This window comes from Actinoplanes sp. M2I2, assembly GCF_023544445.1.
GTDB lineage: Bacteria > Actinomycetota > Actinomycetes > Mycobacteriales > Micromonosporaceae > Actinoplanes.
Genome location: NZ_JALPVJ010000023.1, coordinates 1 through 111,046, shown reverse-complemented (window position 1 = coordinate 111,046; position 111,046 = coordinate 1). Strand labels below are relative to the sequence as shown.

At 69.8% G+C, this 111,046-nt stretch carries 114 protein-coding genes and 4 pseudogenes (1 of these 118 cut by a window edge); 56 read left to right on the top strand and 62 right to left on the bottom strand.

Annotation, left to right across the window (positions count from 1 at the left end):
* A protein-coding gene (locus HJC40_RS36035; RefSeq protein WP_250007943.1) for a hypothetical protein crosses the window boundary here: on the top strand, window positions 1-431 show its final stretch. 625 nt of this gene lie to the left of the window's left edge; only the last 431 of its 1,056 coding nucleotides appear in the window; its start codon lies off the left edge, out of view; the stop codon is at window positions 429-431.
* Here HJC40_RS36035 and HJC40_RS36030 read toward each other — a convergent pair.
* From HJC40_RS36030 to HJC40_RS36015, 4 genes are read right to left on the bottom strand one after another with little or no spacing between them, the layout of a single operon-like run.
* Window positions 355-2,154 (bottom strand): histidine kinase, encoded by a 1,800-nt coding sequence (locus HJC40_RS36030; protein WP_250007942.1) that lies wholly within the window; start codon window positions 2,152-2,154, stop codon window positions 355-357. The two genes, HJC40_RS36035 and HJC40_RS36030, sit on opposite strands and share 77 nt — an antisense overlap.
* Entirely contained in the window at window positions 2,151-3,362 is a 1,212-nt protein-coding gene (locus HJC40_RS36025) for a hypothetical protein (RefSeq protein ID WP_250007941.1), read from the bottom strand. Before HJC40_RS36025 ends, HJC40_RS36030 begins: the two co-directional genes overlap by 4 nt.
* A complete protein-coding gene (locus HJC40_RS36020) occupies window positions 3,352-4,017 on the bottom strand; it encodes a response regulator transcription factor (protein WP_250007940.1) in 666 nt (221 codons plus the stop codon). Before HJC40_RS36020 ends, HJC40_RS36025 begins: the two co-directional genes overlap by 11 nt.
* The gene (locus HJC40_RS36015) at window positions 4,008-4,556 is read right to left on the bottom strand and encodes a hypothetical protein (RefSeq protein WP_250007938.1); all 549 of its coding nucleotides are present in this window, start codon (window positions 4,554-4,556) and stop codon (window positions 4,008-4,010) included. The genes HJC40_RS36020 and HJC40_RS36015 overlap by 10 nt, the downstream gene beginning before the upstream one ends.
* A gap of 97 nt (window positions 4,557-4,653) precedes the next feature.
* On the opposite strand from HJC40_RS36015, the gene HJC40_RS36010 reads away from it, so the two are divergent.
* Complete coding sequence (locus HJC40_RS36010; protein WP_250007937.1) at window positions 4,654-6,903, top strand: Hsp70 family protein; 2,250 nt, start codon at window positions 4,654-4,656, stop codon at window positions 6,901-6,903.
* 49 nt (window positions 6,904-6,952) lie between these two features.
* Here HJC40_RS36010 and HJC40_RS36005 read toward each other — a convergent pair whose 3' ends face one another.
* Window positions 6,953-7,555: an SDR family oxidoreductase gene (locus HJC40_RS36005; RefSeq protein ID WP_250007936.1), complete on the bottom strand. Its 603-nt coding sequence runs from the start codon at window positions 7,553-7,555 to the stop codon at window positions 6,953-6,955.
* Between HJC40_RS36005 and HJC40_RS36000 the strand changes: the two genes are divergently transcribed.
* From HJC40_RS36000 to HJC40_RS35980, 5 genes are all read left to right on the top strand, one after another.
* Window positions 7,436-7,681 (top strand): hypothetical protein, encoded by a 246-nt coding sequence (locus HJC40_RS36000; protein WP_250007987.1) that lies wholly within the window; start codon window positions 7,436-7,438, stop codon window positions 7,679-7,681. The two genes, HJC40_RS36005 and HJC40_RS36000, sit on opposite strands and share 120 nt — an antisense overlap.
* 288 nt (window positions 7,682-7,969) lie before the next feature.
* Window positions 7,970-8,233: a hypothetical protein gene (locus HJC40_RS35995; protein ID WP_250007935.1), complete on the top strand. Its 264-nt coding sequence runs from the start codon at window positions 7,970-7,972 to the stop codon at window positions 8,231-8,233.
* 471 nt (window positions 8,234-8,704) lie between these two features.
* Window positions 8,705-9,295: a GNAT family N-acetyltransferase gene (locus HJC40_RS35990; protein WP_250007934.1), complete on the top strand. Its 591-nt coding sequence runs from the start codon at window positions 8,705-8,707 to the stop codon at window positions 9,293-9,295.
* Window positions 9,296-9,523: 228 nt separating this feature from the next.
* Complete coding sequence (locus tag HJC40_RS35985) at window positions 9,524-10,018, top strand: hypothetical protein (RefSeq protein WP_250007933.1); 495 nt, start codon at window positions 9,524-9,526, stop codon at window positions 10,016-10,018.
* Between the two features lie 364 nt (window positions 10,019-10,382).
* Window positions 10,383-10,793: a hypothetical protein gene (locus tag HJC40_RS35980; protein WP_250007932.1), complete on the top strand. Its 411-nt coding sequence runs from the start codon at window positions 10,383-10,385 to the stop codon at window positions 10,791-10,793.
* A gap of 298 nt (window positions 10,794-11,091) precedes the next feature.
* Here HJC40_RS35980 and HJC40_RS35975 read toward each other — a convergent pair whose 3' ends face one another.
* The 8 genes from HJC40_RS35975 to HJC40_RS35940 form a co-directional block, all read right to left on the bottom strand.
* The gene (locus HJC40_RS35975; protein ID WP_250007930.1) at window positions 11,092-11,703 is read right to left on the bottom strand and encodes a hypothetical protein; all 612 of its coding nucleotides are present in this window, start codon (window positions 11,701-11,703) and stop codon (window positions 11,092-11,094) included.
* A gap of 221 nt (window positions 11,704-11,924) precedes the next feature.
* On the bottom strand, window positions 11,925-12,491 hold the full coding sequence (locus tag HJC40_RS35970; protein ID WP_250007929.1) for an NADPH-dependent FMN reductase: 567 nt from the start codon (window positions 12,489-12,491) through the stop codon (window positions 11,925-11,927).
* Between the two features lie 50 nt (window positions 12,492-12,541).
* On the bottom strand, window positions 12,542-13,699 hold the full coding sequence (locus HJC40_RS35965) for an NAD(P)/FAD-dependent oxidoreductase (RefSeq protein WP_250007928.1): 1,158 nt from the start codon (window positions 13,697-13,699) through the stop codon (window positions 12,542-12,544).
* Window positions 13,700-13,810: 111 nt separating this feature from the next.
* Window positions 13,811-14,524: a TetR/AcrR family transcriptional regulator gene (locus HJC40_RS35960; RefSeq protein WP_250007927.1), complete on the bottom strand. Its 714-nt coding sequence runs from the start codon at window positions 14,522-14,524 to the stop codon at window positions 13,811-13,813.
* Window positions 14,525-14,826: 302 nt separating this feature from the next.
* Window positions 14,827-16,272 carry an ATP-binding protein gene (locus tag HJC40_RS35955; protein ID WP_250007926.1) on the bottom strand — a complete coding sequence of 482 codons (1,446 nt, stop codon included), beginning with the start codon at window positions 16,270-16,272 and terminating at the stop codon, window positions 14,827-14,829.
* Window positions 16,273-16,410: 138 nt separating this feature from the next.
* On the bottom strand, window positions 16,411-16,881 hold the full coding sequence (locus tag HJC40_RS35950; protein WP_250007924.1) for an ester cyclase: 471 nt from the start codon (window positions 16,879-16,881) through the stop codon (window positions 16,411-16,413).
* A 71-nt stretch (window positions 16,882-16,952) separates the two neighbouring features.
* Complete coding sequence (locus tag HJC40_RS35945; protein ID WP_250007923.1) at window positions 16,953-17,642, bottom strand: DUF998 domain-containing protein; 690 nt, start codon at window positions 17,640-17,642, stop codon at window positions 16,953-16,955.
* Window positions 17,643-17,668: 26 nt separating this feature from the next.
* Window positions 17,669-18,127 carry an alpha/beta fold hydrolase gene (locus tag HJC40_RS35940; protein ID WP_250007922.1) on the bottom strand — a complete coding sequence of 153 codons (459 nt, stop codon included), beginning with the start codon at window positions 18,125-18,127 and terminating at the stop codon, window positions 17,669-17,671.
* Between the two features lie 170 nt (window positions 18,128-18,297).
* On the opposite strand from HJC40_RS35940, the gene HJC40_RS35935 reads away from it, so the two are divergent.
* The 3 genes from HJC40_RS35935 to HJC40_RS35925 are packed head-to-tail and all read left to right on the top strand — an operon-like array spanning window position 18,298 to window position 21,694.
* A complete protein-coding gene (locus HJC40_RS35935; RefSeq protein ID WP_250007921.1) occupies window positions 18,298-19,806 on the top strand; it encodes an alpha/beta fold hydrolase in 1,509 nt (502 codons plus the stop codon).
* Between the two features lie 26 nt (window positions 19,807-19,832).
* Window positions 19,833-21,044: a sensor histidine kinase gene (locus HJC40_RS35930; protein ID WP_250007920.1), complete on the top strand. Its 1,212-nt coding sequence runs from the start codon at window positions 19,833-19,835 to the stop codon at window positions 21,042-21,044.
* Window positions 21,041-21,694: a response regulator transcription factor gene (locus HJC40_RS35925; protein ID WP_250007918.1), complete on the top strand. Its 654-nt coding sequence runs from the start codon at window positions 21,041-21,043 to the stop codon at window positions 21,692-21,694. Before HJC40_RS35930 ends, HJC40_RS35925 begins: the two co-directional genes overlap by 4 nt.
* A gap of 111 nt (window positions 21,695-21,805) precedes the next feature.
* On the opposite strand, the gene recD is transcribed toward HJC40_RS35925, so the two are convergent.
* The 3 genes from recD to recC are packed head-to-tail and all read right to left on the bottom strand — an operon-like array spanning window position 21,806 to window position 30,032.
* Window positions 21,806-23,563, bottom strand: coding sequence for an exodeoxyribonuclease V subunit alpha (recD, locus tag HJC40_RS35920; RefSeq protein ID WP_250007917.1), 1,758 nt, complete (start codon window positions 23,561-23,563; stop codon window positions 21,806-21,808).
* Entirely contained in the window at window positions 23,560-26,784 is a 3,225-nt protein-coding gene (locus HJC40_RS35915) for a UvrD-helicase domain-containing protein (protein ID WP_250007916.1), read from the bottom strand. The genes recD and HJC40_RS35915 overlap by 4 nt, the downstream gene beginning before the upstream one ends.
* Entirely contained in the window at window positions 26,784-30,032 is a 3,249-nt protein-coding gene (recC, locus tag HJC40_RS35910; protein ID WP_250007915.1) for an exodeoxyribonuclease V subunit gamma, read from the bottom strand. Before recC ends, HJC40_RS35915 begins: the two co-directional genes overlap by 1 nt.
* A 144-nt stretch (window positions 30,033-30,176) precedes the next feature.
* On the opposite strand from recC, the gene HJC40_RS35905 reads away from it, so the two are divergent.
* Together HJC40_RS35905 and HJC40_RS35900 are read left to right on the top strand one after the other, a co-directional pair.
* Entirely contained in the window at window positions 30,177-30,434 is a 258-nt protein-coding gene (locus HJC40_RS35905; RefSeq protein ID WP_374273534.1) for a helix-turn-helix domain-containing protein, read from the top strand.
* The gene (locus HJC40_RS35900; RefSeq protein WP_250007914.1) at window positions 30,431-30,973 is read left to right on the top strand and encodes a zinc-binding dehydrogenase; all 543 of its coding nucleotides are present in this window, start codon (window positions 30,431-30,433) and stop codon (window positions 30,971-30,973) included. The genes HJC40_RS35905 and HJC40_RS35900 overlap by 4 nt, the downstream gene beginning before the upstream one ends.
* Before the next feature lie 114 nt (window positions 30,974-31,087).
* On the opposite strand, the gene HJC40_RS35895 is transcribed toward HJC40_RS35900, so the two are convergent.
* Window positions 31,088-31,516, bottom strand: a complete 429-nt coding sequence (locus HJC40_RS35895) for a nuclear transport factor 2 family protein (RefSeq protein WP_250007912.1) — start codon at window positions 31,514-31,516, stop codon at window positions 31,088-31,090.
* A 183-nt stretch (window positions 31,517-31,699) separates the two neighbouring features.
* Here HJC40_RS35895 and HJC40_RS35890 point away from each other — a divergent pair, with 183 nt between their 5' ends.
* Together HJC40_RS35890 and HJC40_RS35885 are read left to right on the top strand one after the other, a co-directional pair.
* Complete coding sequence (locus HJC40_RS35890) at window positions 31,700-32,218, top strand: SRPBCC family protein (RefSeq protein WP_250007911.1); 519 nt, start codon at window positions 31,700-31,702, stop codon at window positions 32,216-32,218.
* Window positions 32,219-32,638: 420 nt separating this feature from the next.
* Window positions 32,639-33,463, top strand: a complete 825-nt coding sequence (locus tag HJC40_RS35885) for a helix-turn-helix transcriptional regulator (RefSeq protein WP_250007910.1) — start codon at window positions 32,639-32,641, stop codon at window positions 33,461-33,463.
* Between the two features lie 15 nt (window positions 33,464-33,478).
* Here HJC40_RS35885 and HJC40_RS35880 read toward each other — a convergent pair whose 3' ends face one another.
* Both HJC40_RS35880 and HJC40_RS35875 read right to left on the bottom strand, forming a co-directional pair.
* The gene (locus tag HJC40_RS35880) at window positions 33,479-34,099 is read right to left on the bottom strand and encodes a DUF6199 family natural product biosynthesis protein (protein ID WP_250007909.1); all 621 of its coding nucleotides are present in this window, start codon (window positions 34,097-34,099) and stop codon (window positions 33,479-33,481) included.
* Between the two features lie 98 nt (window positions 34,100-34,197).
* Complete coding sequence (locus tag HJC40_RS35875) at window positions 34,198-35,211, bottom strand: LacI family DNA-binding transcriptional regulator (protein WP_250007908.1); 1,014 nt, start codon at window positions 35,209-35,211, stop codon at window positions 34,198-34,200.
* A 275-nt stretch (window positions 35,212-35,486) separates the two neighbouring features.
* Here HJC40_RS35875 and HJC40_RS35870 point away from each other — a divergent pair, with 275 nt between their 5' ends.
* The 4 genes from HJC40_RS35870 to HJC40_RS35855 are packed head-to-tail and all read left to right on the top strand — an operon-like array spanning window position 35,487 to window position 40,017.
* Window positions 35,487-36,758: an ABC transporter substrate-binding protein gene (locus HJC40_RS35870; RefSeq protein ID WP_250007907.1), complete on the top strand. Its 1,272-nt coding sequence runs from the start codon at window positions 35,487-35,489 to the stop codon at window positions 36,756-36,758.
* Between the two features lie 60 nt (window positions 36,759-36,818).
* Complete coding sequence (locus HJC40_RS35865; protein ID WP_250007906.1) at window positions 36,819-37,757, top strand: carbohydrate ABC transporter permease; 939 nt, start codon at window positions 36,819-36,821, stop codon at window positions 37,755-37,757.
* Window positions 37,754-38,650 (top strand): carbohydrate ABC transporter permease, encoded by an 897-nt coding sequence (locus HJC40_RS35860; protein WP_374273530.1) that lies wholly within the window; start codon window positions 37,754-37,756, stop codon window positions 38,648-38,650. The genes HJC40_RS35865 and HJC40_RS35860 overlap by 4 nt, the downstream gene beginning before the upstream one ends.
* Window positions 38,647-40,017, top strand: a complete 1,371-nt coding sequence (locus tag HJC40_RS35855) for a GH1 family beta-glucosidase (protein WP_250007905.1) — start codon at window positions 38,647-38,649, stop codon at window positions 40,015-40,017. The genes HJC40_RS35860 and HJC40_RS35855 overlap by 4 nt, the downstream gene beginning before the upstream one ends.
* Before the next feature lie 45 nt (window positions 40,018-40,062).
* On the opposite strand, the gene HJC40_RS35850 is transcribed toward HJC40_RS35855, so the two are convergent.
* The 3 genes from HJC40_RS35850 to HJC40_RS35840 form a co-directional block, all read right to left on the bottom strand.
* Window positions 40,063-40,836, bottom strand: coding sequence for an SDR family NAD(P)-dependent oxidoreductase (locus HJC40_RS35850; RefSeq protein ID WP_250007904.1), 774 nt, complete (start codon window positions 40,834-40,836; stop codon window positions 40,063-40,065).
* Window positions 40,837-41,091: 255 nt separating this feature from the next.
* Window positions 41,092-41,523 carry a hypothetical protein gene (locus HJC40_RS35845; protein WP_250007903.1) on the bottom strand — a complete coding sequence of 144 codons (432 nt, stop codon included), beginning with the start codon at window positions 41,521-41,523 and terminating at the stop codon, window positions 41,092-41,094.
* 518 nt (window positions 41,524-42,041) lie between these two features.
* Complete coding sequence (locus HJC40_RS35840) at window positions 42,042-42,410, bottom strand: CAP domain-containing protein (RefSeq protein WP_250007902.1); 369 nt, start codon at window positions 42,408-42,410, stop codon at window positions 42,042-42,044.
* A gap of 4 nt (window positions 42,411-42,414) precedes the next feature.
* On the opposite strand from HJC40_RS35840, the gene HJC40_RS35835 reads away from it, so the two are divergent.
* A complete protein-coding gene (locus HJC40_RS35835; protein WP_250007901.1) occupies window positions 42,415-42,762 on the top strand; it encodes a hypothetical protein in 348 nt (115 codons plus the stop codon).
* A gap of 349 nt (window positions 42,763-43,111) precedes the next feature.
* Window positions 43,112-43,456, top strand: a pseudogene (locus HJC40_RS35830) (CrcB family protein); the annotation flags it as partial.
* Here HJC40_RS35830 and HJC40_RS46750 read toward each other — a convergent pair.
* From HJC40_RS46750 to HJC40_RS45770, 3 genes are all read right to left on the bottom strand, one after another.
* Window positions 43,439-43,960, bottom strand: a complete 522-nt coding sequence (locus HJC40_RS46750; protein ID WP_374273526.1) for a copper resistance protein CopC — start codon at window positions 43,958-43,960, stop codon at window positions 43,439-43,441. The pseudogene HJC40_RS35830 and the gene HJC40_RS46750 overlap by 18 nt on opposite strands.
* Before the next feature lie 139 nt (window positions 43,961-44,099).
* On the bottom strand, window positions 44,100-45,068 hold the full coding sequence (locus HJC40_RS35815) for an ABC transporter substrate-binding protein (protein WP_250007900.1): 969 nt from the start codon (window positions 45,066-45,068) through the stop codon (window positions 44,100-44,102).
* Entirely contained in the window at window positions 45,065-45,190 is a 126-nt protein-coding gene (locus HJC40_RS45770) for a hypothetical protein (protein WP_284044197.1), read from the bottom strand. Before HJC40_RS45770 ends, HJC40_RS35815 begins: the two co-directional genes overlap by 4 nt.
* A gap of 372 nt (window positions 45,191-45,562) precedes the next feature.
* On the opposite strand from HJC40_RS45770, the gene HJC40_RS35810 reads away from it, so the two are divergent.
* Window positions 45,563-48,376: a BTAD domain-containing putative transcriptional regulator gene (locus HJC40_RS35810; protein WP_250007899.1), complete on the top strand. Its 2,814-nt coding sequence runs from the start codon at window positions 45,563-45,565 to the stop codon at window positions 48,374-48,376.
* 46 nt (window positions 48,377-48,422) lie between these two features.
* On the opposite strand, the gene HJC40_RS35805 is transcribed toward HJC40_RS35810, so the two are convergent.
* Window positions 48,423-50,558, bottom strand: coding sequence for a hypothetical protein (locus tag HJC40_RS35805; RefSeq protein ID WP_250007898.1), 2,136 nt, complete (start codon window positions 50,556-50,558; stop codon window positions 48,423-48,425).
* 184 nt (window positions 50,559-50,742) lie between these two features.
* On the opposite strand from HJC40_RS35805, the gene HJC40_RS35800 reads away from it, so the two are divergent.
* From HJC40_RS35800 to HJC40_RS35790, 3 genes are read left to right on the top strand one after another with little or no spacing between them, the layout of a single operon-like run.
* The gene (locus HJC40_RS35800) at window positions 50,743-50,991 is read left to right on the top strand and encodes a hypothetical protein (protein WP_250007897.1); all 249 of its coding nucleotides are present in this window, start codon (window positions 50,743-50,745) and stop codon (window positions 50,989-50,991) included.
* Window positions 50,979-51,641, top strand: coding sequence for a hypothetical protein (locus HJC40_RS35795; protein WP_250007895.1), 663 nt, complete (start codon window positions 50,979-50,981; stop codon window positions 51,639-51,641). The genes HJC40_RS35800 and HJC40_RS35795 overlap by 13 nt, the downstream gene beginning before the upstream one ends.
* 60 nt (window positions 51,642-51,701) lie before the next feature.
* Window positions 51,702-52,295, top strand: coding sequence for a DUF6461 domain-containing protein (locus tag HJC40_RS35790; RefSeq protein WP_250007894.1), 594 nt, complete (start codon window positions 51,702-51,704; stop codon window positions 52,293-52,295).
* A gap of 7 nt (window positions 52,296-52,302) precedes the next feature.
* Here the strand turns inward: HJC40_RS35790 and HJC40_RS35785 are convergent, their stop codons facing one another.
* The 4 genes from HJC40_RS35785 to HJC40_RS35770 form a co-directional block, all read right to left on the bottom strand.
* Window positions 52,303-54,003: a hypothetical protein gene (locus tag HJC40_RS35785; protein WP_250007893.1), complete on the bottom strand. Its 1,701-nt coding sequence runs from the start codon at window positions 54,001-54,003 to the stop codon at window positions 52,303-52,305.
* Window positions 54,000-55,205 carry an acyltransferase gene (locus HJC40_RS35780; RefSeq protein WP_250007892.1) on the bottom strand — a complete coding sequence of 402 codons (1,206 nt, stop codon included), beginning with the start codon at window positions 55,203-55,205 and terminating at the stop codon, window positions 54,000-54,002. The genes HJC40_RS35785 and HJC40_RS35780 overlap by 4 nt, the downstream gene beginning before the upstream one ends.
* A 72-nt stretch (window positions 55,206-55,277) precedes the next feature.
* Window positions 55,278-57,029 carry a cell wall metabolism sensor histidine kinase WalK gene (locus tag HJC40_RS35775; RefSeq protein WP_250007891.1) on the bottom strand — a complete coding sequence of 584 codons (1,752 nt, stop codon included), beginning with the start codon at window positions 57,027-57,029 and terminating at the stop codon, window positions 55,278-55,280.
* A complete protein-coding gene (locus tag HJC40_RS35770) occupies window positions 57,026-57,709 on the bottom strand; it encodes a response regulator transcription factor (RefSeq protein WP_250007890.1) in 684 nt (227 codons plus the stop codon). The genes HJC40_RS35775 and HJC40_RS35770 overlap by 4 nt, the downstream gene beginning before the upstream one ends.
* A gap of 422 nt (window positions 57,710-58,131) precedes the next feature.
* Here HJC40_RS35770 and HJC40_RS35765 point away from each other — a divergent pair, with 422 nt between their 5' ends.
* From HJC40_RS35765 to HJC40_RS46740, 4 genes are all read left to right on the top strand, one after another.
* A complete protein-coding gene (locus tag HJC40_RS35765) occupies window positions 58,132-58,443 on the top strand; it encodes a hypothetical protein (RefSeq protein ID WP_250007889.1) in 312 nt (103 codons plus the stop codon).
* A gap of 577 nt (window positions 58,444-59,020) precedes the next feature.
* Window positions 59,021-59,440 carry an ester cyclase gene (locus HJC40_RS35760; RefSeq protein WP_250007887.1) on the top strand — a complete coding sequence of 140 codons (420 nt, stop codon included), beginning with the start codon at window positions 59,021-59,023 and terminating at the stop codon, window positions 59,438-59,440.
* Between the two features lie 111 nt (window positions 59,441-59,551).
* Window positions 59,552-60,031 carry a transposase gene (locus HJC40_RS46745; RefSeq protein ID WP_374273519.1) on the top strand — a complete coding sequence of 160 codons (480 nt, stop codon included), beginning with the start codon at window positions 59,552-59,554 and terminating at the stop codon, window positions 60,029-60,031.
* Window positions 60,032-60,074: 43 nt separating this feature from the next.
* Window positions 60,075-60,809 (top strand): hypothetical protein, encoded by a 735-nt coding sequence (locus HJC40_RS46740; RefSeq protein ID WP_374273558.1) that lies wholly within the window; start codon window positions 60,075-60,077, stop codon window positions 60,807-60,809.
* 3 nt (window positions 60,810-60,812) lie between these two features.
* On the opposite strand, the pseudogene HJC40_RS46735 reads toward HJC40_RS46740, so the two are convergent.
* Window positions 60,813-61,109, bottom strand: a pseudogene (locus HJC40_RS46735) (ATP-binding protein); the annotation flags it as partial.
* Here HJC40_RS46735 and HJC40_RS45765 point away from each other — a divergent pair.
* Window positions 61,050-61,431: pseudogene (locus tag HJC40_RS45765) on the top strand (ABC transporter ATP-binding protein); the annotation flags it as partial. The pseudogenes HJC40_RS46735 and HJC40_RS45765 sit on opposite strands and share 60 nt — an antisense overlap.
* A gap of 20 nt (window positions 61,432-61,451) precedes the next feature.
* On the opposite strand, the gene HJC40_RS35740 reads toward HJC40_RS45765, so the two are convergent.
* Window positions 61,452-61,994, bottom strand: a complete 543-nt coding sequence (locus tag HJC40_RS35740; RefSeq protein WP_250007885.1) for a hypothetical protein — start codon at window positions 61,992-61,994, stop codon at window positions 61,452-61,454.
* 107 nt (window positions 61,995-62,101) lie between these two features.
* On the opposite strand from HJC40_RS35740, the gene HJC40_RS35735 reads away from it, so the two are divergent.
* On the top strand, window positions 62,102-63,028 hold the full coding sequence (locus tag HJC40_RS35735) for an NADP-dependent oxidoreductase (protein ID WP_250007884.1): 927 nt from the start codon (window positions 62,102-62,104) through the stop codon (window positions 63,026-63,028).
* A gap of 37 nt (window positions 63,029-63,065) precedes the next feature.
* On the opposite strand, the gene HJC40_RS35730 is transcribed toward HJC40_RS35735, so the two are convergent.
* Entirely contained in the window at window positions 63,066-64,022 is a 957-nt protein-coding gene (locus HJC40_RS35730; RefSeq protein ID WP_250007883.1) for a GGDEF domain-containing protein, read from the bottom strand.
* Window positions 64,023-64,338: 316 nt separating this feature from the next.
* Between HJC40_RS35730 and HJC40_RS35725 the strand changes: the two genes are divergently transcribed.
* Window positions 64,339-64,545 carry a DUF397 domain-containing protein gene (locus HJC40_RS35725; RefSeq protein WP_250007881.1) on the top strand — a complete coding sequence of 69 codons (207 nt, stop codon included), beginning with the start codon at window positions 64,339-64,341 and terminating at the stop codon, window positions 64,543-64,545.
* A 32-nt stretch (window positions 64,546-64,577) separates the two neighbouring features.
* Here the strand turns inward: HJC40_RS35725 and HJC40_RS35720 are convergent, their stop codons facing one another.
* The 6 genes from HJC40_RS35720 to HJC40_RS35695 form a co-directional block, all read right to left on the bottom strand.
* Entirely contained in the window at window positions 64,578-65,396 is an 819-nt protein-coding gene (locus HJC40_RS35720; RefSeq protein WP_308200986.1) for a helix-turn-helix transcriptional regulator, read from the bottom strand.
* Between the two features lie 272 nt (window positions 65,397-65,668).
* Entirely contained in the window at window positions 65,669-66,064 is a 396-nt protein-coding gene (locus tag HJC40_RS35715; protein WP_250007879.1) for a hypothetical protein, read from the bottom strand.
* A gap of 378 nt (window positions 66,065-66,442) precedes the next feature.
* Complete coding sequence (locus HJC40_RS35710) at window positions 66,443-66,715, bottom strand: DUF4235 domain-containing protein (protein WP_250007878.1); 273 nt, start codon at window positions 66,713-66,715, stop codon at window positions 66,443-66,445.
* Window positions 66,712-67,071: a DUF3618 domain-containing protein gene (locus tag HJC40_RS35705; RefSeq protein ID WP_250007877.1), complete on the bottom strand. Its 360-nt coding sequence runs from the start codon at window positions 67,069-67,071 to the stop codon at window positions 66,712-66,714. The genes HJC40_RS35710 and HJC40_RS35705 overlap by 4 nt, the downstream gene beginning before the upstream one ends.
* Window positions 67,068-67,496, bottom strand: a complete 429-nt coding sequence (locus tag HJC40_RS35700) for a phage holin family protein (RefSeq protein WP_250007876.1) — start codon at window positions 67,494-67,496, stop codon at window positions 67,068-67,070. The genes HJC40_RS35705 and HJC40_RS35700 overlap by 4 nt, the downstream gene beginning before the upstream one ends.
* Window positions 67,497-67,613: 117 nt before the next feature.
* On the bottom strand, window positions 67,614-68,678 hold the full coding sequence (locus HJC40_RS35695; RefSeq protein ID WP_250007874.1) for a YihY/virulence factor BrkB family protein: 1,065 nt from the start codon (window positions 68,676-68,678) through the stop codon (window positions 67,614-67,616).
* 449 nt (window positions 68,679-69,127) lie between these two features.
* On the opposite strand from HJC40_RS35695, the gene HJC40_RS35690 reads away from it, so the two are divergent.
* Entirely contained in the window at window positions 69,128-70,027 is a 900-nt protein-coding gene (locus HJC40_RS35690) for an SDR family oxidoreductase (protein WP_250007872.1), read from the top strand.
* A 168-nt stretch (window positions 70,028-70,195) separates the two neighbouring features.
* Here HJC40_RS35690 and HJC40_RS35685 read toward each other — a convergent pair whose 3' ends face one another.
* A complete protein-coding gene (locus tag HJC40_RS35685) occupies window positions 70,196-70,960 on the bottom strand; it encodes a TetR/AcrR family transcriptional regulator C-terminal domain-containing protein (RefSeq protein WP_250007871.1) in 765 nt (254 codons plus the stop codon).
* A gap of 80 nt (window positions 70,961-71,040) precedes the next feature.
* Here HJC40_RS35685 and HJC40_RS35680 point away from each other — a divergent pair, with 80 nt between their 5' ends.
* On the top strand, window positions 71,041-71,385 hold the full coding sequence (locus HJC40_RS35680) for a hypothetical protein (protein WP_250007870.1): 345 nt from the start codon (window positions 71,041-71,043) through the stop codon (window positions 71,383-71,385).
* 499 nt (window positions 71,386-71,884) lie between these two features.
* Here the strand turns inward: HJC40_RS35680 and HJC40_RS35675 are convergent, their stop codons facing one another.
* Complete coding sequence (locus HJC40_RS35675) at window positions 71,885-72,469, bottom strand: RNA polymerase sigma factor (RefSeq protein WP_250007869.1); 585 nt, start codon at window positions 72,467-72,469, stop codon at window positions 71,885-71,887.
* 776 nt (window positions 72,470-73,245) lie between these two features.
* Here HJC40_RS35675 and HJC40_RS35665 point away from each other — a divergent pair.
* Together HJC40_RS35665 and HJC40_RS35660 are read left to right on the top strand one after the other, a co-directional pair.
* Window positions 73,246-74,229 carry an RNA polymerase sigma factor gene (locus HJC40_RS35665; RefSeq protein WP_250007868.1) on the top strand — a complete coding sequence of 328 codons (984 nt, stop codon included), beginning with the start codon at window positions 73,246-73,248 and terminating at the stop codon, window positions 74,227-74,229.
* Between the two features lie 5 nt (window positions 74,230-74,234).
* Window positions 74,235-75,119, top strand: a complete 885-nt coding sequence (locus HJC40_RS35660; RefSeq protein ID WP_250007867.1) for a hypothetical protein — start codon at window positions 74,235-74,237, stop codon at window positions 75,117-75,119.
* Window positions 75,120-75,170: 51 nt separating this feature from the next.
* Here the strand turns inward: HJC40_RS35660 and HJC40_RS35655 are convergent, their stop codons facing one another.
* Entirely contained in the window at window positions 75,171-75,752 is a 582-nt protein-coding gene (locus HJC40_RS35655; protein WP_250007866.1) for a TetR family transcriptional regulator, read from the bottom strand.
* Window positions 75,753-75,990: 238 nt separating this feature from the next.
* Here HJC40_RS35655 and HJC40_RS35650 point away from each other — a divergent pair, with 238 nt between their 5' ends.
* The 3 genes from HJC40_RS35650 (at window position 75,991) to HJC40_RS35640 (ending at window position 79,475) form a co-directional block, all read left to right on the top strand.
* On the top strand, window positions 75,991-77,022 hold the full coding sequence (locus HJC40_RS35650; protein ID WP_250007865.1) for an NAD(P)-dependent alcohol dehydrogenase: 1,032 nt from the start codon (window positions 75,991-75,993) through the stop codon (window positions 77,020-77,022).
* A 129-nt stretch (window positions 77,023-77,151) separates the two neighbouring features.
* The gene (locus HJC40_RS35645) at window positions 77,152-78,546 is read left to right on the top strand and encodes an MFS transporter (RefSeq protein ID WP_250007864.1); all 1,395 of its coding nucleotides are present in this window, start codon (window positions 77,152-77,154) and stop codon (window positions 78,544-78,546) included.
* Window positions 78,547-78,590: 44 nt separating this feature from the next.
* Window positions 78,591-79,475 (top strand): GNAT family N-acetyltransferase, encoded by an 885-nt coding sequence (locus HJC40_RS35640; protein WP_250007863.1) that lies wholly within the window; start codon window positions 78,591-78,593, stop codon window positions 79,473-79,475.
* Here the strand turns inward: HJC40_RS35640 and HJC40_RS35635 are convergent.
* Window positions 79,462-80,010, bottom strand: coding sequence for a thioesterase family protein (locus HJC40_RS35635; RefSeq protein WP_250007861.1), 549 nt, complete (start codon window positions 80,008-80,010; stop codon window positions 79,462-79,464). The two genes, HJC40_RS35640 and HJC40_RS35635, sit on opposite strands and share 14 nt — an antisense overlap.
* A 128-nt stretch (window positions 80,011-80,138) precedes the next feature.
* Between HJC40_RS35635 and HJC40_RS35630 the strand changes: the two genes are divergently transcribed.
* From HJC40_RS35630 to HJC40_RS35620, 3 genes are all read left to right on the top strand, one after another.
* A complete protein-coding gene (locus HJC40_RS35630; protein ID WP_250007860.1) occupies window positions 80,139-80,852 on the top strand; it encodes a TetR/AcrR family transcriptional regulator in 714 nt (237 codons plus the stop codon).
* A gap of 104 nt (window positions 80,853-80,956) precedes the next feature.
* Window positions 80,957-81,631, top strand: coding sequence for a helix-turn-helix domain-containing protein (locus tag HJC40_RS35625; RefSeq protein WP_250007859.1), 675 nt, complete (start codon window positions 80,957-80,959; stop codon window positions 81,629-81,631).
* Between the two features lie 30 nt (window positions 81,632-81,661).
* On the top strand, window positions 81,662-82,378 hold the full coding sequence (locus tag HJC40_RS35620) for an SDR family NAD(P)-dependent oxidoreductase (protein ID WP_250007858.1): 717 nt from the start codon (window positions 81,662-81,664) through the stop codon (window positions 82,376-82,378).
* Between the two features lie 78 nt (window positions 82,379-82,456).
* Here the strand turns inward: HJC40_RS35620 and HJC40_RS35615 are convergent, their stop codons facing one another.
* Together HJC40_RS35615 and HJC40_RS35610 are read right to left on the bottom strand one after the other, a co-directional pair.
* Window positions 82,457-84,028: an alpha/beta fold hydrolase gene (locus HJC40_RS35615; protein WP_250007857.1), complete on the bottom strand. Its 1,572-nt coding sequence runs from the start codon at window positions 84,026-84,028 to the stop codon at window positions 82,457-82,459.
* 50 nt (window positions 84,029-84,078) lie between these two features.
* A complete protein-coding gene (locus tag HJC40_RS35610) occupies window positions 84,079-84,471 on the bottom strand; it encodes a hypothetical protein (protein ID WP_250007856.1) in 393 nt (130 codons plus the stop codon).
* A 33-nt stretch (window positions 84,472-84,504) separates the two neighbouring features.
* On the opposite strand from HJC40_RS35610, the gene HJC40_RS35605 reads away from it, so the two are divergent.
* From HJC40_RS35605 to HJC40_RS35575, 7 genes are all read left to right on the top strand, one after another.
* Window positions 84,505-85,509: a hypothetical protein gene (locus tag HJC40_RS35605; protein ID WP_250007855.1), complete on the top strand. Its 1,005-nt coding sequence runs from the start codon at window positions 84,505-84,507 to the stop codon at window positions 85,507-85,509.
* Window positions 85,510-85,622: 113 nt separating this feature from the next.
* Entirely contained in the window at window positions 85,623-86,291 is a 669-nt protein-coding gene (locus tag HJC40_RS35600; RefSeq protein ID WP_250007854.1) for a hypothetical protein, read from the top strand.
* Window positions 86,292-86,489: 198 nt separating this feature from the next.
* Window positions 86,490-87,488, top strand: a complete 999-nt coding sequence (locus HJC40_RS35595; RefSeq protein WP_250007853.1) for a metal ABC transporter substrate-binding protein — start codon at window positions 86,490-86,492, stop codon at window positions 87,486-87,488.
* A 1-nt stretch (window position 87,489) separates the two neighbouring features.
* Window positions 87,490-88,260 (top strand): metal ABC transporter ATP-binding protein, encoded by a 771-nt coding sequence (locus HJC40_RS35590; RefSeq protein ID WP_250007852.1) that lies wholly within the window; start codon window positions 87,490-87,492, stop codon window positions 88,258-88,260.
* On the top strand, window positions 88,257-89,141 hold the full coding sequence (locus HJC40_RS35585; protein WP_250007851.1) for a metal ABC transporter permease: 885 nt from the start codon (window positions 88,257-88,259) through the stop codon (window positions 89,139-89,141). The genes HJC40_RS35590 and HJC40_RS35585 overlap by 4 nt, the downstream gene beginning before the upstream one ends.
* Window positions 89,125-89,976: a metal ABC transporter permease gene (locus HJC40_RS35580; RefSeq protein ID WP_250007850.1), complete on the top strand. Its 852-nt coding sequence runs from the start codon at window positions 89,125-89,127 to the stop codon at window positions 89,974-89,976. Before HJC40_RS35585 ends, HJC40_RS35580 begins: the two co-directional genes overlap by 17 nt.
* Complete coding sequence (locus tag HJC40_RS35575) at window positions 89,973-90,311, top strand: metalloregulator ArsR/SmtB family transcription factor (protein ID WP_250007849.1); 339 nt, start codon at window positions 89,973-89,975, stop codon at window positions 90,309-90,311. Before HJC40_RS35580 ends, HJC40_RS35575 begins: the two co-directional genes overlap by 4 nt.
* On the opposite strand, the gene HJC40_RS35570 is transcribed toward HJC40_RS35575, so the two are convergent.
* Complete coding sequence (locus tag HJC40_RS35570) at window positions 90,312-90,569, bottom strand: type B 50S ribosomal protein L31 (protein WP_250007848.1); 258 nt, start codon at window positions 90,567-90,569, stop codon at window positions 90,312-90,314. It lies immediately after the preceding gene.
* 40 nt (window positions 90,570-90,609) lie between these two features.
* Here HJC40_RS35570 and HJC40_RS35565 point away from each other — a divergent pair.
* Window positions 90,610-90,747, top strand: a pseudogene (locus tag HJC40_RS35565) (transcriptional repressor); the annotation flags it as partial.
* 9 nt (window positions 90,748-90,756) lie between these two features.
* Here the strand turns inward: HJC40_RS35565 and HJC40_RS35560 are convergent.
* A complete protein-coding gene (locus tag HJC40_RS35560; protein WP_250007847.1) occupies window positions 90,757-92,010 on the bottom strand; it encodes a GTP-binding protein in 1,254 nt (417 codons plus the stop codon).
* Window positions 92,011-92,053: 43 nt separating this feature from the next.
* Between HJC40_RS35560 and rpmB the strand changes: the two genes are divergently transcribed.
* The 3 genes from rpmB (at window position 92,054) to HJC40_RS35545 (ending at window position 92,906) form a co-directional block, all read left to right on the top strand.
* Window positions 92,054-92,290, top strand: a complete 237-nt coding sequence (gene rpmB / locus HJC40_RS35555) for a 50S ribosomal protein L28 (protein ID WP_250007846.1) — start codon at window positions 92,054-92,056, stop codon at window positions 92,288-92,290.
* Window positions 92,290-92,457, top strand: a complete 168-nt coding sequence (rpmG, locus tag HJC40_RS35550; protein WP_250007845.1) for a 50S ribosomal protein L33 — start codon at window positions 92,290-92,292, stop codon at window positions 92,455-92,457. Before rpmB ends, rpmG begins: the two co-directional genes overlap by 1 nt.
* 101 nt (window positions 92,458-92,558) lie before the next feature.
* Window positions 92,559-92,906, top strand: coding sequence for a helix-turn-helix transcriptional regulator (locus tag HJC40_RS35545; RefSeq protein WP_250007843.1), 348 nt, complete (start codon window positions 92,559-92,561; stop codon window positions 92,904-92,906).
* Between the two features lie 240 nt (window positions 92,907-93,146).
* On the opposite strand, the gene HJC40_RS35540 is transcribed toward HJC40_RS35545, so the two are convergent.
* Window positions 93,147-93,695 carry a TetR family transcriptional regulator gene (locus HJC40_RS35540; protein WP_250007842.1) on the bottom strand — a complete coding sequence of 183 codons (549 nt, stop codon included), beginning with the start codon at window positions 93,693-93,695 and terminating at the stop codon, window positions 93,147-93,149.
* Between the two features lie 153 nt (window positions 93,696-93,848).
* On the opposite strand from HJC40_RS35540, the gene HJC40_RS35535 reads away from it, so the two are divergent.
* Window positions 93,849-94,697 carry an SDR family NAD(P)-dependent oxidoreductase gene (locus HJC40_RS35535; RefSeq protein ID WP_250007841.1) on the top strand — a complete coding sequence of 283 codons (849 nt, stop codon included), beginning with the start codon at window positions 93,849-93,851 and terminating at the stop codon, window positions 94,695-94,697.
* Between the two features lie 74 nt (window positions 94,698-94,771).
* On the opposite strand, the gene HJC40_RS35530 is transcribed toward HJC40_RS35535, so the two are convergent.
* Both HJC40_RS35530 and HJC40_RS35525 read right to left on the bottom strand, forming a co-directional pair.
* Window positions 94,772-95,155, bottom strand: coding sequence for a response regulator (locus HJC40_RS35530; protein ID WP_250007839.1), 384 nt, complete (start codon window positions 95,153-95,155; stop codon window positions 94,772-94,774).
* A gap of 192 nt (window positions 95,156-95,347) precedes the next feature.
* The gene (locus tag HJC40_RS35525) at window positions 95,348-96,832 is read right to left on the bottom strand and encodes an alpha/beta hydrolase (RefSeq protein ID WP_250007838.1); all 1,485 of its coding nucleotides are present in this window, start codon (window positions 96,830-96,832) and stop codon (window positions 95,348-95,350) included.
* Window positions 96,833-97,059: 227 nt separating this feature from the next.
* Between HJC40_RS35525 and HJC40_RS35520 the strand changes: the two genes are divergently transcribed.
* Window positions 97,060-97,953 carry a DUF5996 family protein gene (locus HJC40_RS35520; RefSeq protein WP_250007837.1) on the top strand — a complete coding sequence of 298 codons (894 nt, stop codon included), beginning with the start codon at window positions 97,060-97,062 and terminating at the stop codon, window positions 97,951-97,953.
* A 100-nt stretch (window positions 97,954-98,053) separates the two neighbouring features.
* Here the strand turns inward: HJC40_RS35520 and HJC40_RS35515 are convergent, their stop codons facing one another.
* The 5 genes from HJC40_RS35515 to HJC40_RS35495 all read right to left on the bottom strand — a co-directional run bounded on the left by HJC40_RS35515 (window position 98,054) and on the right by HJC40_RS35495 (window position 101,859).
* Window positions 98,054-98,380 carry a GNAT family N-acetyltransferase gene (locus tag HJC40_RS35515; RefSeq protein WP_250007836.1) on the bottom strand — a complete coding sequence of 109 codons (327 nt, stop codon included), beginning with the start codon at window positions 98,378-98,380 and terminating at the stop codon, window positions 98,054-98,056.
* Between the two features lie 79 nt (window positions 98,381-98,459).
* On the bottom strand, window positions 98,460-99,140 hold the full coding sequence (locus HJC40_RS35510; protein ID WP_250007835.1) for a GPP34 family phosphoprotein: 681 nt from the start codon (window positions 99,138-99,140) through the stop codon (window positions 98,460-98,462).
* Complete coding sequence (locus HJC40_RS35505) at window positions 99,137-99,913, bottom strand: MerR family transcriptional regulator (protein WP_250007833.1); 777 nt, start codon at window positions 99,911-99,913, stop codon at window positions 99,137-99,139. Before HJC40_RS35505 ends, HJC40_RS35510 begins: the two co-directional genes overlap by 4 nt.
* 101 nt (window positions 99,914-100,014) lie before the next feature.
* Window positions 100,015-100,755, bottom strand: a complete 741-nt coding sequence (locus HJC40_RS35500; RefSeq protein ID WP_250007832.1) for a MerR family transcriptional regulator — start codon at window positions 100,753-100,755, stop codon at window positions 100,015-100,017.
* Window positions 100,756-100,929: 174 nt separating this feature from the next.
* Complete coding sequence (locus tag HJC40_RS35495) at window positions 100,930-101,859, bottom strand: LysR family transcriptional regulator (protein ID WP_250007831.1); 930 nt, start codon at window positions 101,857-101,859, stop codon at window positions 100,930-100,932.
* Between the two features lie 193 nt (window positions 101,860-102,052).
* On the opposite strand from HJC40_RS35495, the gene HJC40_RS35490 reads away from it, so the two are divergent.
* Complete coding sequence (locus HJC40_RS35490) at window positions 102,053-102,694, top strand: hydrolase (protein ID WP_250007830.1); 642 nt, start codon at window positions 102,053-102,055, stop codon at window positions 102,692-102,694.
* Between the two features lie 44 nt (window positions 102,695-102,738).
* On the opposite strand, the gene HJC40_RS35485 is transcribed toward HJC40_RS35490, so the two are convergent.
* On the bottom strand, window positions 102,739-103,419 hold the full coding sequence (locus HJC40_RS35485) for a hypothetical protein (RefSeq protein ID WP_250007829.1): 681 nt from the start codon (window positions 103,417-103,419) through the stop codon (window positions 102,739-102,741).
* A 52-nt stretch (window positions 103,420-103,471) separates the two neighbouring features.
* Here HJC40_RS35485 and HJC40_RS35480 point away from each other — a divergent pair, with 52 nt between their 5' ends.
* A complete protein-coding gene (locus tag HJC40_RS35480) occupies window positions 103,472-104,098 on the top strand; it encodes a helix-turn-helix domain-containing protein (RefSeq protein WP_308200985.1) in 627 nt (208 codons plus the stop codon).
* Between the two features lie 83 nt (window positions 104,099-104,181).
* On the opposite strand, the gene HJC40_RS35475 is transcribed toward HJC40_RS35480, so the two are convergent.
* From HJC40_RS35475 to HJC40_RS35450, 6 genes are all read right to left on the bottom strand, one after another.
* Window positions 104,182-104,355: a hypothetical protein gene (locus tag HJC40_RS35475; protein WP_250007827.1), complete on the bottom strand. Its 174-nt coding sequence runs from the start codon at window positions 104,353-104,355 to the stop codon at window positions 104,182-104,184.
* A gap of 10 nt (window positions 104,356-104,365) precedes the next feature.
* Window positions 104,366-105,673 (bottom strand): PQQ-binding-like beta-propeller repeat protein, encoded by a 1,308-nt coding sequence (locus tag HJC40_RS35470; protein WP_250007825.1) that lies wholly within the window; start codon window positions 105,671-105,673, stop codon window positions 104,366-104,368.
* Between the two features lie 152 nt (window positions 105,674-105,825).
* Window positions 105,826-107,373, bottom strand: a complete 1,548-nt coding sequence (gene gcvPB / locus HJC40_RS35465; protein ID WP_250007824.1) for an aminomethyl-transferring glycine dehydrogenase subunit GcvPB — start codon at window positions 107,371-107,373, stop codon at window positions 105,826-105,828.
* Window positions 107,373-108,773, bottom strand: coding sequence for an aminomethyl-transferring glycine dehydrogenase subunit GcvPA (gene gcvPA, locus HJC40_RS35460; protein ID WP_250007823.1), 1,401 nt, complete (start codon window positions 108,771-108,773; stop codon window positions 107,373-107,375). Before gcvPA ends, gcvPB begins: the two co-directional genes overlap by 1 nt.
* 37 nt (window positions 108,774-108,810) lie before the next feature.
* Window positions 108,811-109,941 (bottom strand): ATP-NAD kinase family protein, encoded by a 1,131-nt coding sequence (locus tag HJC40_RS35455; RefSeq protein ID WP_250007822.1) that lies wholly within the window; start codon window positions 109,939-109,941, stop codon window positions 108,811-108,813.
* Window positions 109,942-110,620: 679 nt separating this feature from the next.
* The coding region (locus HJC40_RS35450) for a phosphate ABC transporter ATP-binding protein (RefSeq protein WP_250007821.1) at window positions 110,621-111,046 on the bottom strand (426 nt) is incomplete at its 5' end.

The following is a 111,046-nucleotide window of genomic DNA, read 5'->3' as shown; positions in this document are numbered from 1 at the left end:
TGCCCGCCTACAGCGGAATCGCGATGTCCTCCGTGCTGCTCAGGGATCACGTGCCGGTCTGGCTGCTGGCCGCGGCCGCGATCATCGGGGCGATCGCCCTGGGCGGCGCCGCGCTCGCCGGGGACCGCTGGCGGCAGGCCGACCGGGAACGGGCGGAAGCGCTCACCCGGTTGCGCTCGACCGCCGACGCGTTGCGGCCGGCACTGGCCAAACAGGCCCGTGACGGTGTGCGCGCCATCGAGCAGCGGGTCCACGCCGCGGTGGACGCGGCGGTCACCGAGCACACCGGGCAGCTCGCGGCGGCCGCCGGCGCGTCCCAGCGGGCGGCGCAGGCGCAGGCGACCGGCCAGGCCCTCAGGGACATCGACGCGGATCTGGCGTCGATCCGTGATCTGCTGGTGCGGGCTTCGCGGCTGGCGGCGACACAGTGAGCAGCAGGTGCTCACACGAGCGGACCACCGTCGCGGCGACCCGCCGGACGCTGGGGGCGGTGCCCGGATGCGAGGCCCGGGCCCGCCACTGGGTCAGCGCGCGTTGCCCGGCCTGCGTGATCTGCGCCGGGCCGGCGTCCGGCTCGAGCCCGAGCCGGTGGCAGGTGTCCGCCGCGCCGTCGCCCAGCAGCCGCGCGGCCGCCTCGACGTCGTCCGGGCTCAGGTCGCCGGGCTCCGAGCGCAACTCGTCGATCGCGGTCACCTCGGCGACCTCGCGGCTGTCGGCCCGGATGCGGTCCAGCCGGTGCCGCAGGTGTGATGCTCCGGTGCCGGGCGGATCGTCGCGGACCAGCTCGTCGAGTGCCTCCAACGCCGACCACGCCGCCAGGACGGTGTCGCGCCGGGTTCCCGGCTGATCGAGACCGGCCCGGATCCGGCGGATGTGGTCGACCGCCTCGGCGTCGCCGTAGACGGTGGCGGCCTGCTGGATCGCGGCCCGGACGGCGCCGGCCAGCGATACGTCATCGGCCGGCGCCTCACCCAGCGCGACCCAGCCGTCGACGTGGGTGCCCTCGCCGGGCGCGGACCGGACCGTCACCAGCCCGCCGGCGGCGGTCACCCGGGCCATCACGTTGCGCATGCCACGGCCGGGTGACCCGGTCTCCGCGGTGGTGTCGAAGCCCGGGCCGTCGTCGTGGATCCCGAAGCTCAGCCGGTCTGCGGCAGAGGTCAGGCTGACGCGGATCGGCGCGCCGGGTGCGTGCTTGCGGGCATTGTTGACCGCCTCCAGGCAACAGAACCAGACAGCTGACTCCAGGTCGGCGGCGAATCTGCGGCCGTCGTCCATTCCGGTGACGACCACGGGCACATCCGGCCCCAGCTCCGCGCGCAGCGCGGCGGCCAAACCGTGCTGGGCCAGCAGCGGGGAGGTCATGCCGGTGACCGTACGGGCCAGGATGGTCTCGGCGTCGTCGATGCGCCCGCAGATCCGGTCGAGCGCGGTGGCGGCCTCGGTCAGGCGCCCGGCGCCGGCCTGGTGCTCGGCCAGGCCGAGGGCGAGCCGGAGCGAGACCAGGTGATGCTGCGCCCCGTCGTGCAGGTCGCGTTCGATGCGGCGGCGTTCGGCGTCCATCTCGGCCACCAGCCGTCGCCGGGATCGGGCGATGTCGGTGGCGTGGGCCCGTACCGCCCGCAGCTGCCTTTCCAGTTCGATGCCCAGCCGGTTCGCGGCGAGCACGGCGCCCAGCCCGTCGGCGATGTCCTGGACGAGCCGGCGCCGGTGGCCGTCCGGGCCTTCGGCCGCGCCGGCGCGGTCCACGGTGATCCACCCGAGCCGCTCGTCGCCCCGCACGATCGGCAAGGTGATCACCGCGTCGGCCGGCTCGGGGCCGGGCCAGGAGAAGGTGCGGTCGGGCAGCCCGGTGCGGTGCACGGTCAACCGGCACAGCCGCGCGCCCAGGGAACGCCCGACCATCTCGGGGACCTGGGACAGGTCGGTGCCGGACAGGGCGCCCAGACTTGCCAGCACGGTGTACGGGGTGGGCCGGCGCCCGTGCAGGATGCGCTCGGCGTAACGCTCCGCCCGTACCAGAGCAGGGTTCAGAAGCAGCGCCACGGCCGCTGCCGCGAGCGGCGCCGCGACCATCGTGTGCAGCAGGAGGAACAGTCCGCCGCCGAGCAGCGCGACCGGGATGACGCTGAGCAGGCGGAAAACGGGTGTCACAGGGACGGCTCGGCGTCGAGTCGGTCGGGCAACCAGGCGAGCAGGCGCAGTCCCGGCCGCCCGTCGTCCTCTTCGAGCTCGCCGCGCTCGAGCTCGCCGCATTCCAGGCCGCCGCCGAGCGCGGCCAGCCGTTCGGCGTCGTGGGCCAGTACGGCCCTGATCTCGTCCGCGGTGACCGGCGGTGCCGGATCCTCGATCACGGCCCGGATCCGGTTGTCCAGAGTGGTCAGGCCGACCTCGATGGTGGCGCCGGGTTCGGCCGCCAGGATGTCCAACGCGGCCGCCACGACCTGATAGATCGCCGATTCGATCTCCCAACCGGCTCGGACGCTGAGGTCGCTGGTGAGGTGCACGTCGCGGCGCAGGTCGGCGGCCAGCTCCTCGACAGCCGCCTCCGGCCCCTGACCGCGCAGGACCGCCGGGTAGACGCCGCGGGCGAACACCCGGAACCGGTCGAGCAGGTCGTCGACCTCGGCGCGGGCCCACGCCAACTGCGGTCCTCGCGGGTCGGCCCGGGCCGCCGTCACGTGTTCGCGCAGCGCGGCCAGGCGCCCGGAGGTGGCCCGGGCCAGCTCCGTCAGCAGCCGGCGCCGTTCCACCTCGCGTGCCTGCACCAGCCGCTGGCGGGAGGCGACCAGTTCCTGCGCGAGGTGTTCGGCGCGGCGGATCCGGTCGGCCAGTTCGGCGTTGAGGGCCACCGTGCGCAGCAGCAGCGCGGCCCCGCCGGCGATGTCGCGCATCAGCTCCCGATCGCCGGGGGTGACCGGCAGGTCCGGCTTCTCGATGGTGAGCACGGCCCGCAGTTCAGCGCCGTCGAGCACCGGCACGACGTGGCCGATGTCAGGCCGGGCGAGCAGCACCGCAAGGTTGTCCACGGTCTCGGCGCCGGTCTGCAGCCGGGCGCCGGCGGCCAGCCAGATCGCGGCGCGGCGGGCGCCGGTGCCGTCGGCCAGGACGCGTTCGAGCTCGGGCAGCGTTTCCTGGATCGACTCCGATCGCAGGTGCCGGGTCGCGTCGGCCAGCGCGGTGTACGGGGTGACGGCGCGCCGCCCGGTGAACCGTTCCAGTAAGCCGTCGGTGCCGCCGCGCAGCCAGGGCAGCAGCGCGGCGAGCACCGCGCAGACCACGAACGGCAGCGCCAGGGCGCGTCCGGCAAACGTCAGGGGCAGGAACGCGGCGCCGGCCAGCAGGATCGCTCTAGGCGACATCCGGCTGTGACCTCAGATAGGTCAGCACGGCCAGCACCCGGCGGTGGTGTTCGGCCGCGTCGGCCGGCAGCCCCAGTTTGGCGAAGATGTTCGCGATGTGTTTCTCGACGGCTTTGGGCATCACCACCAGCTGCGCGGCGATGCCGGTGTTGGACCGGCCCTCGGCCATCAGCCGCAGCACCTGTCGTTCGCGTGCCGACAGCCCGGCCACCACGTCGCGGCGCCGGCTGCTGGGTCGTTCGACCAGACGCTCGGCGAGCACAGGCTCGATCACGATCTCGCCGTCGCGGATCCTGGTCAGCGTGTCACTGAGGACCTCGACGCTGCCGACCTTCTCCTTGAGCCGGTACCCGATCGCCTCGGTGCCGATCCGCAGCACCCGCATCAGATAGTGCGTCTCGGCGTAGTGAGACAGAAACAGCAGGCCAAGCTTCGGGTGGGCGGTCCGCAACGTTTCGGCGGTCTGCAGGCCGCCGTCGGGTTCGGGCGGCATCCGGATGTCGAGGATGGCGACGTCGGCCGGCTCGCTCGCCAGCAGGCGCACCAGCGAGTCGCCGTCGGCGGTGCAGCCGACGACCTCATGCCCGGCCGCCTCCAGCAGCATCACCAGGCCGTCGCGGAACAACGCCCCGTCCTCGGCCAGCGCTACCCGCACGGAATCCGGACCCTGATCGTGGCCAACGCGGCACCTCCGACGATCTCAACTGCCCCGCCCAGCCACTGGATGCGGTCACGCACGGCTAGGACCTGGTCAGTATCGACACCGGCCAGGTGCAGGACCAGTCCCTGGTCATCCCGGCGGACGGTGATGTCCACCGTTCGAGTGGCGTCGCCTGCACCCTCGAGAACCTCACACACGGTGTAGTAGGCGACGCCCTCGACCGCGGCCTCGAACCGGCCACCGCCGACATCGACCCGCACCGGCGTGGGCAGGCCGGCAGTGAGCTCCCGCAGGGCCGGGCCGAGCCCCTGTCTACGCAGCAACGGCGGATAGATCTGGTCGGCGATCACGCGCAGTTCCTGCAGGGTGAGGTGCAGTTCATGCTGCAGGCCCGCGATGTCGGGCTGCAGACCCGCAACCTTCTCCCCGAGCAGGCCCAGCCGTAGGGTCAGGGCCGCGAGCCGCAGGGCCGGGCCGTCGTGCAGCCGTCGTTCCAGATCGAGGCGCCGGTTCCAGTACTCGTCCGGCGTCATGGTCCCATTCTGCGGTTTCCGCCGGTGCGAAGCATTCACCCCACCCGTACGGGTTGTCCTTCTTGGAAATGCCTACAAAAGTTGTAAAAATGGACGGGTGGGCTACAACCTCGGCGTCGATCTGGGCACCACATTCGTGGCCGCCGCCATCGCGCGCGACGGCCGCCCCGAGATGTGCACCTTGGGCAGCCAGACCGTGGTCAGCCCGGCCGTGGTCCATTTCACCGAGGAGTCGCGGCTGGCGTTCGGTGACGCCGCCGAGCGCCGGGCGCTGAGCCAGCCTGACCGGGTGGAGCGGGCGTTCAAACGGCGCCTCGGCGATCCGACCCCGGTCGTGCTCGGTGGCGTGCCGCACGCGGTCACCGCCATCATGGCAGCCCAACTGCGTGACGTGCTCGACACCGTGTCCCGGGTCGAGGGTGAGCCGCCGGAGCGGGTCGCGCTGACCTATCCGGCGACCTGGGGTCCGTACCGCCGGGAACTGTTCGAAGAGGTTCCCCGGCTGGCCGGCCTGAACGATCACGTGACGCTGACCGAACCGGAAGCGGCCGCCGCGTTCTACGGCGCCTCCCGGCTGCTCAACGAAGGCGACACCCTGGCCGTCTACGACCTCGGCGGCGGGACCTTCGACGCCACATTGCTGCGCAAGCGCGGCGGCGCAGTCGAGGTCGTGGGCAATCCGGACGGGATGGAGAGACTCGGCGGCATCGATTTCGACGAGGCGATCCTGCAGTGGATCGACTACCGGAACGGCGGCGCGCTCAGCGACCTCGACCTGTCGCATCCGGGGGCCGCCGCGGCCATGGCCCGGCTGCGTCAGGAGTGTGTGCACGCGAAGGAGGCGCTGTCGGCCGACATCGAGACGAGCATCCCGGTGCTGCTGCCGCATCGCCAGTTTCTCGCCCGACTCACCCGGGCCGAGTTCGAGGGACTGATCCGGGCCTCGGTCGAGTCCACCATCGGCACCCTGATCAGGGCGGTGCACACCGCCCGGCTGGAGGTCGGGCAACTGTCCGGGGTGCTGCTGGTCGGCGGGTCGTCCCGGATCCCGCTGATCGAGCGAATGGTCGCGACGGAGACCGGCCGGCCGACGGTCACCGACGCGCACCCGAAATACGCGGTCGCGCTGGGCGCGGCGGTCGTTGCCGGCTTGCGGCCCGCCTCGGCCATGGCGCCACCACCGGTCGTGGCCGCATCGGAACCCGAGCCCGAGCCCGAGCCCACGACGGTCCATCCGCCGATCGTGCTTCCTCCGCGCCGGCGCCGGCGGATCGCGGCCGTCCTGGCGATCGTCGCCACCGTGCTGTTGCTCGCCGGCACGGCCGTCCACCTGGCCGTACGCCACAACGGCGGGCCGACGAACGCCGGTGCGCCCCTCCCGGGGCCATCCACCACCGCCGTCGCCGCCACCGCCAGTGCCAATGCCGCTGTCACCTCCGCGGTCGCGGTGCCCTCGATCGGCCGGCCGATCACGCTGACGCACACGCCCGACTACGTCGGCGCCGCACCGGACGGGCGCCGGCTCTACATCGCCTCCGGCGAGCAGACCGTCTCCGTACTCGACGTGGCCACCGGCACGGTGACAAGCCAGATCCCCACGCCCGGGCCCGCCCGCTTCGTGTCCTTCTCTCCCGACGGCCGATACGCCTATGTGAGCCTGTGGGACCAGCGCGGCGGTCAGGTGCACGCGGTCAGTGTCGTCGACACCGACGACAACACCATCAAGAAGACCATTCCCGTACGGACGCGGCCCTACCTGGCCGCGGTCACGCCCGACGGAAACTGGCTGTACGTGCCCAACCATGACGGTCACACGGTCACCGTCATCGACAACAGGCGGCTGGTCCCGGTCGCCGAGATCACCGTCCCGCCCGAGCCGCACTACGTGTCGTTCTCCGTCGACGGCACCCGGGCCTACGTCGCCGACCACGAGTCGAACACCATCAGCGTCGTCGACACCGCGACCCGGCGGGTGCTCACCAACATCGGCGTCGGCAACTCGCCGCACGCCGTCGAGCAGAACCCGCGCCGCCCGCTGCTGATGAACGTCAACTGGGACGACGACACGGTCTGCGTGATCGACACGACCGACCACACGGTGCGCCGGACCATCAAGGTCGGCGCCCAGCCACTGGGCCTTCGCTGGTCAGCGGACGGACGCTACGCGTACGTGGTCAACAGCCGCAGCGACAACGTGTCGGTGATCCGGGCCGACACCTTGCAGGTCACCGCAACCCTGCCGACCGGTGCCGCCCCTACGTCGATCGCCGTCCTGCCCGACGGTTCCCGCGGCTACGTCAGCAACAGCAAGGCCAAGACCCTGACAGTGCTGAACCTGACCCGATGACCACGGCGGCCCCGCGCCGGGACCGGCCCGGCGTGCGGGCGGGGGAACGTCAGACTGCCTTCACCGAGCCGGCGTCCACCGCCCAGATCTGGCCGATCGCGCTCGGCATGGCCGGGGAGGCCAGCAGGAGCACCGCGCGAGCGATCTCGGCCGGGTCGATCAGGGTGCCGGTCAGCATGCCTCCGTTCGCCGGCGTGCCGAACGGGGTGCGGGCGCTGTTGGAGCTGATGTTCACGATGCTGCCCCGCGAGCGGGTCAGTGCCGGGAGGGCGTGGCGGGTGGTCCGGACGGTCGCGAAGAGGTTCAGGGCGTAGACCTCGTCCCAGAGGCCGTCGTCGCCGTCGAGCGGGTCGCCCATCGCCTCGGCGGTCGTGGTGCCGCCACCAACGTTGTTGATCAGGATGTCGAGGCGAGGGCCGGCGGCGAGCACGGTCTCGACCATCCGCCGCGGGCCGACCGGGTCGGCGAGGTCAGCCGGTACGAACGTGGCCGTGGTGCGTCGAGCTCCGGGGTGCCGCGGCGGGACACGGCGGTGACGACGGCGCCCTCGTCGAGGAAGGCGCGGACGCTCTTCGCGCGCCTGTACGAATCCGGCGTGATCACCGCCGCGCAGCCGACCTGGTGCCGGAAGGTCTACCTCGCCCTGCTGCACGAGGTGTATCTGCTGCCCGCGGACGCCGCGGAACTGGCCGACGGCGGAGACGAGGTGGGATCCCGGTCGGCGCTGCTGATCCGCAGCGTGCTCGGCGCCCTCGGCGGCAAATCATCATCTCGTTGATGGGCTGGCCGTCGGTGGACTCTGATACCGCGCCGGTCGGCCGGCAACCATCCGCCGGCGGTGCTGATCGCCGCCGGCGACACCGTCGAGCCCGCCCCGGCTCGACGGTGAAGCTGAGCGCGCGGACGATCGGATGCCCGACCAGTCGAGCAGGCGGGACCGGGGGTTGACCCCCCGAAGACGACGGAAGCGATCCGGGGGTCTGCACGATTCTGCTGGAAGTCTCTGACCAGCAGGATTAGTCCTGTCAGCAAGACAACGGGAAACCGAACAGACAGGACAGAGACCATGTGGCAGAGCAACTACTCGTACGACGACAGCCAGACCTTCGCCTACGGCTACCAGAGCACCGGTTCCTCCGGCTTCGAGGGCCAGTGCGAGAACGGCGCTCCTCGGCAGGACGACGTTCCGCAGCAGGAAGTGCAGCCGGGTGGCTTCCCGTCCGATGACTTCCAGCCGGAGGGCTCGAACTACGGGGAGCACTACCAGACCCAGGAGTTCCATTACTACCACTCCGAGCACCACGTCGACTCGTCCGTGTTCCAAGCCTGAGCTGAGGGCCCGATGCCGGGAAATCGCGCAGTGGCGCAGGCCGGGCCGGCAAGGCCTTGTCAGATTCCACCGCGGTCAACGTGACCTTGTCGCGGCGCGACCGGAGGAGTGCGCGAACGTCAGCCCGCTTGTTCGTGATTCCAGCGTAAGCACTCTGCAGGCCACCCGAGAGTCCCTGCCGGGACTCCTCAACGCAGGGCCTCCCGGCCGAACTCCTGCTCGTTGGTGCCCTCGAGTGCGAACCGTCGGACGCGACGAGTACCGACTCCAGCCCTGATCCGAGACTCGCGATCCCCCGTCGTGCAACAGATCGGATCAATGGTCATGAGCGGCCGGACCTCGAGCCCGAGCTGAGGCGTATGCAGGTCCCGTCTCTCGGCTCAGGCAGGAGAAGTCCACGATGATGGCAACGGCGAGGGCAGGCCTGTCAGCGGGTCCCATCGGCCCGCGAGGTCGAATACCGTGAGCGGCATGGCTACCGAGTCGTCGTACACCATCGCTGCTCTCAGCCCCGAGACCTGGCCGGCCTTCGATGCGCTGGTGCAGCGGCACAACGGGATCTTCGGGGGATGCTGGTGCATCTGGTTTCACCCCGACGGGCCCGAGCGCGGCCAAGGCGCGGAGGCCAACCGGGCGCTCAAGAAGGCCTACGTCGAGCAGGGCCGGGCGCACGCCGCGCTGGTGATGGACGGCGACGACGCCATTGCGTGGGCCGAGTACGGCACCCCGGTCGAGTTGCCCAGCCTCCACCATCGCAAGGAATACGACGCCACCAAAACTGCGGACCCCGACTACCGAATCACCTGCGTCTTCGTCGACAAACGCCACCGGCGACAGGGCGTGACGGAGTTGGCGATCACCGGCGCGCTCGGCCTGATGGCGCAGGCCGGCGGGGGACGGGTCGAGAGCTATCCCCACGACCTGACCAACCAGACGAAAAAGATGTCGGCGTCGTTCCTCTACAACGGAACCCGACGACTCTACGAGCGGCTCGGCTTCACCTACGACCGGCCCAAAGGTCTGAAGAACTGCGTCATGGTGAAGACGGTCGATCCTGTCTGAGCCTGGTGAAGAGCAGCCGCGGTCATCGCCTGGAAGCAGTCGACGCTGCGTTCGCGGCGATCCGCTCTTCGCTCATCCGTTCGGGTGGCGCCTCAGCGAAGCCGAGCCGGGCTGGGGCCGACTTCTTGATCGCGGTGGGCTCCCTGATCCAGCCGGCTGCGAGCGTCGGGTCCTCTCCGGCATCGAAGGCTCGGCGTCGGTTTACGCCGGGCCCTACCCTCGGGCCCCATGGAGACTGTCCTCGTTCCAGTTGATTCTCACCAGTTCTGGCTGCTTGAGCCAGACCGGCGACGCGGCTTTCCCCCGCGCGACACCAACGGCCTGATCGCGGTGACCGGTCCGGGAGCCGCGATCATCTTCACCGGCATCAGCTCCGGTCGGGTGTCGGTCCGCGCCGCCGCTCTCACCGCGGCGCCGACGGCGGTCGACCTCGACTCGTGGGACGAGATCGCCGACATGAGCCTGCCCGGCCCGGTCGGCGACCTCGCCGTGGCGGCCCTCCTGGACCACGTGCCGCCCGGGCTGCCGGCCCTGTGCGCCGCCGGGCCCGGCGACTACCGGGTCCGAGTCCACGCACGCGGCCGTGACATCTCCCCGGACGAGTCCATCACGCAGCCGGCCGAGATCTATGTGATCCTGTGCTGGCCGGCATCCCCGGCCCCAGCCGTGGACCACAAACTCACCGACCACGTCGGAGCCGGTCTACGGCCTGCTTCGCGCTGACCGATCAGCATCCCCCGGAACTGGCACCCGGCGCGGGGCTCAGTGCCGCGCACGCGCCGGAGGGGAAGGCGCCGAGCGTCAACGGTTTCGTCTCTGGTGGCTCGCAGCGTTGCCCGACGACGAGTGGAGTTGAGGCGTGTGCGCATTTTCGCCTCGGCGGCGGCATCCTGCTCGCGCAGATCCGTTCGCCCGTATAGGGCAGCGTCGACCTGAGCCCGTAGGTTCAGCGGCGCTTCGGCGCGGTCGGATTGCGGTAAGTGTGGGCCTGCGCGATCGGGGGCCTACAGAATGCGGGGCCTCATCCGCCCTCGACCGGGTGACTTCGGCACGTCAGGGGCTCCGCCCGCCGGGCGGTGGGTATGGCGTGGCGATGGGCATGATGACTGACTACCGGTGGCGTCGCGGTGCCGCTGCTTTCGCGCTGACCCTGCCGATCTGGGCGGCTACCGGCTGTGAACAGCGGTCGTCGCTTGTGGCCGAGTCCTCCCCTGCCGCCGCGACCGGGTCGGATGCAAGCGGACGTGAGGCCTGCGCTGAGTTTCAGTCGGGATGGCGGCGGGCCGCCGATACACCGGCGCGGTTACAGCTGGCCGACTCGGTCGACCGGCGGGCGCGGCGCAGCGACAGCGCGGCGATAGCGGAGAGTGTCGCGGCGTTGGGGCGCAGTGCTGATGACGGCGACCGCGCGTGGCGAGCGGCAGCGAGCGATCTGCTGCGCGCCTGTCGCCAGGCGGGATCGAGCACCACGGCGCCGACGCTGCCGGTCACTGGTTGAGAACGCCCGATGCCCAAGGACATCCCCTCGGAGTCGTCGGCATAGCCCCCGGTAGGTCGCCCGCATGGTCGCAGACCCGCAGGGCGGTGGAGTCGGTGCCGCCGGCGTACCGGCCCGGCAGCCACGACGGCCGGGTCGAGCCGGGGCCGAGCAGGTAGAAAACCCGGACGCCGCGGTCGGCGGCGAACCATTCGAGTTCCTCACGGAACGCGGTCTCGGCCTCGGCGCGGGCCCGGTAGATCAGGGCGGCTTCGCCCGGGACATACGGAAGTTCGCCGCACTGCTCAACACCGCAGGCTCAGTCCGTGGCGCTGTTGGGAGCCGGCCGATAACCGCCGCGGCGTTCTTCACCGTGGCGTTCGGTGACGGTCGTCAGGTCGGCGCTCACCTCGTACATGACCCTGTTGCCGGCCTTGGTGCCGAGAACGTGATAGCTGCCGTCGCTGTCCTTGCGAACGACAGAAACGGTGACGGCGGGTTCTTTCACCTTGACTGCGGCAGTGACCTTGGCCAGCTCGTCACCCGTTACCGCAGTCCCGGCTGCTTCGCCCCGGCCGCCGCCGCGGTGTCCGCCTTGCCGTTCGGTGATGGTCTTCAGGTCGGCGCTGACCTTGTACATCACCGGGGCGCCGGCTTTGGTGGCGAACACGCGGTAGGAGCCCTCGCTGTTCTTGCGAACGTTGGTAACGGTGACGGCGGAGTCCTTGGCCTTGACCGCGGCGGTGACCTTGGCCAGTTCGTCCCCGGTGACCGGCGTGTCGTTCGAGGCGCCGGGGTGGCCGTAGCCGTTCGGCGTGCTGCTGGTTGCGGAGGTCTTCGTGGCGGCGTCCGCCAGGGTGGCGCCTCCGAGGATCACCAATCCCGCCGCAGCGGTGCCCGCCACGGCGAGGCCTACCTTTTTCACCGACACATTCGCTCCTGTTCGCTCGAGGGAAGGACGACGCGAGATCGGCCCGGGTCGACGTCGGAAGCGTTCCAACAACACCTGTGGGGACACTGTCAGGACCATTGTTCCGCCCTGGGAATCAGCCGCCGGGACGAGATCAACGGTGTTCGACCGCCGTAGCCTCATGCTCGAGCAGCGGTGTCACTACGCCGGATTCGTTCGGCTGACAGCCCCTTGATGCGCCGCTACGCGGCGCTGGTGCGCAGCGGGGCGAGTGCGGTGCTCCACGCTACGACCTGGTCGAGCAGCTTGGTGAGGGCGGTGTTCTGGTAGTCGGCGGGGGCGAACTCGGTGCGATCGCGGAAGTCGGTGGCCAGGTCGAGGGCGACCTGCGCGGTGACGTCGGCGACCTGCATCGAGCCCATGACCAGCCGCAGCTGTTCGGCGGCGCGAACACCGCCGTTCCAGCCGTAGGAGACGAAGCCCGCGGCCTTGTTGTTCCACTCGGGATAGACGCGGTCGAGGGCGTTCTTGAGCGGTCCGGGCATGCTGTGGTTGTACTCGGGGGTGACGATGACGTAGCCGTCGTACCGGGCCACGGTGGTGGCCCAGGCCTTGGTGTGCTCGTGGGTGTAGTGGCCGCGTGCGGGCGGGACCGGTTCGTCGATGTCGGGCAGGTGATGCTGGGCGAGGTCGACCAGTTCGAACCGGGCGTCGGTGCGCTCGCGGGCCTGGTCGAGGACCCAGTGCGCGACATTTTCGCCTTGGCGGCCGGGGCGGGTGCTGCCGAGGACGATCGCAATCGTGGTCATCGGGGCGTCAGTCACTTCCGGCCGCAGGGTGATCAGGTGGTCGGGCATTTTCACTGGGCTTCCGCGTAGGCGGCGAACTGGTCGAGCAGGCTGTGCGGGGCGCGCTCGTCGAAGCAGAGCTCCAGGTTGCGGGCGGCTTCCCCGGCGGCTTCGGCGCTGCGTGGGAACAGGTCCTTCTCGTACGCGGTGAGAGCGGCCTCGATGTGGCCGGGGTGGGCGGCGATGGCCTGGCCGAGTTCGGCGCCGTCGAGCATGGCCAGGTTGGCGCCCTCGCCGGCGAACGGCGACATGAGGTGGGCGGCGTCGCCGAGCAGGGTGACGCCGGGAATCCGGTCCCAGCGGTGCCGGATGGGCAGGGCGTTGATCGTACGGGGGACCAGGGCGCTGTCGGCCTCGGCGATCAGGGCGTGGAACTCCGGCGCCCAGTCGGCGAACTCGCCGAGCAGGACGGCTTTGCCCTTGTCGGTGTCGGTCCAGTCGACAGTGCCGACCCAGTCCGCGGGTTTGGTCAAGGCGATGTAGATGTGCAGGCTGCCATCGGTCTCGGCGTGGGCGAGGAAGCCCTGACCGGCGCCGAGCGCGAACAGCATGCCGGCGCCCACCGTCGTCGCCGGGCCGGGGTGGCGCTGCACGGCGTCGCGGTGGTCGAGCTCGATGAACGACATGCCGGCGTAGGCGGGCTGGGCGTCCGACAAGAGCGGCCGTACTCGCGACCAGGCGCCGTCGGCGCCGACGAGCAGGCCGGTGGTGACGGTCGACCCGTCGGCGAAGGTCAGCTCGTGCTCACCGCCGCCCAGGCCTTTCACCCCGGTCACCTTGCTGCCCCACCGGATGGTGCCTTCGGGAAGCGAGTCGAGCAGCATCGTGCGTAGATCACCGCGGTCGACCTCGGGGCGGGCGCCGGCATCGTGGCCGACGTCGTGGCCGGGATCGTCGTTCTCATCGGTGTACACGGTGCCGTGCTTGTCGAGGATCCGGGTCGCCTCGCCACCCTGGTGGATGATCTTCTTGAACTCGTCGAACAGCCCGGCGGCCTTGACCGCGACCTGGCCGTTGTAGTCGTGGATGTCGAGCATCCCGCCTTGGGTGCGGGCTTCGGGTGAAGCGTCCGACTCGTAGATGGTCGACGCAATCCCGTGGACGTGCAGCACCCGGGCGAGTGTCAGGCCGCCCAGACCGGCTCCGATGATGGTGACAGGTGTGGTCATGTCTTCCTCCAAGTGGTCGAAGTGATGCGAGAGATGACGAACGCGTTCGTGGCGAACGTGTTTTTCATGGGCAAGGTTGACCCTCCAGCTCACAAGAGCTGGAGGAAGTCTTCAGCTGCGCTCGCTGCCGGCGGCCGGCGCGGGTAGGGCAACGGTGGAGATGCCGGTGATCAGGACGTCGAACATCCAGGCCAGCCGCTGTGCCCCGGTGCCCGAGAAAAGCTCGTTGCGAGCGCGAGCGATGTTCGGGCAGTCGCCGTCAGCGGCATCGTTCAGCGCCTCGACGAAGGCGTCCTGCTCGGCTTGGGCATCGACAGCCTCGTCGCGGACGCCGTGTTCGGCGGCAGTGGCAGTGCCGTGTTGCAGGAGCAGGTCGACGCCCCACGCCGCCTGGGCCACCGGTACGCCACCGACGTGCATCAGTCCGAGCAGCGTGTCGACAAGGCGTACGTAGTTCGCGCCGGAGGGGCGCAGCGCCAGCACGGATCGGGCCAGGCTCGGCTGGCCGAGGAGCAGCTGCGTGTATCCGGTGAGCAGCCCGACGAGCTCACCGCGCCATCGCTCACCCACGTCGGCCGGGTCGACCACGGGAAGGGCGGTGAGCAGCTCGTCAAGGATCGCGCCGTGCAGCTCCGCCATGTTGTGCACGTACACGTAGAGCGAGGCGGGGCCGGTGTCGAGCTCGGCCGCCAGCCGCCGCATCGTCACCCGCTCCAGCCCCTCCTCCTGCATGATCCGCAGTGCCGCAGCTACGGCGCCGGCCCGGCTCAGCGGCGGCTTGGCCGGCCGGTCGCGGCGGCTGACGGGAACTCGGCGGGAACTCATAACACGATCGTAGCGAACATGTTCGTGATTGCCAAGCGCGGGCCATGCCCATGTGCGTGCCGTCAGTGGCCACGTCTGTCGCAGCGTGGACAGCGTCTCGGCCAGCAGGGAGGTCGTATCGCCCTCGGACACGTCGCCAGCTCGGGGGGGGGGGGGGGTGTCGGCGGGCCGGGTACCCGGTGACCGTGCCGGCGCGGTACGCGGCTCTGCCGGACGCCTGTTGTGACTCCGCCTCGCCGCGCAGACAAGGCAGGAACGTTCCGGCCGGGCAATGCCGCCGAGCTGGGATTTGACATCGGCGGTCAGCGTGAGGACGGCTCGGTGATGGGCAGACTGACCAGGAACCGGGTGTCGCCGGGCTGTGACTCCAGCACGATGTCCCCGCCGTGGCCGTTGACCACGATCCGGTACGAGATGTCCAGGCCCAGGCCGGTGCCCTCACCCACGGCCTTCGTGGTGAAGAACGGCTCGAAGACCCGCTTGCGCAGCGCCTCGGGCACGCCGGGACCGGTGTCACCGATCGAGACGATTACGTGGTCGTCACTGCGGTACGTCCGGATGGTCAGCGTGCCGGCACCGTTCATGGCCTGCAGTGCGTTGTCGATGATGTTGGCCCACACCTGGTTGAGCTCGGCCGGGTGGGCCGGGATCTGCGGCAGGTCGCGGGCGAAATCCTTGACGACCCTGATCCCGTTGCCGATCTTGTGGCCCAGCAGGACCAACGTGCTGTCCAGCCCGGTGTGCATGTCGATCCATTGGTGCGCGGCCCGGTCCAGCTGCGAGTACTGCTTCGCTGAGGTGACCAGCGACGACACGCGTCCGGTGGCGTCCTCGATGTCGCTCATCAACTGTTCGGTCTCCAGGGCGTACCCGATCCAGTGGATGGCTTGGCCGAGCAGGCCCGACTCGACCAGCTTGATCTTGATCTCCTCGAGGCAGTCGACGTCGAGGCCGCCCTGGGCGTAGACCGGCGCGAGGTCCCAGCCGCCGGTCACGTTGTGCTCCTCCATCCAGTCGCCCAGTTCGTCCTCGCGGTCAGAGGCCTGCATGGCGGTCAGTGCGGGGGCCTTGGCGGCCCGCTCGATGACGTCCTCCTGCAACTCGACCAGCGCGTCGAGGAGTTCCGGGGCGACCTTGCCGGCAGCCAGCAGGCCGAGCTTGTGCCGCATGCCGGCGAGCCGCAGGCGCAGCGCCCCGGTGGCCCGCGCCGCCGCGGCGGCCGGATTGTTGATCTCGTGCATCAGGCCTGCGGACAGGGCGCCGAGCGCCACCAGCCCCTGCCGTTGACTGATCGCATCCTGGGGGCCGAGCACCCCGAGGAGGAGGCCCTCGATGAGGTGCTGGGCCATCGGGTACCACTCGCGCATCAACCGGCTGAAGTCGGCCGCGGACATCACGAAGAAGTCGGCGTCGTCCAGCGCACGCATCGACAACATGTACTTGTGCTCGACACCTTCGTCCCGGATGTATGCCTGGGTCGCGCCCATGTAGACGCCGCGCTGCTCCGTACGGGTGGTCTGAACGTCGTCCGGGCCGACCCGGCGGGTGAGCGCGATCGTGCCGCTGAGCAGCACGAAGAACTTGTCGGCGAGCTCACCCTCGTGAATGGCGAACTGGCCGGCCTCGACGTGCTGGGTGTAGCCGAGCTCGGCGATCCAGGTGAGCTGCTCGCCGGTCAGCTTCTCGAAGAGGAACAGGGTCTTGAGCTCGGCAGGGGTGATTGTTCCCAGCGCGCCGGTGTCGGTCATTGCTGCGCCTCCAGATAGCGATGAACCAGTGTGACGCCATCGCGCCTTCGCCGACCGTCGAGGCCACCCGTTCCGCACCCATAGACATGGAATGGCTTGACCGCTGCATCCAACGATCAAGCCATTCCGTCGTCGTTGTCAGCCGGCGCTGACCCGTAGCTGGGTCATGAGGTCCAAGGTGTCGGCGTTGAGCCAGTATTCGACGACCTGGTTGTTCGCCACTCGCAGGATGTCTGTGCCGTGGAAGGTGACGGCAGTGCCGACCGGGGCGCCGGCGCCGGGAACGCCGCCGCCGTAGTGCCCGGTGGCCACCCAGCGCACCACGACGTGGTCACCGTCGACGAGGGGGCCGACGTCGATGGTGAAGACGAGGTCGGACATGAGGGACCTCATCATCGTGACGAAGCCCTTCATGCCGGAGACACCGCCGACAGCGCTGCCATCGCCCCCGTCGAACATGGCGGCATGTACGCGGTTGTCCTCGGAGATGATCTTTTCGGCGATTTCGTAGTCGCCGTTCCACAGGGCGACCCAGTCCGTGGCGAGCGCGGTAGCGGCAGTCCGGTCGATGTTGTAGGTGCTATTGGCGTTTTCCACGATTTCCTCCATGGGGTTGCATCGGTTCCCGGAAGCGATCCCTCGCATCGGGCAACCGGGGGCGATGAGCTGGAGCGGGCGGGTCAGGTGCCTGTGGATGCGCCGGCCGGGGCGCCGTGGGGTGCGGGAGAGCCGGCCCGGCGCAGAAGTGCGGCGGCGACCGCGAGTTGCCAGATGACGATGGTGTAGACCGAGCCGCGTTCGATGGCGCCGGAGGGCAGGCCGGCGTTGAAGGTGAGGAAGAGGGCCGTTACGGAGGCCAGGCCGAATGTTCCGAGGACGATGCTGACGAGGCCGATCAGTCGTGTCGGGGAGGTTTTTCGCCAGTGGAGGCCCAGGACGAGGGCGAGCACGTTGCCGCCGAGGATGGCCAGCGTTGCTCCGGTGAAGTGCAGGGGGAGCGTGCCGTTCTGTTGTGCTTGCAGGGAGCCGTGGAAGGTGCCGACCAGAATGTAGCCGATCATGGTCACGGTCCCCGTTACGGCGGTGAAGGTTCGGGGCCGCCCGTTGAGCGTCCGTGACAGCAGCACGGTGGCGATCCCGAAGAGGATGCCCTGAACGATGAATCCGGTGTTCATGATCGCGTGCAGGGGTGAGTCGAGCTGTCGGCCTTGGAAGACGCCGGCGGTTGCGGATCCGAGGTCGCTGATCCAGTTGTCGGCGTAGCTGTAGCTAGGCGATTTCCACGCCGCGGCGGCGATCGCTTCGGCGGCGAGGTAGATCACCGGGCCCAGGAGGAAGGCGGCAGCCGCGAGGGGGCGGAGCTTGTTCACGATGTGTTCCATTTCCGTCGATTCAGTCAAGTTCGAAGGGTCGCGTTCTCGGCAAGCCCTTGGTTGTCGGTCTTGGACTGGAACTTCTCGTAGATCCAGGTGGCCTGGCCGGCGGGGGAGTCTGCCAGAGCGAATCCGACAGTCTGCGGCTTCGTGGCTTGAAGGTGGTTCGAGCCACCGAGATCGCCGGTGTAGAGGGCAAGGGTCTGCACGGCGTGGCGCTGTTCGGGCGACAAGGTGTCGGGTATCTGTGCGGAAAAGGCGAACTGGGTGTTCAGATGAATTCCGATCAGGCCCTCAGGTTGCATGGCCCCGAGGGCGGTGGTGACAACGGCACCCCAGTCCCCGCCTTGCGCGGCCCATCTCGGGTAGCCGAGACGTTTCATCAACTCCACCCATGCGCCGGCGATGCGCGGTACAGCCCACCCGCTCGAGTCGGGGATCGAGACGGTGAACGGGCGGTCCAGGATTCCTTGGGGGTTCACCACCTCAGCTTGTCGACGTCTTGGCTGCGAATCCTCACGCCGATGGGGGTCTGGGTCTCACCCGAGAGAGGGAGAAGGCAGTCCCGCCGGTGAAGGACGACGTGGCCGCCGCGCGCGCCGAGGATGAATCTCGTCAGCCCGGCAAGCCACATCGGACGTAGAGGAACCTCATGAAGAAGAAACGATTCGCCGCAGCCCTGGCCGCGGTGACCGCGGCGGCCGCGGTCGTCACCGCGGGTGCCGCCGCGCCGATGGCCACGGCCGGTGTCCAGTCCACGCTGACGGCCTCCACCGAAACCGTGCGGGCCCTGGCCGAGTGCCCGGAGTTGCCCAGCGTGCCGACCGCGCGCTGCGGACAGATCACCGTGCCCCGCGACCGCACCAACCCGGGCAAAGGCACGATCGACATCGGTTTCGCGCTGGTGCCGCACACCGACACTTCGCAGCCGGGACTGGGCACGGTGGTGCCGAATCCGGGCGGTCCCGGCTCGTCGACGATCGACCTGGCCGGCCAGTCGTTCGCCGAGGCGCTCGCGCCGCTACTCAACCGTCGTGACCTGCTGCTGATCGACACCCGCGGGGTCGGCCGCTCGACTCCGCTGAGCTGCGCGGCGCTCGACGGCCCGGCCCGGGTGTTCGCTTCCCTGCCCAAGCAGCGTCAGATGATCGGTGAGTGCGGGCACCAGCTCGGCGACACCGTGTCCGACTACAGCAGCATCGCCGTCGCCGACGACGTCGACGCCGTACGGAAGACACTGGGCCTGAGCCGCCTCGACCTGCTCGGTGTCTCCTACGGTACTTATCTGATGGCTACCTACGCTCAGCGGTACCCGCAGCACGTGCGTACGGTCAGCATGGCCGGTGCGTACGCGGTCAATGTCGACACCACGGGCGAAGTCAACGCGGTCGCCTTCCGGCGGGCGGTGCGCCTGGTCTGCGAGCGGACCGGCGAATGCGACGGCGACCGGGTGCTCTCGGACCTCGCCGCGCTGATGAAGCGGTTGCGGAAGCACCCGGAAAAGCTCACCGTCAGCTACGACGGCGTCAAGCACCGGGTCACCCTGGACGAGTGGCAGATGACCTCGGTGGCCGGCCAGGTCTACGCCAAACTGCCCGACACCAAGGTCGAGCTTGCCCTGGCACGCGCCGCGTCCGCCGCACGCCGCGGCGATCTCGCCCCGGTACGCGATCTGGTTCGCAAAAGCCTGATCAAGTCGGCCGAGGACGCTTCCTACGGCCCCGCCCTGATCTCCGACGCACAGTCCTGGGCCGTCACCTGCCACGACTACCTGCGCGACTTCGACTACGCCGACCCGGTCGCGAAGCGCACCCGGCAGTACGACGCAGCACAGGCGAAGCTCGACGACGCCGACTTCCGGCCGTTCTCCGCGAAGGTGTGGGTCTCCCGGGCTGACTACGACACCGGGGCGTGCCTGCGCTGGCCGGCTGACACCGCCGCGCAGCCCCCGTTCGCGCCGGGAGCATCGATGCCCGACGTGCCGGTTCTGGTACTCAGTGGTGATCTTGACGCGAACACCCCGATCGAATCCGGGGACGCCGCCGCCGCGCAGTTCCCGCGCGCCACCCACAAGGTGATCGAAGGCGCGGGACACACCCCGGCCACCACCGACGAGGGCGTCAACGAAATCATCATGTTCATCCGCGACGCGAAGGTCTGAACCACCGATGCGGAAAAGGGGCCGTCTTGCGTGACGAACACGATGAGAACGCCGCACTACGCCGGCAGTCGCTGCTCATCGCGATGGGATGCGTGATCGCCGACGGCGTCCCCTTCCTGCTCAATATGTCGAAGTACCCGCCGCACCCGGCCATCTGGATCGCCGGCCTGGCGATCCTCTTGGCCGACCTGGCCCTCGCGCTGCCGGCCCGGACCGCCGGGCCGGTGGCGGTGGCCCACGCCGTCGTCCGGGCGGCGGTGGCGCTGCTCCTGCTGGCCGCCATCGGCGACCGCGACAGCATCGGCAACGCGACCGGGCTGGCCGTCGCCGGGTACCGGGCTGGAGCCTGGGTTGCCGGGCGGCGCTCCTGGGCGGCGCTGGCCGCCCTCATCGCCGGCATGACCGTGACCCAGGTGATCCAAGGCTTCGGCGGAATCACCGAAAGCATCCTGGTCACCCTCTCCAACACCGTCCTGCCGTGGATGCTCGGCCGGCACACTACCGGTCGCAGCGGCTACATCGCGGAAGTCCGCCGCCGGGCCGAGCAGATCCAGTGGGAAGCAGAGGAGAACCGGCGTGACGCGGACCTCGCGCTGACCCAGGCGATCGAGACCGAACGTACGGCGATCGCCCGCGACCTGCACGACACGATCTCGCACCACGTCAGTGCGGTCGGTGTGCACGCGGCTGCCGCCCGTCTCGGCATGACGTCGGGTCTACCGGCCACCCAGGACCGCACGGTGACCTCGCTGGAACAGGTCGAGACCTCGAGCCGGGCCGCACTCGGCGACCTGCGCCGCATGCTCGACCTGTTGCACGGCAACGACACCGACGGGGTACGCCAGCCGGGTCTCGACGCCCTCGACGCCCTCATCGACGGCAGCCGCCGCGCCGGCCTCACCGTGAACCTGACCATGGACGACGCCATACCCCAGGCCCTGCCGAAGTCGCTGAACCTCGCGGCCTACCGCATGGTCCAGGAAGTGCTCACCAACGCCCTGCGCCACGGCGACGGTACCCTCGACCTGGTCCTCACCCGGAACGGCGACGAGCTCCGGATCGCGGCAACCAACACCAGCAAAGCCCAGCCCGGTACGAGCTCCGGCACCGGACGAGGCCTGGACGGCATCCGCCACCGGGTCGGCATATTCGGCGGATCCCTCACGGCCGGACCCCCACCGGACGCGCCCGGCGCCTGGCACACCGGCATCACCATTCCGCTCCAGGAGTCCCGTTGACCACGATCCGCGTCCTGCTCGCCGACGACCACGAGTTCTTCCGCTCCGGGTTCCGCGCCGCCCTGGAGACTCAGCCCGACCTCGAATGCGTCGGCGACGTCGGAGACGGACAGGCCGCCGTGACCGAGATCGAACGGCTACGCCCCGACGTCGCCGTCCTGGACATCCGCATGCCCCGGATGGACGGCCTCACGGCCGCCGAAACCGTCCTGTCGCGCGGCGCCGAAACCCGCATCATGCTGCTCACCACCTACGACGACGACAGCTACGTCTACCGCGGCCTGCGCGCCGGAACCAGCGGATTCTGCCTCAAAAGTATGCCCGTCGAGGAACTGCTCAACGCCATCCGCGTCGTGGCCCGCGGAGACGCACTCATCGACCCGTCAGTGACACGTCGCCTGGTCACCCGATTCGCCAACGGACTCGCTCCAACCACTGTGGACAAGCCTGCCGAACTCGACCGGCTGACCACCCGAGAACGCGAGATCCTCCTCGAGGTCGCCCGCGGCCATTCCAACGCCGAGATCGCGAAACGCCTGTACGTCGGGGAACAGACGGTCAAGACCCACGTGTCTCACCTGCTGACGAAACTGGGGCTGCGCGACCGGATCCAAGCCGTCATCTTCGCGTACGAGAACACGCTGCTCTGATCCAGGCGGTCCGTGACAGCCTTCCAGCTCGCCGCTCGGCCCCACCGATCGACGAATCTCTCGATGACTGTCGCACCGCCCTAGCCACCCGGCTGAGCGGACCGCGAACCGTCAGTGGTCCATCGGGATGCCCAGGCTGTCGCGTAGGCCGCTGGCGCGGGTGATCGGCCTGGTGACTGCGGCCCGGACGGCCTCTTCGCTGCCGAGGATGCGCAGGCCGCTCTGGGCCCGGGTCACTGCGGTGTAGAAGAGCTCGCGCGTCAGCAGGGGTGAACCGGCGGGCGGCAGGATGAGGGAGACGCGGTCGAACTGGCTGCCCTGGCTTCGGTGGACGGTCATCGCGTACAGGGTCTGGGCCTCGGAAAGTCGCGACGGTGGGATCAGCATGGTGTCGCCGCCGCGGGCGAAGGCGGCGCGGGGGCCGTCGGGCGTCTGGATGACGACGCCGGTATCGCCGTTGTAGAGGCCGGTGTCGTAGTCGTTGGCGGTGATGAGGACCGGGCGGCCCACCGGTGAGTCGGTGGGGAGCCAGCTTTCGACTTCGGCGGTCCAGCGTGTGACACCGTACGGGCCATGGCGATGCGCGCAGAGCAGCCGATGCCTTCCCAGACCTTCCAGCGCTGCGGGCGCGTCTCCGCGGGAGGCCGCGTCGGCGACCGTTTCGAGGGCGGCCATCACCTCGCTGCGCAGACCGGCGCACGACTGTGGCGCGGATTCGACGAACTCCAGTTCGTTGCTGCCCGAGCGCAGCAGGGCCACCACGGCGTCGTCGTCTCCGGCGCGTACGGCGGTGGCGAGCTGGGCGATGGCGCCGCCGAACCGCCACACCCGGTCGAGGGTGACGACGCCGTTGACGACGGTGCACGACTCGCCCAGCGAGTTCAAGGAATGGGACAGTGCGGCCTCAGGCAGGCCGTCAGCGGCGACGATGTCACTCAGGACGGCGCCGGCCTCGACCGAGGCCAGTTGGTCGGGGTCACCGACCAGGATCAGTCGCGCGTCCGGGCGTACGGCTTCGATCAGTCGAGCCATCAGCGTCAGCGACACCATGGACGTCTCGTCGACCACCACGACGTCGTACGGGAGCCGGTGTGCGCTGTGGTGGCGGAACCGGGTGCGCGAGCCCGCCCGTCGCCCGAGCAGCCGGTGCAGCGTCGAGGCCCGCAGGTCCGGCAGCGGGTTACCCGGCAGCTCCCGGGCCACCTCGCGCACGGCTTCCTCGAGGCGGGCGGCCGCCTTGCCGGTGGGCGCGGCGAGCGCGATGCGCGGGGGAGTGCTCGCCTGGGCGTACAGCACGGCCAGCAGCCGGGCGATCGTGGTCGTCTTGCCGGTGCCCGGCCCGCCGGCCAGGACGGAGACCCACCGCAGCGCGCTGACGGCCGCGGCAAGGCGCTGCTTGCCCGGCAAGCCTTCGAGATCAGCGCGCAACCGTTCCACATCCACGGGAGGTGGTGGTGCGGCCGCGCGGTCTTGCAGGTGGCGGCGTATCGAATCCTCCTGGCGCCAATAGCGGTCCAGATACAACAGGCCCCGGACCAGCCGCAGGGGGCGTCCGGATTCCCCGGAGGCTGCGACGACGGGGCTGCGTTCACAGGCGGCCTGCCACGCCGGGGGTTCGGGCCACGGCAGGGCGCCGACGTCGACCTCCTCGTCGGTCGTGGTGGTGCTCCGGACCGAGGCGAGCTCGACGCAGACCGAGCCGAGGCGCACCGCCCGCACGGTCAGCGCGACGGCGAGCTGGACGGTCTCGTCCGGCTCCCCGCCCAGCAGGGCGACGCGCCGGGCGACGTGGACGTCGGCCAGGGCGAGCACGCCCGCGTCGTTGAAGGTGGCGAGAAGGCCGGTGGCGCGCAGAGCGAGCAGGGTCAACGGGAGCCTCCGTCGAGCAGGTCGGACACGTCCTCGACGAGTGCGTGCGGCGGCCGCCAGCTGAAGACGCCGTGCCCGCTGGGAGTCCGCGGCCCGCACATGCCTCGGAGGAACAGGTAGAGCACGCCACCCAGGTGCTGGGCCGGTTGATAGTCCGGCTGCCGCCAGCGCAGGTACCGGTGCAGCGCGGTCGCGTAGAGCAGAGCCTGGAGCGGGTAGTGCGCGGCGATCATCGCCCGGCTGAGCGCCTCGGGCCGATAGTCGTGGGCGGTGAGGACGCCGTCGAACGAGCCGAGCCAGTTCGACTTGTAGTCGGCGACGACGTAGCGCGGGCCGGGGAGTCGCAGCACCACGTCGATGCTGCCGGTGAGGTAGCCGCGCAGCGGTTGGGGGCCCAGCGCGGGTGAGCGCAGTTCGTCGGCGTAGCGGGCCAGCGGGTCGCCGGGGTCCAGGTGCCGCTCGAAGCAGTCGCCGAGGGCGCTCAGGGTGGCCGCATCACCTTCCCGGGGACGGTCGCCGCCGTGCAGCGGAAGCTCGAACTCCAGCTCGTCCAAGCGGTCGCCGCGCCCGAAATCGGCCAGCCGCCGTTGGTCGGCGATCGGGCCGAGCGGGGTGCGGAGCGCGGGAATCAGCGCGGCCGCCAGATCCGGGTCGCCGGTATGCGAGGTCAGCTCGCCCATCAGGTCCTCGGCGGCGAAGTCGCACCTCTCCAGCACGGAGTGCAGCAGGGTGCCGAACGCGGTCCCGGTCGGCAGCCCGGCCATGGGCGACCGGAGGTCCGCGCCGGCGTCGGTGGCCGGAAGGGGCGGTACGGGCGGCTCGTCGTCCTCCGGGCCGGTCTCGCTGCCGACCCCGGGGCCGTCGTGGTGGTCGGCGGTCAGCCGCGAGTAGGAGGTGCGCCGCCAGCCCAGGTCGAGCCAACGGCCGAAGCGGGCCGCGGTCAGCTTCGGCTGTGTGGCGTCGGGCGGGGTCCACCCGGCGGCCCGGGCCGGTACGACCGGCTCCACCGCGAGATGCTCCGACGCCAGACGTCCGAGCTGATCGAGGACGGCGGGGTCGTCCGGGACGTCGTACTCGTGATCGGGGGTCTGGCCCTCGGCCGGACGGCCGAACAGGAACCGATGCAGCGCCGACGATCGGGTGTTGAGGGTCGGCGCCCACCACGCGACCACCTGGCAGGCGGCGCGGGTCAGGGCCACGTACATCAGGCGCAGATCCTCGCCGTCCTCCTCGTCGCGATGCCGGCGCGAAGCCTGGCGGAAGCCCGGCCCGTTGGGGCCGCCGACGTCGAGGACCCGGGCGCCGCGATCGTCGTGCAGCCGGAGCAGGTCGGGCTTTCCGGCGAAGCGGTCCCAGCCGAACGGTAGGAACACCACCGGGTATTCCAGGCCTTTGCTGCTGTGGACGGTCACGATCTGGACGGCGTCCGCGTCGGATTCCAGCCGGCGGCTGCGCTCGACGCTGACGTCGTGCGGGGCGTCGTCGATGCGCCGGCGCAGCCATTCGGCGACCGCGGTCAGGCCCAGCCCGCCCTCGACGGCGGCGGCGTGCAGCGCCATCCCGACGTGTCGCAGGTCGGTGAGGTGGCGTTCGCCGGAGCGGCGGGCGAGCAACCGGGCCGGAAGGCCGGTCGCGGTGACAGCCTCGAGCAAGGCGGCGACGCCGCGGGTGGTGACCAGCCGGGCCCAGTGCCGGAACGTGGTGCTGAGCTCGTCGAGGTCGGCCTCGGTGGCGGAGGCCAGGCGTTCGGCGGACCAGCCGACGAGCCCGCTCAGGGCGGCGGAGGCAACGCGGGTGCCGCGATGTGGCTGCTCCAGGGCCTCGAGCAGAGCCAGCCAGTCCCGGGCCGCCGTGGTGCCGAAGACGCTGGTCGTGCCGGCCAGGACGGCGGGAATCCCGACCGCGGTCAGCGCCTGCTGCACCTGGGCGCTCTGCCGATGGGTGCGCACCAGGACGGCTACGTCGCCGGGGGCCACCTCGCGCCCGTTCAGCAGGGTGGTCACCTCGGCCGCCAGGTCGGCGGTGACGGCGGCACGGGCATCGGGCGCCGAGACCAGCCCGTACTTGTTGAGCGGGAAGCCCTGACGCCCCAGGACGCGCAGGCGGAACGGCGCCCCGGGCAAGCGCGCGTCCGCGTGGGCCGCGCGCACCGGTCGTACGGTGATGCGGTTGTCGCCCAGGGCGGCCCGGCCGAAGATCGTCTCGAACGCGGCCAGGACGCCGTGGTCGCTGCGCCAGTTCGTGCCCAGCGTGGCGTGGGCGGGGGCGCCACCGGAGGCCGCGAGGTAGCTGACCACGTCGGCGCCGCGGAAGGCGTAGATCGCCTGCTTGGGGTCGCCGATCAGCACGAGCGTGGTGTGCCCGTGGAAGGCCGTGCGCACGATGTTCCACTGCACCGGGTCGGTGTCCTGGAACTCGTCGACCAGGACCACGGCATAGCGCCGGCGCAGCCGGAGGCAGGCGGCCGGACCGCGTACGGGATCGGTCAGTGCCGCGTCCAAGCCGGTCAGCATGTCGTCGAAGCAGTACAGCCGGCGCTCGCGCTTGCGGCGCTGCACCTCCTGCCGTACGGCCGAGGCGAACCGGTAGCGGACGTCCGCCTCATCGCCCGGTGTGCTGTCGGCCGGTTCCAGCCGGGCCTGGCCGTCGGTCACGGCCTGACGGGCGATCGCGAGGGCGACCGGGTGGGTGAAGTGCGGTGGCGGCGCGCCGGGGGTGGCGTACTTGCGGATGTAGAGATCGTCGACGACCTCGGTGATCAGGTCGTCGAGGTCTTCGACGAAGACGGCGTCGGGGTCGGCGTCGGCGGCGATGCCGAGACTTGCCAGCACCAGGTGGCAGAACTGGTGGGTGGTGGCGATGGTCGCGGCGTCGAAGTCGGCGACGGCTGCGGCCAGGCGACGGCGGCGCAGTACGACCTCGTCCGGCGGTGCGTCGGCCAGCAATGCCAGCACAAGGTCGTCCGAGGTGCGGGCACTCGCCGGGTCGGCCAGTCCGCGTTCCGCGCTGACGAGGCGTTCCCGTACGCGTTGGCGTAGTTCCGCGGTCGCCGCGCGGCCGAACGTGACCAGCAGCAGCTCGTCCAGCGTGGCCCGGCCCTCGGCGACGTAGCGTGCGGTGAGCGCGGCGATGGTGAACGTCTTTCCGGTGCCGGCGCTCGCCTCCAGCACCGTCGTGCCGCTCGGGAGCTGACCGCGTACGTCGAACGCCGTGGCCGTCATCAGAGCTGCTCCGAGATTTCGGTCTGGCACAGCGGCGCCCACAACCGCAGTGCCAGAGCGTCGAAGCGGACCGGGTCGCCGATCGCGTGCTCCAGAGCCGACTCAGGACCCCAGACCAGACAGTGCTCAGCCTCTTCGGCCTCCCCGCCGCCTTCGAAGCGGGTCCACTCGTTGCGCGCCTTGCCGTACGCGGTCTCGACATCTTTGCCGGAGATCCGGCACCGGGCATAGGCGTACGAGGTCTTGGGCGCCAGCGCGAGCGGCTCGCGCAGCCCCTCGTCGGCCAGCGTGACCAACTCGGCGAGCAGCCCGGCGGCGACGGACGCGTCGATCGGCCCGAACGTGGACCGGGCGGGCCGTCCGCGCTGACCCCGGCCGACCACCACCGACCGCCACGGGATGCCGGGGTTCGCGGCCGTCAGCGCGAGCAGATTGAGCCAGGCCTTCAGACGGTGCTTGGGCGAGACCCGGGAGAAGTTGATGGCGACGACGGTGTCGTCGTAGACGTCGCCGACAGTGCCGGTGAGCACCCGTCCGTCCGGCAGCGGCACGGTGATGTCGACGGCCTCCGGCGTCCCGTGCACGTGTGTCTTCGCCGCATCGGCGAGGGGCTGGGCCTCGGCGACGATCGAGTCGAGCAGCCGGACGCCCAGAGGCCCAGGTGGCATGGCGCCGCGCCGCCACTCCGCCTGCACTCCGTCGGTCAGGGTGGTGCCGCGCAGCATCGAGCGCAGCAACCGGTCCCCGACGGACCACCTCTGGAGGGCGTCGAGTTCGATCGGCAGGCCGTCGGCCGGGTCGTCGTCGTCATCGAACAGGCCGACGCCCAGCCGGCGGCGCAGGAAGGCCCGCACCGGATGGCCGAAGAACGCTTGCAGGTCGGTCAGTTCGACGGGGTCGTCGCCGATCGGCGGAAGGGGGGTGGCGAGGAACGCCGGCTCGCCGGCTCGTTCGCCGGTGGCTGCGACCGCGCCGTCGAGGGCGATCCGGTCGAAGCTGAACGGCTCGCCCGTGAAATTCCGGGCATCGAACGGCTGCAAGGGATGGTGGGTCAGCACGCGGTCGCGGACCGACCGGCCGCCCAGGGCGTCGAGCAACTCGTCCAGGGGGACGGCCGGTGGGCGGGGTGCGTTGGTCCGCTCGTCGGCGCCCGAATACAGCAGCACCAGCACCTCGGTCGCCGCCATCACGGCGTCCAGCAGCAGCTGCCGGTCCTCACCGCGCGGATCCCGCTCGCCCACACAGGGGATCCGGCCGAGCACGTCGTCGCCGTCCAGCCCGGCGCCCCGGGGGAACACGCCGTCGTCCAACCCGAACAGGCAGATCACCCGATGCGGCACCGACCGCATCGGGACCAGCGTGCACATGGTCAGATCGCCGGTCCGGAAGTTCGCACGGGTCGGGCTGCCGCCGAGCCGGCCGGCCAGCAGCGAACGCATGTCGGCGAGCCCGAGCACGCTGTCATTGGCCTGGTCGGCCAGCTCGGCGAGGGTGGCGTCCCATTGCGTACGCTGCCACGCGTCCGCCTCGGACACGTCGGTGAGCCCGTCCACCGCGTCGCCGATCGCCGCCAGCCACGCCCGAACGTCGCGCTCACCGGTGAAACTGCGCAGAGTCGCGCCGAGCCGATCGACCAGCTCGGCGAGGCGCCCGGTCAGGTCGACGTCACCCGAGTCCACATCGTCCAGAGGCAGCGCCGTCTCCAGCCATCGCGGCTCCTCCTCCTCGGACATGGCGGCGCCCAGCAGGATCCGGTCGAGCCCGGCCACCCACGTGTTCGAACGGACGGTCACGTGGAACTGCGATCGGTGCTCCGGGTCCAAACCCCAGCGCACGCCCGACTCCACCACCAGCTCGCGCAACCGGTCCAGATCGTCGTCGTCGAACCGGAACCGGCGGCGCACCGGGGCGGTGGCCGCGAGGTCGAGCACCTGCGCCGCCGTCACCCGGGCGTCGGCCAAGTCGAGCAGGTGGGTGACGGCGCCGAAGAGCGGGTTGAGCTGGCGCAGCGCCCGGTCGGCCAGCCGCACCCGGAGCCGGTGCGCGGGGTGCGCGGCGTCCGCCCCGAGCCCGAACGAGGCCGAGATGAGCGGCGCGAACGTTTCGATGTCGGGACACATCACGAGGATGTCCCGTGGCTCGAGGGTCGGATCGGCGGCGAGCAGGCCCAGGATGACCTCGCGAAGCACCTCGACCTGACGGTCCGGTCCGTGGCAGGCGTGCACTTGCACACTGCGGTCGGCATCGTCGATGACCGGGAGGTCGCCGGTCGCCCCCCGATCGTCGGCGACTGCTTGTTGCAAGAAGCCCAGCATCGTACGGGGGAATGCCGGCCCGGCGTGATGCTGCGATGCCGCCCCGGGGAGCGTGAGTTGCAGCTCCCGGGCGTCACGGCCCAGCGAGGCGAGCAGGGGATGCCGCGGCACGTCGCGTGTCGGGTCGCTGGTGCGGGGGAGCGTCCTCCGCTCCTGGGCGTACGGGGCGATCCGCTCCCACAACGCCGGTGACGGGTGCGGCAGCCACAGATGCACGTCGCGTCCGGCGGCCAGGGCGTCGAGCAGGGTGGCGTGGGCGGCGGGCAGCCGGGTGAGGCCGAAGACGGACAGCCGCTGGGGCAGGGACGACCGGTGCGGGTGCTGACGCAGCGTCTCGCACACGTCGGCCAGGCGCTCGGCCGGACTGGGCACGGTCATCCGCTTGCCCAGCCGGCGCCACAGCTCGGCCTGCCAGCACAGGTCGTCGGGTAGCCGGCTCCTGATGCCGTCCGTGTCATCGCCGGCCGACCAGGCCCGCACCATCTCGGGCCGGTGCCGGCCGTAGGAGTCGAACAGCTCGGCGAGATGCCGCGCGGTTGCCCAGCGCCGTCCCCGCCGGACCGGGTCGCCGTCGAGCGTGCCGAGGTAGGCGCCGAGAGCATGGCACCAGGGCTCGGGCGTGCACTCGTCGATGACCTCGAGCAGCGGCCAGACGAGCCGGTCGGGCCGCCAGGGATCGTCGCCCGCACCCGGCAGGCCGACCTGCTCGAGCAGATCGGCGACGGAGGGGAAGAGCACGTTGGCGCAGACGCCGTCCTCGTCGCCGGTCACCCCCAGCCGGTGCGAGAGGCGTTGCGCGAGCCACCGCTCGACCCCTTTTGACGGCACGCTGACAACCTCGGCCGCGAAGGGGTCGTCGAGTGGTTCTCGCAGGACGTCGGCGAGGGCTTCGGCCAGGCGCTCGGTCCGCTCGGCCCGATGGAGAAGCAACATGAGGCCCCGCTGTACCTCCGTGCCGGCATGCCACCAGCCTCGGCGCCGGCGGGTGGCTCTGCGCCCCAGCATCACCTCTCACGGGTGCAGAACACCGCGAATTACGCATTTTGAGGGTCTCCGCGGTCGTTCCTCAAGGCCACCGTGCCTCGCCGGACCGCCGACTCTCAAGGTGGTTACGTCGGCGGCACGCGGCGCCGCGTGGCGGGGCTCCGGCGAGAAGAGGTTGCCCTGCTGGCGGGGGTGAGTCCGGACTACTACGTGCGGCTTGAGCAGGGCCGCACAGCACACGTCTCCGACCAGGTGCTGTGCGCGGTCGCACGTGCGCTCTCGTTGTCGGACGTGGAGACCGAGCCGCCCCTGCGGGAGTCGACCTCGTCCAGCTCGCCACCCTGGGGTTGAATGCGACAACCGCCGATCAGGCCCTCGACACGCTGGGCCTGCATCGGGGTCAGTGGCTGCTCGTCACCGGAGCAGCGGGAGGCGTAGGGCTCTACGCCGTCGAGCTCGCCAAGGTGCGCGGCCTGCGTGTCGTCGCTCAGGCGCATGCCGAGGACGAGTCGCTGCTGCGCGAGGCGGGTGCCGAGGTCTTCGTCTCCCGCGACGAGGACCTCGTGCCCACCGTACGCCGGCTGGTGCCGGGCGGCGTCGACGGCGCGATCGACGCGGCGAACCTCGCGGCCGGTGCCGCCGACGCCGTTGCCCACGGCGGCGCATTCGTCTCGCTGCTCAACACCGCGCCGATGCAGCGCCGCGAGGTGACGATGACGAACATGGCCTGGCACACCGATCCCGACCGGCTCGCCAAGCTGGCCGCCTACGCGGCGTCGGGTGTGATCTCGCTGCGCCTGGCCCACACGTACCCGCTCGACCAGGTGGCCGAGGCGCAGGAGAGGCTCGCCGCCGGCGGTCTTCGCGGACGCATTGTGCTGGTCCCGTGAGCGCTGCGCGTTTCTCGCCTCCGACGACGCATCGTTCGTCAACGGCACGAATCTGGTCGTCGACGGCGGTCAGACTGAGGTGGTCTGAAATGACCTACCCGGTCAGCTCCGGTGTCAGCCGAGCGGGAGTCCGGCGAACAGGGAGTAGGTGACCGGGTTCGCGTATTCGTCGATGTGGACGATCTGGCCGTCGCGGAACTCGAACTTGAAGACATAGACGTTCTGATAACTGGTGTCGGTGCCGGCCTGCACGAGGTCTCCCTCGGCCTGGACGAACACTGTGCCACCCTCAGCGTCGACCGAATACCGCTTGTTGTCGAGAACCACCTGCGAGAATCTTGTCACGATGGTGTTGAGATAAGTGAGTACCTCCGCCTTGCCGTTGAACGCGTAGAACGGGTCGGGCTTTCCGGTGTTCGAGAACGGGATGAGCTCGACGACGTCGTCCGCCAGGTGGCGTTCGATCAAAGAGATGTCCTGCTTCTCCAGCGCGTCGAAGAAGGTCTTGGCCAGATCGAGGGGCGCGAGTTGACTGTTGCTCATGACAGCTCCATGTCCGGGACAGAGTGTCCCTTCGTCGGTCGGTGAGGCCGAGTCTGGTCCGGGCTCGTCGATGTGATCCAGGCACAAGTGATCCCCGGATGGACAGGCCGGCGAACCGCGCCTCGGTATCCGGGGATCTTTTGTGCCTGCCACTGTCTCTGGTCGTGCCGCAAGGTATAAGCCATGACGATCAAGCTTCTTATCAGCGCAGCCGACAACACCGTCCCGATCAGCATCCAGCAGCGGAGTTCCCTGACGCCGGCCGACGCGTTCCGGCTGATCATGCCCATCGATCTGCCGTCCGTGTTCGATGCGGTCTGGCCTTTCCCGGGGGTCCGGTCGGTCGCGAATCAGACCGAGTCGTGGGACCACGTCGGTCCTACCCGCAACCCGCAGTTCGAGGACGGGTCGCAGGCCGACGAGCAGCTGACCGAGTGCGTCGAGGGCATGAGTTTCGCGTATCAGCTGACCGGGTTCACCAACGTCCTCTCGCGTCTGGCCGTCGGCGTACGCGGGGAATGGAATTTCAATCCGGACGGCGACGGCACGCTGATCCGATGGACCTACGAATTCAAGCCGCTACCGGGACGGCGCTGGATCGTCGCCGGGCCGTTCGCCCTGCTCTGGCGCCGGTACATGGTGGTCGCGCTCGATCGGATGGTGCAGTGGAGCGAGGCGGCCGTAAGAACACCGGTTGCCTGAAGGCTCACGACGCTCACACGCCGATGATGTGACGCAGCACCGCGATGACCCGGCGATCGACCCGATCGCCGGGCGCGAGACCGAGTATCGCGCAGATGCTGCTCTGCGTTCTGGCCCGGCGCCGAGCCCTGGCGCCGGCCCGAGCGCGTAGATCCGTCCCGTTGTGGGACAGCTCCGAGGCCCGAGGAAGCCAGCTGCTCAGACTCTCGCCTCTCAGATCTGCATGAAATGATGATCCAGTTGCACGGCTCCTTCCTCTACGGTGGTGTTGGCAAATCGGCCGAACCCTTCGGCTTTGGGACCATCGACAGGTTGGATCACCGTTGATGCATGGTGGGACGTTTCCCCGCTCGCGGACTGGTCGTCTCTGCCTGCGCTGCCACCGCGTCTCACTCAGCCTGCCGGTCTCGGAGGGCTGAGGTGGATCGGGCGCTGCTGGCCGACTTTCTGCGGGCACGACGCGAGGCGCTGCAGCCCGAGGATGTCGGGCTTCCTCGTGGTCCGCGGCGGCGAACGGGCGGGTTGCGCCGTGAGGAGGTGGCGACCCTGGCCGGTATGTCGGCCGACTACTACGGCCGCATCGAGCAGCAACGCGGCCCCATGCCGTCCGTGCCGATCCTCGCCGCGCTGGCCCACGCACTGCACCTCAACGCGACCGAACAGGACCACCTTTTCGCGCTCGGCGGGCATGCCACTCCGCGCCGTGTCCGCGTCGACGATCGCGCCAGCCCCACCATGAGACGCATCATCGAGCGCCTTTCCGACACGCCGGCGTTGGTGTTCTCCCAGTTCGGCGAGACGCTGTTGCAGACCCAGCCGGCGAAGTCCCTGCTCGGTGATTGGACCCGATTCAGCGGCATGTCACGCTACCTGGTCTATCGCTGGTTCACTGATCCGGCGACGCGCGAGCTCTATCCGCCGGAGGATCACCCCGAACGCGGCCGCGTCTTCACCGCGGAGATCCGGGCCGCTTTCACCGCCGATCCGCAGGGCAGGGCGGGAGAGATCGTCGCGGCGCTGCTCGAGGTGAGCGCCGAGTTCGCCGAGGTCTGGAAGCGCCACGAGGTCGGGGTCGTGCACCACCTGGATCTCAAGCGCTACCGCCATGCCCAGTTGGGCGAACTGGAGCTGTACACCCAGCTCGTGATCGATCCGGACCAGGCCCAATCTCTGCTGCTGTTGACCGCGGTGCCTGGCACGCCGAGCTACGAGAAACTTGAGCTCCTGTCGGCCGTACGGAACTGACCAGCCGGGGCCGCGTCAGCGTTCGGCGTTCTGGTCGATCAGTTCGCGGGTGCCGACCGGGCTCTTGAGGTCGACCGGGTAGAGGTGTACCGGTGGGAAGGGCGCCGTACGACCGGGGGCGCAGAGCATCTCGCCCTGCGTGCACGTGCCGGTGACGGTCACAGTGACGGTCTGCCCCTGCTCGCGGACGGTCAGCCCGTTGACCCGGTAGACGCCGTCGACCGCGACGACGAGGTCGGTGCCCGCCGGTGGATCGAGATCGAGCCGGTCGGCGTTGTCCTGGTCGAGGGGCACGAAGCGCCACACCGGTACGGCGTCACCCGTGCCGACGGCGGGCGGCTGGGTGGCCATCTCGACCGACGAAGTACCGAAGCGCTGATCGCGGGCCTTGCGGGCGTCCCGGGCGTCGGCTTCCGGTGAGCTCTCGGCGCGGATCAGGACGGCACCGAGGACGATGACCAGCATGATGGTGACTGCTCCGGCGGCCCGGCCGAGGTTGTACGACAGGTCGCTGGGTTCGTTGGCGCCGGGGTCGCGGTAGCGCCAGGCGTTGAGCACACGCCACTGCTGACGCGGCGCGATGACCGTCCACAGCGCCAGAGCGATCAGCAGGACCCCACCGATGATCAGTGCCACGGCACCCAGTGTGGCACCGTCCGCCCACCCGCCCGGCGTCAGCTCCGGGAGCGTATGCGGATTCGGCTGGTGGCACCGGAAGTCGGCGAGCCGACCGCTCAGGTCGAGCCGCGGAGGATCAGTGTGGTGGGCAGCGTCGTCGGTTCCGGTGGGGTCGCCGTGCCGGCGAGCATGGCCATGAGGGACTCCGCGGCGGCTGTGCCGAAACCGGTCTTGTCCTGCGTGACGGTGGTCAGGCCGGGCGGAATCAGCGCCGCCACCTCGATGTCGTCGAAGCCGATGACGGCCACGTCGTCGGGGACGCGCAGGCCGGCCTCGTGGATCGCCTTGATGGCGCCGACCGCCATCTCGTCGCCGGCGGCGAATACGGCGGTCGGGCGCGGGTCGCGGGCGAGCAGCTCCGTCATGGCGGCGTGCCCGCTGTCCAGATAGAAGTCGCCGGCCACGACGTCGTCATCGGCCAGGGGGAGACCTGCCGCGGTGAGCGCCTCCCGGAAGCCGGTCAGGCGTTGCGCGGCCGGCCAGTTACGGGCCGGGCCGGTGATGGTGGCGATGTGCCGGTGACCGCGTTCGATCAGGTGCGTCGCGGCGAGTCGGCCGCCCCCGGCGTTGTCGGAGGTGATGTAGGTGCAGGTCGGCCCGGTGAAGAGCAGGTCGAGGGCGACACAGGGCACCTCGGCGTCGACCAGGGCCAGCACCGCGGGGTCGCGGCTGCCGTTGTCGATGATGACCACGCCGTCGACGTTGTGGCGCTGGACGGCGCGCAGGAAACGCCGCGGGTCACCCGGGCCGGCGCCCGGGTCGGGAGCGAGCATGAGCAGATGCAGGCCGTGCGCGCTGAGCGCGCTCTTCAGCGCGACCAGGATGTCCTGCAGGAACGGGTGCCGCCAGCCGGGCCGGCGGTGGTCGGTGTCCCACACGAGCCCCACCATGTTGGACTTCTTGGTCGCCAGGGTGCGGGCCGACTCGTTCGGCAGGTATCCGATCTCGGCGGCCATGCCGAGAACGTGCTGGCGCGTCTGCTGGCTGACGACCTCCGGAGTGTTGAAGACGCGGGACACGGTGGCGACGGAGACGCCGCACCGACGTGCCAATTCTCGGATGCTGGACACGACGACACCCTAATGTAACCGGTTTCAAAAAAGTAACAGGCCCGTGTCTCGCGGGTCAACACAGTGGATCGCGTTACCTTTTCGTGACTTGACGAAAGTGGCCCCGATCGATGCAGACTCTTGGCTCAAGGGGCCACACCCACCCCTTCGAAGCGCATCTCCGGCCGCATCCATGCTGGCCTCTCTGTCGACTCAGCTCGTTCGAAACTCCAGCTCTGCGGCGTGTAACCGGTTTCATGTAACCGATTACATCAGACTAATAGGGGAGAATTGTCATGCTCTTGTCCCGATCTGTACGAGCCCTGACCGCGGCGGCGGCCGCCGCGGTGATGCTGACCGCCTGCGGCTCCGGCGGCGATGAAGGCAGCGCCGCCGACGGTGGCAACGTCACGCTCAACGTCAACCTGTTCGGCAACTTCGGCTATGAGGAGCTGTACAAGGAGTACGAGAAGGCGAATCCCACCATCAAGATCAAGCAGAGCACGGCCGCCTACAACGATCACCACCGCAACATCGCCACGCACCTCGCGACCAATTCGGGAGCCGGCGACATCGAGGCTGTCGACACCGGCTTCATCGCCCAGATGCGCGCGGTCGGCAAGCAGTTCACCGATCTCGGCACCGAGCGCCAGTCGGAGTACCTGCCCTGGAAGTGGCAGGCGTCGCTGACCAAGGACGGCCAGCAGATCGGGTACGGCACCGACGTCGGCGGCCTGGCCATCTGTTACCGGCGTGACCTGTTCCAGAAGGCCGGCCTGCCCACCGACCGCGACGAGGTCTCCGCGTCGTGGGCCGGCGGCTGGGACAAGTACATCGAGCAGGGGCAGAAGTACACCGAGAAGGCGCCGGCCGGCACCGCGTTCTTCGACGGCGCGGGCGCGCTGTACAACGCCGTCATCGGGCAGGCCCCGGTGGGCTTCTACAGCGAGGACGACACCGTCGTCGTCAGCAGTAACCCCGAGGTGCGCAAAGCGTGGGACCTGGTCGTCCAGGCGGTGCAGAGCGACCTGTCGGCCAAACTGCTCGAGAGCTCCCCGGAGTGGAACAACGGCTTCGCCAAGGGCCAGTTCGCGACCATCGCCTGCCCCGCCTGGATGATGGCCAAGATCAAGGACCAGTCCAAGAACGCGGCCGGCAAGTGGGACGTGGCGGCCGTGCCCGGCGGCGGCGGCAACTGGGGCGGCTCGTACCTGACCGTGCCCAAGCAGGGCGAGCACGTCGAGGAGGCGAAGAAGCTCGCCGCCTGGCTCACCGCGCCCGAGCAGCAGGCCAAGGTCTTCACCTCGAAGGGACTGCTGCCCTCCATCCCCGCGCTGTACGACAAGCCGGAGATCGCGCAGTACAAGGACCCGTTCTTCAACGACGCGCCGGTCGGCAAGATCTTCACGACGGCCGCCAAGGAGTTGAAGCCGCAGTACCAGGGCCCGCGCACCGGTGACATCCAGACCACCATCCGCGACGGCTTGGTCCGCGTCGAGCAGGGCAAGCAGAGCTCCGACGAGTCCTGGCAGCAGACGGTCAGCGACGTCGAGCGCCTCGCCAAGTAGCTCACCCGCACGGCCGGCGGTCCTCGGATCGCCGGCCGCCCCGGCGACGAAGGATCGACGATGGCCATCCCTGCGCTGACCGCCCGCCGGGCGAGACTGAACCGGCTCGACACCAAGGGCTCGCCCTACCTGTACGTACTCCCGTTCTTTCTGCTCTTCGGCGCGTTCGGGCTCTTCCCGCTGATCTACACCGGATACGTCTCGTTCAACGACTGGAACCTTCTCGACGCCGGCTCGCACGAATGGGTCGGCCTGGCCAACTACCGTGAGCTGCTGCAGGATCCGTACTTCTGGAACGCGCTCGGCAACACGCTGAGCATCTGGGCGCTGTCCACGGTGCCGCAGCTGCTCGCCGCGCTCTGGATCGCGCACCTGCTCAACCACAGGCTGCGGGCCCGCACCAGCCTGCGCATGGGTGTGCTGCTGCCGAACATCACGTCCATCGTCGCGGTGACGATCGTCTTCACTCAGTTGTTCGGCCGCGACTTCGGCATGGTGAACTGGCTGCTCGGCGTCGTCGGCATCGGCCCGATCGACTGGCAGGCCGACACGTGGAGCTCCCACCTGGCCATCTCGATCATCGTGGCCTGGCGCTGGACCGGCTACAACGCCCTCATCTACCTCGCCTCCATGCAAGCCATTCCCCATGACCTGTACGAGGCCGCGGAGCTCGACGGCGCGTCGTCGGCGCAGCAGTTCTGGAAGATCACGGTGCCGATGCTGCGTCCGACGATCATCTTCACCGCGGTGATCTCGACGATCGGCGGCCTGCAGATCATCGCCGAGCCGCTGCTGTTCGCCGGCAGCTCGACGCCCACGGGCGGCTCCGACCGGCAGTTCCAGACGGCCGCGCTGTTCATGTACGAGCAGGGTTTCCGGGAGTTCCGGTTCGGCTACGCCTCCGCGATCGCCTGGACGCTCGTCATCGTCATCGCCGTCTTCGCGATCGCCAACTACCTGATCACCCGGCGCATCGCCAACGACGAGGAGAAGTCGTGACCGTTCTCGCCGACCCACCGTCCACCCGCGCCGAGACACCGGCGCCGCAAAGCCGGGCCCGCCGCCGCAGTTTCGGCTATCCGCGCAGGGGCTCGGTCTGGACCTACGCCGCCCTGCTCGCGGTCGTGGCCGGATCGGTCTTCCCGCTCTACTGGTCGCTGGTCGTGTCGTCGCAGACCAGCGACGCCGTCGCCAAGGTGCCGCCGGTCCTGATCCCGGGCGGGCACCTGTTCGACAACATCGCGCGGGTCTTCGACTCGACCGACTTCGCCGAGGCGCTGCTCAACTCGTTCATCGTCAGCGGCTCGGTGACGATCTCCGTGGTCTTCTTCTCCACGCTGGCCGGTTTCGCGTTCGCCAAGCTGCGCTTCCGCGGCCGCAAGGTGCTGCTCGTCGTCGCCATCGGCACGTCGGTGGTGCCGCAGCAACTCGGCATCATCCCGCTCTACCTGCTGATGGCCGAGTTCGGCTGGACCGACCGGCTCGCCGCCGTGATCGTCCCCGGCCTGGTCACCGCGTTCGGCGTCTTCTTCATGACGCAGTACCTGGGGCGGGCGGTGCCCGACGAGCTGCTGGAGGCCGGGCGGATCGACGGCTGCGGCACGTTCGGCCTCTTCTGGCACGTCGTGCTGCCGGCCGCGCGCCCCGCGGCGGCGGTGCTCGGCCTGTTCACCTTCATGCAGGCGTGGAACGACTTCTTCTGGCCGCTGGTCGTGCTGCAGGACAACGCCACGGTCCAGGTCGCGCTCTCCTCGCTGGCCAGCGGCTACACCACTGACTACACCCTCACCCTGACCGGCACGCTGCTGGCCACCCTGCCGATCCTGGTGATCTTCATGGTGCTCGGCCGGCAGATCGTCGGCGGCATCATGCAAGGAGCGATCAAAGGATGACGGACTCGGAACTGCCGCGGATGCCGGCCGGTTTTCTCTGGGGCGCCGCCACGGCGGCGTACCAGATCGAGGGGGCGGTGGCCGAGGACGGTCGCGCCGACTCGATCTGGGACACGTTCGGCCGGCGCCCGGGCGCCGTCGCCGACGGGAGCTCCGGAGCGGTGGCCTGCGACAGCTACCACCGCTGGCGCGACGACGTGGACCTGCTCGACGGCCTGGGCGCGGGCGCCTACCGGTTCTCGATCGCCTGGCCGCGAATCGTGCCGTCGGGCGACGCCGAGGTGAACAAGCCGGGCCTGGACTACTACGACCGGCTCGTCGACGCCCTGTGCGAGCGCGACATCCGGCCGTTCGTCACGCTCTACCACTGGGATCTGCCGCAAGCGCTCGAGGAACGCGGCGGCTGGCGGGTGCGGGACACGGCGGAGCGCTTCGCCGAGTACGCCTCCGTGGTCGCCGGGCGGCTCGGCGACCGGGTGGGCGATTGGATCACGCTGAACGAGCCGTACTGTTCGTCGATCGTCGGCTATGCCGAGGGCCGGCACGCGCCGGGCGCCACCGAGGGGCACGGCGCGCTCGCCGCCGCCCACCACCTGCTGGTCGGGCACGGCTTGGCGGTCGCGGCGGTCCGGGCCGCCTGCCCGGGCGCCCGGGTGGGCATCACGCTCAACCTGTCCCCGGCCGTGCCGGCGACGAACACCGAGGCCGACCGGGAAGCCGCGTCGCGGATGGACCTGCTGGTGAACCGCCAGTTCACCGATCCGGTGCTGGGCGGCGCCTACCCGGACGGGTTCGACCAGCTGTACGCCGGGGTGAGCGACTTGTCGTTCCGGCGCGCCGGCGATCTCGAGCTCATCGGCGCCCCGCTGGACTTCCTCGGCGTGAACTACTACTACCGGATCCACGCCGCCGCCGCGCCGTACGAGCAGGCCGACCCGGCGCTGCGCACCGCCTGCGACATCGGCGTACGCTCCGTGCCGCGCGAAGGGGTGCCGGTCACCGACCTGGGCTGGCCGATCGAGCCGCAGGGCCTGACCGACACGCTGACCGGTCTCGCCGGCCGCTTCCCGGGCCTGCCCCCGATCTACGTCACCGAGAACGGTGTCGCCGAGGTGCGCGAAGACCCCGGCGCGGACCCGGACAGGATCCGATTCATCGCCACGCACGTGGCTGCCGCCGCCGAGGCCGGCGTGGACCTGCGCGGCTACTTCTACTGGTCGCTCATCGACAACTTCGAGTGGGCCCGGGGGTACGGTCCACGCTTCGGCCTGGCCCACGTGGACTATCCGACCGGCAACCGCACACCGCGGGCCAGCTACCACTGGCTGCGCGACCAGCTGGCCCGGCAGCAGGCCACCACCGTGTGACGACGCGGCCGGCGGGCGCCGAGTACCCGGTCGCCCGCCGGTTGCCTACGCCGGGAGCTTGACGCCGGTGAGATCCGCGCAGAGGGCGAGCAGCTGCTCCTGCAGTCCCTTGTCGTACGCCTGCGGGTTGGCCGGCAGCGACGCGCGGCGCTTGAAGTAGTGGCCGGTCACCGTGGCCGCCGGCTCGTCCGAGGTGGCCAGCCAGACCTGGGTCTCCGCGCCCTCCGGCAGGTTGTCGGTGGCGTCCGGGCCGCCCAGCCGGGTGCGGATCCAGCCCGGGTCGACCGCGTTGCTCAGGGTGCCGGGCCAGAGCCGGGCCACCGCAAAGGCGAGCATCACGTCGTAGAGCTTGGAGTCGCTGTAGGCCTGCATCCCGTGCCACTGCCGGGCCTGCCACTGCGGGTCGTCGAGGCGCACCCGGCCGTCCGCCTCCAACCCCGAGGTCAGATAGATCAGGCGGGCCGGCGCCGGCATCAGCGCGGTCAACAGGTACGGGGCCAGCGTGTTCACCTGGAAGATCCGCTCCAGGCCGTCCTCGGTGATCTCCGGGGCGGGCTGCCCGCCACCGATGCCGGCGTTGTGGATCACCACGTCGAACGGGCCGCCCTCGATCGCCTGGGCGGCCAGCTCGCGAACCTGCGCCAAAGATGCCAGGTCACCGACGATCACGCCGTGCGCCTGGGGCACGGCCTTCCGGGCATCCTCGGCGCGTTGCTCGTTGCGGGCGTGCAACGTCACCCGGTGCCCGTCCGCCGCCAGGATCTCGGCCGTGTGCCGCCCGATGCCGTCGCTGGAGCCGGTAATCAGAATCGTCGCCATGACAGCCATCCTGCCGGACGGTCGAACGACCCGCTTGCTGGTTCACCGAAGCTGTAGACCGAGTCATGTCCCCCCGTGGCGCCGCGTCAAGAGGGAGCCGAACAAAAGCGGAACAGGCTGGATCCCTGCGCGGACCCAGCCTGTCAGCAGGGGGACGCTCCCGGATGGTGAAACTGTAGGGCTAGACCCGCCCAACGCGTCGAGCCCCGGCCGGGCGAGTTGTGGTCGCTGGGCGATGGTCCCTGACCAGCACCGTCACGTGTTGGGGTTGTCGACTGGCTCGCCCCAGCTCGTGCCGTTGTTGTCGTCACCGACCACCACCCAGGCAGACTCGATCGGCAGATTATTGACGGCTCCGTAACTCGAGTTGTAGGTCGCGTAGGAGTTGTCACACTGCACTTCGTCCTCCCACTTCTTGCTCACCCATTGGGTCGTGGTGCCGATGAAGCTGACCCGGAGCCGGACGTAAGCCTGGTCGGATCCACCGCCACATTCGGTGTCCCGGATCGAGTACGAGATCGGGGCGATCTGGTATTTGCCCTTGAAGGTGAAAGTGGCACTGCCGCACGCTGACGGCTGGCACGCCTCCGACCGGCCTGCCGCGAGCGCCGGTCCGGCAGTGCCGAACACCGCCCCCGACATCGCCAGGGTGCCAGTCAGAACGGTCCCGATGGCCTTACGCTTCATATGTCCTCCGAAGTCGTGAATGGACTGAGTCTAGTCACCATCAAGATCAGCACGCGGCCAGGTGGTGACGGCGACGTAGCAGATGGCCCAACAGTGCGAATCCATCGCGATCGAACTTGCCGGGCAGTGCCGATACTCCAACCGGGGGCGGTGTGGATCGCGTGACCGCCGCCGGCGACCGGGAACCGGTTGCCTGGGCCTGGCCCGCCGTCTTCGGCCTGCTCGCACTCGTGCTGATCGGTGGCGTCGCCTACGCCGCGGCGTGGTCTCCCACTGAACTCCGGCAGCCATGAGACTGCACGCGTTGGCCGAATCGCATGGTTGTTGTCGATGAACACCGCGAACGGGTCGGGTCGCCGGCAGACCGAGGCTGATGCGTGGACGCACGCTGACGGATCGACGTCCGGCGCGCAGAGAACCGTGGGGACGCCGTTCGAGCAGCGCCCGCCGACCGGCGAGATCAGCCGGACCGAGCGCCGGCTGCGCGTCTGCTGATCACCATTGGCGCCGCTGCTGCATCACAGTGGTGAGGCGAAGTTCTGCGTCCAGTACTGGGTGCCTTTGCCGGACTTGGCCAGGCCGACCCCGATGTGCTTGTAGCCGCAGTTCAGGATGTTGGCTTTGTGGCCGGGGCTGTTCATCCAACCGTCCATGACGTCGGCCGGCGTGCGATAGCCGGCCGCAACGTTCTCGGCGACGCCGCCCCACCGGTAGCCCTCGGCGGCGACCCGGTCGCCCATCGAGGCCTCGCCAGGCAGTTGGTGCGACATGGTGTCCTGGGCCGCCTGCCGTTCGGAATGCTTTCGCGCGGCTCGGTGCAGGCGGGATTCGCCGGCCAAGGAGCTGCATCCGGCCGCTTTGCGCTCCGCGTTGACCAGACGGATCACCTCGGTGACCGTGTCCGAGCTGCCGCCGCCGGAGCCCGTGGGCGGTGTGGTCCTGGTCGGCGCCGGGGCCGGAGTCTTCTTCGTCCTGGTCGGCGTCTTTGTCGGGCGCTTGGTGGCGGTGCTGGTCGGCCGGGCCGTCGCGGCGGGCTTCACCGTGGGGGTGGGCGTGGCCCGGCTGGGGGAGGAGCCGGGGGTGCCGGAGGACGTCGGCGGCAGCGGCTCGGCGGCGAGTTCCTCATCGAGGATCGAATCGGTCGTGGCGCCGGGTGACGGCGTACCGAGAGGTGCCGTCGAGGCGGGGCGGGCGTTGCCCTCGTCGGACGAGGATCGTGCCACGGCTATGCCGGTGTAGCTGACACCGATCACCCCGACCGCGACGGCGGCAACAAGCAAAGGGCGGAAGCTACGGGCGGCATGGGCGGGCACAGTGAGTCTCCTCGAGCGTGGAAGGACGAATCCAAGCTTTCACATCCATCCATGGTCCGGCCACTTCTTAAAACACTCTTAAAGATCCAGGCGGCCGACCCTGACGGGATGCACTCGCTCTGGTGCTGAGCGGAATCGCCCCTGGCTCCGTCGGGCGGCCGACGGTGCCGCGTGAACGGCAATCGTCCGGTGACAGCCCTGGCGTACCTCATGCTGACGCTCGTCGGCTGCCGGCCGGCGGTGTGGCTGGGTAGTCGAATGGTGAGTGGTCACCGATGACCGCCGTGCTAGTTGCGATCGGCGCCGCAGTCGGCGCACCGTTGCGTTATCTGATCGATCAAGCAGTTCGTGCGAGGATCGGAACGGAATTTCCTTGGGGCACGCTCGCGGCCAATGTGGTGGGATCCTTCGTGCTCGGCCTGCTGGTCGCCACGGGGCCTTCGGCTGGAGCGCTTGCTTTGATCGGCACAGGCTTCTGCGGTGGGCTGACCACGTTTTCGACATTGCGCTGGGACGCGCTCAGCCTTGCCCGCGACGGCTTCCGGCCACGCGCCGCGGCCTATGTCGCGGTCAGTCTCTTCGCCGCTCTCGGCGCTGTCACCTTAGGCAACCTCAACGCCGCGGGGCGCACCGTGGTCGCGGTCCTGCACGATCTCAACATGGCCTGCCGCTACGCCGACGAGATCATCGCGATGCGGGCGGGTGCCGTGGTCGCCCAGGGCCCGCCCGGCGAGGTGGTCGACGCCGATCTGGTCGAGCGGGTCTTCGGGGTCCGGGCCCGCGTCATCGAGGACCCGACGACGGGCGCTCCGCTGGTGCTGCCGGAACCGCGGTCCGCTCGCGGCTGACGCTGCGCCTCCGGCCCGAGAGCAAGAACCAGTCGGCGAGCGCGGCCGGTCCGAGGAGAATGCCGGTCGGGACTCCGCCCGAGGCGGCTGAACCTCCGGCCGCCGCAGCCGGTGGCGTCGCAGCGCTGCACCGGCTGCGGGCAGCGCCGGGTTCGCGACGGTGAAGGTGTACGAGCCCTGCACGGTGTGCCCGTCCTGCGACACGACGCAGTAGGCGAGCAGGTAGGTGCCGTTGACGATCGGTTGGGTGACCGTCGCCGTGGCTCCGCGTACCAACGCTTGTGAGTGCAACAGGGTCGTCTTACCGATCCGTTCGGGCCGATCAGCCCGAGCGCCCGGCCGGGCCGGGCGGTGACGCTGACGCCGTCGATGACAGGGTTGGCGCCGTAGCGCCAGGAAACCCCGCTCGCCTCGATCACGCGCCGGCCTTGAACCGCTCGACGATCCTCTCCAGGCCGTCGATCGACAGCGGTGTCGGCGGCTCGGTGAAGTTGAACAGCTGGGTCATGACGTTCTTGTGCTGTACGGCTTTGAGCTTCTCGGCGCCGGGCAGGCTGGTGACGGCCTGTTCGACCGCGGTGGGGTCGCCGTCGCCGTGGAGAAGGATCAGCACGTCGGGGTTGCGCCCGAGCAACTCCTCGAGCGTCACCTCGAAGACACGTTCCTTGCTGTCGGCGAACACGTTGGTGAGGCCGGCCGCTTCGAGCTGCGGGTGGGCCATGCTGGTCGACCCGTACGCGTACGTGACCCCGCCACCGACCGTCGGGTAGAGCACGGCCGCCGTACGCCCGTCGGTGTCGGCCTTGACCTTCGACATGCGTTCCTTGAGCGCGGCGACCGCCGTTGCCGCCTCGTTCTGACGATCGAAGACCTTCCCGTACGCCTGCATCTGCGCGTAGATGCTGTCGAAGGCCGGCGCCTCGGTGTTGCCCTCGCACATCGTCGGTTCCTCGAGCAGCGGGATGTCCACAGCGGACAGCGTGTCGCGCGACAGGTTGTCGACCTCGCCGAGCACCAGGTCGGGCTGCTGGCTGATCACGATCTCCTTGGAGATCTGCAGGTGGCCGCTGGTGTCGGTCTTGTCGGTGAGCAGCGGCACCTTGTCGAGCTCGGCCAGTGTCGCGTCGTCGTAGTACGCCTTCGGGTACTGCCCGGCGCGGGCGGTGACCCTGTCCAGCACGCCCAGTTCGTGCAGGAAGGGCACGGCGGAGCTCTTGAGCATGACTAGGCGTTCGGGAGCCTTGTCGAAGGTGACGTCGACCCCGCAGTTCTTCGTCGTGAGCGGGAAGCCTGCGGTGGCTCCAGTGCTCGTGTCGTCCTCGGCCGTGGCGCCGCAGCCGGCAGCGAGCACGAGGACGGTGGAGAGGGCGGCGATTCTTCTCATGCTTGGCCTCCGGCGTGCAGTCGGCGGATCGGGATCAGCAGGAAAGGGGCGCCGAGCAGGGCGGCGACCGGCACCACGCGGGCATGCGGGGCCCCGACCAGCCGGCGGGCCAGGTGCGGCACGACGAGGCCGTGCGGGCGATGAGGAAGACCAGCAGGGACGCCGCGAGGGCGCCGAGGAAGGCGCTGGTCGACAGGGCGTACTGGCCGAAGCCCGCCCCCGCTCCGAACAGGATGGCCGCGGCCGCGCCCCTGGACGCGCCGGACGTCGGGCTCCCGGCCCGGGAGTACGGGCGTCACCGCCACCCCTTGGTTATTGCCATAATGTGGCAACAAGCTATCAAGTCGATCAGTGGGGGAGAAGGGGCGCGACGATGTGCGAAGACTCACCGTCCCGCGGTTGCCGTCCTTCGCCGGCCGGTCGTGGCGATTGCGGCGAGCTGGACCTCGCCGGGGCGACAGTGATGACCGGCGATGGGCTGGTTAGGATGAGTCGTGCTGTTCCGGGTGCTGGGGCCGACAGAACTCCCGGGGGCTCTCGTTGCGGCCAAGCCCCGGCTCGTCGCCCTGCTGCTGCTGACCGCGGGTAACCGGCCGGTGTCGCTCGATGTTCTGGTCGATGAGGTCTGGCCGCAGCGTCCGCCCGCCTCAGCGGTGGCCAACATCCGTACCTACCTTTCCGGGCTCCGTAAGCTCTTTCCCGAACGGATCAGCTCCGACAGCGGTGGCTACCGGTTCGACGTGGCCGAGGGTGAGCTCGACCTGGCCGAGTTCGGCACGCTGGTCGCGGCCGGGCGCAAGGCCGCCGTGGAGCGGCCCGCGGTGGCGCTGGCCGGCTTGGGGGCCGCGCTGGAGCTGTGGCGCGGGCAGCCGTTCGCCGGTGAGCCGGTCGGGCCGGTGCTGCAGGCCCGGGCTGCTGCCGCGCAGGACGATTATCTGGCCGCGGTCGAGCTGCACAGCGAGTTGCTCCTTCGATGCGGCCGGCCGGCCGCGGCTCTACGGTTGCTGCGCGCCACGGTGGGCGAGCATCCCCTGCGCGAACGGCTGCGCAGCCTGCTGGTTCTCGCGCTCTATCAGAGCGGGGACCCGGCCGGGGCGATGCTGGCCTTCCAGGAGGCACGGTCGGTCCTGGCGGCGAGCCTCGGCATCGACCCCGGTCCCGAGCTGACCGCGATCCACCTGGCCGTGCTCCGCGGCGACCCCCGGTTACTGGCGGCCGACGCGGACGGCGCCGACCGGCTCGCGACGCCGTTCCAGCTGCCGCCCGCAGTGGCCGACTTCGTGGGACGCGAGGACGAACTCGCCCGGCTGACGAGGCTGCTGAGCCGGCCCGATCCCGTGCCGGGCGCCGGGGTGGCGGTCGTGATCGGCGGCATGGCCGGCATCGGCAAGAGCACCCTGGCCCTGCGTGCCGCCCACGAGGTGGCGGGCCAGTTCCCGGACGGGTGCCTCTATGCCGATCTCCAGCAGACGGATGGCACCGCTGTGCCGTTGGAGCGCGTCCTCCGAGGGTTCCTGCGCGCGCTGGGCGTACCGGATGACACCATGCCCAGCGATCAGCAGGAGCAGGCCGACCAGCTCCGGTCTCTGCTGACCGGGCGGCGGATCCTCATCGTGGCCGACAACGCGACCGCGACCGCCCAGGTGCGCCGGCTCATGCCCGGGCCGGGCAGTGCGCTGCTGGTGTCGAGCCGGACGCTGCTGACAGTGCCGGGGGCGCACCTGCACGAAGTTCACCCGCTCGGCACCGAGGCCGGAATCGCTCTGCTGGAACGGATCGCCGGGCGGGCCGCCGTCGCCGCCGAGCCCGAGGCCGCCGCTGCGCTCATCGCCCTGTGCGGCGGTCTGCCGCTGGCGATTCGCGCGGCCGGCATGCGGTCGGCGACGCTGCCGGGCCTGGGCCTGGCGCGCGTCGTCGCGCGGCTCTCGGACGAGCATCAGCGACTCGACCGGCTGACCGTCGGGGACATCGACATCCGGGCCAGCCTCGAGCTCAGCTATCGCCGGCTCTCGCCGCGAGCTCTCGAGCTGCTGCGGGCGATGAGCATCCTGCCGGTGCGGACGTTCGCGGCCTGGCTGCCCGCGGCGCTGCTGGGCGTCGGCGAGCCGCAGGCGTACTCCCTGGCCGAGCAGCTGCGCGACGCCCAGGTGCTCACGAGCGACGGCGCCGAACGGTACGGGTTGCACGACCTGGTCCGGCTGTCGGCCGGTGAGCAGCCGGGTCCGCCGGCCGGGGAGCTCATCGCCGCCGCGGGACGGGCGTATCTGGCGGCCGCGCTGACGGCGAACCGGCGGCTTCCGGGCCGGCCGATGGCGCTGCCCGCGCCCTCGGTGGCCGTGCCGGAGGCTGATGCCGCGCCGGTGGAGTGGTTCGAGGCCGAGCTGGACGGCCTGCGCACGCTGATCCCGTTGCTGGGCGAGGTCGGGGAGGTCGACCTGGCCGCGCGGCTCGCGACCGCCACCGTCAACTTCTGTGTCCTGCGGGGGCGGATCGACGATTGGGCCGCGACGCACGACGTGCTCCCGGCCGGGGCGCCGCTGCCGCCCGCCACGGCTGCGCTGCTGGCCCTGAGCAGGGGCAGCCTTTTTCGATTCCGCGACGACAACCAAGGGGCCCTGCCCCATCTGCGCCGGTCGTTCGAGCTCTATCGCGAGCTGGGCGACGCCGCCGGGATGGCGGGAGCCGCGCTCGGCTGGTTCGTCGCCGCGGAGCTGCTGGGCCGTACGGGTGAGGCCCGCACCGCCTATGACCGGGCTGCCGCGTTGTTGCCGGCGATCGAGGGCACTCCGACCGCCGGCTATGTCGAGCTCGCCTTCCGGCAGCCGCTCAGTCCGTCGCCCGAGGGGGAGGCCGCGGCGCTCGGCCGGGCCCTGACGATCTTCGAGGCCACCGGAGACGTGTGGGGAGCCGCCGAGGCCCACACCTACCTCGCGGCGGGCCACCGGAACAGCGGCCGGCCCGCGGTCGCCGCCCGCCATGCCCGGGAGGCTGTGCTCGCGTACACCGAGCTGCGCGACCAGATGCAGCTGACCGTTGCCGAGATCGTCCTGACCGACGCCTACCTGGAGCTGGGCTCCATCGAGCACGCCCGGGCCCTCGCCGCTCAGTGTCTCGCCCGCGCCACCAGGATCGGGCACCGGTGGGGCATCGCCTCGGCCCGGCGGGCCGCCGGGCGGATCGAACTGATCGAGGGCCGGGCATCGGCGGCGGTCCCGTTGCTGACCGCAGCCGAGGCCGGCTATCGCGAAATGGGCCTCATCCCGGCCGCTGAGAAGACTCACCTCCTGCTGAAGCAGGCTCGGCAGTGAGCCGGGCCGGTGCCGGGCCGCACGAGCGACCCGGCACCGGCCCGGATCACATCCGATGGGCCGCGATCTCGGCCTGGTAGGCCGCCGGCGCGAGAGGGCCGATCGGGTTCACGCTCAGCGCCGAGCGGATGTAGGCAGCGGGCTCGTCGAAGTAGGACTCGAAGGCGAGGTCACCGGCGTTGCCGGCGAACCAACCCAGGTAGTCGTGGATGTACTGCGGGTTGTCGCCGCCGGCGTGGCCCTGCCACTGGCAGTTGAGAAGCGGGTCGGGGTTGTATTCGTCACAGGCGACACCCCACTCCGCGACCGCGAACTTGGTGCCGTTGTCGGTGGCGATGGCGAGCGACTCGTTGAGGCGGCGGTAGCCGTTGAAGTGTTCGTCGCGCCCGTCGGTGCCGAAGTCCGGATTCCACGAGTCGTAGGAGTCGATCGCGTACACATCGACGTAGTCCCGCACGTTCTCGAAGACCCGCACGCTGCACTCGTTGCTGCAGGTCTGGTCGGCGCCCTTGTTGGGGTTGTAGACGATCCGCAGACCGGGGGCGGCGGCCTTCATCCACTGCACGGCTTGAACGAAGGAGGCCTGCCAGGCGGCCTGGTTGTCCTCGGTGAGCTTCCAGTGCCAGTCGGGCAGGTTCATCTCCCAACCCAGCCGCACGTAGGCGTCGGAGTCGAACTTCGCGGTGGTCCGGGCCAGGTCCTGCCACTGGGTCTGCGTACCGGTGAAATTGACGTGGTTGGCGCCGCCGCCGGGCCAGAGCGGGATGGTCAGGATGAGGTTGTCGCGGGCCGGGGTGAAGCCCGTCGGCAGGCCGTTCCGGATCCAGTCCTCGTCGTCGACGGTGTCCCAGTTGTCGCGCCGCGGGAACAGGGTGACGTTGTCGACGTCGGCCCCGCGGAAGCGGGCGAAGTCGTCGGCCCGATCGGTGGTCTGGTCCTGCGGGTTGACGCCGGAGCTCCACGGCAGGCGGCTCGCCCGGAGCTGGGTCGGGGTGTAGTAGCCGAGCACGTCGATCAGCATCACGACGCTGCCGCCGCCCACGTTGCGTACCGCGACCTCGCCGTCCTGGCTGAGATGCGAGACCTGCTGGGTCGGCCAGCGGCGGGTGTTGGCCTGATAGGACAGCTGGCGCGCGACCGGCGCTGTCTCGTCCGCCGCGTAGACGGTGAGCCCGCCCGCCGCAGTGCCGCTCTCGGAGTAGGCGGTCAGGTTGAACGCGACGGCGGACGAACCGGTCGCGGGCACCCCGCCGGTCCCGGCGAGAGCGAAGGCGCCGGTGGCGTCGGCCGCGATGGACGGGCGGCCGAGCACCCGGGTCGGCGTGACCGCGGTGAACACGGAGCCGGTGGCCGAGCCGGTGGCATCCTGGAAGTAGCCGACGACCTCGACCCACAGCGACGCCGTTGTGGTCGTGTAGATCCGGAAGGCCCCGCCGGTGCCGAGCTTGACCGTGGTCTGGGCCGTGAAGCGGCCACCGGTCGCGTAGTGCGTGTCCGAGGCGGTCGGGTGAGCCACGCCCTTCGGGAAGGCGAGCAACGTTCCCGCCGCACTGGACTGCGTCGACACGTGCACCACCACAGCGGTGACCCCGCTGTGCGGCACGCCGCCCTGTCCGAGCGGCGTCACGTCGGAGAAGCCGCCGGCTGCGTTGGACACACCGTTGACGATCCGGGCGGGCTTCAGCGGTACATAGGTCGAGCCGGCCGTGGCGGAACCGGCGGCCGTGTAATAGCCGACGACATCGACGTTCACGTCGGCTTCGGCACCAGTGGTGGACCCGTTGTAGAGCGAGATCTGGCCGTTGGCGCCGAGGCCGGTCACGACGGCGTTGTCGGCCCATACGTCCTTGACGAAATTCAGGCTGGAGGTGGCGGGGCGGGTGATGCCGGCCGGGAAGGCGGTCAGCGTGCCGTTGCCGCTGTCGCTCAACGCGTGCAACTGAAAGGCGACGGCCGAGACGCCACTGCTCGGGATCTGGCCCTTGCCGAGCGGGCTGAACGTATACGTCGCCGCACCCGCCACCGGCTGCAGGGTGAGGATCCGGGCCGGGGTGAGCGGCACGTACTGCCCGGCGGCGGGCGTCGCCACAGCCGCCGCGGCGGGCGTTCCCGTGCCCGCGACGACGAACGACAGCAGCAACACGAGGACGGCGAGGAGGGGTACAGGACGTGGTCTACGCACGAAGGCTCCCGTCAGATCTGACTTGTCGCGGCCAGGCTAGAGATCGGCGATACAGCCGTCGTACATTTCCTGCGGTCTCCAGATCAACGGGCCGGCTCGTCCGCCAGACCCGGCCAGGCGCGGGTAAGCGGTGTCCGGCACCGGCAGCCCGGCGTCCGCGGCGCCCGCGCCGCAGCCGGCGGCCGTGCGGCCCGCCGCCGTCATCGCGGAGACCGAACACAAGGCGCCGCAAGGCGTGGAGACCGCGACGCGGCAGGCGCGCCGGGTGGGCGCCGCGAACACCGACAACGGCAAGTCCGGGCCGGCTACCGCGACGGGACCGAGCACCAAGGTCGCGCCGTCGATCGGCGATCAGCCGAACCAGGCCGCCCTCGACCAGTGCATGACCGAGGACGCCGAGGACGAGTTCGGCCGGTCGTCATGCCGTTCGTGACCTGGGACAACAACAGCCGCTGGTTCTACTGGGACGTCTACAACTTCGACCGCTCCGGCGTCGGCCGCGACCTCCTCTCGTTCAACGGCTTCTACCTGCAGTACGAGGCGATGGGGTACGGCGTCTCCGACCCCGGCAAGACCGCGACGCGGCAAGTGCGCTGCGACTCGGCCACCTATATGGCGCACGGCCTGACGCAGTATCCCCAGGCGTGCGTGTTCGCCGAGGGCGTGCCGGCGCCGCGCGACAAGCGCATCCCCGGCAAGTACGATCCGGGCAACGCCGACGCGCCGGGGCTGCACCGCATCACCGGCGAGCTGCACCCCGGCGAGACCCGGGCGAACGAGGAGCACAAGAACGGCGCCTGCTACAAGGATGGTCCGTTCGCGGCCGTGTACCTCGACACCGGGCTGCCGACGCGGCCCAACACGCCGGCCGAGCAGTGTGACGAATACCCATTCGGTTCTACTCTGGAGGGTGCGAACCATCCGGACTGGGACTTCTCGGTGCTGGCGGTGCCTCAGCGGGACAAGAGCGTAGCGGGCGGGCTCCTGCGGAGCTGGTACACCGACGACCGCATCCTGGCCTGGGACGCGACCCTGCCGGCCCCCGACATCACCAACGACGAGTTCTACGTCGACATCGAATAGACCCGTACGGGCGCCGGCTGGATTCTCGCCGGCCGGCGCCCCGCACGGTGGGAGGACCAGATGACTGCGCCGTTAGACCTGACCGGACGCCTCGGGGAAGGCTGGTGTGTCACCGTGACACCGCTGGCCCCGGCGCTGACGCTGGACATGATGGGCGTCCGGCAGCCGGCCGCGATGCCCGACGGGCTGGCCGAAGCCAGCCGGCGCATTCCCGGACGGTTGCCCGAGGTGCTGCTGCTGGCCAAGCCGGCGGCGACCGGCAACGGCTCGGTCGTGCTCGAGGTCGAGGGCACCCTCGGGTGGATCGGCGCCGACCCGGACATGCTCGGTGAGCTGTCCGAGGCGGGCACCGCGGGCACGATCAGCCGGGACCCGAACCGGGTGGACGTGCTCATCGCCGAGGACGGCGACGTGGTCGCGGGCCTGAGCGCGGTGACTCTCCGGCGGTGGGGTCACTTCACCGACGGCTGGAACGCGGCCCTCGCAGACGCCGGCTTCCCCGCGGGGGATGAGGAGCCCGGCGACGAGATCAGCGGGTGGACGCCGAGCCAGTGCGCGGCTCTCGCCCTGGCTGCGGTCACCGGCATCACCCTCGACGGCAGCCTGCTCGAGGGCCCCTGGCTCGGTGGCCTGTCCGCGGGGCCACCGGCGTAGGCACCCGCTACCCGCCACCGAGCTCCTGGGAAATCGGCCACACCCACACGTCGAGCACCCGCTGCGGCGGTCCGAGCAGGCCGGTCGCCAGCTCGCGCATCCTCTCGTACTGCGGGGTCGCGCGGACCACGACGGCCGAGGCGTGCCAGCGCTGGAGGTCGGCGCGGGCCGCCGTACGCATCTCGTCGGTCACCGTGGGCACCACGCCGGTCGTGAAGACCTTGTCGACGAGCACCCGGGTTTCGCTGAGCACCGCCGGACCGGCGGTCGCGTCGCCGTTGCGGCCCGGACCGAGGAAGTAGCCCTCGGGCACAGCAAAGTCGGCGCCCGGCCAGGTGGCCCAGGTGTAGCTGTCCTCGCCCACCACGATGTACGGCAGCGGGAAGGCGACGAGCGTCGTCCCGGCCGGCACGTATTGCCGCCACGCCTGCGAGCGGATGAACTCCGGCGGCAGTGGCCGGTCCTTGGCCGGCAGCGGCGTCGGGATCAACGGGATCAGCGCGGCCAGGATCAGCACGTGATGCCGGCGCCCGCCCTTGACCAGCCGGTCCCAGCCGAGCGCGAGCAGGATGACGACGCCCGCGGTGACGACGAAGCTCATCCGGGACGGCATCATCATGCTGAACGGCCAGAAATCGAGGCCCAGCAACGCCATCGGGCCGGGACCGATCGGCTCGCCGCCGACCCGCAGCGACGGTCCCAGGGACAACACCGCGAAGACCGCCATGACGGGTACGACGACCCGCGTCGTCCGGCTGTGCCGCCACAGCAGCACCGCGAGCAGGACGGCCAGCACGGTCAGCGGGACGCCGTACATGCTGTAGAGATCCGTGGTGTAGAGCGCCTTCTGCGGCCCGAAGCCGTGCCCGAGGCTGTCGCGCCAGTACGTGACGTAGCCGAGCGCGTCCTCACCCCACGTCGCATAGGCCGGCACCGCGTGGAACGAGCCGGGCCCGAAGAACTGGAACCAGATCGGATAGGCGGTGATGACTAACGTGACCGCCGCCGCGACGCCCAGCTTGCGCAGGAACCCGACGTCCAGGATGCGCCGGCTCAGCATGGCGGCCAGGCCGCAGGCCAGCGCGGTGATCACCAGCATCTCCTCGTTGATGAAGACCTGGTACGCGACGAGCAGACCGAGCTGGACCCCGCGCCGGACGCCGGTGCCGCCGCAGAACACCGCGGCCACGATGAGCGGCAGCAGGAAGTGCGAGGTGTAGTTGGGCTGACCGTTCGCGTGCGCCACGACACCGGGCGCGAACCCGGCGAACGCCCCCGCCACGATGGCCGCGGCCGGCGTCACCCGCAGGTGCCGGCGCAGCACCCAGCACGTCGTCGAGGCGGTCGCCACGACGGCCCCGACTTGCCAGATGACGTAGGTGACGCGCGGGCCCCACAGCAGCGTCAACGGCGCCATCGGCAGCGTCACGCCGAGCACCGACGTGTTGGCGATCATGTTGACGCCGTCGGGCGCGTTGAGCCGCGTCGTGAACAGGGGATTCGACAGGTCCCGCAGCGAGAGGGCGCCGTGCTGCAGCAGCCACTCGAACCACGGCTGGTCGGTGTGCGCCGTGTGGGCCGACGTGGTCGCGTCCGGGTGCAGCAGGAACCGGGCCATCATCAGCAGCGCCAGGCCGAGATAGAGCGCGCCCGCGCCGAGCCAGACCTCTTGCCGGGTACGGACGGCCGCCCGGGCTTCCGTGATCACTGGCTGCGGCGCCCCGTCGCGCCGGCGCTGGGTTCCCCGGCCGGGCCCGGCCTCGCCGTCGCGGCGGCACCTGCCTTCAAGGACGCGGAGGGTACGAGCGCGGGGCCGGCGGAAAGGTCAGTGACTCGTGCGGTCCGCGGTGGGCTAATCGATCCGGTGGCGATCCAGCGGCGCAGGGCGGGGCCGGCCGGCCGCTCGACCAGGTGGTGGACCAGCCAGGCGGCGACGAGCAGCACGAGGACCGCGGCGACGATGAGGGCGGGCACCGGCAGCCCGGTGTGGTCACGGGCGTACCGGATCAGGGTGTAACCGATTCGGGGGTGCAGCAGATAGAGCGGGTAGGAGATGGCGCCGCCGACGGCGAGCCAGCGCCAGCTCCAGCGGTCGGTGACTCCGAGGGCGATGGCCGCCAGGACGACGAAGGCCAGCGTGATGACCAGCCAGGCGGGCCAGACCGGCACCGGGAAGCCGGGGTTGGCGGAAAGCACGCGCTCCCGTACGCGGAAGAGACTCACCGCCCAGCAGGCAGCCAGCAGCGCCCACAACGGCAGGCGCGGCCCGTGCCGGCGGATCAGATAGATCGTGATGCCGGCGATGAAGTAGGGCGCGAACTGGGGCATGACCAGCTCCGCGAGCGGCGCCCCGGCCGGGACGACGACGGAGGCGACCAGCCAACCGGCGCCGGTGACGACGACTCTGCGACGGGTGAGCCCGATGAGGATCAGGATGGCGAACAGCGCGTAGAAGCGCAGCTCGTACCAGAGGGTCCAGTAGACGGTGTCGACGTACGGCACGTTCAGCGGTTTCGCCAGCATGGTGAGGTTGATGGCGATGTCGGCGCCGGTCAGCCCGTGCGGCAGGGGGATGCCCTCGGTGAGCGGCAGGACCGTCATGACCGCCGTGGTGATCAGGACGCAGGCCCAGAAGGCGGGGTAGAGCCGGGCGGCCCGGGAGGCGAGGAACTCGCGCGGGCTCCTGTCCCAGCCGCTCATGCAGATCACGAAGCCGCTGATCATGAAGAAGATCTCGACCCCGAGGAAGCCGTAGATCAGCACCGATGCCACCGGTTGCGGCAGATAGGTGGTGGTCGGCCGTACGCCGTCGACCGACCAGGCCAGGCCGAGGTGGTACAGGACCACCGCCAGCGCGCACAACAGCCGGAGACCGTCCAGGGCCAGCAGGCGGTTCGTTTTCGCAGCCATGATCGGCCGCCTCCTCAGCACGGGTCATCGCCGCAAGTGGCACAGCCGCTCACGGTGGGGGATGGAGGGATGTCAGGTGGGCAGGCGGATGGTGAAGGTGCTGCCGTGACCGAACCGGCTGGTGACAGTGGCGGTGCCGCCGTGGGCCTCGGCGAGCTTGCGGACGATGGCCAGGCCCAGCCCGCTGCCTCCGGTGTTCCGGTTGCGCGACTTGTCGGCGCGCCAGAAACGGTCGAACACGTGCGGGAGGTCGTGCTCGGCGATCCCGGTGCCGGTGTCGGCGACCTCGATCACGAGGTCGTCGCCGTCGAGCCGCGAGCGCACGGTCAGGGTGGCCCCGGGCGGCGAGTGCCGGACGGCGTTGGAGAGCAGGTTGCCGACGGCCTGGCGGATCCGGCTGGGGTCGAGCATGACTTCCGGGTCGCCCGTCGTCTCGACCGCGATCGTGACCCCGTCGGCGCGGCTGCCGTACGCCGCGACGACCTGGCCGAGCAGTTCGTCGACGTAGACCAGCTCCGGGTGCAGGCGCAGCCGGCCGGCGTCGGCGGCGGCCAGGTCGCGCAGGTCGTCGATGACATGCTCGAGCAGCTCGGCCTCATCGGCGAGCAGGTCCAGCAGCTCCGGACCGGGCTCGGTCACGCCGTCGCGGGCGGCCTGGAGCCAGGCGCGGATGTTGGTCAGCGGCGAGCCGAGCTCGTGGGCGATATCGCTGACCATGGCGCGCCGTTGCCGTTCGACGGCCTCCCGGCGCTCGGAGAGATCGTTGAACGCGGCGGTGAGCCGGCCGATCTCGTCCCGGCTCCGGACCGGCAAGTCGCTCGCACCGCTCTCGACGGCGTGGGTGAGAGCACGCAGGGGCCGGGAGATCCGCAGGCCGACCAGCAGAGTGACCGCGAACGCGACTGCCAGGACCAGCCCGGCCACGGTCACGACCCGCGTGGTGCCGGCCCGGGACAGGTCGAATACCGTGCTGGCCTGCCGGTCGGGGCCGGCGACATAGAGGTAGGCCCGCGGGGCCACGTACGGCGCGAGCTGCTTCCGGCGAGACGCATCGATGCAGTCCTGCGGTTGGCCGGGGGCCAAGGGGGCGTTGCCGATCGTTTTCCAGGCGAAGTTGGGCAGCACGGTCACCCGGGGCGCAGCGCCGATCCCGGTCAGGCACGCATTGGTGAACTCAGTGAGCTGAGCCAGGGCCGCACGCTCGGTGTCGGTCACCACGTCGGCGCCGGACTTCCGATAGCACTCGGCCAGCTGCGCCGAGACCACGTCCGCGTCCGTGAACAACAGCCCCAGCGACGGTCGGCCCGGACCGTCGATGTTGGCCCCGACGGCTATGCCCTGCTCGGTCATGCACTGCTCGGCCTTCCGGACCCGCCCGGACAGCATCCGGTGCTCGGCGGGGGTCAAGCGGTACGGACCGAGCACCTGGTCGTAGATACCAATGGAGTCCGACTCCCCGGAAGCGAGCGATCCCTCGACGTAGAGGGGGTCGACCAGCGCGGACCGCCGGGCCGGAAGGTCCGGCCGCTCACCCCGCGAGCTGGACAGGAAGGTGCCGTCCTCGCGGGTGAGGGTGATCTCCCGGCCGGTCATCACGCTCAGCTCGGCCAGCAACGGCTGCACGCCCGACCAGGTGGTGTGGACGGCGGCGTAGGCGAGCACCTCCTCGTAGATCCGGGCGTCGAAGCCGATGCCCTGACCCAGCTCCTGCCGGAGCTGCGACGTGGTGCTGTTCACCACCAGCCATGTGGTGGCCAGCACGGCGCAGAGCACGACCACCAGCGACAGGGACAGCAGACGCCCCACCAGGGTCCGGGGCCTCATCGCGACCCGTCGGTGAGCTTGTAACCGATGCCGTACACGGTGAGCAGGTACGCCGGTCGGCGCGGCTCCGGCTCGATCTTGCGGCGCAGCTTCATGACGTGCATGTCGACGGTCCGGTCGGTCGGGGAAGCCTCGAACCCGCGGGTCTTCTCCAGCAGCTGCGCCCGGGTGAACGCCCGGTCCGGGGCGGCCGCCATCGCGGCCAGGATCTCGAACTCGCCGGGCGTGCAATCCACCCTTCGCCCGGCGACGGTCACGTGATGACCGGGCACGTCGACCGTGACCTCACCGACCCGCAGCGCGGCGTCCGGCGACCACTGGTTGCGGCGCAGCATGGTGCGGACCCGTGCCATCAGCTCACGCGGGTTGTACGGCTTCATCAGGTAGTCGTCGGCACCGGCCTCGAGCCCGAGGATCAGGTCGTCGTCGTCACGGCGGGCGGTCAGCATCAACACCGGGACGTTGCTCTCCCGGCGCAGCGCCCGGCAGACCGCGATCCCGTCCGGCTCCGGCATCATCACGTCGAGCACCAGCAGATCCGGCCGGGACCGGAGGACCAGCTCGATCGCGCTGCGGCCGTCGTGGACGACGGACGCCCGGTATCCGGCCGCCAGGAGGTAACGCCGGACCACCTCAGCCTGGCGGACGTCATCCTCGGCGACCACCACGTGTTCGCTCATGGAAGGAACTATAGGAACGTCCGATCTTGCCATCGGCAAACGCTGACATTGCCGAGACAAGTCCTTTTCCCCGGCTGCCAGCCGACGACGTCGTCCCGAACCGCCTACAGCGGCACGGACTCCGCGGCCGCCGCGAACCTACGCCGACGAACTCGCGCGTAGGGCGCCGAAGGCCGGCAGCCGCATCGCGAGCAAATCCCGATCATCGGCCTCGGCATCACCGCCGCCGGCATCGGCTACGACATCCACCAGGGCAAACCCGTCGGCAAGGCAGTCATCTCGGGCGTCGGCGGCGCCGCCACGGCCGCCGGAGCACTGGTCGGCACGTTCATCCGCGTACCGGTCCTCGGCACCGTGGCCGGCGCGGTGGGCGGGCTCATCATCGGTGGCGGCGCCAAGAAAGCATGGGCCGCTGTCTTCTGATGCAGACCCTCCCGTACGAATCCCGCTGGCGGCCGAATGGACCGGACAACGCCGTTCCCGCCTGGGCCCTCTGGGCCAACGGACTCGTCATCTTCCTGCGCACCATCGGCTCGTCGGCGACGGTTACCCGCAACTATCTGGGCCGCTCCACACCGGGCCCGCAGGCGCTGTCACCGTTCGACACGATGACCGGCCGCTGGCTCGAGGCCGACCCCGGACTTCTCTTGCAGACCTTGGCCCATTACATCGTGTACCCCGCGGATCCCCCAGAGCTGGCTAGCGAGGCAGCCCTCCGACGCGTGGCAACCTGAACAGACAGCGGCCGGCCGCTGAGCGGTGACCGCCTTTGCGCGCGCCGTGCCGCCGACTGGACCGTCATGGTTGTGCATGCCCGGCGATCCCGGGGGCGCCGGACATGCGTATCTGGCTGTTATCGAGCTCTGCGCTGCACCATGCCGGCGCCCAGGAACGCCAGGCTTGGAACGAGGGAGTGTTTGAAATGTTGATCGTTCGTTGAGCATGCGTAGCGCGTGGTGACCTGACGAACGGGCAATGGGTAAGGCTTGAGGCGGTGCTGCCCGAGGTGCGGATGGGGCGGCCTCCGCGGGATCGCCGGATGGTGATCAACGCGATCCGGTGGCGGGTGCGGCGCGTTCGACCCGGCGACCTACCAGCATGCACGGCCCCACTTCTGTGACGTGACCCGTATCGCTCAGCGGTACGTGTGCGCAGTCAGGGAAATCCCCCCAGCCGAGTATGGCACTCCGGACAGGGACAGGAGCCAGCCATGGTTCACCCCACGTGGTGGGATCAGGTCGTCCCGCCGCCGCTGCCCCGACGCCCTCGCCGCCGCATTGGAGAGTCGCGACGAGGCCGTACGATGCCGCTATGGCAGACGTGGTCGACGAAATCCTGGCTCTATGGCACGAGCTGCCCGACGACGAGGGTGAAGCGCGGGCAGCGTCCGCGCGGGTGTACGCGGATCAGGTGGTGGTCAACGGCGCGGAGGTGACTCTGGACGACCTGATCGCGCATGCCCGCGCGCTCCAGTCCGCGATCAGCGACATGAGATTCGACCTGCTGGAGCGGGTCGAGCACGACGACAAGGTCGTGCTCGCCTTCCGGATGCACGGCCGGCACACCGGTGCGCTCAGCACCTCGATCGGAACCATCTCCGCGACCGGCGAGGAGGTGACGATGCAGGGTGTGGACGTATGCACCTTTGCTGGCGGGCGCATCGTCGCCGTCACCGCCGTCACCGACGAGCTGGGCCTGCTCTCGAGGCTGGGCTCGGTCACCCTGCGCTAACCGACTCGTCTCGTTGAGGCGGGTGTGCCATTCCCGCGTTCAGCAGGACGAAGGGGACGGGGCGAGAGAGAGCGCCCGGCTTAGGGAGTGTTGATCGCTCGTTGAGCATGCGTGGCGCGTAGTGACCTGACGAACGGGCAATGGGTAAGGCTTGAGGCGGTGCTGCCCGAGGTGCTGATGGGGCGGCCTCCGCGGGATCGCCGGATGGTGATCAACGCGATTCGGTGGCGGGTGCGGACGGGGTCGCTGTGGCGGGACATGCCGGAACGCTACGGACCGTGGGAGACCGCATATGGGTTTGGTGCCGACGGCTCCTGCCGCTATCCCGCACCAGCAGCACCCGCGACGGCTGCACCCACAATCGCGGCCGCGTCGATGGCCTCGTCTTCGTGGGGGCCGATGTCAGCCCTGATCAACGCGTCCGGGGTGCTCAGCGCCGCAGAGCTGTCCGGCCATCGACGACCCACACCCAGGACATCGGCAGCCCTCGATCCTGTCAGCCTGGTCGGGACGATAATTCAGGTCGGCGGACGTGCCATCCACATAGGATATCGAGGTGACCGGTGTGCCTGCGTCCCTGCGAACCGCTGAAGGGCGACTGCTTCGTGCCGAGTTGCGGGGCGACGATGACGAGGTGACCCGGGTTCTGGACACCGAGTTGTCCGGTGGCTGGTGGCCCGAGGTGACGTCGGTCGCGTTCGCGCTCCTGGCGTTGCGGCGGTTCGGTCAGTTCGGTGATCGGCACCTGGTGACGACGTTCGCACGTCGTTTCGTCGAGCGGGCTCCCGGTGCTCAGGGTTTCGATGCCCGCACGGTGGAGGCGGTGGTGCGCGGCGCGAGCGGTGAGGGCTGGCTGCTCGGTGCGGTCGACCCGGTCCGGGCCGGCGAGATCATGTATCCCGGGTTGTTCGCCTTGGTCGACGAGCTGGAGTTGGACGGCGAGCAGGTCGATGCTGTGCTGGCCGAGGCGGAGCGGGCGTTGGCGGCGATGGCGCTGCCGCCCGGTGGTGAGGACGCTGTCATGGTCGAGCAGCCAACGTGCCGCCGTACCGGGCAGCGGTATCTGACCGACGCGGATCGCCTGCCCGATCTGACCCGCCGGATGCGCTCGCCATGGCGTCCGCCGGCCCCGACGCGCAGTCGTAAAACCCTGCGGCGGCAGCCGGCCGCGCCGGAACCGTCGACCGTTGCCGGCCGGTATCTGCGGGCGTTGGCGTTGCATCAAAGCGGACCGGACCTGACCGCCGAGACGGACGGCACCGAGTTGATGACGGTGGCGCTGCGCGTGCTGGTCCTGATCGTGCGGCAGTACCTCCCGAAGGCGCCGGACCAGCGGGAGATCAGCGCCCTGACCGCGGCGACTGCGTGACGAGTCCGCCCGCCAGAACCGGTCGAACGCCTTCGGAAGGTCGTCGGGTGCGATACCGACGCCGGTGTCGGCGACCGTGATGATCAACGCGTTGGGCGCGGGCGTCGTGCCGATCGTCACGCTGCCACCGGATCGAGGATCAGCACCAGATCCGCGCCCGGGGCGTGCCGCAGCGCTATTCCGGCGTGTTCGGCCGCGCCGCGGTGGGCCTCCGCGACCTGCTCCAGGCTGTCGTCGAAGGACCGGGAACTCTCGGCTCTGCGCGGACGTCTGCTCGGCTTCGTCTTTCAGCAGTTCCATCTGGCCGAAGGCCTGACCGCCGCGGACAACGTATCGACCGGGCTGCTCTATTGCGGTGTCTCTCGCAAGCGCCGCCCCGAGACGGCCGGTGAGGCGCCGGCCCGGGTCGGACTGGCCCACCGCATGGGCACCGACCGGGCCGGCTGTCGGGTGGTGAACGTCAGCGCGTCGCTATCGCCCGCGCGCTGGTGAACACCCGGCGCTGATCCTGGCCGACGAGCCGACCGGCGCCCTCGACACCGCCACGGGACACGCGGTCCTGGACTTGATGCCGCAACTGCACGCCGAGGGCAGCACGATCGCCGTCATCACCCACGACCGCGGCCCGGGCCGGGAGGCTGGCTACCGGAGACGAGCCATGGCCGCCTGGGCGAGCCCGTTCGCCAGGGTCGGATCACCGGCCCCCAGGTACGAGTCGGACACCATGATGACCACGACGTGCCGGCCCACCGCCGCCGCCACGTACGCCACCCATCGGTCGCCCAGCTCGTAGTTGCCGAGGAACAGCACGGTGTCCGGCCCGAGGTGGTCCTCGGCGACCGGATCGAAGCCGTTGTCGCCGCCGCCCACACCGCAGTCGGCGAGCTGGGCCTTCAGCTCGGTGAGGTACCGCTGAGCGCCGTCACCCCGGAAGCGGGTCACGTTCTGATAGACGCGGAACCGCGTGTCGTAGTCGGCGGCCTGCGCTCGGCCGGCCACCGGCTGCGGGATCGGCCGGTCCGCGCAGGGCTGGGGCAGCAGCGGCCACGCCAGTCCCTCCTCGACCGGTCCCGGCGCCGCGCCGCCGAGGTCGTCCGGTTGCATCATGAGCCGATCCGGAATCCCCCGTGGATGCGCCACGGCCGGCCCGGTAGCGGCCAGCAGCCCCATCAGCGCCGAAATCATGACAATCAATATGCGTCGCATGTCGGCCATCATCGCTGCCGCCCGCAAGCCGTCGCTCCGGAAGAGCGGGGGTCATCTATCGGGCGACGCCGGTCTAGAGTGGACGCATGCTGGGAGTCGTCGCGGCCGCGCTTGGCGGTCCTGAGGTGTTGCAGGTGACCGAGCTGCCCGACCCCGAGGCGGGGCCCGGGCAGGTCGTGGTCAGGATCCGCGCGGTCTGTGTGCACCCGGCTGACGTGGCCGCCACCACCGGGGAGATCCCTCGCGGGCCGGATCGGCCGCCGTTCTCGCCCGGGTGGGACATCGCCGGCGAGGTGGCCTCCGTCGGCCCCGACACGGCGGAGTTCGGGGTGGGTGACCGGGTCGTCGGGATGATTCCGTGGTATCTGACCCGGGGTAAACCGGGTGGCTACGCCGAGTTCGTGGCGGCCGACACGGACTGGTTGGTCCGGTTGCCGGACGAGGTCGACTTCGCGTCCGCTGCCACGGTGCCGCTCAACGCCCAGACCGCACACCAGGGGCTGTCACTGGTGTCGTTGGCCATGCTTGCTCCCGGCAGCAGCATTCTGATCACCGGTGCCAGCGGCGGTGTGGGCGGCTTCGCCACCCAGCTTGCCGTTCAGAGCGGCTACCGTGTTCTGGCGCAGGCCAGCCACTCCGATGAGCAGTGGGTGCACGGCCTCGGCGCGCACGAGGTCGTTCCTCGTTCCGCCGATCTGGCCAAGGCCGGGCCGGTGGCCGCGGTGTTCGACGCGCTCGCCCTCGGCGAGGCGGCGGCCGCTGCCGTCGAGGACAGGGGAGTCGTGGTCGCGACCCGGCCCACGCCGGCTCTCGTTCCAGCTCGTGGTGTGCGTCAGGAGCTGCAACTCATCGCGCACGATCGCGAGCTGCTGGCCGACCTGGTGGGGCAGGTGGCGGCGGGACGGCTGCGGACGCGCGTGGCGACCACGATGCCGTTGACCGAAGCGGCCGACGCCCACCGACGGGTACTGGCCGGTGGCCTGCGCGGAAAGCTCGTGCTGACGGTCGGCTGACGGGCAGCGTGGCGGCGACCGGCCGCCGCGCCGGCACTCACCGGTAGGGGGAAGACTTCCGGTCCAGGTACGGATCGACTTCGTCCCGGATCGTGAGGCAGTTCGTGGGGATCGTGTCGACCATCGTGCCGGCGCCGTTAGGGCATCGGTAGCGGACCAGGGCCGCCCATTCGCAGGCGCTCTCGACCACTCCGGCACGACGGGCGCCACTGCGGTGCACCCATACCGGGTCGCCCGGCCGGCACGACCCTGCGAGTTCCGAGGTGGTCGGGGCCGACGAGGACTCCGGGTCGGTGGCGCCCCCGTACGTCTCGGTGTGGTTGCCGCTCTCGGTGGCCAGGACCCAGGTGCTGACGGCTTTGTCGGTGGTGTTGGCGTGCCGCTTGGCGTTGAACATCGCCCCGTCCGCGCGGCGCAGCAGGCCGGGGAGGTCGGCGAAGCGTCCAGCCGGTACAACGCCGATCGAGGCGGTCACGGACAGGGTGTGGCCCTGCACCTCCATCGGGGGTGCGATCGCAGCGCTCAGCGCGCCGGCCACCTCGTGCCACCACGCCTCGGGGACGTCGGCGCGCGGCGCGCGCAGCAGCGCGGCGAATTCGTCACCGCCGAACCGGGCCACCAGATGGTCGCCGAAGCAGGCGGCCATGCGCCGGGCGACCACACAGAGGACCTCGTCGCCGGCGTCGTGCCCGTACGTGTCGTTGATCGGCTTGAAACCGTTGAGGTCGAGAACCAGAACGGCCGACGGGCAATCGTCGCCGCGCAGCAGTTCCGAGGCGAGCGCGTGGAAGAGGCGGCGGTTGGCGAGTCCGGTGAGCTCGTCGTGGCCGGCCATCCATCGGAGCGAGGCGCGCTCCTGCTCCAGCCGCTGGACGTGGGCCGCGAGCTGATCGATGCGGGCTTGGAGGCGGGCAGTCTCGGGCGTGTTCCGCGGCTGAGCGTCATCAAGCGGTGCACCGCTCGTGTCGGCGGTGGCAGGATCGAGGATCCGCATCGGCCGTCCTCTCAGAACTGCGGCGGACCAGCGGGGCTGTCGAGCCGACGGCGAGGCTTCGCCACCGCCACAGTGGAATCATGGCAGCCGCCCGAGGCACGTGCAAGATTTCACGAGAACGACTATCACGATGACATGATGCATCCGGGATGGCTTTCGGCTACTCTAGGTGCGTGCCTTTTCATGGTGAAAAGGTCATCCCTGGGTCTGGTGCACCAATTTCGCATGTCAGATGGGCGCCGGAAGGCGGGCCAGGCCAGGGAACCAGTGGCAATCTGATCACCGAACGTAAGCAACTCCTGAAGGAGGGGCACTGATGAGTGGCGAATCCGGCTGGATCATTTCCAGCAGATCGACCGGCAACGGAGGCAGTTGCGTCGAGGCCCGCCGTCAGGACGGCCACATCGAGGTCCGCAACAGCAAGGCACGCGAGGCCGGCACCGTGATGTTCACGACCGAGGAGTGGGACTCGTTCCTGTTCGGCGCCAAGCGCGGCGAGTTCGACCAGCTCCTGACCGACTGATCGCGTCGAACCTCGCCGACGAGATCAGTTCGTCAGCGGAACTCTCCGACCGGCACGGAATCTTTGCCGATCAAATCGAAGATCCGCCGGTATTCGTCGACCTCGAACTGCTCCTCCAGGTAGAGCGCACCGACGTGCGATTCGAGGTAGACCACGTCGGGATCGTCCGGGTCGTCGAACTCCAGGATCCGGAAGGCGCCGGCCATCGCCGCGTGCGCCCCGACCGAGAACGGCAGCACCCGGATGTCGACCGTATCCTCCCGGGACAGCCGCCGTAGATGCTCGATCTGCCCCTTCATCACCTGTTCGCCGCCGACCGGCCGGGTCAACGCCCCCTCGCCCAGAACCGTCACGAGGTGGATCGGTGGGTTACGGGCGAAGAGTGTCTTCTGCCGCTGCATGCGGAGCTTGATGTGGCGCTCGCCGAGCTCGGAGTCGGCCGGCTGCTCGGCGCCGTCGGCCGGCTGCTCGGCGCCGAAGATGGCCCGCGCGTACTCCGGGGTCTGCAGCTCGCCGGGAACGACCTCGCCGTCGTACCCGAACATCCGGGCGGCGGACGCCTCCAGCCCGACGTACAGCTTGAACCATTCGGGGATCACCGGGCTGGCGTCCCACCACTCCTGCTGTGACGTGCCCAGCGCGAGGTCGGCAAGCGCGTCGGTGATGCCCTGGTCAGCGCCGTAGAGCCAGCACAGCGCGCGGACATTGGCCCCGGTGACCGGCACCTTGCCCGTCTCGATGCGGTGCAGCGTCGGCTCCGAGATGCCGAGCCGCGCGTCCACCACATCGCGCCGGCTCATCCCCGACGCCGTGCGAAGGCGCGTCAATCGCCGCCCCAACGCCCGCCGCACGACGCGTTGGCCTGTGACCGGCACCCTTACCTCCGCCTTGCCAACCCATGTGGACGGTGACGCCGCCTACCGTACCCGCGATGCCGCGTTGTCAACAGCCAACCCGTCGTTGCTTCCCGAACGTGCGCACCGGTCGGTACGTCAGTAGCCCTGCCTGAGCTCGATCGCCGTCCACCGGCAAGTCTTGTGGGGGAAATGCCCCTGCAGCGGTCCCTTCAGTGGACCGCTGCAGAGGCGCAGAGCGAGGACCATCAACCGATGGGCCGACCCGTCTACGAGATCGAGGCGGGCTGCGGAGCGGCTTCGACGGTGGGGGCCGCGTCGCGCGACCGGCGCAGGGTGAGAGCGATGCCGACGCCGGGAAGCGTGAGCGCGGCCGCGACCCAGCCGGCGACGCGCAGACCGGAGACCATGGCGGCGCCGGTGGTGTCGGGGTGTCCGAGGCCGGCGACCGCGATGAGGACGGCCAGCCCGACAGCGCCACCGATCTGGTGCGTCGTGGAGGCCATCGCCGAAGCGATGCCCTGGTGGGCGGCGTCGACGCCGGTGCTCGCGGCGACGAACATCGCGGTCCACGCGATGCCCTGACCGAGGCTGAGCAGCGCCACGCCGGGCAGCAGGGCCGCGTAGCCACCGGTCGGCGACATGGCGGCAGCCAGCAGCGTCATTTCCGGCCGCGCCGAGCAGCAGACCGATGAGCAGGGTCGGCCGCATGCCGAGCCGGCCGAGGAGTTTCTCGCTGGCCTTGGTGCCGATCATCGCGAGCAACGCGGCCGGGAGGAAGGCGAGCCCGGTCTGCAGTGCGCCGAAGCCCTGGACGTCCTGCAGATAGATGGTGAAGAAGTAGTACTGGGCGCCGAACGTGCCCATGAAGATGAAAGTGATGCCCACGGCGGTGACGAGACTGCGATTACGGAGGTGAATCCAACCCGGCTTGGGGAAGGTGGCGCCTGCACTGGTGCCCCAACTTTGGAAGGGATGAGGCACCAGTGCAGCAGCCTCTTGTCATGGAGTTGGATCGCGGTCTGCTGCGTCGTCGGGACGACTCAACCCGGCCACTGTCCGGTGGCCTTGCGGACGCCGGTGGCGCCGGCCCGGTCGATCGCTGCTTTCACGGCGGCGAAAATCGCTCCCTGGATCGCGGCAGCGAGCAGGATTTCGGTCCACCCGCGGTCCTCGTCCGTCGCATTCGGCGTATCGTCGTCATGGCCGGCGACCTTCCACACCTGCTTGAAGATGATGCCGGAGATGACGCCGGCGCCCGCGCCCAGCAGCAGACCGACAGGCTTGTACGCGAACTTCACCACCTTGCTGCTCATGACCGCCTCCGGCGGGCCACGACGACGATGACGACGAACAAGGCGGCGACCGTTGCGCCGATCGCGGCCAGCGGCAAAGGCCGGCGCATCGGAGCCGGAAGGTCGGATTGGGCCAGCCGGCGCTTCGCCGTCGACGCCTGGTTCGCGACCACGTCCGTTGCCTGCCCCGCCTGATCCTTGAGGCTGCTGAGCTTCTGCCGCATCTGGCCGGTGGTGTCGGTCAGGGCCTGCTTGGCGCGCGCTTTGACATCGGTCTTGGCGGCGAGTTGCTGCACCGTTTCGCCGAGCTCGGCGCGGGTCTGCTCGATCTCGGCCCGGAGTTGCCGAGGATCGGTGGGAGTGTCCGGGTTCGTCATGACGAGCGTCCTTCCCGTACGGCGTGCTTCACGGTTTCCACGTCGGCCTGGGTGCTGGCCATGGCATCGCTGGGCATCGGCGGCGTCGCCTCCTTGAGCTTCCGCTTTCCCATCAGCGCGGCGATACCGGCGGCGGCGAACACGACCACCATGACCACCAGCACCGCCAGCCACAGGGGCCAGGCAAGGTCGAGCAGGACGACGGCGAGGACCAGCAGCAGACCGAGCCCGTACAGGGCGAGCACCGCGGCGCCGCCGAACAGGCCACCGCCCAGCCCGGCCCGCTTGCCCTTCTCGGTCAACTCGAGCTTGGCCAGCGTCAGCTCATCGCGCACCAGGGTCGAGATCTGAGCCGCGGCCTGGCTCACCAGATCAGAGGTGGACGCCGCGGATGGCGGCGATTGATGGGGGAACTCCTGCGACATATTCGTTCACTTCTCCTCAACGATGGTGGAATCTCGCGGCTCTCGAATGGACGCGATGACTTGCTGAATTTCTTCACCATCAGCGTCATCGCGCCTACCGGTACGGCAGTCCAGTGGTCATTCCGTACTGAGGCCCTGCTCGCTGCCCTTCTTGACCTTGCGGTCGTCGCGGAGCTGGAGGAAAGGCTCGTCGGTCGGGTCGTGGCCGGCAGCGATGGCACGGCCGCGCTGGAGTTCGGCGTCGAACTCGGCGCCGAGCAGGACGGCGATGTTGGTGATCCACATCCAGACCAGGAAGGCGATGACACCGCCGAGGGTGCCGTACGTCTTGTTGTAGTCGGCGAAGTTGGCCAGGTAGATCGCAAACGCGACGGAGGCCAGCAGCCACAGCAGGACGGCGAAGAGGCCACCCGGGCTGACCCAGCGGAACGCGCCCGTCTTGGCGTTCGGTGAGGCCCAGTAGAGAATCGCGAACATGAGGCTGACGAGGATGAGCAGCACCGGCCACTTGGCGATGTTCCAGGTGGTGACCGCGGCCGAGCCGAGCCCGATCTGATCGCCGACCACCTTGGCGAGGTCGCCGGTGAAGATGACGATGGCCGCCGAGATGACCAGCATCAGACCGACGACCGCGGTGACGCCGACCCGGATGGGCAGCGTCTTCCAGATCGGACGACCCTCGGGTACGTCGTAGATGGCGTTCGAGGCGCGCATGAAAGCGGCGATGTATCCGGAGGCCGACCAGAACGCGACGACGATACCGAGGATGGCGGCCAGGCCCGCTGTTCCAGGGTCTCGAACCTGGCCGAGGACCGTGTCCACCAGGCTCTGCAACTGCTGATTGGGGGTCAGTTCCTTGACCGCGTCCTGAACTGTCTCTTGGCCGTTGCGGCTCAGCAGGCCGAGCACGGACACCAGGACCAGCACGCCGGGAAAGATCGACAGGACGCCGTAGTAGGTCAGCGCGGCGGCCCAGTCGGAGACGTTGTCCTGCGAGAACTGTTTGAGGGTGCGCTTCAGGGCGGCGAACAGTCCCTTGCCGCCGAGCTTCGCCGGGCTGCCGGGCCCGGCGTCGGGCGGGACGGCCGACAGATCCTTGGGTTTGTCGTCGCCGGTCTTCGTCGTCGCGGCCGCGTCGAGGTCGACAGCGTCATCGCGAGACGGTCTACGGTCAGAACTCATGGCAGATGCCCTCCGGGTGCGGCCCTCGCTGCTCAGGACGGAAGCCGAGCGCGCGCCGGTCGGTCGTACGCAAGACGCCTCCGGCGGGGACCGGCGGCGTCCCGGTGAGTCCCCGTTCGAACTATTCTTCAATCCCGTCGGGCACATTCTTTTCATCCCGTCGTGGAAGAGATCTCGCCCCGTATCCGCGTTGTGCCTCTGGCGGATCGCCGACCGTAGTTTATGATCTAAACGGAAAATGAGAACGACTCATGTAAGGCCGGTTTATGTCGTAAACGTCGTGTTCCCTTCCGCGGCGAGCGAGCTGCCGAAACGACGTTTCGACAGTCGGGGCGGGCTCGCCCACGGTATGGGCGACGCGCTGGCCCCGTTCTCCGTCGAGCAGGGTTGACGACGGCCCATGCGGGAATACGCCGCCGGACGTCAGCGCGCATGGAGAGGGCAGCCCCGTGGTTGAGGACCAGTACGGCAAGCAGAACCCACAGGAGCAGTTCGAGCAGCCGGACCAGCAGCAGAGCGATCAGATCCCGCACCCCGGCCGGACCGGCGACATGCAGGATCAGCCGGACCACGGTGAGGACAGCTACAAGGGGACCGGTCGACTGACCGGTAAGCGGGCGATCATCACTGGCGGGGACTCCGGTATCGGCCGTGCGGTGGCCATCGCGTTCGCCCGCGAGGGCGCCGACGTGCTGATCGCCTATCTGCCTGACGAGGAGGAGGACGCGCGGCAGACGGTACAACTGGTCGAGAAGGCCGGACGCAAGGCGGTCGCCGTGCCGGGTGACATCCGCGAGGAGGCCCACTGCAACGCGATCGTCGAGCGGGCGGTCAGCGATCTCGGCGGCCTCGACATCCTGGTCAACAACGCCGCCTATCAGATGGCTCAGCCGGGTGGGATCACCGACATCACCACCGAGCAGTTCGACCGGGTCATGAAGACCAACCTGTATGCCATGTTCTGGCTGAGCAAGGCCGCCGTTCCGCACCTGCAGCCCGGCTCGACCATCATCAACACCGCGTCGATCCAGGCGTACCAGTCGTCTCCGGAACTGTTGGACTACGCCACCACCAAGGCCGGCATCGTCGCGTTCACGAAGGCTCTCGGAGCCAGTCTGGCCGAGAAGGGCATCCGGGTGAACTCTGTGGCCCCCGGTCCGGTCTGGACGCCGCTCATCCCGGCCACCATGCCGGAGGAGAAGGTGGAGTCCTTCGGCGAGCAGGTTCCCATGAAGCGCGCCGGGCAGCCGGCGGAGCTGGCTCCGGCGTACGTGTTCTTCGCCTCGCAGGAATCCAGTTACGTCACCGGCGAGGTGCTCGGTGTCACCGGCGGCCAGCCGCTGTCCTGACTCCGGGCCGGCTTGATCGCCGTCGTCGCCCCCCTGTGGGCAGAGCGGAGCGATCCGCTCTGCCCTCATCTCTGCCTTCTCCTTACGCGAACCGCTCGGAGACACGGGTCTTCGGCGAAAGCCGTAACCATCGGTGGCCCGCGGCCGCCGGTCGGATGGCGTTGCGCCTCACTTGTGCTCGGTCAGGCGCTGCGGTCGCCGCCGACGCGGCAGCAGCAGGGCGATGCGGTCGAGCAACGCTTCCAAGGCTTCTTCGAAGTCCTGGGCGGCGACGTCCACCGACAGGTGGGGCTCGAGGCGCTGCAGAATCGGGTAGTGGCTGAGGTCCTCGATCGGTGAGACGTCGGGTTCCTCGACCGGGCCGGTCTCCACACCGCGGGCGGACACTTCCAGCAGCAGGTAGCCGAGCAGGAAGCTGCTGAACGCGCGGTAGGCCGCGGCGGCATCCTCGTCGGAGAAGCCGGACTGGGTCATCACCGCGAGCAAGGACTCGATCCAGCGCAGGCTGCGCAGCGGCGGACGGACCCACGGCGCTGACGGCGGCCGGGTCGCCACCAGCGGGAACACCTCGGGATGGGCCAGAGCGATGCGACGCAGGCCGTGCGCCAGCCGTTGCAGGTAGTCGACCCAACCGGCGTGGGCCTCCAGGTGGACGTCCGGGTCGCCGAACAGCTCGTCGACGACAACCTCGACAACCCCGTCGAGCAGCGCCTCCCGGCCGGGGACGTACCGGTACAGGGCCATGCCGTCGACGCCCAGGTAGGCGCCGAGGCGTTGCATGGTCAGGGAGCGCAGGCCCTTCTCGTCGATGAAGTGAACCGCCGCGCCGAGAATGCGCCGTTGGTCGAATCCGTCGCGCCCGGAGTCCGGGACGCCGGCCGGGGTCACTGCGGCGACGTCGCCGCGCGTCTGCGGTGTGTCGGGATCCTGCATGACGCTCCTGTGCCCAGGTGACGACCCTTGTACCGCGTTCGACAGGCAGTTTCTCGTGTCGTTCGATCTTCGCTCGTACGGTGAAGGTGAACCCGCTGACCGTGCTGATCGCGATCCTCATCGCGGTCGAGCCGGCCGTCATCCTCGGCGCGCTTCTGGCCATTCCGGTCGCCGGCATCATCCAGATCATCGCCTGCGACATCTGGGACACCCGCCGTGGCCGGCTCAAGCCGGAGCCGACCATCGGGGAGGACGAGGTGCCGGTCGAAGCCGCCGCGGCGCCGGAAGGGGTGAACGGTTCAGGCACGACCGTGGTGGCATCGCCGCGACACCGCCCCGACCGAACCGAGCCGAGCCCGTCGGGAGACAGCGCTGCCGACGCGTCCGCCGCCATCAACGGCCGCGACGGCAACCGCCGAGGCTGAACTGCCATCCGTTGTCGGCTTTCCTCCGGCGGCTGCGCACGGTGCCGTCAGCCCGGAGACCCCGTCCGCGGGGTGCGCTCAGGTGCAGGGCCCGGACGGGATGTCTCGCCGGCGGGGGGCAGTCCAGGGGACGTATTGGCGACCGGCGGCGACTTGCCTGGTTTCGGCTTGGTGGCCGCCGGCGACTTACCCGACGACTCCCGGGTCGCCGGCGTACTCGGGCGCTGCGGTACGGAGGGGGTCGGCACGGGCGTAGGCGACACCGACGGTACGGTCGCCAGCGGTGGATCCGGAGCCGGTGCCGGGCGGTGATCCGGTCGTACGGCGAAGAGCACCGCCGCCAGCGCGGCCGCGGCCGCCAGTGGTTGCCACCAGCGACGTACGCGGTGCGCGCGGTGCCCGGCGATCATCGGCGGTTCGGCCGGTCGCAGTCCTGCGGTTGTCACCTGAACGGCCCGGGCGTGCAACGCGCGGCGCAGCCGATCCTCGAGATCTGTGTTCATCGGCCTTCTCCGAGCAACCCGCGCAGTATCGTCAGCGCCCGGCTAGCGGTTGATTTGACCGTGCCGCGCGACACCCGCAGCGTATCGGCGATCTCCTGCTCGGACAGCTCCGACCAATACCGCAGAACCACGACCTGACGTTGACGCGCTGTCAGCTTGCCGAGCGCACCAAGTACCTCACGGTCGCCCTGATCGAGCAGCACCTCGTCCTCCGCGGCGGGGGCCAACCCGGGCGCAGGAGGCACATAGGCGCGGGCGCTTCGTCGCCGCCGCAGCGCCGAGCGTGCCGCGTTCATCACCCCGGTAGTCAGATATGCGTGCGGTTCCGCGACGGTCCGCAGGTCTGCACCATGCCGCTGGTACAGCGCGGTGAACACGTCCTGCACGATGTCCTCCGCGGTGGGTAGGTCGTCGACCATGAGGAATGCCAGCCGTACGAGACCGAGCCGCCGCTCGTGATACAGCACATTGATCGCCGGCGGTCCGAGCCCACCTGGGCTGCCCGTGCCCGGGGACCCACCGGGCACGAGTGATCGAAGCCGGTGCAGCAGCGACACGGGCAGCGGAATGGCTATCGTCATGGCGGTCCAGGAGGCTCGGCGGCGCAGCGGTGTCAACGTGGGGGAGCCGACCGTACGCGGTCGGCTCCCCATCGCGGCTACTTTCGGGGAGCCGGAGAAACCGCGATCTTCCCGGGCGTGGGGGACACAGGGGCCGGCGACACCGCCGGCCCGCCCGGGGTGGTTGCCGGCTTATGGGGTGAGGCGGCCGGCCGGCCTGGGGTGGTTTGCGGCTTGCTGGGTGAGGCTGGCGGCTGGCTTGGGGTGGTTGCCGGCTTATGCGGTGAGGCGGGCGGCTGGCCCGGGGTGGTTTGCGGCTTGCTGGGTGAGGCGGGCGGCCGGCCCGGGGTGGTTTGCGGCTTGCTCGGTGAGGCGGGCGGCTGGCCCGGGGTCGTTGCCGGCTTGCTGGGTGAGGGTGAGCTGTCGCGAGGCGCGCCCGGCGACGTGGCCGGCTTCGGTGAGGTGGAGTCGTCGGCGAACGCCTGCGCGGCGGTCACTCCGCCGAGCACGACGACGGTGGCCGCCGTTGCGGCGAGGGCGGCGGTTCGGGCGGTCACGCGCATTCAAGCTCCTTGTTCGGCTGTCGCTGTCGCAGTAGTAGACGCTTGGCCCCCGAGAAGGTTGGCGATGTGCGAGTGGCGCCAGTCACATCGCTTCGGACCTCGGCGGTCGCAGAACACCCCTCGACACCCAAGACCGGTCGCCGAACGTCTCGCCGACCACCTGAGGCGCTGACTTCTCACGCCGGATACGCCGCACCGGCGGAGCGGACCGTCGCCTCGGCTATCGTCTGTTCGATGACCGTCGACCTCGATGAAGCCGACGCCGATCTGGTGCGCGCCGGCCGGCGGGGCGACATGGCCGGCGTGGGTTTGCTGCTCTCCCGGCATCGCGCCCAGATGTACGCCGTCGCGATCAGCATCCTGGGCGCCGGTCCGGACGCCGAGGACGCTGTGCAGGACGCCTCGCTGATCGCCCTGAGCCGGCTCGGCGAGCTGCGCACGCCGCAGGCCGTGGGGCCCTGGCTGAAGGGGATCACCCGCAACACGAGTCGTGCGGTGCTGCGCCGGGCCCGGCGCCCGACTGGCGAACTGCCCGACCTGCCGGCGCGCGAGCCCAACCCGGAGGAACTGATCGACCGGCTGGCCGTGCGCGACTGGGTATGGCGGGCGCTGGACGACCTCTCTCCGCCGCTGCGTCTGGTGACGATGCTGCGGTATTTCACCTCCATCGACGACTACGGAAGCATCGCGCGGGCCTGCGGCGTGCCGGTCGGCACGGTGCGCAGCCGTCTCAGCGAGGCGCGGTCCCGGCTGGCCGGCGCGCTGCGCGACACCGCCGACGCGGCCGGAGCCGACGACCTGGCCGCGCTGACCGAAACCCGCAGCCGGCAGGCGGCGGACTTCTTCACCGCCGCCGAGCGGGGCGACCTCACCGCCATGGACGATCTGTTTCACGCCGACGTGCGGAGCTGGTGGCCGAGCGGGGTGCACGGGCACGGGACCGGGATCTTCGGAAGTGTGTTCGACCGGGATCTCGCGGCCGGGGTGCGGCACCCGCTGCGCAATGTGATCACAGGCCGCGACGTGCTGATCTGGGAGAGCGACCTGGTGAGTCCGCCGTGGGACCCGACGCACTGCCCGCCGGGCATGGCGGTGGTGCAGACGTTGCGTGACGGCCGCGCGGAACGGGTGCGGGTGGTGCACCGGCCTCGGCCACCAGCCCCACGTGAGCCGGTTCACAGTGTTCGAGCGAACTTTCAGGACGGCCACCGGCACTGATAGGCATGACCACGACGATCCTTTCCGACTTCGACGCCGAAACGGTCGAAGCCGAGTTCATGTACGACTACGTGTCCAAGGCGCCGCGGGCCGACGGCGCAGCGGTCACCCGCATCGGCGGCGGTGTCGTCCTCGCCATGCGGCACGACGGCGCGGGCTACTGGAACAAGGCCCTTGGCTTCACCGAGCCCGTGACCGCAGACCTGATCGACCAGATCCTCGCCTTTTATCGCGAGCACGGCGTCACCGAGGCCGTCCTGCAGCTCCGGCCGGACACGCTGCCGGCCGGATGGGCAGACATCTGCGCAACCCGGGGCATCCACGACCGCGGCGGGCAGGTGGCCAAGCTTGCCGGCGAAATCGACACCGTGCCCGTCCGGCGCGGCGCTGTGCGGACGGCGCCGGTGACGGCCGCGGACGCCGCCGAGTGGGCCACGGTCATTCTCGACACGTTCGGCTTCCCGCGCGAGGGCCAAGCCGAGATTCTGACCGGGACCGTCGGCGACCCGCGGTGGCGTCCGTACGCCGCATGGGACACCGACCCGGCCACCGGCGAGCAGCGGATCGTGGCAGGCGGAAACCTCTATCTGAACGGCGACGTGGCTGGGCTCACCACCGGCGCGACGCTGGCCGCCTTCCGTAACCGGGGTGCGCAGAGTGCGCTGCTCGCCGCCCGCATCGAGGCCGCTCGGGAAGCCGGTTGCCGCTGGGTGACCGCCGAGACGGCCTGGTTCGAAGACGCTCCGGAGCACTCCTCGCTGAACAACGTGCAACGCGCCGGTCTCACCCTGCGCTACGTCCGCACGAACTGGGTCTGGCAGAACCCCGAGGACGGCCGAGGTGGTGATGTGCGGAAAGGGTCGGCTATGACGCGCGATGAATCTCGCTGATGACGTGCTCCTGCCCGATCCCCTTTCGCGAGGGGAACGATGCCGGTGTCGTCAGCTTCCCGCGGGTGCGTACGCCCGTGCGACGAGCGTGCGCAGGACGTGGCGGCGGCGTTCGTGGTCGGACTCGGCATCCGACGAGCTCGCCGTGAAGGTTGTGCTCGCCGGGGACCACGCCATGGAGAGCGCGATCACGGTGACGAAAACGTCGAACGGGTCGAGGTCCTTGTCGATGTGGCCGGCGGCCTGCGCTGCCGCGATGTTGCCCAGTTTCTCCTCGGCGCGCGGTGGGGGTTCGGCGGTGAGGGGCCCGGTCGGTCGACGCTCGAGTCGCGACCAGGCGGCCAGCCGGATCAGCTCGGGGTGCTCGAGGTATTCGTCGTAAAGCCGGACCGCGTACCCGGGGAGGTCCGTGCCGTCGATCGGGACGGCGTCCACGATCGCATGCAGTGCGGTTGAGAACACGGCGTCGAAGAGCGCGTTCTTGCTCCCGAAGTAGGCGTACAGCTGAGCCTTGTTCGCGCGGGATTGCTCCGCGATGCGGTCCACGCGAGCCCCGGCGATGCCGTGCTGCGCGAACTCGGCGCGGGCGGCTTCGAGAATTCTGGCGCGCGTCGCTTCTCCTCCGGCCCTCATGTCCACCACAGTACCAAACTAGTTAGTTGCACTCGCTGGAGCGCTGACCTACAGTCGGCTCAACAGAAACTAACCAGATTGTTTCTCGGAGGAGTCATGGTCAGCCCGCTCACGGTCGACGCGGCGTCGCGCCCTCGCCCGCCAGCGCTCCGTGACCCCGTCTCTTCCACTTGTGCTGTGACCGCGTTCATCGCTGCTTCGGCGTTGCCTCGATTCAGCGGCTGAAAGGAACAAAACCATGCGCACGACGTACGCCTACACGAAGGCCGCACCGGACACCGATCTGACGCTCACGCAAATCTCTCGCCGGGACCTGCGTCCGGATGATGTCGCGATCGACGTGACCTACTGCGGAGTGTGTCACTCGGACCTGCACGAGATCGACCAGGGGAACACCTACCCCCTGGTGCCCGGGCACGAATTCACGGGAGTCGTAACGGCCGTCGGCAGCTCCGTGTCCCGGTTTCGCGTGGGCGACGCCGTGGCGGTCGGTAACATCGTCGACTCCTGTGGCACCTGCCCGATGTGCGAGGTCGGTCAGGAGAACTACTGCACCTCGTTCCCGACGCTGACCTACGGCGGCACCGACCGGCACGACGGGCGACCCACTCTCGGTGCGTACGCGAACGAATACGTCGCCACCGAGGGATTCGTGTACCACCTTCCGGGCAACCTCGAGGCCCCCGCGGTCGCACCGCTGATGTGTGCCGGCGTCACGGTGTGGGAGCCGCTCAAGCGCTGGGAGGTCGGCCCGGGCAAGAAGGTCGGCGTCGTCGGCCTCGGCGGGCTCGGCCATCTCGCCGTCAAGTTCGCCCACGCCCTCGGCGCTCACGTCGTGCTCTTCACCACCTCGGCCGCCAAAGGCGAGGGCGCCAAGGAGCTCGGCGTGGACGAGGTCGTCGTCTCCCGCGACGCCGCGGCGATGGAGGCGCGGTCCGGTCAGCTCGACTTCATCCTGGACACCGCGTCGGCCGCACATGACCTGACGCCGTACCTGCGGGCACTCAAGCTGGACGGCACGCTGTGTTCGCTCGGTGCACTCGGCTCGATGAGCTTCGACCCCCTCGCGCTCCTGGTCGGCCGCAAGAGCCTGGCGTCCGCGGGCAGCGGCGGACGGCGCGGCACCCAGCAGATGCTCGACTTCTGCGCCGAGCACCACATCACCGCGGAGGTCGAGGTCATGCCCGCCCGCCAGGTGAACGAGGCGCTGGCCCGCCTGCGTCGCAACGACGTGCGTTACCGGTTCGTCCTCGACATGCACCAGAACTGAGCAGGGCGTGCCTGGGCGTCCTCAATGCGGACCATACCGACACGGAGCGGGGGACCGATGTCGCACGGCATCGAGCAACGAGACGAGTCTCCGCCCTCGCCGACGACGGACACCACTCTGCCGAGGGGGGTGAACACCACCTCCCTGGTGGTCTACCTGTCCCTGGGAAGCCTCGCCTTCGCCGTCCTGCAGTCGCTGGTGACGCCGGTGCTGCCGACGCTGACCCGGGAGCTGGACACCACGACCAGCAACGCCGGCTGGGTTCTCACCGCCTACCTGCTGGCCGTGTCCGTGCTGACTCCCATCCTGGGCCGGCTCGGGGACCTCGTCGGCAAGCGTCGCGTCCTGATCGGGGTGCTGGCGGTCATGGTCGTCGGCACCCTGCTGGCCGCGCTGGCTCCCAACCTGGGCGTGCTGATCGTCGCGCGAGTGCTGCAGGGGGCCGCGGGAGCGATCCTGCCGCTGTCCATCGGCCTCGTCCGCGACGAACTGCCGCCCGACCGGGTCAGCATCACGATCGGCTTCATGTCGGCCATCTGGGGCATCGGCTCCGGCCCGGGAACCGTGGCCGCGGGACCGATCGTCGACAACCTCTCCTGGCGCTGGTTGTTCTGGATCCCGTTGGCCCTCATCGTGATCGCTCTGCTCGGGTCGATCTTCGGCCTGCGTGATTCGGGGCGGCGCAGCGCCGGACGTCTGGACTTCGCCGGTGCCGGGATCCTCGCGTTGTCGCTGGTATCCCTGGTCCTGACCAGCAGCCAGGGCCAGGCCTGGGGCTGGGTCGATGGCAAGACGCTCGGCCTGCTCGCGCTCGGGGTCGTCACGATGCTCGGGTTCGTCCTGTTCGAGCGACGACGCCGGGCACCACTGATCAACATGGGACTCATGCGCCGGCGAGGTGTGTGGGCCACCGATCTCGTGGCGCTCGTGCTGGGCTTCGCGATGTTCGGAACGTTCCTGCTGGTTCCGATCATCTTGCTGCTCCCCGAGGCGACGGGGTACGGCTTCGGCCGCAGCGTGACCGCGGCCGGCTTGTTCCTCCTGCCCACCGTCATGATGCTGGTGCTGTTCCCACCGTTGGCCGGAGCGCTGGTCCGCCGTTCGGGCGCCAAGCCGCCGATGGTGCTGGGCACGTCTCTGGTCGCCGTCGGGTTCGTGGTGCCGGCGATCGCTCACGGTGCGCTGTGGCAGCTCCTGGTCTCCGGTGTCATCGTCGGGGTAGGCCTCGGGATCGCGTTCACGGCGGTGTCGAACGCCATCATCGCCCAGGTGCCCGCTGCTGAGACGGGGGAGTCCATCGGCGTCAACTCCGTCGCCCGAACGATCGGCGGCAGCATCGGCACCGCTGTGCTCGCCGCCCTCCTCACGAGCCAGACCACCGCGCTGGAACTGCCCACCGACCGGTCGTTCACGATGGCGTTCTGGCTCTGCGCCGGTGTGGCTGGACTGGCCGTGCCGGCAGCGCTCGCCCTGCCGGGAGCCGGCGCGCGCCGGGACGCCGTTCCCCGCAGCTCAAAGCGCTGACCGTCGACGCCGGCGATCAACCCGCTCACCCGAGAAGGATCATGATGACTGATCAGGGAACCGATCCGCTGATGGCGTTCGTGTCCGCCTATGCCGACCTGTGTGCGGACCTGGCCGGCGTCACTACGGGGCGCACTCGAAGAGGCCCGAACGGCGCCGTACTAGCGATCTCCGGGGCACCGATTGCTTCTCTGAACGCCATCATCAGTCCCAGCTCGGAGCCGAGCGCCGAGGAGATCGAGGCGCTGGCAGCAACGGAAGGTCCGTGGGAGCTTCCCTGGACCATCCACGTGCGAGGGATTCCCAGCCCGTCGATCAGCGAGGCAGCAGCGCGGCTCGGGAGGACCTCTCAGTCGCAACTGCCTCTCATGGTCCGTAGCTCCGACCGAGGGCTGCCCGCAGAGGCACTCGCCGATGACTTGCTGGTGAGAGTGGTGCCGGGCAACGAGATGGATCTGTACGTGACGACATTGGCCGAAGGCTTCGAAGGGCCGCCCGAGGCATTTCAGATCTTTGGTGAGCCGGCCTTGGCAGAGGTCGACGGATTCACGTTCTACCTCGCGGAGCTGGATGGCGTGCCGGTTGGAACCGGCTTTACTGCTACTTCTGGTGACCTGACGGGGATCTACAACATCACTACACTGCCGCGCTTCAGACAGCGAGGATACGGCCGGGCCGTCACGCTCGAGATGGTCCGTGCAGGCTTCGCCGCAGGTGCCGCTACGGCCTACCTCTATGCGTCCGAGATGGGCGAGAGCGTGTACCGCTCGGCCGGCTTTCGCACCCTGGAGCACCTGACCGTGTTCGCTGCACCGCCGAGTGACGTGCCCGCCCCTTCGGCGATGTCGAGCACCTCCATCAGCGACGATCGCTTGCAGGCGGACCCATCTGCGTGGTCGCCGCCGGCCGGTCACGTCATCGGTTGCTGACAACCGAGTCGTCGAGAAGCTTCGGCGGCGGCGGATTCGCTGCCCACTGGAGGATCCACGGGGCCACCACCCGGTCCTCAGGCCGCGGATCGACCCACTGCAGGAGCTCGTCGATCGGAACGGTTCCTGCGCCCGGCCGGAGGAAACGCTGCCGGACGACCCCCTCCGCGTAGACGACGCCACCGTGATGAATGCGTTGCTCGAAGAAGACGGAGATGTCGTCCACTCCGGCCAGGCGGGTCTCGACCTGAAACCGATTGCCGAGTTTCAACGGCTTGCGATATCTGATCGTCAGGTTGGCCACCACCGGGACGATGTCGTGGCGCCTGATCTGGTCCCAGAAGCCGGCCCGGAGAGTGAGGTCCATCCGGCCCAGGTCCAGCAGAGCGAGGTACACGCCGTTGTTCATGTGCCGGAGCAGGTCCAGGTCGCGGAACCGCACACGATAGTCGAGCTGATGGGTGTCCCAGACGCTGGTACGGGGTCGATGCCGGGCCCGCAGCATCAACCAGAACAGGCGAAAAAGCATTTTCATGCTGAGCGGCCCTCCCTCTATCCGAGTCAGAACTCACCGACTCGGAGAGTTCATTGACAGTGTCAAGCCGGCCCGTATCATCGCGAACTGGGTTGACACTGTCAAGGCGTTGCGGCGAGGATGCCTTCATGACAGTCCATGACGGGTCCGGCCGGAGTGATGGCCGGGCGGCCCTGATGGCTGCCGCCTGGCAGGAACTCGCCGAGAGCGGCGCGACCGGGCTCAGCCTGCGCGCCGTGGCACGTCGGGCCGGCGTGTCCCACGCCGCTCCCAAGCATCACTTCGGCGACCGCACCGGACTGCTGACCGCCCTCGCCGTGGTGGGCTTCGAACACCTGCGGAAGCGGTTCGAAGCGGTGACAGCGACCCCGCAGGAGCGGCCGATCGATCGGGTCGCGGCTCTCGGACGCGCCTACCTGGATTTCAGCCTCGCCGAGCCGGTCATGTTCGACGTCATGTTCGGCTCGGAGCCGCTGCATCAGGACGATCCGAAGCTGGCGCAGCAACGCAGGTCCGTCTTCGGGGTCCTCGACTACCTCGTCAGCGGCGCGGACCCCTGGCCGCCCTCGGAATCGCGGCCGGTGCCGCTCGAATCGCTGATGGCCTGGGCGCTGATTCACGGCCTGGTCGTCCTGACCAGGGACGGTTCTCTGCAACGCGTCACCGGCACCGAATCTCCTGCGGAGACCGCCGAAAAGGCTCGTGCGCTGGCCGCAGCCTTCACCGAACGGTTCGGCGCCATCCTCGCCTGGGACGGCGCCGCACCGGTGGCGGGGGACGCTGGGAGAACGGGGGAAGCGGTGGAAGCCGTGTCCAGGACCGGTAGCCCAGCGAAAGCGTGACCCGGCAGGGAGCACACCTTGCCGAATTCCGATGGTGAGAGCGACCGACCCGAAGGCCGGATCAACCCGCTGAGGCTGTTCCGACCGGGGGTTAAGCTCGCTCCATGCCGGACCGTCCCGTACGACCCCGCAGCGTTGTCGATGGCGCCTTCCGGGTGCTGCGCGCGCTGCCCGCAACCGGGGCTGATCGGCAGGTGGCCCGTCTCGCGACGCTGACCGGGCTGCCGCGCCCGACCGTCCACCGCTTGCTGCGCCAGCTGCGCGACACCGGAGCGGTGGAGTGGGCCGACGGCAGATGGATGCTCGCCGCGGGTCTCCTCGGCCTCGGCCGTCAGGTGGAGCCGCTGCCCGGTCTGCGGCCCGCCGCTGCCAAGGTGATCGGCGCGGTACGCGAGCAGACCGGGGCCGCGGTGTCGCTGGTCGTGCCGGCCGGCACGGGCTTCGTCGCGTTGGAGATGGTGCCTGGGCGCGAGCACCTGCCGCTCGACGCCCGTGCGGGAGCGCCGATGCCGGAGACCACGGCGGCGGCGATCGTGCTGGGCCCGGCCGGGACTCCGTCGGCGCGTCGCCGCCCGTACGGGGCCGCCGTCGACGACCAGCATGTGCTCGAGGGGCTGACGTGCTATGCCGCGCCCGTGCTGCTGCCGGGTGGGCGCCGCGCCGCCCTGCAGATCGCCACCGTGGCGGCCCGCCCGGCGGAGGCGATGGCCGTTGCCGTGCACCGGGCAGCCCGGGCGCTCGAGAAAATGGTTGTCCGCTCAGCGGACACAACTGCCTGACGCCGGGTACGCCGCGGCATCGTGGCCGGCATGACGATCGCATTGGTGACAGGAGCCGGACAGGGTCTCGGCCGGGGCATGGCGGAGCAGCTCAGCAAGTCCGGCGTCGACGTGGTGGGCACCTATCGCACCAGCGACCCGGCCGGCGCGGGTTTCCCCATGCTCCCGCTCGACGTGACCGAGGTGGCCACCTTCGGCGCTTTCACCGAGTCCCTGCGCGAGACCGTGGCCCGGCACTTCGGCGCGGACCGGATCGACCACCTCGTCAACAACGCCGGCATCGGCACCTTCGCCCCGTACGCGCAGACGACGCCGGAGCAGTTCGACGAGCTGGTCGGCGTCAACCTCAAGGGCCCGTTCTTCCTCACCCAGGCGTTGCTCCCGCTGATCGCCGACGGCGGCCGGATCCTCAACGTCACCACCGCGCTCACCCGGGGCGTCGTGCCGGGGATGAGCGCGTACGCGGCGACCAAGGGCGCGATCGAGGTCCTGACCCGCTATCAGGCGGTGGAGCTGGCGGACCGGTCGATCCGGGTGAACACCCTGATGGGCGGCGCCGTCCTCACCGATTTCGGCGGCGGCATCATGCGCGCGCCGCAGGTCCAGGAGCTCGCCGCGCGGACCATCGCGCACGGGCGCATCGCGGAGGTCGGCGACATCGTCGCGGCCGTCCCGGCGATCCTGTCCGACGCCTTCGGCTGGGCGACCGGCTCGGTCATCGACCTCAGCGGCGGCCAGAGCCTGTAGACCCGGCGGCGTGCTCGGCGACCGGCTCGAGGCCCCCACGCGGCACGGGCGTGGGGGCCGGTACGGGTGAGCCGCTGATCAGTTGGTGGTGACCGTGCCCAGCGGGCGCTTGCGCAAGGTCTCGGCCCGGCGCTGCTCGCCCTCGCGGTCCAGGTTCAGCCCGGACCGCTGGGAGGCCGCGCAGTTCGTGTCGGGCGGCAGCACGCCGTCGACCAGCCACGCGGTGCCGATGTTGAGGGCGCACGGGTTGTCGTCGTAGACGTAGACGCCGTGCTGGTTCTCGTCGACGGTGACCAGGCGGGACCGGTCGGCGAACTTCGCCCGGATGATCTGCCCGCCCCGCAGCGGCGTAGCGGCGTCCCGGCGGTTCTGCAGGATCAGGATGTTGGCCGGCCCGTCGTCGTTGACGGCGACCTGGGGCTCGGTCGGCCCCAGGGACCAGAAGGCGCACGGGTTGATGTTGGCCGACGCCGCGCCGAACATCGGGTACTTCTCGCGGTCCTCGGCGACACTGCGGCGGTATGCCCCGACGTTGCTGGGCCACTCGCTGTCGTTGCAGGTCACGGCCAGGAACGCGGAGAAGAAGTTGGAGTACGGGCTGGGCGTGGCCGCGGGCCGCACGCCGGACGTCACCGCACCGGCGCCCTTCACCTGCTGCCAGGCCCGGGCCATCGCCGGGTAGCTGGACTCGTTGTACAGGGCGGCGAAGGTGTTGAGCCGGAACGCGCGGCCGTCCACGTACGGCAGTGGTTGCTCGTCGAGCCGCTCGGCCAGCGCGAAGTAGGTGGCGCGGACCTGCGAGGGCGTACGGCCCAGGCCGTACGAGGTGTGCCGTGCCGCCACCCAGCGGGCGAAGCCCGGGAACGCCTGCTCGAAGCCCAGCCCGAAGCGGCGCAGGCCCGCCCGGGTCAAGGCGGTGTCGCCGGTGTTGCTGTCGATGATGACCCGGTCGGTGGTGTCCGGGAACATCGAGGCGTACGCGGCGCCGAGGGCCGACCCGTACGACAACCCGAGGAAGCTGGCCTTCTGCTCGCCCAGCGAAGCCCGGATCCGATCCAGGTCGCGAGCCGTGTTGGCCGTGGAGATGTGCGCCATCCGGCCCTCGGTGTCGTGGGCCGCGCACTGCTCGGCGACGGCCCGGGCGACGGCGGCCTGCTCGCGGACCGCCGCGTCGTCCTCGGCCCACGGCGGCACGTTGCCCGGGTAAGCCTGCTCATCGGTGAACCCGCAGTCGACCCGGGCCGAGTAGCCGACGCCCCGGGGGTCCATGCCGATCAGGTCGTACGCGTCGGTGACGCTCGCCGGAACGCCCAGGGTGACCAGATCGTGCGGCATCGTCAGCGCCGAGCCGCCCGGACCGCCCGGGTTGAGCAGCAGCACGCCGCGCCGCTTCGCCGGGTTCGTGCTGGCAATCCGCGACACCATCAGGTCGATCTGCGTCCCGTCCGGATCCCGGTAGTCCAGCGGCACCGTCACGGTCCCGCACTCCACCGTCGGCGCGGCCGCCGCGATCGGATCGGGGCAGGCGCCCCACTCCACCTGCCCGGTGCTGCCGCCGACGGCGGCGGCCGGAGCCGCCGCCAGTGACCCGGTCAACGCGACGGCGACGGTCAGAGCCAGTCCTCGGCGTATGCCGTTCCTTCGATTCATGCGTCCAGTGCAGACCGTGTTCCCGGCACACGGTCAAGCCCGCGGAGAAGCTACGCGCAGAAGTTGGGCTGCGGGCTTCCGAGCGGCCGGAAGTCCGAGACCGTGAGCAGGGTTGTGCCGTTGTCGGCAATGGCGACCCAGAGGGCGTGCCCGGCCGGGATGACATCGGGCCGGACAGCGAAGGTGTCGTCTCCGGTGAGCGATTGGAAGGCGTAGAGCGCCGGCAGGTTCCCCCGCGAGGGCGGCCCGCCGGGCTCCGGGTGCGGGGGAGTGGGCAGGAGCGCGGCGCCGAGAACGCCGAGGCAGTCGTGCGTGGCGGCCACCAGTTCGATGCGTACGCCGCGGCGCTGCAGGTCCGCTTCGGCTCGTGCGACGTCCTTGGCGCTGGTGCTGTTGAAAGTGATCAGGAGAGCGCCGTCGGGTGCGGTCTGGTCGCCGCCCATCTGCTCGCGGCACCCGGTCCACAGCCGCCCTGGGTGGCGGGCTGGCTGGCCGAGCTGCCCGAGTGGGTCCTGCGGGGCTCACCCGAGCCCGCCGCCGTGCTGCTGTCCGCGGCGCTGGAAGGGGCGGCCACAACGTCGGGCCGGGGCGAGGTGCTGGCCACCCGGCTGATGCCGATCGTGCAGTCCCTGGGCCGGGACGCACCGACCGACGAGGTGGCCGCCGGCCTGCTGCAGCTGTCGGCCGATCCGGTCCGCCGGGCCGACGCCTGGCTGGCCCGGCTGGCCGTGGCCAACCGCACCGGTCGTTTCGCGGAGGCGCTCGCGCTGAGCGAGAAGGCCCTCGCCGATCCGCTGCTGACCGCCGGACGCCGGGCCTGGATCCGGTCGCGCCGGGCCCTGCTCCTGCTCAAGAGCGGTGCGATCGCGGAGAGCGGGTCCGAAGGGCGCCGTGCTCTGGCCGAGGCGGAAGCGGCCGATGATGCGGACGCGATCGGCTACGCACGCCACGCCCTGGCCGCCATCGGGCACGACCCCGATGCGGCCCTGGCCCACCTCGACGCCGGACTCGCCGCCCTCGACGCGGCCGGCGTGGCCGGTGAGTGGCCCGCCCTGCACATCATGCTGCTCAACAACCGTCTGGCGGCACTGAACAACCTCGGTCACCCGGCGGAGTTCCGGCAGGCGGCCCGCACCGTGCCCGAGCTCGTACGGCGAACCGGACGGAACCGGGCCGCGATGCTGCTGCTCGGCGTGGCCATGGGCAGCTACGACTTCGGGGACTGGGACGACGCGCTGTCGTACCTGCGTCTCATGCCCGACGAACTGCCCGCCGCGTTGCGCATGGGCCGTCACGGACAGGCCGCCCTGATCCTGGCCCATCGGCGTGGTGGCCTCGCTGAATATGACGATGACGCGCGCCACAAGTTCACCACGGATCGCTGCTTTCTGAACGCTTGCTGTGGAGCGGGCGGGATGGTCGCAGTACCTCGCTCTGCCCAGGGCGAGCGCGACGGACGAATGGCTTGGTTGCTCCGGTAGGCAACACATTGACCCTGATCGAATGAAGCACGTAACGTGATGCCTGCCTTGTAGCCGGTGACCAGGGGTGGGCGATGTCGCGCAGGACCGTCAAGCCGGCGTCGAGCAGGCCCGTGGCCTCCAGGGCCGGCGCCCTGCCCGGCGGGATGCTTCGTGCTGCCCTGGCGCTGCTGGTGGCCGCGGCGGTGGGTCTGTTCATCGGCGTACTGGTGGCCGGCCCGACCGGCAGCGACACCGGCAGCGACACCGACGCGGCCGTCGCCTCGCTGCAGGAGGACGAGGCCAAACGGGACGCGGCTCAGATCGTCGAGCTGACCGCGCTGGCGCGCAGCACCGCGGAGCAGGTCAAGCCGGTGGTGACTGGCTTGCGGTCCGCGCTGCCGGCCGTGGACGCCCGCCCTGTGGAGACTCAGCCGGTCACCGGCCAGCAACTGTCGCAGTGGAAGCAGATCATGGTGCAGCAGGTGGAGCGGCACAAGGCCACGCCATCGGGCAGCACCGCCACCAACGTCGCCCGCAATGGTCTGCGCAACGCGGTCGGCCAGCTGTCGCTGGCGGTCGATACCTTCGCCGCGGCCCGTGCTCTGCCGGCCGGTCATCGGCCGCCGCTGCTGGTGGTGGCGTCGCGGCAGCGGCTGCTCGCGGTCACCGACTGGTCGGTGGCGGCCACGCAGCTCGACCAGATCAACATCGACGCCGGCAAGGGGCATCAGCACGTCTATCTCACGGACTCACCCGAGGGTGGCGCGAACGTCGGCGACGGCGCACCCGAGGGCAGCTGACCTGACGGTGGCGGGCACGCGGCGGTGTGCGCGGTCGCGTAGTCACTCGGTGCGGTAACGGTATTCGCGCGGATATGCGCAATTGATAATACGTCGATTTCCGGGTCTGATAGTGATGCACAGATAGTCATCTCGCTATTAGACGATTGTTTCTGAAAACGATTATCGTTCTGCTCCTCAGTGACAGGAGTGGAATCGATGAAACACCGCCCACGCATATTCTGGATCGCGGCCGCCGCGGCGACCGCCACGGTCCTGGCCGGGTGCGGCTCCGGGAACGACGAGGCCGGTCAGGCGAGTTCGGCGGCGTCCGGCGGCACGCCACTGGCGGTCGTCGCCACAACCCCCGAGGTGGCCGACTTCGTCCGTAACGTCGGCGGTTCCGACGTGGCCGTGACGCAGATCATCAAGCCCAACGTCGACCCGCACGACTACGAGCCCACGCCGGCCGACATCCAGGCCATCGCCTCCGCGAAGGTCGTCGTCAAGAGCGGCGTCGGCCTGGAGGAATGGCTCGACCGCACGATCGAGGCCTCCGGTTTCAAGGGCGCCGTGGTCGATTCGAGCCAGGGCGTGAAGCTGCGCGAAGGCGGTCACCACGAGGAGGAAGGCGAGGAGCACGCCGAGGAGGAGGGCGAGGAGCACGCCGGCGAGGAGCACGATCCGCACATCTGGCACAACCCGCAGAACGCCAAGATGATGGTGACCACCATCGAGAAGGGGCTCGCGGCCGCCGACTCGGCCAAGGCCGCCGCGTTCGCCAAGAACCTGAGCACCTACTCGGCGGAGATCGACAAGCTGGATGCCGACAACGAGACGGCGTTCGCCAAGCTGCCCGCCGGCGACCGCAAGCTGGTCACCAACCACGACGCGTTCGGCTACTACGTCGACCGCTACAAGCTCGAGTTCGTCGGCTCGGTCATCCCCAGCATCGACACGTCGGCCGAGCTGTCGGCCAAGCAACTCAGCGACCTGGTCACGAAGATCAAGGCGACCGGCACCAAGGCGATCTTCACGGAGAGCTCCCTGCCGCCCAAGAGCGCCGAGGCCATCGCCCAGCAGGCCGGTGTCAAGGTGATCGGTGGCGAGGACGCGCTGTTCGGCGACAGCCTCGGCGCGCCGGGTACGCCCGAGGGCACCTATCTGGGCGCCGAACGGCACAACACCGAGGTCATCGTCTCGGCGCTGGGCGGCTGACATGACCGGAGCCGAGGTGACCGGCGCGGCCCTGCGATACGCCGGCGTCAGTGTCGGCTACCACGGCACCCCGGTGCTGACCGACATCGACTTGGAACTCTCCGCCGGGCAGCGCCTGGCTCTGGTCGGGCCGAACGGGGCAGGCAAGTCCACGCTGATCAAGTCAGTGCTGGGTCTGGTCCCTGTGCTGGCCGGGTCCGCGTCGGTGCTCGGCGCCGACCCTGTCGGGGCTCGCGGCCGGGCCGGATACGTGCCGCAGACCGACACGCTGGACGCCGACTTCCCGGTCAGTGTCCGGCAGGTGGTCATGATGGGCCGTTACCGGCGTATCGGCTGGTGGCGGCCCGCCCGCGCGGCCGATCGCCGCGCGGTCGCCGAAGCCCTGGACCGGGTGGGACTGGCCGACCGGGCCGGACATCGCTTCGGCACCCTGTCCGGCGGTCAGCGGCAGCGGGTCCTGCTCGCCCGGGCCATCGCCGCCGAGCCGCGGTTGCTGCTGCTCGACGAGCCGTTCAACGGCGTCGACGCGGTCAGCCAGGAAGCAATCATGACCGCTCTGCGCCAGCTCAGCGGCGACGGAACCGCCCTGGTGCTGAGCACTCACGATCTCGGCGTCGCCGATGAGCTGGCCGACCTGGTCTGCCTGGTCAACGGACGTCAGTGGGCGGTCGGCCCGCCGGCCGGGACGCTCACCGCGGACAACCTGCGGCTGACCTACGGCGGCCACGCGGTGGACCTCACCGACGGCCGGATGATGCTGGTCGAGCCGTGATCGAGCCGTTCACCCTGCCCTTCATGGGCCGGGCCCTGATCGAGATCGGGCTGCTGGCGTTGATCTGCGGCCCGGTCAGCGTGTTCGTCTATGCCCGTCGCCTGGCCTTCGTCTCCGACGCGCTGACGCACACCGTCTTTCCCGGCGTGGTGATCGGCTTCGTCGCCGGCGGCCTGGAGGGGCTCTTCGTCGGCGCCCTGGTGGCTGCCCTCCTGACAGCGGTGGTGCTGACGCTGCTGACCCGGGGCAACCGGGTCTCCGACGACGCCGCGACCGCGGTGGTGCTCACCGCGATGTTCTCGGTCGGCGTCGTGCTGGTCTCGCGCCGCACCTCGTACACCGCCGACCTCACCGCCTTCCTGTTCGGCCGCCTGCTCACCGTGACGCCACGGCAGATCGCCGAGACCGCCGTCGTCGCCGTCGTGGTCCTGGTGGCCCTGCTCATCGGCGCCCGAGCCCTGTTGTTCCGCACCTTCGACCCGGCCGGCGCGGCGGCGGCCGGCTTCCGCGTCGGTTGGCTCGACCTGTGGCTCAACATTGTCGTGGCCCTGGTCGTGGTCGCCGCCGTCCGCGCCGTCGGCACCATCCTGGTGGTCGCCCTGCTGATCGTTCCCGCGGCGGCGGCCCGGATGGTGACCGACAAGCTCGTCGCGATGGCGGTCGTCGGGACGGTGCTGATCGTCGGCGCGGGTTACGCGGGTCTGCTGGCCAGCTGGACGGCCTCGCTGCGCTACGGCGTCGCGCTGACCTCCGCCTCCTCGGTCGTCCTGCTGCTGGTCGCCGCCTATCTGCTGCTGATTCCCGTACGCCTGCTGCGCACCCGGCGACCCGGTGTGCCGCCCGCCCCGGAGAGGAACTCCGCCCATGAGCTGGTGGGATGACGCCCTGCACCGGGCCACCGCCGAGGTGATTCTGGCCGGCGCGCTGGCCGGTCTGGTCGGCGTGCAGGTCGTGCTGCGCCGGTTGTCGTTCTTCACGATGGCGCTCACCCACGCCACCTTCCCCGGCGTCGTGCTGGCCTCGATCATCGGCGTCAACATCATGCTCGGCGGCGTCGTGGCCGGCAGCATCATCGCGCTCGGCGTGGCCGCGCTGACCCGTCGCCGTGGTCAGGACGCGTCGGCCGCCACCGGCGTCCTGCTCTCGGCCGGGTTCGCGCTCGGCGCCGCGCTGGTCGCCACGCAGAGCGGCTTCAGCCGCGACCTGTCCTCGTTCCTGGTCGGCTCGATCCTCACCGTGGGCCCGCAGGATCTGGTCACCACGGCCATCGCTCTGGTCGTCGTCGGCGGGGTGCTCGCCGTCGGCGCTCGTCCCCTCGTGAGCATCGGTTTCGACCGCACCTCGGCCCAGGCCGGCGGGATGCGGGTCGGCGCCTGGGACATCGTCCTGCTGCTGACCATCGAGGTCGTGGTGGTCACCATGGTTCCGGCGGTGGGCACGATCCTCGCCGTGTCGCTGATCGTCGCGCCGGCCGCGGCGGCCCGGTTGTGGTCGGACCGTCTGCCGGTCGTCACCGCGCTGTCGGTGACCTTCGCGGTGGGCAGTGGGCTGGCCGGTCTGTGGTTCTCCAGCCGGTGGGATGTCGCTGCCGGGGCGAGCATCTCGCTCACCGCGACGGCCGTGCTGGCGGTCTCCTGGGCGATCGACCGGTTGCGTACGGCGACCGGCCGGCTTGCTCTCGTGACCGCCGCCGACAGTGCCGGGGCGCGCACGTGACGGCCGAACCCGGCATCAGCCAAGCCGCGCTGGCCAAGGCCGTAGAGGCGCTGCGGGGCCTGGCCTACGAGCATCGGCTGCACATTCTCGTCCTGCTGCGGGCCGGTGCGGCCACGCCGACGGAGCTGGCCGAGTCCGTCCCGGCGCACTCCACCGCGGTGTCGCATCATCTGCGCCATCTGATCGACGCCGGCCTGGTGCGCCGCCGCCGCCAGGGCCGGCAGGTGTTCTACTTCCTGCCCGACGATGCCACCGGGCAGCTCATCGACGACATCCTGCGGTACGCCGCCGAACAGCCGCCGGGACGCCCACGTGGCGGGGCGTCCCGGCTCTGATCACTTCTGGCCGCGGGCGCGGGCGTACTTGGCTCGGAACTTCTCGACCCGGCCGGCGGTGTCCAGCAGGCGGGTGCGGCCGGTCCAGAACGGGTGGCTGGCCGCCGAGATCTCGACGTCGACGACCGGATAGGTGTTGCCGTCCTCCCACGTGATCGTCTTGTCACTGGTCGCGGTGGAGCGGGTGAGGAAGGCGTAGTCGGCGCTGCGGTCGCGGAAGACGACGTAGCCGTACGCGGGATGGATGCCGTTTTTCATTGCGGTTTCTCCTCTGTGGTGACGAGCCGGAAGCACCGTTCGAACGTGTGGGCAGCGCGTCGAGGTGGCCGGTCCGGCTGTCGAGCGCTGGGCCGACCGGGTCGCCTCCGAGCACGGTTTCCCCGATGTCGGGCATACCGTGGCGGTCTTCGGCACCGGCGCGGACTGTGCCGGCTGAGCCGCCTGGTCACGGCACGGCTCCCTCGTTGGCTGCCGCCGGGTGCTGCTCGCCGTCGGCCGGGAAGAATCCGGCGAAGGGGTCGGGCAGGGCCTGCCAGGTGTCGGCCCCGTCGGCGAGCTCGGCGTCGGTGAGCAGGCAGCGTCGCAGCATCGCGGTCATCGCCTCCACGTCGAGGCCGAGCCCGACGAACGACAGCACGGTCGCGCGATCGCCGTAGTAGGAATCCCAGCCGGCGTCGGCGGCCAGCCGCCGCATGTCACTGGCCTCGTCCCAGCGTTGGCGAGGGAGGGCCGCCAGCCACCGGCCCAGGTTGCCGAGCAGCAGGCCGCCGCCGGCCGACTCCCAGCAGATCGCGGTGTCGGGCTGGGTGGCGATCCACAACTGGCCCCGGCCGCGCAGGGCCTCGCTGGTCAGATCGTCCAGAGTGTCGTGCAGCCGCTGCGGGTGGAACGGCCGTCGGCTCTGGAACAGCAGCGCGTTGACCCGGTGCTCGCCGGCCGGGTCGTGAATGCCGATCGGGTAGCCCTCCAGGGCCCGCCCCGGCATGCCGGGCACGGTGGGATCGTGCCGGCCGGTGCGCAGCAGGCGAGCCGCCAGAGCCGTGCAATCCACCATCGGGGTGTCCCCGACGCGGAGGTGTGCCGCCCAGGGGGCGAGCCGGTGCAGCAGGGCGGTGAGCCGGTCGCGCTCCAGGACGTCGATCTCCGGGGTGCTCCAGGCCACGATGGTGTCGGCGAACTCGATCTGACGACTGACCACATCGGCTACTCCGCGATCGTCGTTGCCGGCGGCGTGCAGGCCGCGGTCGCGCAGGTCGTCGGTGCTGGTCAGGTCGTCGAGCAATCCCGCGGCTTCGACAACGGTGACGAACGAGTCGAGGCGCACCACGTCGGTGACGGCGACGCCGTCGACGGTGGACATCGAGCACGCCGTGGCGACGGCCTCGGGCTCGACGGCCGGGGGCAGCGCGAGGAGCAGATCGCTGTCGGGGTGCCGGCGGCTCAGCCGGACCAGGGTCGGTATGACGTCCTCGCGCAGCGTGCAGGACACGCACCCGTGCACCAGCTCGGTGAAGTCGTCCTCGAGGACCCGGTCCGAGGTGCGTACGGTGCGCCGGACGACGCCGTCGCGGACGTCGGTGAGGTCGTGTGCGACGAGGATCAGCGCGGGGTCGGTGACCAGCAGGCTGCGGGCCACGGCGTCGGTGGCCGCGGGTGAGAAGCCGGCGAGCACCGTCACGCGGGTTCGGAGGTCGGTCATACCCCCATCTTGTTGGAAATGATTTTCATTGTAAAGTGACCGCATGTCCTCGATCTGCGATGTCACCGGTAAGCAGCCGTCCTTCGGCAACAACGTCTCCCACTCGCACCGGCGCACCCGGCGCCGGTGGAATCCCAACGTGCAGCGCCGTCGTTACTTCGTGCCGTCCGAGGGCCGGCACGTGCGCCTGACCGTCAGCACCACCGGCATCAAGATCATCGACCGTGACGGCATCGAGTCCGTCGTCGCCCGGCTGCGGGCGCGAGGCGTGAAGCTCTGATGGCCCGCACCACGGACGTACGCCCGGTGATCAAGCTGCGGAGCACCGGGGGCACCGGCCACACCTACGTCACCCGCAAGAACCGCCGCAACGACCCGGACCGCCTGGTGCTGCGCAAGTATGATCCCGTGCTGCGCCGCCACGTCGAGTTCCGCGAGGACCGCTGATGGCGCGTTGTGCGCTGCTCGAGCGGGAGAAGCGGCGTCCGCAAGGCGTCGTGGTGACAGAGCGCATTGCCCGGCTCAAGTGCGCATGAAAGCATGTGGCCATGCAGGATGGCGCGATCGAGCAGTACGCGATCGAACACTACGAGGCCGCCGGTGAGCTGTTCAAAGCCTTGTCCTCGCCGATCCGCCTGGCGATCGTCGACCTGCTCGCGACGCAGCCGCGTTACGTTCACCAGCTGGTCGAGCTCACCGGCCTGACCCAACCGCTGGTCTCGCAGCACCTGCGGGTCCTGCGGCTGGCCGGGGTGGTCCGGGGTGTGCGGCAGAGCCGCGAGATCGCCTATGCGCTGCTCGACGATCACGTGGCCCACATCGTGCGAGATGCCCTCGCGCACAGCGGCGAGAACTGGCACTCCGCGCCGGAAAGCGACTCGAGTTCCGCCGCCTGATTCGCTGTCCGGCGCCGGTTGCCGTTGACCCGGAACCCTTCCTTCGTGAGCCCGGCGATCGCCGGCAAGGACCTCGTGTGCATGGAACGCGCCCGGGCCGGGCGGACTGCTGAACTGCGCAGGCCTTCGGCCTCGCTCCCACCCCAGCCACGAAACAGACGCTAGCGGCACATCAGGTGATGGTGATGGGTCGAGCTGCCATGCCGGTACACCTGTTCGCCGGTCGCGGTCCGGATGGCGTCAGCCGTTGGTCCTCGGGCCGAGGTCGCTGACCGTGCCCATGGCGCGATCCAGCAGATCGGGCAGGCGCCGGGCGTTCTCGTCCGAGACCCACGCGATCAGCGCCGCGTCGAGGCAGCTGAGCGCGGCGGCGATGACGGCGTCGGCGCGGGGGTCGGTGCCGTCGGCCGGGTCGGAGCCGAGCCGGCGGGCGATCTCGGGCCGGAGCAGAGCCTGCCACAGCGCGCTCTTCTCCCGGTGGCGGGCGGCCAGCGCCGGGACGCCCACGATGACGCGGATCAGCCGCCGGACGCGCTCGCCGCCCTCGGTCAGCTGGCCGAGGCGCGGTTCGAGGGCGTGCCGCATGGCGACCCACGGAGCCTCGCCGGATGGCCGCGCGGTGAGCGCGTCGAGCAGCTGCTGACCGGTCTCGCCCATCAGGCCGAAGAGAGCATCCTCCTTCGACGGGAAATACCGGAAGAACGTGCTGCGGGAGATGTCGGCGGCCCGGCAGATGTCCTCCACCGTCGTTTCCTCGTAGCCGTGCTCGAGGATCAACTCCACCGTCACGGCAGCCACCTGGACCCGCATTGCCTGGCGCGCGCGAGCCCGTACGCCGCCGGATGCCGCCTTTGCCGCCTTTGCCGCCATCGCCACACTGTACTACGTTCCACTTGTGAGACACCGTCCCACATGTGAGACCATGTATCTCGGAGGTCGGCCATGAAGAAGGTCATCGTCATCACCGGAGCCAGCGACGGCATCGGCGCCGCAGCCGCGCGGCGCCTGCACGCGGCCGGGCACACTGTCGTCGTCGTGGGGCGTTCCCCGCAGAAGACGCGTGCGGTCGCCGAGGAGCTCGGCGCCGAGAGTCACATCGCGGATTTCACCCGCTTGGCCGACGTCACCCGCCTCGCGACTGAGCTCAGCGCGGCCCACCGGCACATCGACGTGCTCGCCAACAACGCCGGTGGCATGTTCGGCGGGCACACCCGGACGGTCGACGGCTTCGAGAAGACCTTCCAGGTCAACCACCTCGCACCGTTCCTGCTCACCCGCCTGCTGCTCGACACGCTCCTGGCCTCCGGCGCCTCGGTCGTTCAGACCTCGAGCACCGTGCGCTTCACCAAGACGATCGATCTGGACGACCTCGATCACGACCGCCACTTCGACGAGGTGCACGCCTACGGTGCCGCGAAGCTCGAGAACATCCTGTTCACCAGCGAGCTCCACCGTCGACACCACGCCGACGGGCTCGCGGCGGCCTCGTTCTATCCGGGCAACGTCGTGACCAACTTCGGTTCCGAGGTGACCAGCCCGGTCATCCGCTTCGTCCGCCGCGTCGCCGCCAGCCCGATCGCCCGCCGCGCCCTGTTCTCCACGCCCGAGCAGGGGGCGGACCAGCTGGTCTGGCTGGCCGAGGGCAGGCCGGGCACCGACTGGCGATCCGGCGCGTACTACTTCCGGCGTAAGCCCACCAAGCCGCGTAACCCGCAGGCGGCCGACGTCGACCTGGCTCGCGGACTGTGGGAGCGGTCGGAGGCGATGCTCGCCCAGCAGCTACGGAGGTAGTGCGCGGGTGGATCGAGTTCGAGCCTTCAACGGCTGTTCACCCATGGCCCGGCCGGACCGGCGCGACGGCTGGCCTACGTCTGCTCGCGCTCTCGGGCCGACTCCGCGAGCAGCCGACGGATGAGGCCGGTGAGGGCGTCCGGGTTGACGGGCTTTTCCAGGTAGGGAGCGTCCGGCCGCACCAGTCCGGAACCCAGGGCGACGAAGCGCGGTACGCCCGTCACGTAAATGATCTTGATGCTCGGGAACTCGGACGAGACGCGCTGCGCGAGGCGGCCACTGAGGTCCCCCGGAAGCGAGAGGTCCGCGAGGAGCACGTCGATGGCGCCGCCCTCTTGCTGGCAGACGGTCAAGGCGGTCTCGGTGTCCAGGGCGGTCAGAACCCGGAACCCGCGGGTGTGGAGCATGTGTGAGATGGTCGCCAGCACGTCCGGGTCGTCGTCAACCGCCAGGACCACAGGTGTCGACGACCTCGCCGACGAAGACATATGCGTTCCCTTCGTCCCCGTCGACGCTAGCGATCGTGGCGTTCACCGGAGCCACTTTCGTCATTTTCATCCCCGTTGGAGACCAAGGGTCGATGCCTGCGGCGCTCAGCGTGCCTTCCGGCCGTCGTTCCTGACGGCCGGAAGGCGTGCCACACGGGTCGTTCAGCTGGGTCGGCAGGTGGTGTCGCGAGCCGGCATCTTCCCGTCGACCAGCCAGTTCGTGGTGATGGTGAAGGCGCAGGCGTTGGTGTGGACGAGGAAGACGCCGTGGCCGCTCTCCTCGGCGGTCACCAGCTTGGCGCGCTGGCCGAACTTGTCGCGCAGCAGCTTTCCGCCCGCCCACGGGGTGACCGGGTCGCGGCGGTTCTGCAGGATCAGGACGGTGGCCGGGCCCTTGGCGTCGACCTTCACCGGGGGCTCGGACGGCTCGTGCTTCCAATAGGCGCAGGGCGTGATGTTGGCGGTCGCGGCGCCGTACAGGGGGTAGCGCTTGCGGTCCTCGGCGACGGCGCGGCGGTAGGTCGCCACGTCCTCGGGCCAGTTGACGTCGTTGCAGGTGGTCGCGAGGAACGCCGTGAAGGCGTTGTCGTTGGGGTTGGGCGTCGGTGCTTGTTTTGTCGCCGGGGCCTGGGCCGGGTTGAGGTACGTCTGCAAGAGGCGCGCTGTCCGCCCGTACAGCATCTCGCTGTAGAGGCCGGCGAAGGTGAGGTATCGGACGACGGCGCCGTCCGCACCGTCCGGCGCGGGGGTCTTGTCGAGCCGCTCGACGATCCGCAGGAAGGTCTGGCGCACCTGCGTCGGCGTACGACCCAGGCCGTACGCGCCGTGCCGGGCCGCCACCCACCGGGCGAAATCGGGGAACGTCTGCTCGAAGCCGAGCCCGTACCGGCGCATACCGGCCCGGTCGAGGTGGGTCTCACCGACGTTGCTGTCGAGGACGATCCGGTCGGTGGTCTTCGGGAACAGCGAGACGTACGCCGCGCCGAGGGCCGAGCCGTAGGAAGCCCCGTAGTAGCTGGCCTTCTTCTCGCCGAGGGCCGCCCGGACCCGGTCCAGATCGCGAGCGGTGTTCGCGGTGGAGATGTGCCGCAGCCGGCCGTCCTTGTCGGCGGCGGCGCACTTGTCGGCCACCTGCTTGGCGATCGCGGCCTGCCGGGTCACCGCGGCGTCGTCGACCGCGTACGGGGGAATGTTGGCCCAGTAGGGATCCTCGAGCGTGAACCCACAGCTCATCGGCGTCGAATGCCCCACCCCCCGGGTGTCCATGCCGATCAGGTCGTACGCGTCCGAGACGGTGGTCGGCAGGCCCCGGTTGACCAGGAAGGCGCCCTGGTCGATCCCGGTGCCGCCCGGCCCGCCCGGGTTGAGCAGCAGGATGCCGCGCCGCTTGGCCGGGTTGGTGCTGGCGATCTTCGAGATCATGACCTCGATCTGCTCGCCGTCCGGGTTGCCGTAGTCCAGCGGCACCGGCACTTTCGCGCACTGCACCGCGACCGGCGCCGGCATCACGACATCGGCCGGGCACGCCTCCCACGTCAGCTCGGATGCGGCTTGCTGCGCCACCGCCACCGCCGCCGGTCCGGCCACGACAAAGGTGCCGAGCAAGGCGATCGTCCCGATCAGCACAGCGCCATGTTTTCGGTACATGTACAACCTCCTACGTCGTCCGTCCGCATTTGGGTGTCGATCCGACACCATGTCGCGAGAACACAGTCAAGGAGGCGGCTTCACCCCTGACGACACGAGACCCGGATGACACGAGACCCCTGAGGACACGAGCGCGCACAGGCTGGGTCTTGACCCTGTTCGAAGAACATGGTGTGTGCTGGACCCGAGCCACGACCTGGGCCGCCGGCCCGATGAAAGGAACTGACTTGACCACCATCACGAACGCGTGGCCCCGGCTGCGCACGGCCGACTGGACCGAGACGCGCGACACCCTGCACATGTGGACCCAGATCGTCGGCAAGATTCGCATGGCGTACACGCCGTCGGCCAACCACTGGTGGCACGTCACGCTCTATCCCACGGCCCGCGGCCTGACCACCTCGGCCGTGCCGTACGACAAGGGCGTCCTCGACATCGAGTTCGACTTCGTCGACCAGCGGCTGCGCATGCGCACCAGCGAAGGCGGTTCGCGCGAGGTGGTTCTCGAGCCGAAGCCCGTCGCGACGTTCTACGGCGAGACCCTCGAGGCGCTGGCCGCGCTCGGCCTGGAGCCCAGCATCCACCCCGTCCCCAACGAGGTCGAGCACGCGATCCCCTTCGCCCAGGACGACCGGAACTCCTCGTACGACGGGGAAGCCGCGCGACTGTTCTGGCGGCAGCTGCTGCAGGCCGAGCGGGTGATGAGCCGCTTCCGCTCCGAGTTCGTGGGCAAGGCCAGCCCGGTGCACTTCTTCTGGGGTGCGATGGATCTGGCTTACACCCGCTTCTCCGGCCGGGCCGCCCCGCAACACCCGGGCGGCGTGCCCAACTGCCCGCCGTCGGTCATGCACGAGGGCTACTCGCACGAGCTGGCCAGCTTCGGTTTCTGGCCGGGCGGTGGCGCGGAGGGCGCCTTCTACGCGTACGCCTATCCGGAACCGCCGGGCTACCGGGAGCGCACGGAGGCGTACTTCGACAAGACCCTGCAGGAGTGTGTGCTTCCGTACGAGACGGTGGCCGAGTCGGCAGATCCCGACGCGACCCTCCTGGAGTTCCTCCACGTGACCTACGGCGCCGCGGCCGACCTGGCCGGCTGGGACCGCTCGTCCGTGGAGGCGTGACCGTCGCGTCCCCTGGATGGGGGTTCAGGGGACGCGACTCACGTCGTGCGCCGGTCGCCCGCGACCAGGAGGCCGGATTCCCGGCTACTTCAGGGTCGGCTCACTGATCGTGCTCGCCGAGGACGACCCGGGAGCTCTCGCCAGGACGGGTCAGATCCTGATACTCCGGGTGGAGCTTGATGAACCTCGCGAAGAACGGGCAGGCCGGCACCACTCGCAGACCCCTTCCGCGTACGTCGTCGAGGGCCTGACGCGCGAGCCGGCTGCCCAGGCCTCGTCCTTCGTAGGCGACCGCGACCTCGGTGTGGATGAAGACAATCCGCTCCTTCTCGAGGTAGTAGACGGCGAATCCCGCGAGATCGCCGTCCACCGCGATCTCGTAGCGGTGCTGCGCGGGATTGTCGCGCACGTCGACGTTGTCGCTCATGGTGTCCTTCCGGTGGAGCGTCGCCGCAGCGGCTCGGCCCTGTGGCATGAGCATACTTTTCCACCGGCCGTCCGGTCGTTCAGCGCCGATGACTGCCGTAGAGGGCGGCGGCCGCGACGATGACGTTGCCGGCGAGGGCCGCGGCGACGGACCGGGCAAGCGCCTCGGCGACGGCCCGAGCCCCCCATACGTCACGTTCGAGTCTTTCGGCGCGGGCGATGACCGCCGGGGTGCAGGGGATCACGGGGTCGAACCGCCGGAGGGTCCCGCTCGCCGAGATGAGTGCGGCCAGTGCGACCAGCCGCTGAGGCGCCTCGGCGCCGTCAACCAGCACTTCCCGTACGCCGGAGACCAGGCCGGCCCGGCGCCTGGCTTCCTCGTCAGCGTCCGGGTCGGCCGAGCCGAACGCCTCATGCGCCGATCGGCTCAGGTCGCCGCCCGGGAGGAGCCGGGGAAGCAGAGGGATGACCAGGGTCGCCTCGATCTCCGCGAGCGCGGCCTGGACCCCCCGAGGACGCGACCGCAGGAATTCCCAGGTCGAACGGAGAATGTCGCCGGCCGGCGGGCGTTCGAGGACTGCTTCCACCCGGATCGACCCTCCCCGGCCGGGGAGGGTCCGCACGTGGTCGCCGAGGCTGAGGTCGGCCAGAACCGCTCCGGCGAGAGCGCAGGAGAGGACGGGATCGACTCCCGGACCGAACTGATCCAGGACGAGCAGCAGGTCTTCCGCCAGGGTGGGAGGGCCGGGCTCCGGTGTCATCGGGCTTTCCTTTCGACGGGGATGCGACGGGCGCCCTGGGGGGAGGCGGGGGCCGCGGACAGTTGCTTCCGAGCATGGACGCCGGCCCGGACCAGGACGTCGATCTGGGCGGCGTTGTAGAGCGTGACGACCGCGTCGACGACCGTCTGCCGGATGACCCGTTCGCTCGCCGACACGTGCTTGGCGGGATCGCTCAGCCAGGGATAGTCGATGAGGTGCTGCGCGAGGATCGGGGCCAGCTTTTCGGCGAGGTCCTGACGGGCCGCCTCGTCAGCCTCCGCCGGCAGCGCGTCGACCTCGGCGGTGACGGGGTCGGTGCCGGCGTCCATCATGCGCCGCAGGTCCTTCAGCACGACGTCGTCGAACAGCTTGCTGTAGATGGGCGCCATGGAGCCGGACCCGGACAAGCTCGACGTGACGGACGCGAATCCGGCGGGCGCGCCGGCCGGTGCGGCGTCGCGCAGGATGACGGCGATGTCGGAGCGGGCCCGGCGCAGGCGATCGAGCTCCGCGGCGAGGTCGGCGTCGACCTGACGCAGCACCTCGGCGCCGAGCTCCCCGTCGGCGGCGAGCTCCTGGATGCGCGAGAGAGGCACTCCCAGATCGACGTGCCGCCGGATGCGAAGCAGCCGGACGAGATGCGGGACGTCGTATTGCTTGTATCCGTTGAGCTGACGCTCCGGCTCGTCGAGCAGCCCGAGCCGGTGGTAGTGCCGGATGGTGTTCACGGTTGTGCCGGCGAGGTTTGCCAGTTCGCGGGTGCTCCAAGCCACTTCGGCCCCTTTCCTGATGCGACCGGGCTGTTTATGCCTAGCCGACACCGTGTGGCCGCCACACTGTCAAACCGAGCGCCCCGGCCCCACCGGGCGGCGCCTCAGCCTTCTCTTCGCAACTGCTCGCGGGCCAGCTCTTTGGCACGCTGGATGACATCGAGTTGAGCCTCGTTGTGGAGCTCCCGCAACGCGTCGACGAACGTCTGCCGCGTGACGGGCTTCCCCTTCGACACGCGGGTCATCGCGTCGTTGTCCATCCAGGGATGATCGCGAAGGGTGCGGACCAGCGAAGGCGCGTACTTCTCGGCCAGGTTCTGCCGCGTCGCCTCATCAGCGTCGGCCGGCAGCGCATCGAAATCGGCGCTGACGGCGTCGTTGTCGTTGTCGTTCTCCACCGCGTGCCGCACGTCGGCCAGGGCCTGCTCGTCGAAGACCTGCGTGTACATGTGGATGAGGGAGCGGTCGGCCTGGGACAGGCGGGCGCCGACGGACTCGAAGCCCGGTGGCGTGTCGGGTGGCGCGTTCTCGCGCAGGATGGCCGCGATGCCCTGCCGGGCCTTCTCCAGCCGTTCGATGGCGGCCGCGTGGTCGACGTCGACCTGGCGCAACGCCTCCGGGGAGCCGCCTGTGCCCTCGGTCAGCTCCTTGATCCGGGCCAGGGGCAGGCCCAGCTCGACCAGCCGCCGGATGTGCAGCAACCGTACGAGATCTGGTGTCTCGTACTGCTTGTAGCCGTTGTGGCGGCGATCGGGCTCCACGAGCAGGCCCAGACGGTGGTAGTGCCGGATCGTGTTCACCGTGGTGCCGGCGAGTTCCGCGAGCTCGCTCGTGCTCCAGGCCACGTCGCTTACCTCCCCGGGGCGACCGGGTGCGACCCGGTCGCAGGCGATTGGTGCCGGTACCGAAAGGAAGCTTCACGCTAACAGCTCATCGCCGGCCGGCCTGAGCGTTCTCCATCACTTTCGCCTGCCGCCGGGGCTCTTGGGAGTCTGGTCACGCTCCGGCTGAAGGTCCGGCTATGGGATGGTGGTTCGGAGCCAGCCATGGCGTTCAGCACAGCGCCGGGCGGAGGCCAGGACGCTCGCCATGGCCGGCGACGGATCATTCGAGTCCCACGTCAACGAGAGCTTGGCCATGATGGACGGTTCGATCACGTCGCGCCGCACGATCTCGGTGCCGGCTCGCGCCGCGTGTTCGGCGAAGGCCGACGGGGCCAGCCCGACCTCGCGTCCGCTGGACAGGCGTGCGAGCCAGGCGCTCACGGGTGGCTCGTCGAAGGCGAGGATGTCGGGTGAGAAGCCTGCTTCCTGGCAGGCGGCGACGATGTCGTCGTAGTACGCGGGCGCGAGCCGGCGGGGGAAGAGCAGCAGCGTCTCCTCCTTCAGGAGTCTCAAGGGGACCAGCGGCACGGAGGCCAGGCGGTGCTGGGCGCTGAGAAGTACGGACAACGGTTCTTCGCGGAGGAGTTCGCTGCCGACTCCCTCGCGGGACGGCGGCGACAGCGCCAGGCCGAGATCCAGGTCCCCGTTGTTCAGGTGCTCGGGGATCTCGGCGCTGAACACCTCACGAGGGATGACCGTGAGTGTGGGGTGGTCCTCTTGGAGGGCGTTCATGAGCGTGGACAGCGTCTCGAAGCTGGCGACCGGTGTGTAGCCCAATCGAACCGTCATCTCCGTGCCCGAGCCGGCCAGACGGGTCAGTTCCACGGCGCGGGCCAGCGCGCTGAGCGCGACCGGCGCCTCGAGGGCCAGGGTCCGGCCCGCGGCGGTGAGTTGCACTCGACGGCTGGAACGGAGGAACAGCGCAGTCCCGAGGGTGTGCTCGAGTTTGCGGATCTGCTGGCTCAGCGACGGCTGCGAGATGTGCAGGCGGGTGGCTGCACGCCCGAAGTGCAGCTCGTCCGCCACGGCCACGAAGTACTGCAGGAGGCGCGGGCTGATATCCATAGACAGAGCCTATCGACCGGGGGTCAAACGCGTCTTGGACGTATGCGGAAGGGCTCGCCTAGTGTCGTTCACGTCGGGAAAGTCGTGCAGCCGGTCAGCAAGTCGGGCTGCCGGACAGCAGTTATCTCAACGACTGCGCGAGGAGTCATCCCCGCTTGAGCCGACCTCCGATCTTATCTTCAAGGAGACATCCATGACCAGCGAAATGATTCGCAACCCCCGGACCGACCATCTTCTGACGCCCGAGAACTCGGCCCTCATCATCATCGACTATCAGCCGGTCCAGGTCTCTTCCATTCGGTCGATGCCGCGTGAGGAACTGGTTTTCAACATTGTGAGCACCGCCAAGGCGGCGCTCACCTACAACCTTCCCATCATCCACTCGACGGTCAACGTCGAGACCGGCCGCAACGAGCCGGCGATCCAGGACCTGCGGGACCTCATCGGACACCTGCCGACCTATGACCGCACCACGGTCAACGCCTGGGAAGACGTCGAGTTCAAGCAGGCGGTCAAGGCGCTCGGGCGCCGCAAGCTCATCATGACCGCGCTGTGGACCGAGGTGTGCCTGGCCTTCCCCGCGCTCGACGCCCTCCAGGAAGGCTATGAGGTCTATGTCCCCGTGGACGCCGTCGGTGGCACGTCGGTCGCGGCGCACGAGGCGGCGCTCCGTCGTGTCGAACAGGCGGGCGCCAAGCTGAGCAGCCGCGTCCAATTGTATTGCGAGCTCCAGCGCGACTGGGCGCGCGAGGAGACCGTCCCGGGATTCATGGACGTCTTCGAGAGCTCTGACGGCTTCAACCCCGAGAAGGCCATGGAGTCGGCCGCGGTATGAAGAACGTCTCGGGGCCATTCCTCAGACGAGCAAGGTGTTTGTGGCTATTTCCCGGCTTGGTCGAGCAGGGTGTAACGCAGGCGAAGTGCCCGCTCGGCGCTGGCGAGAGAGGCGCCGACGGCGAGGGCGAAGTTGAGCCAGACCTGGAGGTGGACGGGGGATTCGAAGGGTCCGATGCTGTCGGCGATCGCGGGGATTCGCGAGAGGGGTTCGGCGAGCTGCAGCAGATTGAGGCCCACGCCGACGAGGAGCATCAGCACCGCAAGGAGACCGATCGAGCGGCTCAGCGCCGGGTGGTCGCGATCCACGCGGGCGCGGCGCCCTTCGGCGGACTTCGGGTCCGGGATGAGCTGGCGTTGCGTGCCGGCGACGGTGACGTAGTGGATGCGCTTGATCCCGAATGCGCTGATCGCCACCTCGATGGTGCCGCCCTCGACGGGGAAGGCTGCCGGGAGCTTGGACTCGGCGTGGTGTCTGCCGTCGAGGTACAGGTGGGCCCGTGCCTTGCCGCTGCCCGTGTCAGCCCGGTAGGGCAGGTCGACGGCATACATCGTCGGCCGGCCATCCGGGTGGGTCAGGGGTAGATAGAACAGTCCGCGGGTGAGCAGTTGCCACCAGCGGAGCGGCTTCAACGCCCGCCCGTTCCCGCTTTTGATGCGTCTGACGGCTCGCTGTCGCTGCCATTCCTTGATCACGTTTTCCTCGCTCGCCTCGGTCGCCACCACCTGACTGACACGGTGTACTAGTAGCCAAGCTAGCACGGCGTACTAGTACGATGTGATAGGAGGTGGCTTGGTGACGGAGGATGACCGGGGTACCGGATCACGGGAACGCGTTCTCGCGGCTGCGGCGTCAATGCTGGCCGAGGATGTGACGGCGCGGCTGAGCGTGCGTGCGGTCGCGGCCCGCGCCGGGGTGAGCACGGGCTCGCTGAGGTTTCACTTCCCGACCCAGCGCGCGCTGCAGGACGCCGTGCTCGACAGGATCTACGGCCAGGTGTTCTCCGACGACCCGATCCACGACCGATCGCTGCCGGCCCGGGATCGGCTGGTCAACTGTCTCCGGCAAGTGCTCGCCCCTGCCGGTGTCGGGGAGCAGGCACGTGAGGCGTGGACTAAGGCGTACCAGACATATATCGCGTCCGAGCCGACGCAGGAGGTGCGCGCGACGTATCTCGCCTTGGAGCGGGGAGGTTGGCGCCGCGTCGAATACTGGCTGTCGGTCCTCGCCGACGAGGGCGCGTTGCCCAGGGAGGATCACGCGCGCCGGGTGCGATTCCTGCTCACCGTCCTGAACGGACTGTCGATCGAACGAGCGCTGCCCGCCGAGGACTCGATCCTGAGGTCCGAGACCGAGACGCTCTACGCGGCTGCCGACTGCGTCCTCAGCGCCCGAGCCGCGTGAGGATGCCCGGTCGCCGGCCCGCGTCGCATGCCTGACTGCGTTTCGGAGAGCGGTGCCGGCTGCTTCGGTCCGGAGGCATGATCTCAGCCGGTGAAGAACGTGCTGAGGACGGGACCGAGTACGGCCGGATCGGCGATGTGGCCCTCGACCTCCGCGAGTGCCCCTCCGGTCGACGCGCCGAACAGGTGCGCGCGCCCTCCGGCGGCGTCGATCACCGCCGCGAGATCTTCGACCCGCGCTCGACGGACGCCGCGCACCGGGACTCGCTCAACCGGAACCCGGCGCGGTGACGGCGGTGACGGTCAAGGTGTCGCCGCGCCGGCAGAGCAGATAGCCCGGCACACCCTGGCAGTCCTGCTCGGCGAGCCGGTCGACCGTGCCGAGGGCGGTCTGCCGGCCATCGGCCAGGTTCAGGCGGTTCACGGCGGTGCGGTCATCGGGCTTTCCGGTCGCGCGCAGCAGGATCAGTGAACCGGGCGGGCCGGCCACGAACGCCTCCTGGCCTCCGAGCGGACGGCCGATCGTGCGACCGGTGGCCGCGTCGACCAGGACCGTCGTGGCCGAGGCCAGATTGGCGGCGGCGGAGAGCAACAGGCGGCCGGCGCCGACGTCCCACACGAAGTTCAGGTCGTCACGCCGCCAGGCCTGACGACCGGTGGCGGGATCGCGGCCGGCCACACCGCGCACACCAGCCGTACAAATCAGTGGGCCGCAGCCGGTGACGTAGCCGATCAGCTCGTCGGACCGCCACAGCGGGCTCAGGTCGGCCGCGCGGTAGACGGCGGCGGCAGTCTGGGCGAACGCCGTGCGGATCACCACCAGCCGGTCGCCGACCGGGAAGAACGTCGCCGAATACACCCCGTTCCAGGGGATGCGGCTGCGGTGGCGTACGGCGCCGTCGTCGTAGCCGTAGACGGTGGCATCGCCCGTGGGGGTCACCGTGACGACCGAGGTGGGCCGGCCACCGTCCGTGAGGGTTGTCCATTCCTCGGCCGGGGTGATCGACCGTCGCCACACCTGGTGGCCGTCCCGGAGGCCGACCAGGCGCAGGCCCGTGGTCGCACCGGACTGACCGGTCTCGGCGAGCAGCACCTCACTACCCACCGACGACGGCGAGGAGGCCCCGGCGGACTGCCAGAGTCGCGTGCCGGTTGCCGCGTCGAGCGCGATAGTGCGGGGCCCCGGCGAGGACGAGGTCGAGCCGATCGCTGACGGGCCCGTGGTGACCAGGACGACGCCCTCGACGGGCCGGATACCGTACGCGTCGCCGGTCGGCGTGCTCCAGCGCAGGCCGCCGGTGTGCAGGTCGAAGGCGACAACCTCGGCCGGCCCGGAAGGACTGCTGCGATTCAGGTAGACGGTCCGGCCGTCCATGGCCACGGTGTCGCTCGGCTGCAACGCCGTCGTCCAGAGCGGCCGCACCAGCGTCGGCGCCGGCGGCGCCGAAGCGGTCATCGTGGCCAGACCCACCGCGGTCAGCACGGCCAGAGCCAGCCGGCGCAGCCGCGGCACATTGACCGGCGCGGCAGCTGCCTCGGTGGTGGGCCCCGCGTTGTCGAGGTCAATCAGAGTCATCGTCAGCCGACCACCGTCACCACGCACGCGTACCGCATCTTGTAGGCAAGATAGCGCGGCGGCGCGGTTGCCGCCTCGTGTGCGACGGGCGAGGAAGACGCCCGGCGGGTGGAGGCCGCCTTCCGAGCGTCCTCCACCCGCCGCCGTGACGGCTAGCGGCCTGTCTTCCGCTGGTAGGCGCGCCAGGTCATGGCCCTGGTGTCCGGGTCGTCGACCGCGCCGGGCTTCAGGCGGTGAATCGCTTGTCTGTGGGGCGCCGTTCTGACATGTTCCGGATCGGAGTAGGCCTCGTCGGAAACCTGTTTGAGGACGGCGATCCAGGTGTCGAGCGCTTCCTTGCCCCACATCTCGCCGGCTTCCGGCGTGAACGGTTCGGGAATCAGCCAGGGTTCGTGGCTGGTCCACGGCGCGTCGATGCCGAAGTCGGTCATCCGGTTCTGGACGTCGTGGATGTCGACCCCGGTCTCCTCCTTGAGCGTCTCCAGGCTGTAGCGGGTCATCTCGAGCCGCGGCGAAGTGGCGTCGGGGTGTGACCGCGTGACGCCGCGGATGGCGAGCAGGCCCTTCTCCATGTAGTTGTTGGCCAGCACGGAGAGGTCGGAGACCTGTCCCATCCCCTCGGCGCCCACCGACCGTGACCAGGCGTAAGCCTTGATGACGACCGGTACGTTGCCCCAGAACTCGCGGATCTTGCCGATGCTCTGCGGCCGGTCGTAGTCGAGGTGATACCGATTGCCGTCAAAGCCGACCAGCGGTGACGGGAGGAAGGGTGCGAGTTCGGCGGAGCAGCCGTACGCGCCGACCGCGGGCCCGCCGACGCCGCTCTTGGGCGCTCCGAACGTCTTGTGAAGCATGAACATGCAGGCGTCGAACCCGATCTCGCGGGGCCGGAGCTTGCCGATGATGCCGTTGAAGTTGGCGCTGTCGTGGAAGGCGAGCCCGCCGGCTTCGTGGACGATGCGTACCCATTCCTTGATCTCCGGGTTGTAGACGCCCATGTCGTCGGGGTTGTTGACCATCAGGGCGGCTGTCCGGTTCGAGACGGCGGCTTTCAGCGAGTCGAGCGAGGGGTAGCCGTTCTCGTCGAGCATCAGCGTGATGACTTTGAACCCGGCCGTGGCGGCGGTCGCGGCGCTGGAGGGGTGGGTCTGGATCGTGGTGATGATTTCGTTGCGCTGTTCGAGCTCGCCGCGGGCGGCGTGATAGCCGCGTGTGACCGCACAGTTGACGTACGCTGCCTCGGCGCCGCCGCCGGCCTGGAAGACGAACTGATCCATCCCGGAGAGCTCGCGCAGGATCAGGTCCATCCCATGCACGATCTCGAGTGTGCCCTGCAGGGTGTCGTCGTGCTGGAGGGGGTGGACCTCGGTGATCTCCGGCCGCCAGGCGATCGCCTCGTTGACCGACGGGTTGTATTTCATCGTGCAGGTGCCGAAGAGGCTGATGCCCATCATGCCGAGCGTCTGCTGTGACAGCCGTAGATAGTGGTAGAGCACTTCGGGCTCGGAGAGTTCGGGCAGGGCGGGCCGGTCACGGCGACGCGCCGCCTCCGGAATCAGCGCGGAGGCCGGGCCGACGCCGGCCTCGATCTCGTCCTCCACCCGCGAGAACAGCACCCCGCGGCGGCCCGCGGCGCCCATCTGGTGGATGATCGGCTCGTTCCAGACCGGAGCTTGATATTCCTTCGGCTCGATGCTCATCACGCGATCGCCTTCCTGAGGGCGCCGACCAGGCGCTCGATGTCGTTCCCGGTGTGGACTTCGGTGACGCAGTACAGAGCGCTCGCACCCAGTTCAGGGAATTCCCGCGACAGGTCCTTGCCGCCGAAGATGCCCTGCTCGCGGAGGGACGCGTTGATCTCGTCGACTTCCCGGCCGGTCTCGTCGAAGTTCACGACGAACTCCTTGAAGAACCCCGAGGGGAACATGACGCGTACGCCGTCGATCTCGGCCAGCCGCTGCGCCGCGTGGTGCGCCCGCTGCAGGATGACGCCGCCGATCTCCTCGAAACCCTTCGGGCCCATCATCGCCATGTAGGTGGCAGCGGCGATCGCCCACATGTAGACCGAGTGACCGGTCCAGTCGTTGCCTTTGTCCCGCAGGCCGTAGGAGGACTGCTCGAACAGGCTTAGCCCGAAGCCGTACTCGCCGGGTTGGATCGTCTCGGCGATGCTGAGGAGCAACGTCGGGTACTGGTGGGCGTAGCGGTCCTCATCGCGCGTGGCGATGAAACCGCCGACGCCACCGCCGGTGTTCAGCCGGACGCCGAGGGGCTGGATGGAGCCGACGACGAAGTCGGCGCCGAAATGGGCGGGTGCGGCGAGCACGCCCAGCGAAAGGGGGTCGACCCCGACGATCAGCTCGGCGCCGGCCGCGTGGGCGATCTCGGCGATGGCGGCACCCTGCTGCTCGATCACGCCGAGATAGGAGGGAGTCTCGAAGTAGACGGCGGCCGTCTGGTCGCCGACCGCTTCGCGCAGGTCGTCCACGTTCATCAGACCGGTGGCCGGGTCGTAGTCGACGAGGCGGACGGCGATGTGGTTGGCCATCTCGACCGGCTCACAATAGTTGCGAATCACCGAGAGGCGCTCGGGGTCGATGGCCCGGACGACCGCGACCTCGTTGCGCCCGGTCAGGCGCGAGGCCATTCGCAGCGCAGATCCGGCCGCGCTGCCCCAGCTGCGCACCGGCAGACCGACCAGGTCGAGATCGACGAGCTCGGCCAGCTGGCTGCAGAACTCGAACCACGCCTGGTTGCGACCGTGGTCGGAACTGGGTTCGCCGAAGACCGAGGTGAGCCACTCGTTGCGGCGGACCACCTCGTCGCAGACGGCGGGCACGTGGTGTTGCCAGCTGCCCGCGCCGAGGAAGTTGAGATTCTGCTCGACGGTCTGGTTCTTCGCCAGGATGCCGATGACATGCCGGGTGAGCTCGTTCTCGCTGAGCGCCGGCGGCAGGTCGAACGGATGCTGGGTGCGGTGGTCGGCCGGGATCTGGCTGAACAGCTCGTCGATGCTGTCGGCGCCGATCGCGTCGAGCATCTCCCGCTGAATCTCGGGCACCGAGTTGGCCATGTACGGATGTGCCGTGCTTTTCCCCATGAGAGGGCTCCTTCGTTGAGCTGAGAAAGGACCGCGGTCACGCCTTCACGGTGAAGAGCGTGCTGCGGTTGGGGCCGGTTTCGATCCGGACATGACCGGCCAGCATCGCGTCCACCTCGGCGTCGCCGGTGTCCACGTGCAGTGCTGCGGTGTCGAGGGCGACAAGCTTCTCCAGGCTGGAGATGACGATGATGTGGTCGCGTCCGGTACGGCGGATCACTTCGGCGCTGATCTGCTGGTTGCCTCGTCCGAAGAGGCTGCCCTGGCCGCCGAGCACGCCGACGACGATCCACGTCTGTCGGCCCTGCATGATTTCCAGAAGTGCTTGTTCGTCGAGGTCGGCGCCGACGGTTTTGCCGTCCATGACGGCGTCGACGCCGAGCAGGGTCGAGGGCAGGCCGAGAGCGTCGGTGACGCGGCGGGTGGACGTGCCCGGGCCGAGGATGTAGAGATTGCCGGGCCGCATGTCGGCTGCGACCTGCTGGGCCGCGAGACGGAGCGACGCTTCGCCGCTCGCCCCCGACCCGGCTTTGGCGTTCTGCGAGAGATGACGCTCGTACGGGCTGCGGGCGTAGCCGTAGAGCCGTGCGGAGAGCCGGTCGCTGCGGAAGGCGGTTTCGTCGAGGTCCATCACTTCGGCTTCGCGCAGCCTCGCCGCCGGGCTGCCCGCGAGGAACAAGGCCGCGAGGTGTCCGGTGTTGCTGGGGCTGGTACCGAACACCGCGGAATGCATCTTCACGCCGGCCGGCACGCCGAGCACGGGCACGGCGTCGCCCACCGCGGCCAGGACGTCGCGGGCCGTCCCGTCCCCGCCGACGAACAAAAGAAGATCCACCGAACGCGCCGCCATGACTTCAGCCGCCGCTCGCGTGTCGGCCGACGTGGTGGGCCCGGGTGCCGATTCATGCACCACCTCCACATCAAGCCCGGCTGCGCGTACGACGTCCTCACCGGACTCGCCGGAACCGGTGAGAACACGCAACGGCCTCGCCAATTCGGTCAGACGGCTCACCGCGACATGGGCGCGTTGCTCGGCGACCGGGCGTGCGCCCCGGCGCCAGGCTTCCTGGAGGACGTCCTCACCGTCGGTTCCCTTGAGGCCGACACTGCCGCCCATCCCGGCCACCGGATTGATGATGATGCCGAGCGTTGCGCCTTCGGCTGTCATTGCCGCCTCCTGGAGAATGCTCGTTGATCCCGCCGCCACGCGGGCTTCGACGAGCCGACCGTCAGCCCGCCTGATTCCTTCGGCTGATAGGTGATTGATCAGTGGCTGTTATGACCTGATGAACTCGCCCGACCACGGACCTGTTCAGAATGTGAGGCACCGCACGCTCGGGCCTGCCGATCCGTTCGAATGCTTGACCCGGTCGCCACAACACGGTTTCTCATCGGGAGGCATAAAGGGGAAGTCTGCGATGAGATCGGTCAACTGGAAGACCGGGAGGGTCGTGCCACGCGAGGCGAATGGAATACACCCGGCGCCAGCCACACAGCCAAAGCTGAATCGCTTTTATTGTTTCGGAGAATTCACTGACCGGTCGCGGGAATCACGATGCGGGCCTCGAGCCGGGCGAGGCCGGCGCCAAGGCAGAAATGGATCCCCTCCGAAACTCAGCGGGGTGGCCTCGGCGCGTGCGCGAATCGGTTGTGGGGATCGAGAAGCGCCATCGTGCCTTTGCCGATGAGATTGGTGGTCGACTCGAAGCGGCGCTGGGCTCGATCGCGGAAACCATGTTGCGGACCTGGGTCGAACCCCCGCCGCCGCAGGCAGACGACGGGCCGGGCGATGGATTCGCCCGGCCCGTCACCGCGTGCGCCGGCGTCGCTGGCGGCGCGCGATCGGCTCAGCCGAAACGGCCCATGACATAGTCCTCGGTCCGTTTGTCATCGGGGTGGCTGAAGATCTTCTCGGTCGTCCCGAACTCGACCAGACGACCGACGACGGCGCCGTCCTCCTCGTCGGGCTCGGAACTCAGGAAAGCGGTGTAGTCACCGACGCGGCCGGCCTGCTGAAGGTTGTGGGTGACGATCACGATCGTGACGCCCGGTGTGAGCTCGTGCATCAGGTCCTCGATGCGCGAGGTGCTTCTCGGGTCGAGGGAGGACGCCGGCTCGTCCATGAGCAGGATGTCGGGCTCGATCGCCAGGGCACGGGCGATCACCAGGCGCTGCTGTTGGCCGCCGGACAGCCCCAGCGCGTTCTTGCCCAGGCGGTCCTTGACCTCGTCCCACAACGCGGCGCGGCGCAGCGCGTTCTCGGCGATGTCGTT

Excerpts from the sequence above, each read along its gene's own strand:
- HJC40_RS35580 (WP_250007850.1), top strand. The coding sequence starts at position 89,125 with ATGAGCTGGTGGGATGACGCCCTGCACCGGGCCACCGCCGAGGTGATT.
- HJC40_RS35535 (WP_250007841.1), top strand. The coding sequence starts at position 93,849 with ATGAAGAAGGTCATCGTCATCACCGGAGCCAGCGACGGCATCGGCGCC.
- HJC40_RS35495 (WP_250007831.1), bottom strand. The coding sequence starts at position 101,859 with ATGGATATCAGCCCGCGCCTCCTGCAGTACTTCGTGGCCGTGGCGGAC.
- HJC40_RS35695 (WP_250007874.1), bottom strand. The coding sequence starts at position 68,678 with ATGAGTTCTGACCGTAGACCGTCTCGCGATGACGCTGTCGACCTCGAC.
- rpmB (WP_250007846.1), top strand. The coding sequence starts at position 92,054 with ATGTCCTCGATCTGCGATGTCACCGGTAAGCAGCCGTCCTTCGGCAAC.
- recC (WP_250007915.1), bottom strand. The coding sequence starts at position 30,032 with ATGTTGCTTCTCCATCGGGCCGAGCGGACCGAGCGCCTGGCCGAAGCC.
- HJC40_RS35895 (WP_250007912.1), bottom strand. The coding sequence starts at position 31,516 with ATGAGCAACAGTCAACTCGCGCCCCTCGATCTGGCCAAGACCTTCTTC.
- HJC40_RS35995 (WP_250007935.1), top strand. The coding sequence starts at position 7,970 with ATGTGGCAGAGCAACTACTCGTACGACGACAGCCAGACCTTCGCCTAC.
- HJC40_RS35725 (WP_250007881.1), top strand. The coding sequence starts at position 64,339 with ATGAGTGGCGAATCCGGCTGGATCATTTCCAGCAGATCGACCGGCAAC.
- HJC40_RS35470 (WP_250007825.1), bottom strand. The coding sequence starts at position 105,673 with ATGACTCTGATTGACCTCGACAACGCGGGGCCCACCACCGAGGCAGCT.
- HJC40_RS35845 (WP_250007903.1), bottom strand. The coding sequence starts at position 41,523 with ATGAAGCGTAAGGCCATCGGGACCGTTCTGACTGGCACCCTGGCGATG.
- HJC40_RS35655 (WP_250007866.1), bottom strand. The coding sequence starts at position 75,752 with ATGAGGGCCGGAGGAGAAGCGACGCGCGCCAGAATTCTCGAAGCCGCC.
- HJC40_RS35960 (WP_250007927.1), bottom strand. The coding sequence starts at position 14,524 with ATGAGTTCCCGCCGAGTTCCCGTCAGCCGCCGCGACCGGCCGGCCAAG.
- HJC40_RS35510 (WP_250007835.1), bottom strand. The coding sequence starts at position 99,140 with ATGACACCGGAGCCCGGCCCTCCCACCCTGGCGGAAGACCTGCTGCTC.
- HJC40_RS35515 (WP_250007836.1), bottom strand. The coding sequence starts at position 98,380 with ATGAGCGACAACGTCGACGTGCGCGACAATCCCGCGCAGCACCGCTAC.
- HJC40_RS35560 (WP_250007847.1), bottom strand. The coding sequence starts at position 92,010 with ATGACCGACCTCCGAACCCGCGTGACGGTGCTCGCCGGCTTCTCACCC.
- HJC40_RS35970 (WP_250007929.1), bottom strand. The coding sequence starts at position 12,491 with ATGACCACGATTGCGATCGTCCTCGGCAGCACCCGCCCCGGCCGCCAA.
- HJC40_RS35815 (WP_250007900.1), bottom strand. The coding sequence starts at position 45,068 with ATGAGAAGAATCGCCGCCCTCTCCACCGTCCTCGTGCTCGCTGCCGGC.
- HJC40_RS35740 (WP_250007885.1), bottom strand. The coding sequence starts at position 61,994 with ATGATTTCGGCGCTGATGGGGCTGCTGGCCGCTACCGGGCCGGCCGTG.
- HJC40_RS35855 (WP_250007905.1), top strand. The coding sequence starts at position 38,647 with ATGACGGACTCGGAACTGCCGCGGATGCCGGCCGGTTTTCTCTGGGGC.
- gcvPB (WP_250007824.1), bottom strand. The coding sequence starts at position 107,373 with ATGAGCATCGAGCCGAAGGAATATCAAGCTCCGGTCTGGAACGAGCCG.
- HJC40_RS35950 (WP_250007924.1), bottom strand. The coding sequence starts at position 16,881 with ATGGAGGAAATCGTGGAAAACGCCAATAGCACCTACAACATCGACCGG.
- HJC40_RS35765 (WP_250007889.1), top strand. The coding sequence starts at position 58,132 with ATGCAGACCCTCCCGTACGAATCCCGCTGGCGGCCGAATGGACCGGAC.
- HJC40_RS35965 (WP_250007928.1), bottom strand. The coding sequence starts at position 13,699 with ATGACCACACCTGTCACCATCATCGGAGCCGGTCTGGGCGGCCTGACA.
- HJC40_RS35935 (WP_250007921.1), top strand. The coding sequence starts at position 18,298 with ATGAAGAAGAAACGATTCGCCGCAGCCCTGGCCGCGGTGACCGCGGCG.
- HJC40_RS35730 (WP_250007883.1), bottom strand. The coding sequence starts at position 64,022 with ATGCGGATCCTCGATCCTGCCACCGCCGACACGAGCGGTGCACCGCTT.
- HJC40_RS35570 (WP_250007848.1), bottom strand. The coding sequence starts at position 90,569 with ATGAAAAACGGCATCCATCCCGCGTACGGCTACGTCGTCTTCCGCGAC.
- HJC40_RS35790 (WP_250007894.1), top strand. The coding sequence starts at position 51,702 with ATGACTGCGCCGTTAGACCTGACCGGACGCCTCGGGGAAGGCTGGTGT.
- HJC40_RS35685 (WP_250007871.1), bottom strand. The coding sequence starts at position 70,960 with ATGCAGGATCCCGACACACCGCAGACGCGCGGCGACGTCGCCGCAGTG.
- HJC40_RS35985 (WP_250007933.1), top strand. The coding sequence starts at position 9,524 with ATGGAGACTGTCCTCGTTCCAGTTGATTCTCACCAGTTCTGGCTGCTT.
- HJC40_RS35610 (WP_250007856.1), bottom strand. The coding sequence starts at position 84,471 with ATGGGCGGCGACCAGACCGCACCCGACGGCGCTCTCCTGATCACTTTC.
- HJC40_RS35700 (WP_250007876.1), bottom strand. The coding sequence starts at position 67,496 with ATGTCGCAGGAGTTCCCCCATCAATCGCCGCCATCCGCGGCGTCCACC.
- HJC40_RS35620 (WP_250007858.1), top strand. The coding sequence starts at position 81,662 with ATGACGATCGCATTGGTGACAGGAGCCGGACAGGGTCTCGGCCGGGGC.
- HJC40_RS35770 (WP_250007890.1), bottom strand. The coding sequence starts at position 57,709 with ATGAGCGAACACGTGGTGGTCGCCGAGGATGACGTCCGCCAGGCTGAG.
- HJC40_RS35545 (WP_250007843.1), top strand. The coding sequence starts at position 92,559 with ATGCAGGATGGCGCGATCGAGCAGTACGCGATCGAACACTACGAGGCC.
- HJC40_RS35630 (WP_250007860.1), top strand. The coding sequence starts at position 80,139 with ATGACAGTCCATGACGGGTCCGGCCGGAGTGATGGCCGGGCGGCCCTG.
- HJC40_RS35775 (WP_250007891.1), bottom strand. The coding sequence starts at position 57,029 with ATGAGGCCCCGGACCCTGGTGGGGCGTCTGCTGTCCCTGTCGCTGGTG.
- HJC40_RS35705 (WP_250007877.1), bottom strand. The coding sequence starts at position 67,071 with ATGACGAACCCGGACACTCCCACCGATCCTCGGCAACTCCGGGCCGAG.
- HJC40_RS35640 (WP_250007863.1), top strand. The coding sequence starts at position 78,591 with ATGACTGATCAGGGAACCGATCCGCTGATGGCGTTCGTGTCCGCCTAT.
- gcvPA (WP_250007823.1), bottom strand. The coding sequence starts at position 108,773 with ATGGGGAAAAGCACGGCACATCCGTACATGGCCAACTCGGTGCCCGAG.
- HJC40_RS35780 (WP_250007892.1), bottom strand. The coding sequence starts at position 55,205 with ATGGCTGCGAAAACGAACCGCCTGCTGGCCCTGGACGGTCTCCGGCTG.
- HJC40_RS35455 (WP_250007822.1), bottom strand. The coding sequence starts at position 109,941 with ATGACAGCCGAAGGCGCAACGCTCGGCATCATCATCAATCCGGTGGCC.
- HJC40_RS35795 (WP_250007895.1), top strand. The coding sequence starts at position 50,979 with ATGCCGTTCGTGACCTGGGACAACAACAGCCGCTGGTTCTACTGGGAC.
- HJC40_RS35760 (WP_250007887.1), top strand. The coding sequence starts at position 59,021 with ATGGCAGACGTGGTCGACGAAATCCTGGCTCTATGGCACGAGCTGCCC.
- HJC40_RS35710 (WP_250007878.1), bottom strand. The coding sequence starts at position 66,715 with ATGAGCAGCAAGGTGGTGAAGTTCGCGTACAAGCCTGTCGGTCTGCTG.
- HJC40_RS35735 (WP_250007884.1), top strand. The coding sequence starts at position 62,102 with ATGCTGGGAGTCGTCGCGGCCGCGCTTGGCGGTCCTGAGGTGTTGCAG.
- HJC40_RS35635 (WP_250007861.1), bottom strand. The coding sequence starts at position 80,010 with ATGAAAATGCTTTTTCGCCTGTTCTGGTTGATGCTGCGGGCCCGGCAT.
- HJC40_RS35870 (WP_250007907.1), top strand. The coding sequence starts at position 35,487 with ATGCTCTTGTCCCGATCTGTACGAGCCCTGACCGCGGCGGCGGCCGCC.
- HJC40_RS36015 (WP_250007938.1), bottom strand. The coding sequence starts at position 4,556 with ATGACGCCGGACGAGTACTGGAACCGGCGCCTCGATCTGGAACGACGG.
- HJC40_RS35660 (WP_250007867.1), top strand. The coding sequence starts at position 74,235 with ATGACCACGACGATCCTTTCCGACTTCGACGCCGAAACGGTCGAAGCC.
- HJC40_RS35955 (WP_250007926.1), bottom strand. The coding sequence starts at position 16,272 with ATGACCGACACCGGCGCGCTGGGAACAATCACCCCTGCCGAGCTCAAG.
- HJC40_RS35650 (WP_250007865.1), top strand. The coding sequence starts at position 75,991 with ATGCGCACGACGTACGCCTACACGAAGGCCGCACCGGACACCGATCTG.
- HJC40_RS35675 (WP_250007869.1), bottom strand. The coding sequence starts at position 72,469 with ATGACGATAGCCATTCCGCTGCCCGTGTCGCTGCTGCACCGGCTTCGA.
- rpmG (WP_250007845.1), top strand. The coding sequence starts at position 92,290 with ATGGCCCGCACCACGGACGTACGCCCGGTGATCAAGCTGCGGAGCACC.
- HJC40_RS35595 (WP_250007853.1), top strand. The coding sequence starts at position 86,490 with ATGAAACACCGCCCACGCATATTCTGGATCGCGGCCGCCGCGGCGACC.
- HJC40_RS35715 (WP_250007879.1), bottom strand. The coding sequence starts at position 66,064 with ATGACGCTGCTGGCTGCCGCCATGTCGCCGACCGGTGGCTACGCGGCC.
- HJC40_RS35525 (WP_250007838.1), bottom strand. The coding sequence starts at position 96,832 with ATGTACCGAAAACATGGCGCTGTGCTGATCGGGACGATCGCCTTGCTC.
- HJC40_RS35890 (WP_250007911.1), top strand. The coding sequence starts at position 31,700 with ATGACGATCAAGCTTCTTATCAGCGCAGCCGACAACACCGTCCCGATC.
- HJC40_RS35625 (WP_250007859.1), top strand. The coding sequence starts at position 80,957 with ATGCCGGACCGTCCCGTACGACCCCGCAGCGTTGTCGATGGCGCCTTC.
- HJC40_RS35490 (WP_250007830.1), top strand. The coding sequence starts at position 102,053 with ATGACCAGCGAAATGATTCGCAACCCCCGGACCGACCATCTTCTGACG.
- HJC40_RS35850 (WP_250007904.1), bottom strand. The coding sequence starts at position 40,836 with ATGGCGACGATTCTGATTACCGGCTCCAGCGACGGCATCGGGCGGCAC.
- HJC40_RS35590 (WP_250007852.1), top strand. The coding sequence starts at position 87,490 with ATGACCGGAGCCGAGGTGACCGGCGCGGCCCTGCGATACGCCGGCGTC.
- HJC40_RS35665 (WP_250007868.1), top strand. The coding sequence starts at position 73,246 with ATGACCGTCGACCTCGATGAAGCCGACGCCGATCTGGTGCGCGCCGGC.
- HJC40_RS36025 (WP_250007941.1), bottom strand. The coding sequence starts at position 3,362 with ATGTCGCCTAGAGCGATCCTGCTGGCCGGCGCCGCGTTCCTGCCCCTG.
- HJC40_RS35865 (WP_250007906.1), top strand. The coding sequence starts at position 36,819 with ATGGCCATCCCTGCGCTGACCGCCCGCCGGGCGAGACTGAACCGGCTC.
- HJC40_RS35615 (WP_250007857.1), bottom strand. The coding sequence starts at position 84,028 with ATGAATCGAAGGAACGGCATACGCCGAGGACTGGCTCTGACCGTCGCC.
- HJC40_RS35990 (WP_250007934.1), top strand. The coding sequence starts at position 8,705 with ATGGCTACCGAGTCGTCGTACACCATCGCTGCTCTCAGCCCCGAGACC.
- HJC40_RS35915 (WP_250007916.1), bottom strand. The coding sequence starts at position 26,784 with ATGACGGCCACGGCGTTCGACGTACGCGGTCAGCTCCCGAGCGGCACG.